This window comes from Flavobacterium sp. ov086 (assembly GCF_900187965.1).
GTDB lineage: Bacteria > Bacteroidota > Bacteroidia > Flavobacteriales > Flavobacteriaceae > Flavobacterium.
Map to the genome: position 1 here is coordinate 1 of NZ_FZNL01000006.1, position 115,343 is coordinate 115,343.

General features: G+C 35.1%; 76 protein-coding genes (1 of these 76 running past the window's edge). 39 read left to right on the forward strand and 37 right to left on the reverse strand.

Annotated features, from left to right (window positions below; translation table 11 throughout):
• Positions 1 to 6,080: FG-GAP-like repeat-containing protein (locus CHB81_RS08565; protein ID WP_141130380.1), on the reverse strand; the 6,080-nt coding region annotated here is incomplete at its 3' end.
• A gap of 139 nt (positions 6,081 to 6,219) precedes the next feature.
• Positions 6,220 to 6,639 (reverse strand): hypothetical protein, encoded by a 420-nt coding sequence (locus CHB81_RS08570; protein ID WP_089351484.1) that lies wholly within the window; start codon positions 6,637 to 6,639, stop codon positions 6,220 to 6,222.
• Between the two features lie 536 nt (positions 6,640 to 7,175).
• Here CHB81_RS08570 and CHB81_RS08575 point away from each other — a divergent pair.
• The 4 genes from CHB81_RS08575 to CHB81_RS08590 all read left to right on the forward strand — a co-directional run bounded on the left by CHB81_RS08575 (position 7,176) and on the right by CHB81_RS08590 (position 12,993).
• Positions 7,176 to 8,654 carry an ankyrin repeat domain-containing protein gene (locus tag CHB81_RS08575; protein WP_089351485.1) on the forward strand — a complete coding sequence of 493 codons (1,479 nt, stop codon included), beginning with the start codon at positions 7,176 to 7,178 and terminating at the stop codon, positions 8,652 to 8,654.
• 126 nt (positions 8,655 to 8,780) lie between these two features.
• On the forward strand, positions 8,781 to 9,263 hold the full coding sequence (locus tag CHB81_RS08580; RefSeq protein ID WP_089351486.1) for a DUF2271 domain-containing protein: 483 nt from the start codon (positions 8,781 to 8,783) through the stop codon (positions 9,261 to 9,263).
• A gap of 83 nt (positions 9,264 to 9,346) precedes the next feature.
• The gene (locus CHB81_RS08585) at positions 9,347 to 11,536 is read left to right on the forward strand and encodes a PepSY domain-containing protein (RefSeq protein ID WP_089351487.1); all 2,190 of its coding nucleotides are present in this window, start codon (positions 9,347 to 9,349) and stop codon (positions 11,534 to 11,536) included.
• Between the two features lie 449 nt (positions 11,537 to 11,985).
• Positions 11,986 to 12,993: an FAD:protein FMN transferase gene (locus CHB81_RS08590; RefSeq protein WP_089351488.1), complete on the forward strand. Its 1,008-nt coding sequence runs from the start codon at positions 11,986 to 11,988 to the stop codon at positions 12,991 to 12,993.
• Positions 12,994 to 13,247: 254 nt separating this feature from the next.
• Here CHB81_RS08590 and CHB81_RS08595 read toward each other — a convergent pair whose 3' ends face one another.
• Genes CHB81_RS08595 through CHB81_RS08605 form a run of 3 tightly spaced genes read right to left on the reverse strand, consistent with a single transcriptional unit; the run spans position 13,248 to position 19,002 of the window.
• Positions 13,248 to 14,651 carry an efflux transporter outer membrane subunit gene (locus CHB81_RS08595; RefSeq protein ID WP_089351489.1) on the reverse strand — a complete coding sequence of 468 codons (1,404 nt, stop codon included), beginning with the start codon at positions 14,649 to 14,651 and terminating at the stop codon, positions 13,248 to 13,250.
• 19 nt (positions 14,652 to 14,670) lie between these two features.
• Positions 14,671 to 17,835: an efflux RND transporter permease subunit gene (locus CHB81_RS08600; protein WP_089351490.1), complete on the reverse strand. Its 3,165-nt coding sequence runs from the start codon at positions 17,833 to 17,835 to the stop codon at positions 14,671 to 14,673.
• Positions 17,836 to 17,841: 6 nt separating this feature from the next.
• On the reverse strand, positions 17,842 to 19,002 hold the full coding sequence (locus CHB81_RS08605) for an efflux RND transporter periplasmic adaptor subunit (protein ID WP_089351491.1): 1,161 nt from the start codon (positions 19,000 to 19,002) through the stop codon (positions 17,842 to 17,844).
• 267 nt (positions 19,003 to 19,269) lie between these two features.
• Here CHB81_RS08605 and CHB81_RS08610 point away from each other — a divergent pair, with 267 nt between their 5' ends.
• The 7 genes from CHB81_RS08610 (at position 19,270) to CHB81_RS08640 (ending at position 24,542) form a co-directional block, all read left to right on the forward strand.
• A complete protein-coding gene (locus CHB81_RS08610; RefSeq protein WP_089351492.1) occupies positions 19,270 to 20,319 on the forward strand; it encodes a sensor histidine kinase in 1,050 nt (349 codons plus the stop codon).
• Positions 20,316 to 21,047, forward strand: coding sequence for a LytTR family DNA-binding domain-containing protein (locus CHB81_RS08615; protein ID WP_089351493.1), 732 nt, complete (start codon positions 20,316 to 20,318; stop codon positions 21,045 to 21,047). Before CHB81_RS08610 ends, CHB81_RS08615 begins: the two co-directional genes overlap by 4 nt.
• Positions 21,048 to 21,064: 17 nt before the next feature.
• The gene (locus CHB81_RS08620; protein WP_089351494.1) at positions 21,065 to 21,358 is read left to right on the forward strand and encodes a DUF3861 domain-containing protein; all 294 of its coding nucleotides are present in this window, start codon (positions 21,065 to 21,067) and stop codon (positions 21,356 to 21,358) included.
• 266 nt (positions 21,359 to 21,624) lie between these two features.
• Positions 21,625 to 22,356, forward strand: coding sequence for a YggS family pyridoxal phosphate-dependent enzyme (locus CHB81_RS08625; protein ID WP_089351495.1), 732 nt, complete (start codon positions 21,625 to 21,627; stop codon positions 22,354 to 22,356).
• 30 nt (positions 22,357 to 22,386) lie between these two features.
• Positions 22,387 to 23,121, forward strand: coding sequence for an AAA family ATPase (locus CHB81_RS08630; RefSeq protein WP_089351496.1), 735 nt, complete (start codon positions 22,387 to 22,389; stop codon positions 23,119 to 23,121).
• A 181-nt stretch (positions 23,122 to 23,302) separates the two neighbouring features.
• Complete coding sequence (ribB, locus tag CHB81_RS08635; RefSeq protein ID WP_089351497.1) at positions 23,303 to 23,965, forward strand: 3,4-dihydroxy-2-butanone-4-phosphate synthase; 663 nt, start codon at positions 23,303 to 23,305, stop codon at positions 23,963 to 23,965.
• Positions 23,966 to 23,969: 4 nt separating this feature from the next.
• A complete protein-coding gene (locus tag CHB81_RS08640; RefSeq protein WP_176427507.1) occupies positions 23,970 to 24,542 on the forward strand; it encodes a Crp/Fnr family transcriptional regulator in 573 nt (190 codons plus the stop codon).
• Between the two features lie 59 nt (positions 24,543 to 24,601).
• Here CHB81_RS08640 and CHB81_RS08645 read toward each other — a convergent pair whose 3' ends face one another.
• From CHB81_RS08645 to tnpA, 5 genes are all read right to left on the reverse strand, one after another.
• The gene (locus CHB81_RS08645; RefSeq protein ID WP_089351498.1) at positions 24,602 to 25,216 is read right to left on the reverse strand and encodes a thioredoxin family protein; all 615 of its coding nucleotides are present in this window, start codon (positions 25,214 to 25,216) and stop codon (positions 24,602 to 24,604) included.
• 3 nt (positions 25,217 to 25,219) lie between these two features.
• Positions 25,220 to 25,699 (reverse strand): TlpA family protein disulfide reductase, encoded by a 480-nt coding sequence (locus CHB81_RS08650; protein ID WP_089351663.1) that lies wholly within the window; start codon positions 25,697 to 25,699, stop codon positions 25,220 to 25,222.
• Between the two features lie 130 nt (positions 25,700 to 25,829).
• Positions 25,830 to 26,150, reverse strand: a complete 321-nt coding sequence (locus tag CHB81_RS08655; protein ID WP_089351499.1) for a peptidyl-tRNA hydrolase — start codon at positions 26,148 to 26,150, stop codon at positions 25,830 to 25,832.
• A 32-nt stretch (positions 26,151 to 26,182) separates the two neighbouring features.
• Positions 26,183 to 26,575, reverse strand: coding sequence for a hypothetical protein (locus tag CHB81_RS08660; RefSeq protein WP_089351500.1), 393 nt, complete (start codon positions 26,573 to 26,575; stop codon positions 26,183 to 26,185).
• Between the two features lie 473 nt (positions 26,576 to 27,048).
• Positions 27,049 to 27,507, reverse strand: a complete 459-nt coding sequence (tnpA, locus tag CHB81_RS08665) for an IS200/IS605 family transposase (protein WP_089351501.1) — start codon at positions 27,505 to 27,507, stop codon at positions 27,049 to 27,051.
• A 291-nt stretch (positions 27,508 to 27,798) separates the two neighbouring features.
• On the opposite strand from tnpA, the gene CHB81_RS08670 reads away from it, so the two are divergent.
• Positions 27,799 to 28,227: a DUF6326 family protein gene (locus CHB81_RS08670; protein ID WP_089351502.1), complete on the forward strand. Its 429-nt coding sequence runs from the start codon at positions 27,799 to 27,801 to the stop codon at positions 28,225 to 28,227.
• A 3-nt stretch (positions 28,228 to 28,230) separates the two neighbouring features.
• Here the strand turns inward: CHB81_RS08670 and CHB81_RS08675 are convergent, their stop codons facing one another.
• Positions 28,231 to 28,617, reverse strand: coding sequence for a helix-turn-helix transcriptional regulator (locus CHB81_RS08675; protein ID WP_089351503.1), 387 nt, complete (start codon positions 28,615 to 28,617; stop codon positions 28,231 to 28,233).
• Positions 28,618 to 29,749: 1,132 nt separating this feature from the next.
• Here CHB81_RS08675 and CHB81_RS08685 point away from each other — a divergent pair.
• The 3 genes from CHB81_RS08685 to CHB81_RS08695 all read left to right on the forward strand — a co-directional run bounded on the left by CHB81_RS08685 (position 29,750) and on the right by CHB81_RS08695 (position 30,966).
• Complete coding sequence (locus tag CHB81_RS08685) at positions 29,750 to 30,097, forward strand: hypothetical protein (RefSeq protein ID WP_089351505.1); 348 nt, start codon at positions 29,750 to 29,752, stop codon at positions 30,095 to 30,097.
• A 161-nt stretch (positions 30,098 to 30,258) separates the two neighbouring features.
• On the forward strand, positions 30,259 to 30,657 hold the full coding sequence (locus CHB81_RS08690) for a hypothetical protein (protein ID WP_089351506.1): 399 nt from the start codon (positions 30,259 to 30,261) through the stop codon (positions 30,655 to 30,657).
• Between the two features lie 33 nt (positions 30,658 to 30,690).
• The gene (locus CHB81_RS08695) at positions 30,691 to 30,966 is read left to right on the forward strand and encodes a hypothetical protein (protein ID WP_089351507.1); all 276 of its coding nucleotides are present in this window, start codon (positions 30,691 to 30,693) and stop codon (positions 30,964 to 30,966) included.
• A 240-nt stretch (positions 30,967 to 31,206) separates the two neighbouring features.
• On the opposite strand, the gene CHB81_RS08700 is transcribed toward CHB81_RS08695, so the two are convergent.
• From CHB81_RS08700 to CHB81_RS08735, 8 genes are all read right to left on the reverse strand, one after another.
• A complete protein-coding gene (locus tag CHB81_RS08700; protein WP_089351508.1) occupies positions 31,207 to 31,581 on the reverse strand; it encodes an STAS/SEC14 domain-containing protein in 375 nt (124 codons plus the stop codon).
• A 196-nt stretch (positions 31,582 to 31,777) separates the two neighbouring features.
• Complete coding sequence (locus tag CHB81_RS08705) at positions 31,778 to 32,560, reverse strand: DUF2490 domain-containing protein (RefSeq protein WP_089351509.1); 783 nt, start codon at positions 32,558 to 32,560, stop codon at positions 31,778 to 31,780.
• Positions 32,561 to 32,723: 163 nt separating this feature from the next.
• On the reverse strand, positions 32,724 to 33,374 hold the full coding sequence (locus tag CHB81_RS08710; RefSeq protein ID WP_089351510.1) for an outer membrane beta-barrel protein: 651 nt from the start codon (positions 33,372 to 33,374) through the stop codon (positions 32,724 to 32,726).
• 390 nt (positions 33,375 to 33,764) lie between these two features.
• Positions 33,765 to 34,790 carry an NAD(P)-dependent alcohol dehydrogenase gene (locus CHB81_RS08715; protein WP_176427508.1) on the reverse strand — a complete coding sequence of 342 codons (1,026 nt, stop codon included), beginning with the start codon at positions 34,788 to 34,790 and terminating at the stop codon, positions 33,765 to 33,767.
• A gap of 290 nt (positions 34,791 to 35,080) precedes the next feature.
• On the reverse strand, positions 35,081 to 36,853 hold the full coding sequence (locus CHB81_RS08720) for a RagB/SusD family nutrient uptake outer membrane protein (RefSeq protein ID WP_089351512.1): 1,773 nt from the start codon (positions 36,851 to 36,853) through the stop codon (positions 35,081 to 35,083).
• A gap of 3 nt (positions 36,854 to 36,856) precedes the next feature.
• Positions 36,857 to 40,147: a SusC/RagA family TonB-linked outer membrane protein gene (locus CHB81_RS08725; RefSeq protein WP_089351513.1), complete on the reverse strand. Its 3,291-nt coding sequence runs from the start codon at positions 40,145 to 40,147 to the stop codon at positions 36,857 to 36,859.
• Between the two features lie 73 nt (positions 40,148 to 40,220).
• Positions 40,221 to 41,144: a FecR family protein gene (locus tag CHB81_RS08730; RefSeq protein WP_089351514.1), complete on the reverse strand. Its 924-nt coding sequence runs from the start codon at positions 41,142 to 41,144 to the stop codon at positions 40,221 to 40,223.
• An 83-nt stretch (positions 41,145 to 41,227) separates the two neighbouring features.
• On the reverse strand, positions 41,228 to 41,752 hold the full coding sequence (locus CHB81_RS08735) for an RNA polymerase sigma-70 factor (RefSeq protein ID WP_089351515.1): 525 nt from the start codon (positions 41,750 to 41,752) through the stop codon (positions 41,228 to 41,230).
• A 434-nt stretch (positions 41,753 to 42,186) separates the two neighbouring features.
• Between CHB81_RS08735 and CHB81_RS08740 the strand changes: the two genes are divergently transcribed.
• The gene (locus CHB81_RS08740; RefSeq protein ID WP_089351516.1) at positions 42,187 to 43,248 is read left to right on the forward strand and encodes a phosphatidylinositol-specific phospholipase C1-like protein; all 1,062 of its coding nucleotides are present in this window, start codon (positions 42,187 to 42,189) and stop codon (positions 43,246 to 43,248) included.
• A gap of 298 nt (positions 43,249 to 43,546) precedes the next feature.
• Here the strand turns inward: CHB81_RS08740 and CHB81_RS08745 are convergent, their stop codons facing one another.
• Positions 43,547 to 45,496 (reverse strand): metallophosphoesterase, encoded by a 1,950-nt coding sequence (locus CHB81_RS08745; RefSeq protein ID WP_089351517.1) that lies wholly within the window; start codon positions 45,494 to 45,496, stop codon positions 43,547 to 43,549.
• Positions 45,497 to 45,877: 381 nt separating this feature from the next.
• On the opposite strand from CHB81_RS08745, the gene CHB81_RS08750 reads away from it, so the two are divergent.
• From CHB81_RS08750 to CHB81_RS08760, 3 genes are all read left to right on the forward strand, one after another.
• Positions 45,878 to 46,252, forward strand: a complete 375-nt coding sequence (locus tag CHB81_RS08750; RefSeq protein ID WP_089351518.1) for a YdeI family protein — start codon at positions 45,878 to 45,880, stop codon at positions 46,250 to 46,252.
• Positions 46,253 to 46,409: 157 nt separating this feature from the next.
• Entirely contained in the window at positions 46,410 to 47,000 is a 591-nt protein-coding gene (locus CHB81_RS08755) for a Crp/Fnr family transcriptional regulator (RefSeq protein ID WP_089351519.1), read from the forward strand.
• A gap of 88 nt (positions 47,001 to 47,088) precedes the next feature.
• On the forward strand, positions 47,089 to 48,147 hold the full coding sequence (locus CHB81_RS08760) for an SDR family oxidoreductase (protein WP_089351520.1): 1,059 nt from the start codon (positions 47,089 to 47,091) through the stop codon (positions 48,145 to 48,147).
• 104 nt (positions 48,148 to 48,251) lie between these two features.
• Here CHB81_RS08760 and CHB81_RS08765 read toward each other — a convergent pair whose 3' ends face one another.
• The 5 genes from CHB81_RS08765 to CHB81_RS08785 form a co-directional block, all read right to left on the reverse strand.
• A complete protein-coding gene (locus CHB81_RS08765) occupies positions 48,252 to 49,886 on the reverse strand; it encodes a glycosyl hydrolase family 18 protein (RefSeq protein WP_089351521.1) in 1,635 nt (544 codons plus the stop codon).
• Between the two features lie 144 nt (positions 49,887 to 50,030).
• Positions 50,031 to 52,700 (reverse strand): beta-1,3-glucanase family protein, encoded by a 2,670-nt coding sequence (locus CHB81_RS08770; protein ID WP_089351522.1) that lies wholly within the window; start codon positions 52,698 to 52,700, stop codon positions 50,031 to 50,033.
• 117 nt (positions 52,701 to 52,817) lie between these two features.
• Entirely contained in the window at positions 52,818 to 56,783 is a 3,966-nt protein-coding gene (locus tag CHB81_RS08775; RefSeq protein WP_089351523.1) for a family 16 glycosylhydrolase, read from the reverse strand.
• A gap of 594 nt (positions 56,784 to 57,377) precedes the next feature.
• Positions 57,378 to 60,308 (reverse strand): triple tyrosine motif-containing protein, encoded by a 2,931-nt coding sequence (locus tag CHB81_RS08780; RefSeq protein ID WP_089351524.1) that lies wholly within the window; start codon positions 60,306 to 60,308, stop codon positions 57,378 to 57,380.
• Positions 60,309 to 60,800: 492 nt separating this feature from the next.
• On the reverse strand, positions 60,801 to 61,439 hold the full coding sequence (locus CHB81_RS08785) for an HAD family phosphatase (protein ID WP_089351525.1): 639 nt from the start codon (positions 61,437 to 61,439) through the stop codon (positions 60,801 to 60,803).
• 239 nt (positions 61,440 to 61,678) lie between these two features.
• Between CHB81_RS08785 and kduI the strand changes: the two genes are divergently transcribed.
• Genes kduI through CHB81_RS08800 form a run of 3 tightly spaced genes read left to right on the forward strand, consistent with a single transcriptional unit; the run spans position 61,679 to position 64,499 of the window.
• Positions 61,679 to 62,518 (forward strand): 5-dehydro-4-deoxy-D-glucuronate isomerase, encoded by an 840-nt coding sequence (gene kduI / locus CHB81_RS08790; RefSeq protein WP_089351664.1) that lies wholly within the window; start codon positions 61,679 to 61,681, stop codon positions 62,516 to 62,518.
• Positions 62,519 to 62,522: 4 nt separating this feature from the next.
• Positions 62,523 to 63,314, forward strand: coding sequence for a gluconate 5-dehydrogenase (locus tag CHB81_RS08795; protein WP_089351526.1), 792 nt, complete (start codon positions 62,523 to 62,525; stop codon positions 63,312 to 63,314).
• A gap of 12 nt (positions 63,315 to 63,326) precedes the next feature.
• Positions 63,327 to 64,499 carry a DUF4861 family protein gene (locus tag CHB81_RS08800; protein WP_089351527.1) on the forward strand — a complete coding sequence of 391 codons (1,173 nt, stop codon included), beginning with the start codon at positions 63,327 to 63,329 and terminating at the stop codon, positions 64,497 to 64,499.
• Positions 64,500 to 64,662: 163 nt separating this feature from the next.
• Here the strand turns inward: CHB81_RS08800 and CHB81_RS08805 are convergent, their stop codons facing one another.
• The gene (locus tag CHB81_RS08805) at positions 64,663 to 65,751 is read right to left on the reverse strand and encodes a LacI family DNA-binding transcriptional regulator (protein WP_369597375.1); all 1,089 of its coding nucleotides are present in this window, start codon (positions 65,749 to 65,751) and stop codon (positions 64,663 to 64,665) included.
• Positions 65,752 to 65,826: 75 nt separating this feature from the next.
• Here CHB81_RS08805 and CHB81_RS08810 point away from each other — a divergent pair, with 75 nt between their 5' ends.
• From CHB81_RS08810 to CHB81_RS08885, 16 genes are all read left to right on the forward strand, one after another.
• A complete protein-coding gene (locus tag CHB81_RS08810) occupies positions 65,827 to 66,834 on the forward strand; it encodes a sugar kinase (RefSeq protein ID WP_089351529.1) in 1,008 nt (335 codons plus the stop codon).
• Between the two features lie 198 nt (positions 66,835 to 67,032).
• Positions 67,033 to 67,482, forward strand: a complete 450-nt coding sequence (locus tag CHB81_RS08815) for a YhcH/YjgK/YiaL family protein (RefSeq protein WP_089351530.1) — start codon at positions 67,033 to 67,035, stop codon at positions 67,480 to 67,482.
• Positions 67,483 to 67,486: 4 nt separating this feature from the next.
• The gene (locus CHB81_RS08820) at positions 67,487 to 68,167 is read left to right on the forward strand and encodes a bifunctional 4-hydroxy-2-oxoglutarate aldolase/2-dehydro-3-deoxy-phosphogluconate aldolase (protein ID WP_089351531.1); all 681 of its coding nucleotides are present in this window, start codon (positions 67,487 to 67,489) and stop codon (positions 68,165 to 68,167) included.
• A 107-nt stretch (positions 68,168 to 68,274) separates the two neighbouring features.
• Positions 68,275 to 69,087 carry an SDR family oxidoreductase gene (locus CHB81_RS08825; RefSeq protein ID WP_089351532.1) on the forward strand — a complete coding sequence of 271 codons (813 nt, stop codon included), beginning with the start codon at positions 68,275 to 68,277 and terminating at the stop codon, positions 69,085 to 69,087.
• Positions 69,088 to 69,462: 375 nt separating this feature from the next.
• Positions 69,463 to 70,647 (forward strand): mannonate dehydratase, encoded by a 1,185-nt coding sequence (uxuA, locus tag CHB81_RS08830; RefSeq protein ID WP_089351533.1) that lies wholly within the window; start codon positions 69,463 to 69,465, stop codon positions 70,645 to 70,647.
• Positions 70,648 to 70,791: 144 nt separating this feature from the next.
• Positions 70,792 to 72,204, forward strand: coding sequence for a glucuronate isomerase (uxaC, locus tag CHB81_RS08835; RefSeq protein WP_089351534.1), 1,413 nt, complete (start codon positions 70,792 to 70,794; stop codon positions 72,202 to 72,204).
• A 208-nt stretch (positions 72,205 to 72,412) separates the two neighbouring features.
• A complete protein-coding gene (locus tag CHB81_RS08840) occupies positions 72,413 to 73,786 on the forward strand; it encodes an MFS transporter (RefSeq protein WP_089351535.1) in 1,374 nt (457 codons plus the stop codon).
• 211 nt (positions 73,787 to 73,997) lie between these two features.
• Positions 73,998 to 75,638 carry a DUF4955 domain-containing protein gene (locus CHB81_RS08845; RefSeq protein ID WP_089351536.1) on the forward strand — a complete coding sequence of 547 codons (1,641 nt, stop codon included), beginning with the start codon at positions 73,998 to 74,000 and terminating at the stop codon, positions 75,636 to 75,638.
• Between the two features lie 268 nt (positions 75,639 to 75,906).
• A complete protein-coding gene (locus CHB81_RS08850) occupies positions 75,907 to 79,998 on the forward strand; it encodes a two-component regulator propeller domain-containing protein (protein ID WP_089351537.1) in 4,092 nt (1,363 codons plus the stop codon).
• Between the two features lie 214 nt (positions 79,999 to 80,212).
• On the forward strand, positions 80,213 to 83,215 hold the full coding sequence (locus tag CHB81_RS08855; RefSeq protein WP_089351538.1) for a TonB-dependent receptor: 3,003 nt from the start codon (positions 80,213 to 80,215) through the stop codon (positions 83,213 to 83,215).
• A 100-nt stretch (positions 83,216 to 83,315) separates the two neighbouring features.
• Positions 83,316 to 84,827: a RagB/SusD family nutrient uptake outer membrane protein gene (locus CHB81_RS08860; RefSeq protein ID WP_089351539.1), complete on the forward strand. Its 1,512-nt coding sequence runs from the start codon at positions 83,316 to 83,318 to the stop codon at positions 84,825 to 84,827.
• Between the two features lie 170 nt (positions 84,828 to 84,997).
• The gene (locus tag CHB81_RS08865) at positions 84,998 to 86,182 is read left to right on the forward strand and encodes a glycoside hydrolase family 88 protein (protein WP_089351540.1); all 1,185 of its coding nucleotides are present in this window, start codon (positions 84,998 to 85,000) and stop codon (positions 86,180 to 86,182) included.
• 120 nt (positions 86,183 to 86,302) lie between these two features.
• Complete coding sequence (locus CHB81_RS08870; protein WP_089351541.1) at positions 86,303 to 88,720, forward strand: glycoside hydrolase family 2 TIM barrel-domain containing protein; 2,418 nt, start codon at positions 86,303 to 86,305, stop codon at positions 88,718 to 88,720.
• Positions 88,721 to 88,869: 149 nt separating this feature from the next.
• Positions 88,870 to 90,693, forward strand: a complete 1,824-nt coding sequence (locus CHB81_RS08875; protein WP_089351542.1) for a glycoside hydrolase family 2 protein — start codon at positions 88,870 to 88,872, stop codon at positions 90,691 to 90,693.
• Between the two features lie 100 nt (positions 90,694 to 90,793).
• Positions 90,794 to 91,354: a DUF2911 domain-containing protein gene (locus CHB81_RS08880; protein WP_089351543.1), complete on the forward strand. Its 561-nt coding sequence runs from the start codon at positions 90,794 to 90,796 to the stop codon at positions 91,352 to 91,354.
• 120 nt (positions 91,355 to 91,474) lie between these two features.
• Positions 91,475 to 92,887, forward strand: a complete 1,413-nt coding sequence (locus tag CHB81_RS08885; RefSeq protein ID WP_089351544.1) for a serine hydrolase — start codon at positions 91,475 to 91,477, stop codon at positions 92,885 to 92,887.
• Positions 92,888 to 93,067: 180 nt separating this feature from the next.
• Here CHB81_RS08885 and CHB81_RS08890 read toward each other — a convergent pair whose 3' ends face one another.
• Positions 93,068 to 93,574 carry a copper resistance protein NlpE gene (locus CHB81_RS08890; RefSeq protein WP_089351545.1) on the reverse strand — a complete coding sequence of 169 codons (507 nt, stop codon included), beginning with the start codon at positions 93,572 to 93,574 and terminating at the stop codon, positions 93,068 to 93,070.
• 257 nt (positions 93,575 to 93,831) lie between these two features.
• Here CHB81_RS08890 and CHB81_RS08895 point away from each other — a divergent pair, with 257 nt between their 5' ends.
• Positions 93,832 to 94,164: a YegP family protein gene (locus CHB81_RS08895; protein ID WP_089351546.1), complete on the forward strand. Its 333-nt coding sequence runs from the start codon at positions 93,832 to 93,834 to the stop codon at positions 94,162 to 94,164.
• Between the two features lie 82 nt (positions 94,165 to 94,246).
• Here CHB81_RS08895 and CHB81_RS08900 read toward each other — a convergent pair whose 3' ends face one another.
• The 10 genes from CHB81_RS08900 to CHB81_RS08945 form a co-directional block, all read right to left on the reverse strand.
• Positions 94,247 to 96,181, reverse strand: coding sequence for a family 43 glycosylhydrolase (locus tag CHB81_RS08900; protein ID WP_089351547.1), 1,935 nt, complete (start codon positions 96,179 to 96,181; stop codon positions 94,247 to 94,249).
• Positions 96,181 to 97,551, reverse strand: a complete 1,371-nt coding sequence (locus CHB81_RS08905) for a glycoside hydrolase family 27 protein (protein ID WP_089351548.1) — start codon at positions 97,549 to 97,551, stop codon at positions 96,181 to 96,183. The genes CHB81_RS08900 and CHB81_RS08905 overlap by 1 nt, the downstream gene beginning before the upstream one ends.
• Before the next feature lie 149 nt (positions 97,552 to 97,700).
• Positions 97,701 to 100,121, reverse strand: a complete 2,421-nt coding sequence (locus CHB81_RS08910) for a sugar-binding domain-containing protein (RefSeq protein WP_089351549.1) — start codon at positions 100,119 to 100,121, stop codon at positions 97,701 to 97,703.
• 119 nt (positions 100,122 to 100,240) lie between these two features.
• Complete coding sequence (locus CHB81_RS08915; RefSeq protein WP_089351550.1) at positions 100,241 to 101,827, reverse strand: glycoside hydrolase; 1,587 nt, start codon at positions 101,825 to 101,827, stop codon at positions 100,241 to 100,243.
• Between the two features lie 135 nt (positions 101,828 to 101,962).
• A complete protein-coding gene (locus CHB81_RS08920; protein ID WP_089351551.1) occupies positions 101,963 to 103,597 on the reverse strand; it encodes a glycoside hydrolase in 1,635 nt (544 codons plus the stop codon).
• A gap of 1 nt (position 103,598) precedes the next feature.
• The gene (locus CHB81_RS08925) at positions 103,599 to 105,200 is read right to left on the reverse strand and encodes a RagB/SusD family nutrient uptake outer membrane protein (protein ID WP_089351552.1); all 1,602 of its coding nucleotides are present in this window, start codon (positions 105,198 to 105,200) and stop codon (positions 103,599 to 103,601) included.
• An 11-nt stretch (positions 105,201 to 105,211) separates the two neighbouring features.
• Positions 105,212 to 108,244 carry a TonB-dependent receptor gene (locus CHB81_RS08930; protein WP_089351553.1) on the reverse strand — a complete coding sequence of 1,011 codons (3,033 nt, stop codon included), beginning with the start codon at positions 108,242 to 108,244 and terminating at the stop codon, positions 105,212 to 105,214.
• 46 nt (positions 108,245 to 108,290) lie between these two features.
• Positions 108,291 to 109,688 carry a hypothetical protein gene (locus CHB81_RS08935; protein WP_089351554.1) on the reverse strand — a complete coding sequence of 466 codons (1,398 nt, stop codon included), beginning with the start codon at positions 109,686 to 109,688 and terminating at the stop codon, positions 108,291 to 108,293.
• A gap of 1,001 nt (positions 109,689 to 110,689) precedes the next feature.
• A complete protein-coding gene (locus tag CHB81_RS08940) occupies positions 110,690 to 114,739 on the reverse strand; it encodes a two-component regulator propeller domain-containing protein (RefSeq protein WP_089351665.1) in 4,050 nt (1,349 codons plus the stop codon).
• A 474-nt stretch (positions 114,740 to 115,213) separates the two neighbouring features.
• On the reverse strand, positions 115,214 to 115,343 hold the 3' portion of the coding sequence (locus tag CHB81_RS08945; RefSeq protein ID WP_089351555.1) for a histone H1. 47 nt of this gene lie beyond the right edge of the window; only the last 130 of its 177 coding nucleotides appear in the window; its start codon lies beyond the right edge, outside the window — the gene reads right to left on this strand; it ends in the stop codon at positions 115,214 to 115,216.

Sequence of the window (115,343 nt, forward strand, 5' to 3'; positions counted from 1 at the left end):
GCCGTAACTGCGGTAGTAGTAATTGTTGCTAAAGTAAGTAAATCTGCTTCTGTTTGGCCGTTTACAAATCCTGAGTAAGTGGCTGTTAAAGCCGGATTGACATCTCCGTAAACTTTAGTTTTATCGGCTGCAGTAACGGTTAATACCGCTGCTGTGACAGAACTCGAAACTGTGGGTACGTTAACCGTTGCTGCATTGTTACTCGTTAAAACAATATCTCCCGAATAATTACCAACCGGAGTTGTCCCTTTCAATCTTATATATACTGGTGTAGAAACGATAGTGCCCGCTGCACCAATGGTAACTGTATTTGTAAAAGTTATATTATCGCTGCTCACTTCAAATCCTGAAGGCGGAGTCACTAAAATTCCTTCGTACATATCTGTCGCCGAAACACTAAAAGTGCCTGATGCTGATGGAGTTCCATAAGTAGTTGTTAACGCAGATAAAGTACCCGTAGTTACAATTGTAGGTTCTGTTCTTGTTACTGTTACAGTATAAGTTTCTACTGTTGTACCATTTTGGGCAGTGACCACTGTATTGATTACATTTGGACCAACTACTAATGCAATTGCCCCAGATGGACTTCCGCTCGCTACTGTTAAACCATTTACGGTTACTGTTGCATTAGCATCTGTAGTTGTTGGTGTTAGAGTTAAACTTGTTACTGCATTAGATACTGTTGCCGTATAAGCTGTTGTTGCAGATGCAAAAACAGGCGTTAAAGTACCTGCACTAATAGTTAAATTACTTAAAGTTGCTATATTGCTTATTGTTGTTACTGGGGCTGGATTTCCTGTACTTACAGTAGAAAGATAGGTCTCTCTACCCGCTAAAGAGCCATTATATTCAACCGCCATTACCTGATAAGTTGTCGCAGGAAGCAGACCTGTTATATCTACTGATGTCCCTGTACCATTATAAATACAGTACCAGCCACTAGTTCCTATTTGCATCCCTGTTCCAAAAGCTGGATTAGCAGTATAAGTAGTATGATCAACCGGTAGAGGGCTGCCACTGGATCCTGCATACATAAACACTGCTCGCGATAATCCATTTCCAACTGTCCAGCTAGCAGTCGTTGTTGTTTCTGTTGTATTCACAAAAGTAACGTTGGTCGCTTGAATTGTTGGTGGAAACAAAGGATCATTACGAAAAACGGATATATTATTACCATCACCATTTGCTGTTGCTATATCGTTTTTGCCATCTCCATCATAATCTCCTATTATTACGTTTCTAGCATTAATATTATTAGCAAAATCTACTCTGGTGCCAAAAGTAATAGCCCCGCCAACTGGTGAAGTATTACGAAAAACAGCTAAGATTGCTCCTGAAGTAGCTGCAACTAAATCAGGATTACCGTCCCCATCTATATCACTAATTGCTACACCATTAGTATTATTTGCCGTTACAAGATTTATTTTAGGATCAAAATTAATATTCCCAATTCCTGTAGAACTATTTTTAAAAATAGATACATAAGCACTACCTGCATTAGCAGCTGCAATATCTGGTTTACCATCTTTATTAAAATCTCCTATTGCTACGTTATAACCGCTTGTTCCAATGACATATGAAACCTGAGTTGCAAACCCCACGGTACCAACTGTTGAAGTATTACGTAAAACCGATATAGCACCACTTAAATTAGCCGTAATTATATCCATTTTGCCATCGCCGTCCAAATCTGCACTTCCAATCGCCTGAGTTCTTCCGCTGGTTGCAAAATCTACTTTGGGTTCAAAATTAATATTCCCTATACCAGAAGAGATATTTCGCAAAACTGATATACTATTAGAATCTAAATTAGAAGTAACTAAGTCTGTTTTACCGTCTCCATCAACATCAATAATTGCAACGTCACTTGGTGATGTACCTGTTGTATAGGCCACCTTATTTGCAAAATTAATATTACCGGGTCCTGTAGAAATATTTCTAAAAACAGAAACTTCAGTTCCGGTTAGATTTGCTACAGCAAGATCTAATTTACCATCACCATCAAAATCTCCAGCACGTACACCTTTGGGAGCTGTTCCAGTTGTAAAATCTATTTTAGAAGCAAAAGAACCGGTATTAATCGTACCACTTGCAGCCGTATTACGGAAAACTGACATTGTATTACTCCCGGCATTTGTAGATACTAAATCATCTTTTCCATCTCCGTCAAAATCCCCACTAGCTAAACTTAAAACCACAGTGCCTGCAGTAAAATTTACTTTCGGCAATATATCATCTAAGGTTATAGTTCCTTTGTTTGGTGTAAAGGTTAGAGTAAATGGTATCATCGAATATCCTGTTAAAACAGTTGTTGTATTAGTAACTGAAATTGATTGATACGTAGTTCCTACCGGTACTGTTACAGTTAAACTTGTAGCTGTTGCAGCAGTAACAACTGCCTGGACAGCACCAAAAAACACCATGTTTTCTGCTATAGTTGGACCAAAATCGGTACCAGTTATAATTACTGTAGTACCTGCAGGACCATTAACAGGATTAAAACTTGTAATAACAGGTGGTGCCAAGGATCTTGTTACTGTTACAGTATAAGTTCCTATTGTTGTACCATCCTGAGCAGTTACTACAGTAGTAATAACATTTGAGCCAACCGCTAAAGCAATTGCTCCCGAAGGGCTTCCGCTTACTACTGCAACGCCGTTTACGGTTACTGTTGCATTAGCATCTGTAGTTGTTGGTGTTAGGGTTAAACTTGTGACTGCATTAGATACTATTGCGGTATAACTTGTTGTTGCTGTTGCAAAAACCGGAGTTAAAGTACCTGCACTAATACTTAAATTACTTAAAGTTGCTATATTACTTATTGTTGTTACTGCAGCTGGATTTCCTGTACTTACTGCCGTTTGATACATTTGGTTTCCTGCAGTTCCATTATACTCCAAAGTCATCACCTGATAAGTTGTTGCAGGAGTCAAACCTGTTACATTTACTGTCGTTCCTGCACCATTATAAATACAATACCAGCCTGTTGTACCAATTTGGGTTCCGGTTCCAAAAGCTGTATTTGCAGTATAAGTAGTTAAATCAACTGGTAATGGGGTACCGCTTGCTCCCTTGTACATAAATACTGCTCTTGATGTTCCGTTACCATTTGTCCAGCTAACATTAGTGCTAGTACTTGTAGTAGTATTAAAAAGAACGTTCGTAGCCTGAGTTATTGGAGCAAGTAATGGATTATTACGAAAAACGGAAATACCCAATCCATTATTATTCGCGACCACAATATCATTTTTACCATCGCCGTCTAAGTCTCCAATTGCAGTCATATAAACACTGCTGGCAGAAGTAAAATCAACCTTATTAGCAAAACTAATCGGGCCGCCTGATAAACTTGTATTACGTAAAACTGATAATGAGCCGCTATTACGGCTGGATGCCGCCAAGTCAACATTTCCGTCGCCATCCAGATCACCAATTGCTATACTTGAAGCTGTAGAACCAGCGGGAAAATCTATTTTAGGGTCAAAGTTAATATTTCCAATTCCCGAAGAAGTATTATTAAAAACTGATATCACACTACCTCCAAAATAACCAATAATCAAATCTATTTTGCCGTCTTTATTTAAATCTCCCGTCATTATACCACCTGAACTTGAATTTGTAGCAAAATCAACTTTAGTATTAAAACTTATAGTTCCTATAACTGATGTATTACCTAAGACCGATAAAACACCAGATCCAAGATTACTTACTGCTAAATCATTTTTACCATCACCGTCAAGGTCGCCTATAGCTACATAAACAGGATTTGTACCAACAGTAAAGTCCTGTTTGACAGCAAAACTGATATTTCCAACACCAGACGATGTGTTTCGTAAAACAGATACTGTACTTGCTGCATAATTAACCGAAACCAAATCAGCCTTACCATCTCCATCAATATCACCAATTGCAACATCATAACTATTTAGATTTGTACCAAAAGATGTCGAAGCAGCAAAACTAATATTCCCAATTCCTGATGATGTATTTCGTAAAACAGTAACAGCATTACTAGTACGGTTTGATACTGCAATATCTAATTTACCATCACCGTCTAAATCACCTACTGCAAGACCTAGGGTAGAATTACCTGCTGAAAAATCTACCTTAGGCGCAAGTGAACCGGCATTGATAGTGCCGCTTGTCGCTATATTACGAAATATTGACACCGTACCTGAGCCATAAAGTGATGCAATATCAACCTTACCATCTCCATCAAAATCCCCTATTTTTACGTTCCAGGTAGATGAAGCGCCAAAATCAACTTTAGGCATTATATCATTGGTAGTAATATTTGCTTTGTTTGGTGTAAAAGTGCTAATAAATCCTGTTGCTGAGTATCCTGTTAAAACAGTTGTTGTATTAGTAACTGAAATTGGTTGATAAGTAGCTTCTATAGGTACTGTAACGGTTAAACTTGTTGTTGTCGCTGCTGTTACAACTGCTTTAACTGCTCCAAAAAACACCGTGTTTTCTGCTAAAGTTGCACCAAAATTAGATCCGCTTATGGTTACAGTAGTACCTGCAAGGCCACTCGCCGGGCTAAAACTTGTAATTATTGGCGGAGGTCCGCCCGCAGCAAGCCTGGTTATCGTCAGCGTATAAGTTTCTGTTGCTATACCATCTGTTGCTGTTACAATTTTGGTTATTATATTTGATCCTACATTCAAGGCAATTGTACCTGATGCATTTCCGCTTAATACCGGTACACCATTTACAGTTATTGCGGCATTACTATCTGTAGCTGCAGGAGTTACTGTTATCCCGGTAGTATAGAAATCTACTGTTGCAGTATAATTTGTAGTTCCTGATGCAAAAACCGGACTTAAGGTTCCCGCACTTAAACTCAAATTACTCAATGTCGCAATATTATTACTAAGAGCAAGAGTTGTAAATCCCGCAGGGTTTCCTGTACTTGTTGTTGTAAGATGCAGTTCATTACTTAATGAACCATTATACTCCAGAGTCATAACCTGATAAGTCGTTAAAGGAGATAAACCTGTAATATTTACCGTTGTACCAATGCCTTTGTACACACAAAACCAGCCCGTTGATCCAATTTCAGTGCCTGAACCAAAAACCGAATTAGCCGTATATGCAAAATAATTCAACGGTGCAGCACTACCGCTTGCTCCGGCATGAACAAATACTACTCTGGATGCCCCATTTCCGTTTGTCCAACTAATTGTGGTACTTGTTGCAGCAGTATTACTAAAAATAAGATTGCTTGCCTGAACCGTTGGTACATCTACATTTACAATTCCGATATTAGAAGCAAAGAAAGTAGGACTTATGTTTAGAGCCGCAGAACCCGTTCCTCCCCATGTTCCGGTAGAATTTGATCCGTTAAGTGATAGCAAAAATGTTGAGTGAATAAATGTTCCTAAATCTGCAATTACTCCTGTATGGATTGACAAGGTATTATTTACTGCTAAGGCACTATCAAAAGTCTTAATTCCTGCGCCGGACAAAGTAAGATTATTATAAATATAACTACCATTTACCGTTTGTGCTGCAAGGCCATTATAATTTACCTCCCCAATACCCGGAGTTAAAGAACCACCGGTTATAGTGCCTCCAATATTTAATGAACCAATGCCAGTAAAAGCTATATTATTCTGAAGCTCCGATCCTATCATCGTAACATTTCCTGCAACATTTACAGTTCCTGTATCAATAGTCAAATGAGATTTTCTAGTATCATTTGTACCAGCTTCCATAGTAATTCCTCCTGCTCCCAGTGTTCCTGCTCCTATAGCAAACGTAGTAGTACCGTTATCAACGGTTGGAGCAGTAATTGTAATTTCTCCACTAACGGCTAAAGTTCCTGATGTATTAATAGTCAAGCTACTCCCTGCATCCAAAACAAGTGTAGCGCAGGTTGCCCCCGAAGCAGAAATTATTGGCTGATTGACTACGGAGGGTATGACAACATTCTCTAATACTTGTGGAGCTAATCCAAGACTCCAGTTTAAACCATTTTCCCATGCTGTACTTGTTGCACCTGTCCAGGTATTGGTTTGTCCATACCCAAAATTAAACAAGAGCGATACCAGTATAATAAGTATATTTTTATTCATATTATTCTATTTTAAATTGGAAAAAAAGGGAACAATTATGTAATAAACCTGTCATCAAAAATTGATTTTGACAAGCATTATTTCTTATTAATAAAAACCTATCAGATTTTTATTAACTTAATTCTATGTAAAAAATGTGCTAAATAGGAGTGTAAAAGTGCTCATTATCAGATGCGATAATAAAGACAGAAAAGGTATGTATGAAATCGTTTTTTATTCCAAAATCTGCTATTCTATTTAAACTAAAAACAGTAGTCGTAATTAAGAAATCAGTTTTTGGATGCTTAGTATTTGTAGTTGCGATATTGTTTTTTCTCAACGAGTAGCTAGTAACAAACAGAGCTTTCGGAAAAGTAACTAAGTTAATACCGGTATCTATGGCTCGAAGTGAGCCATGGTTTAAATCAACAGTTGTTGAAACCGCTCTAACTTTAGTTTGGGAAACTTTAAAGAATAAACTATTTTGACGCGCAGCCGCATTTTGAAAAGCTAACAAAAAAGCCATCCAATAAAACAAAAACGATATTCTCATAAAAGGAAAAGTAAATTTTCTATCCATTCCAAGTAGTATTAAAATTTAAAAAAAATGTGATTGTAAACAAACTGTTTTAAGGAAGGAGTAGAAATTTGTAGGATGTGCTGTAAATACATTTAAAAACCCTTAAAAAAAATAAAACAAAACTTACTTTGTTTTTCAGATACAACTAATAATCAATCAATTATACAAACGTAAATTTACTATGATTTGATCCTTTTTTTTTTTTAAACCCTTAAAGATTGTTTCATTTTATAAAATGAAACAACATGTTTATTTTGCAACAATGCGAAAAATGAATTTATGTTATTAAGACAAGCCTCTCTTTTGCATTTAAAATTTCAGTTCAAAAAATAAAAAACGGATCACTTTACCAAAGAATCAAAAAATTACGAATCTTAAAAAATCATTAAAATATGGGCTTTCCTCCTTAAATAAAATTGATATACTAATATTATTTTTTACATTTGCGCTATTTTTATTTATTCTAAATAGATTACTAAAAATGTATTCTACCTAGAAAATAAACCAGAACCAATTACAAACAAAAATATCTTAGTATGAAAAAGAACTTCTTTCTTTGTTTCGCATTAGCCACCACATTATTTGTTAGTGCCCAGCAAAAAAACACATTATTGGAAGCTTCTTTTTGGAAAACAGCACCGGATGTTACAACCGTTCAAGCTGAAATCACAAAAGGAAACAGCGCATCTGAAGCAAACTCAAATGCATTTGATGTAACAACTCTTGCTATTAATAACGATGCCCCTTTTGCTACTATAAAATTCTTATTGGATCAACCGGGAAATCCATTAAATAAAATGACCCATGATAATCGTATTTATTTGCACTGGGCAGCTTATAGAGGAAATATTGAATTAACAGAATATCTTATTACCAAAGGTTCTGATGTTAATCTTGAAGACAGCCATGGTACTACTCCACTTGCTTTTGCTGCTTCCAACGGACAAACTAATCCTAAACTTTATGAGATATTTTTTAAAGCAGGAATCGATCCAAAAAAGAAATATGCTGATGGTGCAAACCTTTTACTAATGGCAATTCCATCTGATAAAGATCTTACTTTTAGCGACTATCTTATTACTAAAGGATTATCTCTTAAAGATGTTGATAATAACGGAATTACTGCTTTTGACTACGCTGCAAGAACAGGAAACATAACTCTTCTAAAAAAATTATTAGACAGAAAAGTTAAATATACAGACAACGCACTTATTATCGCAAGTCAGGGAAATCGTAGAGAAACAACTTCGCTCGAAGCCTATAATTTTTTAGTTGAAGAAGTAAAAATTAAAGCAACAGCAACTAACAAATCTGGCGAAAACGTATTGCATTTTCTAGCTACAAAACCAAATCAAAAAGAAATTATCGCCTATTTTTTAGCAAAAGGTGTTGACGTTAATAAAGTTAATAAGGAAGGGAATACTCCTTTTATGATTGCTGCAGGAGCCAGAGAAAATGGTGCATTAGAGCAATTATTAGCAACAGCAAAAAATATCAACTTACAAAATTTAAAAGGAGAATCGGCTTTGACAATTGCTGTAAAATTAGGAACTCCAGAAGCTGTTTCAATACTTTTAGCAAAAGGCGCAGATATTAAAGTAACAGATAAAGACGGTAACAACTTAGGATTGTATTTAGTACAATCTTTCAGACCAGGACCTAAACAAGAATCTTTTGATGCCAAAGTAAAATTACTTCAGGAAAAAGGATTAAACCTTGCCGCTCCACAAAAAGACGGAAGTACATTATATCATTTTGCTGTTGCTAAAAACGATTTATCTTTGTTAAAAAAACTAGCCGATTTAAAAATTGATGTAAATGCAAAAAACAAAGATGGTATGACGGCACTGCACAAAGCTGCAATGATTGCCAAAGACGATTCGATTTTAAAATACTTAATCTCGATAGGTGCAAAAAAAGATATCACAACAGAATTTGATGAAAGTGCTTATGCTTTAGCAAAAGAAAACGAATCTCTGACCAAACAAAATGTATCTATTGAATTTTTAAAATAGCTAAGAAAGTTATGAGTTATGAATTATGAGTTTTTAGTTAAAAATTTAAAATCAAGTCCATAACTTATAATTCATAACCTACAGCCCACAACTAATAACTTATAATTCATAATTCATAACTTACACATGAAATCAATATTTAAAATAGCCCTTACCGCTGCATTAATCTGTCTAATTTCGTTTCAGGCATCAGCACAAAGCAGCAAATACAAATGCATGCTTCAAATGTCAAATTATATGGGAGAAGGCGCTTACATTGTAGTTTCGTTAATTAATCTGAAAGGAGATTACGAAAAAACACTTTATGTAATGGGCGACGATAAAAAATGGTACAAATCATTGAAAGAATGGAATAAATTCCAAACTCAAAAACACGAGGATATCAGTGCAAAAACGGGAGCATCTGTTACAGGCGGAGATCGCAGCATTACGACAATCGAAATTGAAGATTCTAAAATCAACAAAGGATATAAATTAAGATTTGAATCGGCGGTTGAAGATCAGAAATATCATGTAACTGATGTTGAAATCCCGCTTACAACTGAAGGTCTTGCTGATAAGACAGAAGGTAAAGGTTATATAAGATATGTAAGATTAAACAAAATTTAATACCTTATCCCAACAAGCTTTGTCAAAGTTTAAAACTTTGACAAAGCTTAATACACATTTGATTACCCTTTAGCTTACACTCAATGACTCTCTCTTTTTGGCGCTACACACACTTAGCTTTGGCTTTGTTTTCTTCTTTATTTCTATTGCTGGCATCTGTAACAGGTATTATTTTGGCAGTAGATGCAGTTCAGGAAAAAACACTTCCGTACAAAGTAGAAAATTTTGACGCCATAACTTTAGGAGAAACGCTTCCCGTTTTAAAAAAGTCATATTCCGAAATTACCGAGTTAAGCGTCGATTACAATCAGTTTGTAACCCTACAGGCAATCGATGCCGATGGTAACGATATTAATGCTTATATTAATCCTAAAACAGGGAAAAAACTAGGGAAACCAGTAAAAAAAACGGAGTTTATTCAATGGGTAACCGGCTTACATCGTTCGTTGTTTCTTCATGAAACCGGACGTTTTTTTGTGGGTGTAATTTCCTTTTTACTGGTATTGATTGCAATTTCAGGTTTTACTCTGGTTCTCAACAGACAAAGAGGAATTCGTAATTTCTTTTCGAAAGTTATAAAAGAGTATTTTGCTCAATATTATCATGTCGTTTTAGGAAGATTAGCCTTGATTCCTATTCTGATTATTGCACTTACAGGAACTTATTTATCTCTGGAAAGATTCAACTTTTTCATGGGCGAAAAGAAGGAAAAAGAAAAATCAGAAACTGTAGCGCCAGTCAAAAAAAATACTTCCGAAAATATCTTTAAAACGACACTTTTAGCTGATGTAAAGAAAATCGAATTTCCTTTTACAGATGATCCCGAAGAATATTATATCATTGAATTAAAAGACAGAGAAATTGAAGTTAATCAGGTTACTGGTGCTGTAATTACGCAGAAACTTTCGCCAATGACAACTCAATTTGCTAATTTAAGCCTTGATCTTCATACTGGAAGAATAAACGGAATTTGGGGCATAATCCTTGCCATTGCCTGCGTTAACATCCTCTTTTTTATCTATTCCGGTTTTGCAATTACCTTAAAAAGAAGGTCGAGCCGAATTAAAAATAAATTCAAAGCCAACGAAAGTAAATACATTTTACTGGCGGGTTCTGAAAACGGAAGCACTTTACGCTTTGCAAATGCAATCCAGAAGCAATTAATCGATCGTGGAGAAAAAGCACACATAGCTGAATTGAATAACTATAATCTTTTTCCAAAAGCAGAACATATTATCGTTTTCTCATCCACTCACGGTTTAGGAGATGCCCCTTCTAACGGTAACAAATTTTTATCTCTTTTAATGAAACACAAGCAAGAACAAAAAATCAATTTTTCGGTAATTGGTTTTGGTTCGAAAGCCTATCCTGATTTTTGTGGTTTTGCAGTTGAAATTGATCAGCTTTTGGCAACTCAAAATTGGGCAGAACGTTTTCTGGAATTACAAACCGTAAACGATAAATCGGCAGAAGAATTTGTAAACTGGATAAAATTATGGAGTGCAAAAACTGAAATTCCATTGGCAACAACGCCTTCTTTATACAATCATGCGCCAAAAGGTTTATCAAAATTAATGGTACTGGATAAAACATTGGTTTCAGAAACCGAACAAACTTTTCTCGTTACATTACGTGCCAATATGAGAACCAAATTTACCTCTGGAGATTTATTAGCTATTTATCCTGAGAATGATACCAGAGAACGTCTGTATTCAATTGGAAATCATTCGGGAAACATTCAACTGGTAGTAAAATTACATCCTCATGGATTAGGTTCCCGATTTTTGAATAATCTTGAAGCAGGAAATACGATTAAAGCCAGAATTATCAATAATCACGCTTTTCATTTTCCTAAAAAAGCCTCTAAAGTTGCTTTAATTTCTAACGGAACGGGAATTGCTCCTTTTCTGGGAATGATTGAACAAAACAAGAAAAAAACCGAAACTCATTTGTATTCCGGCTTCCGAATGGAAACAGAAACTGTCTTGGGATATAAAAAGTTTACTTCGGAAATGATCGAGAAAAAACAACTTCATAGTTTTCATTTGGCATTATCCCGTGAAGCAAATCAGTTTTATGTAATGGATTTAATCAAACGTGATGCCGATTTTTTTACTGATTTATTGCAACAAGGCGGAGTAATCATGATTTGTGGTTCTCTTGCAATGCAAAAAGATGTAGAATCGATTTTAGACAGTTTATGTCTGGCAAAGAAAACGAAGAGCATTTCAGAATATAAAGAAAATGGTCAGGTTTTAACGGATTGTTATTAGTTTAAAATTGCACCGTTAGCCACAAAAGGCTGGTAAAAACAATAATTTGGAAAAATTTTAATGTGCCGTTAGGCGCAAAAGGGGAAATCCAATGGAACAATTTGTTAAGGACAATATCTTATCACTTTGTTTCTGTTCCATCGGAACATCGCATTGGTAACCTAATAAATACGGCGTTTTTTCACGTTCTGTAGGAACGTTTGATTTTATAAATAATATTGGTAAAAACAAATACAGATTACATATACAATTTCTCAAACGTTCCAATGGGACGATGTTTCTCACGATGCATATTTTTTGCTACCAATGAGATGTTCCGATGGAATACCATCTATAATATCTTAACTTAATGGCATTGCCCAGCGGGGCATCATATTTATAGAAATTAATTCCATTTATTTCAGAAACCCCATCGGGGGAAATATATTAGCAATCAAATAAAAATATTAATGCATAAATCAATCTTAAATAAGCTTTTAATTTTTTCTGTGATGCTTTGCTGTTTATCCGGCAATTCACAAGTTTTAAGAAAACGAACCACGCTGCTTATGGGTGGACGTTTTGATATTACAATTGTTGCAAATGATTCGCTTGAAGCGGAAAAAAATATAGACGCTGTTATTGCCGAAATTACACGAATTGAAAATCTAATCTCAGACTGGAAACCAGATTCACAAGTTTCAGAAGTAAATCAGAATGCCGGAATTCACCCTGTAAAAGTTGACAGGGAAGTTTTTGAATTAACACAAAGAGCAATACAATTTTCTGAAGCCACAAAAGGCGGTTTTGATGTAAGCTTTGCGGCAATGGACAGAATCTGGAAATTTGACGGATCAATGACCGAAATGCCTTCGGCGGAAGCCATAAAAAAATCAGTCGAAAAAGTGGGCTACAAAAACATTATTCTCGATAGTGTACAATCAACTATTTTTCTAAAATTAAAAGGAATGAAAATCGGATTTGGCGCTTTGGGCGAAGGATACGCAACCGATAAATGTCGCACCATGATGTTGGCAAAAGGCATAAAAGCAGGAATTATAAACGGCTCCGGAGATATGAGTACCTGGGGAAAACAACCTAACGGAAATCCTTGGAAAATTGGTATCACAAACCCATTTAATCCTGAAAAGCTTTTGGCAACGATTCCCTTAGAGCAACATGCTATTACAACATCAGGAAGCTATGAAAAATTTGTAATCTTTAATGGTGTCCGATATTCCCATATCATCAATCCGGCAACAGGATATCCGGCAACAGGATTATGCAGTGTAACTGTCCTTGGTCCCGATGCCGAAACCGCAAACGGATTAAGCACTTCTCTTATGGTTTTAGGACAAAAAAAAGGACTTATTTTACTTCAAAAATATCCTAAATACAGCTGCTTAATGATTACCGATGATGGAAAAGTTGTGAAATCAAAAAACTTTAAGATAAAGAAGTTTAAAGCTAAGTTTTAGCGAAAGAAACCGAATTATCATTGTCAATCCTGACAGAGGAAGAATCTTCAAAAGTAACTCGACAAAAGTTTACACACAACATATCCACAAGGTATGTCTTTGCGAGGACTTGGCTTATCTAATAAAAAAACCTTTATCAAAGCTACTTACACTCTTTGTTTTAAAGTTTCTCAAAGTTTTTAGACATAAAAAAACTCCTGCTTAAAGCAGGAGTTTTTCATTTTAACAACCTAATTAACAGTGAGGACAAAAATCTATTTCCATCCACCACCTAAAGCACGATACAAATCAACAACTGCTTGTAATTTTTGTAAATCATCATTGATACCACTCAATTGAGCAGCCAATAAGTTTTGTTCAGATGTCAGTACATCTGTATAATTGGTAGCCGAACTATATTCTAAAAGCTGTTGGGTAAAATCCACTGATTTTATCAATGCTTCAATTTGTTTTTTTCTGGAATCTTCTTTTTCAACTGCCATTTCATAAGCATACAAAGCATTTGAAACTTCTTGTCCCGCAACCAAAAGGCTTTGTTGGAAATTGTTTAATGCCTGTACTTGCTTAGATTGTGCAGTTGTTAATCGGGCTTTGTTTAATCCCTGATTAAAAAGTGGTTGTGTTAATCCTCCAATCAAAGAATAAAAAACAGAATTACTGAAAAAATCCGTCAATTGCAGGTTCGAGAATCCTCCACTTGCTGTCAATGTCAAACTTGGATAAAAATAAGTCTTAGCCATATTTGTCATTTCAAAAGCTGTTCTGAAATTAAATTCCGCCTGACGGACATCCGGACGATTTTCTAACAATTGAGCCGGTAAACCAACTGCAATATTTTCAGGAACTACCTGAGTTCCTAACGTTCCTCTGTCTATTGTTCCCGGAGCCTGACCTAACAAAATATTCAAAGCATTTTCAGTCTCGCGAATGTTTCTTTTTAAATCCGGAATCAATACTTCGGCCGCATGCTGGTTGGCTTCACTTTGCACAACGGCTGCTCCCGTAACTATTGCACCTTCTTTTAAAGCTTTGATAGTTTCGACATTTTTAATACGGCTTTCTAATGTTTCTTTTGTAATTTCTAATTGTTTGTCATAAGCCAGTAATAAAAAATAATTATTAGCAATATCAGAAATCAATTGCGTCTGAACGGCTTGTTTTGCAGCATCTGTAGAAAGATAAGTGGCTAAAGCGGCTCTTTTAGAACTGCTTAATTTTCCCCAGATATCCGCTTCCCAAGACGTACTTAAACCTAATTTATAAGTCGTAGTAAGCGTATTGATATTAATTCCTGCCGGAAAGTTTAATCCAGCCTCAGACTGTTTCGTATGCGTTGCATTAGCATCAATATTCAGAGTTGGATAATACGCTAATTTTGCCTGACGCATAGAAGCACGTGCCTGAACGATGTTTTCAATTGCATTTTTCAGGTTTAGGTTTTGATCCAATCCTTTCTGAATTAAAGCATTCAGTTTCTCATCTTTAAAAACACTTTGCCAAGGCATACTCGCAATCGTAGTCGAATCTACAGAAGCCTGATCACGATACAACTTATCTGCTGATACCGTTTTGGGACGCTCGTATTTTTGGGTAACGCAGGCACTCAAAAGAGTGGCTGCAATTACCATTACAATATATTTATTTGAACTATGAGTCATCTTTGTATTAATTAAATTATTACTCCTTATGAGCTTCTATAAGTTGTGGTTCCTCGTCATCTTCATCATCATAACCATCTTTGGCCGGACCGCTTATTTTTTCCTGTAAAGTCTGGAAAATGATAAACAATATCGGAATAACAAATACTCCCAAAATGGTTCCTATTAACATTCCTCCAACAGCTCCTGTACCAATAGATTTGTTACCCACGGCTCCCGCTCCACTAGCAAACATTAACGGTACAAGTCCTAAAATAAAGGCAAAAGAGGTCATTAAAATTGGTCGTAAACGTGCTACGGCTCCTTCAATTGCAGCTTGTACAATTGGCATTCCTTTTCTTCGCCTGTCCAGAGCAAATTCGACAATCAAAATACCGTTCTTCGCCAGTAATCCAATCAACATGATTAAGGAAATCTGCAGATAAATATTACTGTTTAACTTGAATATAATCGAGAACAAATAAGCTCCTGCCAGTCCAAACGGAATTGATAATAATACTGCAAATGGCAATATATAACTCTCATATTGTGCACTTAACAAGAAATAAACAAACACAAGACATAATAGAAAGATAAAAACAGTTTCACTTCCTGAAGCTAATTCTTCACGTGTTAATCCGGAGAATTCATAACCATAACCAGCAGGAAGATTTTCTGCCGCCACTTCCTGAATGGCTTTAATAGCATCTCCTGAACTAAATCCCGGATTTGGTGCACCTGTAATCGAAATCGAGGTAAACAAGTTAAATCTTGAAATTGATTCCGGTCCAAAAACTCTCGTCATTTTTATAAACTCGGTAATTGGAGCCATTGTTCCGGCACTATTTCTAACGAAGATTTTATTTAATCCTTCTGTATTAGTACGGAATTCCGGAGAAGCCTGTACCATAACACGATATTGTTTTCCGAATTTATTGAAATTCGAAGCATACAATCCACCGTAATACCCTTGCATTGTTGACAAAATCGTATTTACCAGAACTCCTGCATCTTTGGCTTTTGCCAAATTAATCTCCATCATATATTGCGGGAAACCAGGATTAAACGGGGTTGTTGCATATTGTATTTCCGGACGTTTAGAAAGCTTTTCTAAAAAATCAGTATTTACTTTAAAGAATTCTGCTGTTGTATGTCCGCCTTTATCCTGCAATTGAAATTCAAATCCACCACTTTGTCCAAATCCTGAAATTGTTGGTGGCGAAATGAAGAAGATATTAGCTTCACGAATTCCGCTTGTTTTTGCAAAAAGCTGACCAATTACATCATTAACACTTAAATCACGTTTTTCCCACGTTTCCAGTTTTATAATAACCATACTGTAAGCACTTCCCGCTCCCGCTGTAAAGTTTTGTCCCACTATACGAAGTGTATTTTTAACTCCCGGAATCGTTTTGGCTATACTGTCTACTCTCTTAGCAATTACGTCAGAACGCTCCATAGAAGCTGATGGCGGTAAGCTAATATTGGCAAAAACAGTACCTTGATCTTCCGCAGGAACGAAAGCTGAAGGAGTCGTTTTCATCATATAAAATAATGCTGCACTCGAAATAAGAATAGCCGCTAATACAATCCATTTTTTAACCGATAGAAATTGAACCGAACGTTTGTATCTACCCGTTACATTATCAAATGCAACGTTAAACGAGGTATAAAATCTTTGAATAAAACTTTGATGTTTATGATCGTCAGCATGTGGTTTTAAAAGCAAGGCACACAATGCAGGACTTAATGTCAAGGCGTTAATCGCCGAAAGAATAATCGCCACCGCTAACGTGATACCAAATTGCTTATAGAAAACCCCGGTAGATCCGTTAATAAACGTAACCGGAATAAATACCGCTGCCATGACAAGTGTGATCGAAATAATCGCACCCGAAATTTCGTCCATCGCATCAATTGTAGCTTTCTTAGACGATTTATAACCATGATCCAGTTTGGCATGCACCGCCTCGACGACAACAATGGCATCATCGACGACAATACCAATGGCTAGAACCATCGCAAAAAGCGTTAATAAGTTAATCGTAAACCCAAATAAATTCAGGAAGAAAAACGTACCTACAATCGCAACCGGAACTGCAATTGCCGGAATTAATGTTGATCTAAAATCCTGAAGGAAAATAAATACCACAATGAAAACCAATATAAAAGCTTCAATTAAAGTATGAATTACCTTTTCGATAGAAGCATCAAGATTTTCGTTAACGTCAACAAGAATAGTATATTTTACTCCTTTTGGAAAAGTCTTTGCAGCTTCTTCAATCAATTTTTTAGAGTTGATGATTACATCACGAGCATTAGATCCCGGCGTCTGGCTAATTGCCATCGCTGTAGATTCTATACCGTTTGTTTTGGTCGTTGAGGCATAACTTAATGATCCAAGTTCAACTTTGGCAACATCTTTTAATCGTAACATTTGTCCGTTACCAATCGATTTAATGATGATATCCCCAAATTCCTTGTCGCTCGTTAAACGCCCTTTATATTTAATTACATATTGAAAAGCCTGATTTCCATTCTCACCAAATTTACCTGGTGCAGCTTCTATATTTTGTTCTGCCAAAGCAGCCGAAATATCACTCGGTATCAGTTTGTATTGCTGCATTACATCCGGTTTCAGCCAGATTCTCATGGAGTAATCGTTTGCTCCAAAAACCGTTACATCTCCTACTCCAACCACACGTTGAATTTGCGGAACAAGGTTGATTTTAGCATAATTTTGAAGGAAAGTCTGACTGTAAGCATTTCCATCACTATATAAAGAGAAAATCAACAAGTTACTACTCTGACTTTTCGTTACCGTTACACCCGCCTGTGTTACCTCTACCGGTAATAAACTGGTGGCTCTCGAAACCCTGTTTTGAACGTTTACCGCTGCTAAATCAGGATTTGTTCCTACTTTAAAGAAGATTTTTATAGATGCATTTCCGTCATTTGTCGCCGTAGAAGTCATGTAAGTCATGTTCTCTACCCCGTTAATTTGCTCTTCCAACGGAATCACAATACTTTTCAAAACCACATCAGCATTGGCTCCGGTATAACTTGCGGAAACGTTTACTGTTGGCGGAGCAATATCAGGATATTGAGAAATAGGCAGCTCAATAAGTCCTAAAACTCCCAGAATGACAATAATAACAGATATTACTGTCGAAAGAACAGGTCTTTGTATGAATATTTTAAACATTTTTTCTTATTTTAAGTCGGCATAAACCGATTCTTGACTCTGATTTTTAGGTTTGATCTCGCTTCCGTCTTTTAAAGAAGCAACTCCTTCCAGAACAATTTGATCTCCCGTTTTTAATCCTTCCGTTACTACATAATAATTTCCGGCACTATTTTCAAAAACTTTGATACTAACATTTTTAGTTTTTCCGTCTTTTCCAACCGTAACTGCAAACATTTTGTCTTGAAGTTCAAACGTCGCACTTTGCGGAATCAATAGCTTTTCATTTATTTGTGTTGGAATTTTTACGGTTGCACTGCTTCCGCTTCTGATAATAGCTTTTGGATTAGCGAAACGTGCTCTAAAAGTAACCGAACCTGTTTCGGTATTAATTAATCCGTTTACAGTTTCAACATATCCTTTTTCACCATACAAAGAACCATCTGAGAGTAATAATGAAACGGCAGGTATTTTTTTGATTACCTGAGTCAGAGAGCTTCCTTCAGCAGTTTGAGTAAAATCTAAAAGTTTTTTTTCATTCAATGCAAAATAAGCATAAACGTTGCCAATGCTGGAAACCGTTGTCAAAGGTTCAGCGGTTGAGGAACCAACTAAACTTCCTAAACGAAACGGAATAGAACCTACAACTCCATTAACCGGACTTGTTACGGTTGTATATCCCAAATTGGTTTTAGCATTTACTAGTGTAGCATTTGCCTGCGCTAATGTTGCCAAAGCCGATTCGTAAGTATATTGTGCCGATTCTAAATCATATTTACTGATGATCCCTTTTTCGACCAAAGGTTTTACTTTGTTTACCGCCAGTTTTGCCGCACTCAAGTTTGCCTGAGCGCTTTTTATACTTGCTGTTGCAGTACGTACCTCCTGCTCATATTCTGGTGCACTAATTTTAAACAATGGTTGTCCAACTTTTACAACGGCACCTTCATCAACAAAAATCTTATCAATATATCCTTCTACCCTTGGGCGGATTTCTATATTTTGTTGTCCCTGAATAGTTGCAGGAAAATCAGTATACAAGGTCGCTGATTTAGGTTCTAAAGTCAGAGTTTTATACTCTTTAACTTGTGGTGCGCCGCCAGCCTGAGCCGATTTGTCATTTTTATTTCCGCATGAAGCGATGATAACTGACGCAGCAATAATGCTTAAAAAAGATTGCTTATTCATTTTGATGAAATATGAGATTATCTATTTATTAAGAAGCAAAAGAACTAAAACTCTTCAAGCGAAATTTTTCAAATAGACGTAGCCCTTGGTACAATCGATAGATATGCGATAAGAACCGATAAAAGCAGAATCTGCTAAAAATCGCATTTTTAAAAGAAACTCATCGGTTCTAAAAGGGTTTTTATGGACTGTAATTCCATTTTTAGCGATCGGTTAATTATCGAAAGCAAATAAAATGTAATATTGTCCTTAAAATCATAAAATATAATGAAACCCAATTTTTTTAAACCTTATATGTCAACCGGATTACATATCCTTGCCTGGATATTGTTAGGATATATCCAGCTGTTTTATATACCACTTACGTGGAATATAGTGCTCCCAACGATATTTTGGCTTTGGCAGACTATTGTCTTGTTTTTTATGATTTTCATTTTTTATTATAATGCCAAAGTGGTAGTCCCAAAAACAATTATAAAAGACAAAATTGGTCCATTTTTATTTTGGGTATTATGCTTCATTTGTGCCATGCAGCTCATTTCTTATTTATATAATGCAAATACAGATCTGCATAACAAACTCGCAGCTCTTATAGGGTTCAAAAAGTACAGAAATAACTATTTTGACAATTATGTCTTTAGCTTAACTTTATTGGTATTAGGAATTAGTACCAGTTATGCCATGCTCCAACATTGGCAGAAAGCCGCACAACACAAACAAAAGCTCGAACAGGATAAAACAATGGCTGAACTGGCAATGCTGAAAGCACAGATTAATCCGCATTTTTTCTTTAATTCCCTTAATAGTATTTATTCCCTAACATACACCAATATAGAAGATTCCCGTAATGCACTTCATACTTTAAGCCGTATGATGCGATATTTACTTTATAGTACAGAAGGTGAACGAACTACATTATTAAAAGAAGGAGAATTCATGAAAGATTATATAGCTTTAATGAAACTTCGTGCCAATAGCAAGCTAACTATAACAACAGATATTCCTGAAAAAATTCACGATTATCCAATTGTTCCAATGTTGTTACTACCTTTAGTTGAAAATGCTTTTAAACATGGCGTAAATGCAACTGATAAAAGCGAAATACATATTTCGCTAAAGCAAAATGGAGCCGATCTTGAATTTGAAGTAGAAAATACTTTCTTCGAAAAAACATCTACACCTGATCAAGGCGGAATTGGACTAACAAATACAAAACGCAGATTGCATTTGATTTATCCAAACAAGCATTTTATGACAGCAGGTATTGATCAAAATGGAAAATACAAAGTAAATCTGCAAATAACTTTAGAACAATGATGGTATTAAAATGTATAGCAGTAGACGATGAACCACTTGCCTTGAGACTTGTGGAAACCTTTATAGAACAAACTCCATTTTTGCAATTGGCCTGCAGCTGTGATAATGCCGTTGAAGCCATGAGCATGATACGAGAACAACAACCAGACATTGTATTTCTGGACATAAACATGCCTAATTTAACCGGAATGGAACTTGCAAGACTTTTGCAGGAACAGCCCGGACCATTGCCTAAAATCATTTTCACTACAGCCTACAATCATTATGCGATTGAAGGATACAGAGTAAATGCTATCGATTATTTATTGAAACCTTTTAGTTATGAAGAGTTTTTAAGAGCCGCCAATAAGGTTTTGCAATTGTCTGAAGAAGCATCAAATCACTTTCACTCGATAACTGCAGATGATGAATTTATTTTTCTAAAAGTAGAATATCAATGGGTTCGAATTTCTTTGAAAGATATTTTATATATCGAAAGCCTAAAGGATTATGTAAAAGTCCATCTCGAAGATTCTCAGAAATCACTGATGTCTTTGATTTCGCTTAAAGCCTTGGAAGAAAAATTACCTTCTTCAAAATTTATGCGTATCAATCGCTCTTTTATCGTTTCATTAGATAAAATAAGTTCCATCAGCAAAAACTCTGTCTTCATTAATAAAACTGAAATCACAGTTGGTGAACAATACAAAGAAACATTTAAAACCATTGTAGACAAATGGTTGAAATAATTATAATATAATACCACATGGAAAAAAGATCTAATAAATATTCTCTTACCCTAAGTTTAAAAGAATATGCAAACGGTGAAACTGAACCTGCAAAAGAACTTGGAATTGAATTTGACAATCATGACGAAATATTTGGCATAATCGAAAAAATAAAAGACAAAAACTTATTTGAAAATCCGCACGAAGCAACGCAATTTGCACTTGGACTGAAATTGTTTAGCGAAATAAAACTGAAACATCGCAATAATCCACTTTTTGATGAATTAAACGAAGTGTTTCCAATATTTATGAAGAAACTGAAAAGCATGTAAAAATAGACAAAGACTGTCTTAAATGGCGGTCTTTTTTTGTTTGAAATGATAAAGAGTAATCACAATATCCTCAGGATTGACAAAAAAAATACTTCTTTTAATTAATTCAAATACATTACCACAATCCGAATCCTATAATTGAAACCGTAGGCTATCCAAGGTTATAAGGTTAATTTAAAAGACACAATTTCACACACAACCTGGACCATCAATAATCCTTAAAACTGGATCTTTCCCGCCTCCAGCTTTACTTCTACTTTTGCACCATGAAAGAAGAGATAATTTTTAATTTGAAACAAGTCTATCAGCGTATTGAAGATGCCTGTAAACTTTCTGGCAGAAATGTCTCAGATGTCAAATTATTGTTGGCAACTAAAACCGTTCCTGCCCAAAACATTCAAATTGCAATTGAAGCCGGAGAAATACTTATTGGTGAGAATAAAATGCAGGAACTGCGTGATAAAGATTCGGTTTTGAAAGATCTAAATATTGAACGTCATTTTATTGGACATCTGCAAACCAACAAAGTAAAAGATGTTTTAAAATATGTAACCTGTATTCAATCTCTGGACAGAATTAGTTTAGCCGAAGAATTAAACAAACAGCTACAAAAAGCAGAAAGAACCATTGATGTTTTTATTCAGGTAAACACTTCGTTTGAAGAGAGTAAATTTGGCTTACCTCCAACGGAAGTTATTCCCTTTATAAAAAAGATTAAAGAATACAAAACTTTAAAAATTAAAGGCTTGATGAGTATTGGATTACTGGATGTCGAGAAAGAAAAAATGCGTCCCTCCTTGCATTTACTCCGAAAGATAAGAGACGAAATTTATACTGCAGAAATTGAAGGCATAACCAATTTACAACTTTCAATGGGAATGTCTCAGGATTTAGAATTGGCTATTGCCGAAGGTTCAAACCTGGTAAGAGTTGGAACTTCTATATTTGGAAATCGCTTTTTAGGAAAAGAAATCTGGAACGAAAATATTGCAGAATAAAGTCTAATTTTGCATCAAATAAATGCTCAAATGAATCTGTACGAACTTATTATAAATGATACTGAAAAAGTAGCGCTGGATGATTTACATTTCAGCCAGGAGAATAAAACTGCACTGCTTCAAACAATTAAAGAACATACTTATATTGAAGAATTAAAAAAGTACAATCTTAAAGTTGATAATAAAATACTGCTTCACGGTCATTCCGGCTGCGGTAAAACGACAACTGCAAAGGCCATTGCAGCTACTTTAAACAAAAAAATAATCATTATAAATCTTAGTACTTTAATCAATTCGAAAATTGGTGAAACTTCTAAAAATCTAAAGGCAATATTCGACAGAGTCATCTCAGAAAAAGCTGTTTTATTTCTGGACGAATTTGATCAGATTGGAAAAAGCAGGGATAATAATGATAAAGATGTAGCAGAAATGAAACGTTTGGTAAATACGCTAATCCAATTAATAGATTATTTCCCAACAGACAGTTTACTTATTTGTGCTACCAATTATTACAACAGCATTGATACGGCTTTGCTTCGAAGATTTCAGATTAAATTAAAGTTTGAAATGCCGGATGAAAAAGAACTTGACCATTATTATGATCAGTTATTAGCTAATTTTCCAGTTCATTTTCAGGATATTCCAAAGAAATACAATGTTTCATACGCCGAAGTAAAAGACTATATCAACACAACTATGAAAAAACAAATCATAGCCGAATTGGAACTTCAGGAAAAACAAAAATTAAGCGAAACAATATTATAATTTAAAAAAAGAGAGTTCATAATTAGTCTAATCTTATAAAGATAACTCTATGCCTAAACTCTATGATTTAATAGAATCAAAAGCTTCATTTTATTGACCTATATCAAACTTTTACATTTTAAACTACTTTAGATTTGTCTCTTTATAATTTTATAAATTAATCTAAAATTTTACGAATTAAATGATAAGTACACTATTAAATCCAATATCTCAATTTGGAATTACAAGTAAGGAACGTGTAGAAAAAGCTTTAAAACATCTTCAGAATGGAAAAGGAATTTTACTTACAGATGATGAAAAGAGAGAAAATGAAGCAGATTTAATTTTTTCTGCACAACATATAACTGTAAGAGATATGGCGCTGATGATAAGAGAATGTAGCGGAATTGTTTGCCTTTGTATGACTAACGCAAAAGCAGATCAATTAGATCTTCCCTATATGGTAAAAGAAAATACCAGTAGCTTTCAAACTCCATTTACGATTACTATCGAAGCAAAAAATGGCGTAACAACTGGCGTTTCAGCTGCTGATAGAATTACAACGATTCAAGCCGCTTGCAATGACAATACTCAACCTTCAGACTTGGCAAGACCCGGGCATATTTTTCCGTTACGAGCCAAAAACAAAGGTGTTCTCGAAAGAAACGGACATACTGAGGGCAGTGTCGATTTGATGAAACTAGCCGGACTAAAACCTCAGGCCGTATTGTGCGAATTGATGAACGAAGATGGCAGCATGGCTAAAACCAAAAAGATTATAAGTTTTGCAGAAGAACACGATTTAATTCTATTATCAATAGAAGATATTATCTATTACCGTAAATTTATCCGAGACTACATTTAATCACATGATATACGATCAACTTACCCTTTACATAAATAAAAGTATCACTGTTACTGACCATGATTTAAAAACCATTCTCAGTTATTTCAAACCGTTAAAGCAAAATAAAAATGATTTATTGCTTTCACAAGGCGAAATCAGCCAGCGAACTTATTTTGTAGGCAAAGGTTGTTTGAGATTTTTTTTTATAAATGAAGAAGGAAAAGATGTTACCCGCTACATTACTTTCGAAAATCAGTTTGCTACGGCATTGGTAAGTTTTATAACCAAATTACCTTCAATGGAATCTATTCAGGTGATCGAAAAATCAGAGCTGTTATATATTAATCATGATGATTTTAATCACCTAATGAAAATTATTCCGCAATGGAGAGAATTTTATTGCCTTTATTTAGAAAAAGCATATGTAAATAATACCAACAGACTGATGTCTTTTACTACTATGGATGCTCTGGAAAGATATACTCAATTACTAAAAGTTAATCCTAAAATTGTAAAGCGACTTCCAAATAAAGTAGTTGCTTCTTATATTAATATTTCTCAGGAAACTTTAAGTCGGTTAAAATCTAAGGTTTAAAAAAATGCCTCAAATATTAAATATTGAGGCATTTTTTATATCATTTTGTTCTGGAAAAATTAAGCTTTTGCTTTTCTTTTTACGGTACAGCCAATTTCTTTAGTTTGCGTAATTGCTGGTTTTTGATTGCTTTTTAATGATGCAATTACATCTTCGGCATATTTTGTTTTTTCTGTTTTAGTTCCTTCCGGATCGTTATCAATTGCTCCCACATATTCTACAACATTTCCTTTATCAGTTTTAGAAACAATAAAAAGATGTGGTGTATGTTTAGCTCCGTATTCGTCTGTTACTTTTTGTCCTGCGTCAAATAAATAAGGGAACGGATACTTTTTGTCTTTCGCTAATTCCTGCATTTTATCAAAAGAATCTGCTTTTGAAGCTTCAGGATCATTTGGGTTAACAGCAATTACAGGATATCCTTGTGATTTGAACTTTTTGTCCAAATCAATTATTCTTTGCTCATACGCCACTGCATACGGACATGTATTACAAGTAAAAACAACAATAAAACCTTTGGCTTTTGGAAAACTTGCAAAAGAAACTTCTTTGCCATCTACATTTTTTAGTTTAAAATCCGGTGCAGTATCTCCGGCTTTAAGCGTAGTTGTTTGCGCCTGAGAAAGCAACATATTAAATAAAAACACGGTTACTGCGGTAATAAAATTTTTCATAATTTATAGTTTTTTATATTCAGTTAGTAATTGTTCATAGCTAAATTCAGATTCAACAAATTTTCTTTTATCACCTTTAATAAACAGTGTAGCAGGAATACTTCCGGACCACGACTTATCAACTCGGTCAATATATTCTTGTGGATTGCTTTCGTTCAATAGGAAAACTTCGCTTTTCATGTTTTTCCTTTTGACAAAAGGAATTACAGCCGAGCTGAGTTTTGATTTAAAATCAACACTGACTAATACTACAGCCAATTTTTCACTTTTAAATTCTGTATTCAACTTTTCAAAATGTGGTAATTCCTTAATGCATGGTGCGCACCAGGTTGCCCAAAAATTAACGACATAAGTACTGTCTTTTCCGTTTTTAATTCTCTCATTTAACTGATCGATATTAATCAACTTAACGTTTTGACCAAAGGAAGTTATCGAAAAAGCAAAAAACAAAAAGGTATATATTTTAAAAGCGTGGATTTTCATATTTGGGAATGCTTTAGTTGGTGCCTTACAAATATAAACTAATGGAAAATTATTTTTTGTTAATGAAAGTTTAATGGTAAGAAAATTAGCCACAAAGACGCCAAGTCGCAAATTACATCACATCTCTGACTTACAAATTATCCTGTGGAGTCCACATTTTAAAGAATTTGAACATTTTAGGATATTCTTCCCTCGGAACAAATGCCAAACAAACTTCCTGATTATCCAGAGCAGATTCTGTTAATACTATATTGTTGTCTGTTTCTTTTTGTGCATTATTAAATTCAGTTTCAGATACCACACAAACTACTTTTTTAAATATTCCATTTATCCATGTTTGCATATTATAATTATGTTCAAACTTTCTAAAACAAGCCAAAGAAGCATGTGCCGCTATTACGGGAACGAGTTTATCAGGAACACCCTGTTTCACTAAAATGTACATTTTCATACTAAAAATTCTTATTTTAAATTTCACAAGTACTAATTCCCTGCTTTTATATTGTTGACAAACACAAGTGTCTCCATATTACTCATATTGGTCAGGGATAAGATGCCATTTTTATTCTCATTTATTCCATTTATTTTAAAACAAAATTCGTTACCGTCTTTATCCATTAAGGTTAAATATTCAATAGTATCATCTGAATTATTTTGGCAAGAATGTGAAATGCTATAGTGATACATTACTTTGAAAGCATTGTTGTAATAATTGTAAGCTTTTCCATCTTGAGTAAATACCCATTTTGCATTATGATCAGAATTATTATACCAATTTCCAACAATTTTTTTTGATGAAGGATCTTCACTTTGGTTATTTCCAGAAATTGCAGGGATTTGCAATAACAAGAGTAAAATCAAAAATAGCTTTTTCATATCTTTTATTATTTAATTATGTATCTAATTATCAGGTCTATTATTGAACCAGTTTTTCTTTTACAAAAATAATACTTAATTTATTAAATTTAATGTTTCTATCGCAACATCTCATCGGTAAAAAAATCCCAATTTCGCAATTTCGTCTCGCAGAACAATGTCATTAAGTCAGGATATTTTAGATTGTGTTCCATCGGAACATTTCACCAGTAAAAAAATCCCAATTTCCAATTTCGTCCCGCAGAACAATGTCATTAAATTAGGATATTTTAGATTGTGTTCCATCGGAACACCTCATCGGTAGAAAAAAAAGCATCGTGAGAAACATCGTCCCATTGGGACGTTTGAGAGATTATATATGTAATCTGTATCTGTTTTTACCAATTATTATTTATAAAATCAAACATTCCTACTGAACGTAAAAAAACGCCGTGTTTATTGGACTACCAATGAAATATTCAGATGGAACAAAATCATATAATCGGTTCTTTAAAAATATATTGTTCATCATATTCTATTTCAAATGCTTTTAGTAGTTTTAGATATTCTGCTATAAATGTTTCTTTATTATGATGTTGTTCCTGATTTTGTATGTAGCGAATTACATTGGACACATGACTTCTTGAATATGAAAAAGCACCATATTCCTGCCAAGCAAAAGCTGAACACAATTTTTCTTCTTTAATCCATTTGCTTGTTTCTGTTTTTAAATTTTGAATAAGCGAAGAAATAGATTGTGTTGGACGCATTCCTATAAATATGTGAATATGATCTGGCATGCTGTTTATACAAAGCATTTTATGCTGATTTGACTGAATTATACCTGTTATATATTGATGTAATCTGTCTTTCCATTCTACGCCAATTAATGCTTTACGATATTTTACTGCGAAAACAAATTGTATATGCAACTGTGTGTATGTATTTGCCATTACCTATGAGATGTTCCGATGAAACATTAAAACCATTATTTTTTTATTCTACTACCAACGAGATGTTCCGATGGAACGTTGTTCGTTGATCTTCAAAAATATAAAATCTCAAAAATAATGTCTTCTCAAAAAGATTTTGGTATATCAGATTAAGGCAAATTACATTTTAACATAGCTTTCTATAATTACCTGATTCTAAAAAATAGTCAATATCAACTTAACTAAAAATTTAAAAATCAACAACATGTAACAAAAACTCAGATATTTCGTCATATTTAAAAACTGCAACTTATGGATACAAAACACAATACCAACAGTTTAAAAGATTTTGAAGTGAATATCAAAATCAAACTTGCCTTTCTTTGGACATCGGTAACCTTGTGTTATTTATATGGGGATTATTTTGAATTGTATGTGCCTCAAAAAACTGCAGGACTTGTAAACGGAGCTAATTTACTTGATAATCCTGTCAAACTATTTATGGCAGCATTTTTACTAGCCATTCCGGCTGTGATGGTGTTTTTTTCTATTCTCTTAGAACCAAAAATCAATAGATTTCTAAATATATTGTTTGGCGTATTCTTTACTTTAATTATGGTATTAATTGCTTTTACTTCGTTAACGCCCTGGAGAAGTTTTTATGTTTTTCTGGCTTTACTTGAAAGTGTAATTACAACTCTAATTGTTTTGTATGCCTGGAAATGGCCAAAAGGAGCTTAATCTCTAAATCTCTCCAAATTTCTCTTTATAACGCTCTAGTTCAGCTTCTGTTTTGTGGAGTAGTTTCTCTAAGAGTTTTATTTTGTCTTCGTACAGAACTTTTAGAGTTGTCGTGTTTTCGGTATTAATCAGGATACTTCCGTTATTGTTTCCTATAACTTTATTAAAATTGCCAAAGTATCGCTGACCGTCAAAACTTAGAATATCTTCGACACTAACGTCTAAAATGCGGGCAATTTCAACCAATTTAACATAAGATAAAATAGTTTTGCCTTTCTCAATTTTGCTATAGCCGGCTTGGGTAACTCCAAGTTGTTCTGCCATATATTCTTGTGTATAATTTTTTAGCTCTCTAATACTTTTTATTTTATTTTTTATTGAAGTGGACATATGTTTTCTTTTGGGGATGTGGAATAGCTGAGCCAACTCAATACCAGATTTTAGTATTACAGCCAGACCGTCTTGAAATGCATTCTAAAACTATTTCATCTGTAGGGAAATGAAATAGAATATTTTGTTATTTTTTTCTAGTAGTAATCACAAATCCGTATACTACTGCAATAACGATACATACTAAATCGAAACTGGAAATTATGGGTAATAACATTTAATGAATTTTAGTAGATTAGGCCGTTTTCTGTATCATTCGATCAAACTGAAGGTTTAAATATTGATCAATTTGTTTGCCTATTAAATTCCGGTCTTGGTTTTTGATTTTGATTGTAATTTCTTTTTCATAAATATCCCGAACCAAAACGGAATATTCAAATTCTGTGCGATCATTAAATCTCAGAATAATAAGAAAAGTGTAACATAACAAGGTTGGAATGATATAATAAATGTCGATTATATCCGAAAAAATCATGCAATAATAAGCTACACCGGTGACGAGAATAAACATAGTGTTGACAAGAAAATAGGTTTTCTTTTTTCTCAATATGCCAAGTTCGGCTATTTCATCAAAAGAATATTGCCATTGATTTTTGCCATAACGAAAATGGACTTGATTTGGGGTAAGGGTAATAAACATAATAATAGTAGGTAAAAAAACAATTTAGGACTTTGTTTAAGGAATATTTGCAGTATTTTTGTGCAAAAAACTCTCTTCCGCAATATTACGCAATAACTTCTTTTTTTTCTTACAGCCCGTCTCATAGAATATAACTAAAAGTTATAATTAAATCCAAAATATTACTTATTACCTATAATTACCTTCTTCTAATAAAACAACTCTTACTTTTTGGCATTTTCTGCTTTTATTCAAAAATTAGTTTTCCTACAGCTATACTTTCTAAACTATTTAGTTACTTTTTCTCTCCGATATAACAAAATAAAATTTTAGTTAAAGGTGTTGTTACAAAATCTCCAATAATAATTACATCACAAACAACTGATAATTATAGAAATAGAAACACTTATTCTGTAATATTTTGCGTAAATTACTGGAGTAAATTCGTAAATATACAAGCCAGTAAAAATAAGTTCGAAAAATACCTGTAAAACTTACTTAAATAAAAATATCATGAAAAATCAAAACAACCATAATTATCGCGATTATAGTGATTTAGATACCCTTATCGAAAATGAAAGAAATTATTCTGATACCATTTTTAATGAAGATCAAGGAGAATTTGTAGTTGACGTTAATCATGAAACAAATGATTTTAACAGGAACGAAAATACTCCAAATGAAGATGCAATCATTAATGGAGAAGAACAAATTACGAATGATGAAGATTCTGAAAATCTAAATGATCCTTTAGAAAAAGATGGTGATCTTGATGACGATGATTCAGAGGATGACCATGACGACGATCTTGATGATGTGTCGCACGATCCTTTTCCTAGTCTTGATCCTGGGAATTTCTAATATAAATCTATGACAGTTTTTTTTTAAACCTGTCGGCTTTACAGAATATAATTTTATAATAAAAAATCAAAACTATATAATTTTTCTTCTTAGGATTACAGTAATTTTAAGCTGTCAGTTTTTAAACAAACCAAACTGATTTTAGAAAAATGTAGTAAACGATGGATATCACAAATCAAATCATCTGGATGTTTGTTCTCGCTCTTCCAATTGCCTGTATGAGTTGGACGGTTACGCATGAAGAGATTTTTAAAGAGCCTCGCGAATGGTGTATAAAACATTCCAAAAACGAAAAAACTCTTTTAGGCAGAAAGGCATTTTATCTCTTTACTTGCGAGTACTGTTTTAGCCATTATGTCACAATTGCTTTTTTGGCTCTTTGTAATTATAAACTTTTCTTAAATGATTGGAGAGGTTACATTGTGGCAGGGTTTTCGCTTGTTTTTTTAGCAAATATATATATGAGCCTTTTTGCGTTATTAAGACAAGCCATTAAAAAAGAAAAAGTAGAAATCGAAAAAATTGAAAGCGAAACTGATACCGAAAAGTTCTCTACATAATAAAAAAGTATAACACACAAATTCAAAAAAATCATGGAAAATTTAAATTTCATAGACCCCCTACTTCACGGAATTACTCCTGAAAAAACCAATATGCCAAATCCATCCGCAAAACAATTGCTTTTTGCAGGAGTTGGTTCTCTTATAGCCGGTGCTCTTCTAAAAAAAGCGGGCCAAAATACAACAGCAGCAATTGTAGGAAGCCTTGCATTGCCATTAATAGCTTCTGCTTGCTATAAACAATATTCTAAAATCTCGAAAGAAAAAAGAGAAATCAACGATAGCAGTGGTATTGAATATAACCATTAGAAAATTTGTTTCAGGTTTATCTTGTTTCAGGTTTATCTTGTTTCAAGTTTCAAGTTGAGAACGCAAAAAAACAGCCACGAATTCATGAATTTTTCTACATAGTAGTAGACTATCATTCATGAATGAATTCGTGGCTGTTTTTTATCTATCAGAACTTAAGTTTGGTTCAATCTAGAACTTGAAACAAAGAAAACCTAGAATTTGAAACAAACTTTTTAAATCTGAAACAAAATAAGCTCCTTATGCTATATTTATATTTCCTTCAACCCAGTTTAGTGCTTTATTGAATGCTTCTTTTTTAAAGCCATGAAATTCTCCCGGAACTACAAAATTAAATCCGTTGGTAAAGGAGATTATTTCTTCGGAATCTGAAATTATTGCGGCGCGATTCCATTTCCCCAGATGTTTGAGACCTAGCAATGCGTCTTGCAACCAAGCACCCGAAGTGAAGTTTTCTACATCATTATCTAAAACTAGTAAAAAATTAATTTCGTTAGTTTGTTTTACCAAATGCTCTACTGCTGGAATTACCACGTTTAAAAAATCTTCTGTGGTAACTTCTGCTAATGCTCTAAAGGCTACAATATTATCTGTTGTGTCAATTTGATGTATCATAATATTTCTATTTTGAATGTGATTAATGCCGGGTAATATGATTTTTATTTTTACCGAGGTTCCTATCAAAAATACTTATAGAATAGTGTTTAGGTATTATATCATCTCACTGTATTTTTATAAAATAACAATGTTCTTTACATGACACTAAGTTACTGATAATCTGACTAATTAAGACTCTTCTATAGTAAGTTTTTTATAAGCCTCCGTTTCCTTCGTCTACGGCTTTTTTGGTTCGCTCGAATGATTTGATGAGATCCGGAAGAAAATTATTGAAAATTACTTTTACCTGTACTGCATTAACAAATTTATCGACATCTTGTCTTGGCATGATTTCGTTGTTATACGAAACTTCAACCAGTAAATCTTTAACAAACTCATAACCAAGTCCCAATGTTAATCGGTTTCTGTCAAAATTTTCGGGACCACTTACCTGACTGTCGGTTTTAAAAAAAACTTCCTCTGCTGCAAAAGAATACAGCACTCCTTTGTGAATCCTAACATCATTGATAGGACATACTGATTTGACCTGAAAGCGAAGTCGTTCTGCTGCTTCAAAATAACCGTCGTCGTTATGAAGGTGCCGATCTTCAAACCGAAATCTTAAATTTACTTTTATTCTATGATCTTTTACTAAGCTGTAACTTAACTGCAATGCCGAACGCCATTCCGGTGCTTCGGTCTGATTAAGTTCGGGTACATTTTTATTAGAATAGTAGGCATAAAATACGGAAATTTTCCATCGATCGCCGGGATAATAATGTGCCCATCCTCTAAAATATGCTTGTGTAAGATCACTAAAAAGGTTTTTATCATCAGGCGTACTGCTCGATGTAAAACCGGCATCTAATTCAACTACCCAGTTCTGGCTTAAAGGTTTGGTAAAAGCATACTCGTTCCAAAACTGATTTAGATTCTCTGTTTGTGAATTTACAATTATCGGATGTACCAGTAAAAGAAAATAAATAATATATCTCATTCTTTATTTCGTGTCTGCAACAAGACGGAATTTACTTTTGTTAATATAATTTTATAAAGCAATACTGGCAGCTAAGAAAGCGAAAACACAAGGGAATGCGTTTTCGCTTTATCTAAATTATTCTTTCAGCAACTATTAATTGAAGCTATTTAATGGTGCTTTTTTATTTGCTGAAATCGTAGCTTAAAGAAGCTCCAAGTCCAAACTGAAATGTTGATACATAATCATTAACTGCTACAGGTCCCCAGTAGTAATCCCAATAATAATCATATCCAACAGCCACCGACATAGATTGCAAATAAGCATGTAGGTTTATTGATAATGGCGAACTGGTTTTGATTTTTACACCTCCTTTAATTTCCCAGGCAAAATAAGTTCCGTTACCACTTTGCGGTGTTTCAAGAATTGAAATACCCGCACCTGCCCCTAAAAATGGTTGCAGATTTTGTGTGCTTGAACCAAAATAATAGGTATAATCTAGTAATACATAATTAATAGCACCCTTATCTTTTCCAGCATTAAGCTGAGTTCCAGAGGGAACACCCCCAATAGGTGTGACAACGTTTGTGTATAATGGCATTTTTGTATCAAGTCTATTATATTTTAATTCAATAGAACTATTCTCCATAAAAAAATACTCCAAACCTGCACCATACTCAAAACCATCTTCTACACGTGCGTAGGAATCATCAAAATCTACTCTGTCCGAAAAAGTATAACCTCCATACAGATTTAATAGAAATGATTTTGAACTTTGAGCTGACATTGCCAGCGAGAAGAAAAAAACAACGAATAATAAATGACTCTTTTTCATAATTTGATTTTTTAATGGGTTCCAACTTTACTATAGCAGTTAAACGATTTTATATTATAAATTTTTCCTTCCAATATTTCTCGGATCGCCACTATAGCCTTGATTTTACATTTTCCCAAAATTATCCAAAATGAAAATAAAAATATTTCATAGCCTGTCTCTTAATGGTTGCAAATTCTAATTTGAAACCATTATCTGGAGGTTTTTAATATACAAGGCTCTGAGATATCAAGGTTCTTCTGCTTACTTTTTTCTTTTAAGTTTCCTACAGACACACACCATTAGAGCTCAATCATTAAGGATAGCAGGATGATTGAAAAATGGAATAAAAAAAGCGGATAATTTTTTTTATCCGCTTTTACATTACTTTAATTTATAGGACTAATCTTTTTACGGAATTAATACTGCTCTTCCTTTTATTTGCCCGTGTCTTAATTTATCATAAACTTCAAGGGCCTGATCTAAACTATATTTTTCAATTTCTATATGGATTTTTTTCTGTATCGCAAGTCCAATTACTTCCATTAATTCGGTTCTTGAACCCCAATACGGATTGGTTATACTTACACCAACTGGTAACCCTCCCATACTATAGTTATATTTTCCACCGCCTAGTCCAACAATTGTCAAATCACCATCTAAACCAATAATTTTAGCTCCCAGATCTATTGTTGATGTAGCTCCCACAAAATCAAGTACTACTTTTGCCTTTTTAATTCCTGTAATTTTTTTAATTTGATCTGCAGCGTCTTTATCTGTAGAATTAACCACGAAACGAGCGCCTAATTTCTTCGCAAATTCAAGTCTCTCCGGAGTTATATCGCATGCAATAATAGTCGATCCGCACATTTCTGATAAGATTTGAAGCGCCACGTGTCCTAATCCGCCAACTCCTATTACAACAACATACTCGTCTGGCATTAATTTATGCAAAGAGCGCTTAATTGCTGAATATGGTGTTAATGCAGCGTCTGTTAAGGGTGCGGCAATGACAGGATCCAAATCATGAATTGGTACTAATAAACGGGAAGAAGGTACTAACATATAATCTGCCATACCACCATTCAGCCCTAGTCCGCCACCAAAAGCCATTTCTGAATGATGATCGCAATAGTTTTCACTAGAACTCTGGCAAGGCTTACAATGTCCGCAGCCCCATGGTCCGTAGACCAAAACAGCGTCGCCTTTTTTAAACCCTTTTACGTCTTCTCCAACTTCTTCTACCCATCCGGCATTTTCATGCCCTAGTGTAAAGGTTATTCCAGATACCAAACCTTCATCGATTACATGTAAATCGGAATGGCATACTCCGGCTCCTCCAATTTTTAATAATACTTCATCTCCTTTTGGTGATGGTTTCTCTAAATCATTGACAACCCTAACATCTTTGTTTCCAAAAAATCGTACTGCTTTCATAAGAATTTATTTATAAATTACTATAGTAAATTTACTTAAATAAAAAAAGAGTTGCATTATTCAAAAAGCCAATTGTGTTATTATTAACTTAAGGATTTGTTTGAAGTTCTGAGGTTTTATAAAGGTTCTGAGGCTTTAAGGTGCAAAGGGACAAAGGTTTTTCATGTAGAGGCGCACTGCTGTGCGTCTCTACACATTAGAATATGTCTAAATGTTAATTGCCTATAACAACAAAAGCCCGCTTCTTTCGAAACAGGCATTTGTAAAAAAATAAAACTAACACAAAACTTTTAATTATATCCTTGATTTTGTTTAATTACCTTTTGGTCGATAACGGTTTGCGGAATCGGGAATGCTCTTCTAAACGGTTGAGTCGCTGCTTTTGCAGTTCCTGGTAAATCGAATTTTCCAAAACGAATACTTTGTGGTCTTCTTTGTAATTCCCAATACAATTCAAAACCTAATTCTTTATACAACTGATTGGAGTCTAAAGTAGTAAGTACTTTTCCGGGAGCGTTTCCAAATAATGATTCTCTTTTTCTGCTTGTACGCAATTTATTAAGATCGATCATGGCTAAACCTGTGCTTCCTTTTCTAAAATAAGCTTCGGCTCTCATAGCATAGATTCCACCTAAACGGAATAACGGAATATCGACATTACTGTTACCGTTTCCTCCTTCAGGATCGAATTCGTATTTAAAAACACGGGCTCCCTGATTGATTTCGTTTTGAGCAAAAACAGATTTAGTAGGATCTGCAAATGTCAATGATGGTGTGAAATTCATTCTGGTAGTGGTGCTTTTTTCCATAACTAATGGAGAAACTTTGATACGGTTACCTACCATTTCAAGAGATCCTGAAGGCAATAATATAGGTCCATATTGAAGTCCCGCCTGAATACCTCTGTTAAAGTGAAACCAAGGCGAACCCGGGCTACTTTTTGGCACAACATCTGTTGCAGGAACACTTACATCTGTACCATCATTCATAAACCATGTACCATCAGCATATTGGTAATGTTGTTCGAATCTTGGATCGTCGTGATTACCATCCCATGATGCGTAGAATTCCGGAGTTGTACAAGCGGCATTTGTTCCCCTGTTTGCCGCAGATGTTCTCTGGTTGCGCTCCATAGATACATAAGCAAAACTGTTTGAACCATTACGGATGTAATCTATTTTTTGAGAAATTGCAAAAATAAGCTCTGTACCATTCTCATTTGTTCTTGCAAAGTTTTTGAAAAAATCACTTTCTAAACTATATTTTCCTGAATCGATCAATAATGATGTATAATAAATAACACGGTCCATATCTGTTCCTGTGCTTCCTGCAACTGCTGGTTCATTAAAATTAAAAGCAGATGTAGCATTGTAGCGATCTTTAAAAACCGCACGATTCAAATACATATTAGCTAAAAAAGCATAAGCAGCTTGTTTGGTAAATCTTCCGTGGTGCGTTCTTTGAGTACCAGAATCAGCCAAATCAGGAATTAGTGCTTCAACATCTTTTATTAACTGATCAATTTGCGTATCAGCTTTTAAAATTTGCAACGGTGCTGTTACACTCATTGGATCTCTATATGGCGCTTGCCCGAATAGATCTAATGTTGTGTAGGTATAATAAGCCAAAAGAGCTTTTGATTCTGCCAGGAATAATGTCTTTTCAGGAAAAGTTCCTGCTTGCACCGACCTAATTGCACTCAAAGAACGTGTAATTCCGTTGTTCAATAAATCCCAGTTAGAAACTATAATAGCATTTGTTGAACTCCATGTAAATTCATGCATATCTCTCCATTTTCCACCATCACCCCAGTCACTTCCACGAGTTGGTAAAATAGCTTCATCAGTAGTATATTCCTGCATGGCAAAAACGGCTCCGTGATCTGTAAAAGTTCCGTCTCCAAGTCTGTCATATGCTGCTGCAAGTGAACCAGCCGGATCTGAAACAGAATTTCCTGATTTTTCATCCAAAACAACTTCATTTAAATCAGTACAACTGTTTAAGAGAAAAATAAAAGAGAATATTGTTAAAATTTTTATGCTAAAAAATGTCTTTGTCTTCATGATTTATAATTTTAAAGTTGCTCCAAAACTGAACGTTCTCGAAGTTGGATAAGCCGCGTAATCAATACCAATAGATTGGTTTCCTGCGCTTGGTTTCGGGCTGTTAATTAATGGGTCAAAACCTGAGTAATGCGTTATTGTAACTAAATTATTTCCTGTTACATAAAGCGTTAATCCGTTTAACCAGTTCAATCCTTTTAAGTCGAAATTATAACCAATACGCGCCGTATTTAATCGGATAAAATCAGATTTTTCTAAGAAAAGAGTCGACAAAATTGGTGAGTTTGTTGGATTTGCACCAGACTCATAATAATTTGTAGAAACGTTTCTGTCAGAAGCCAGATTGTTGATATTTAAAGCATTTAATCCTGTATTATTTAACAAATAACCTCCGGTTTGACCAATAATTGAGAATGAAAAACTGAAGTTTTTATATCTCATATCACTATTAAGTCCGTAGTAAAAAGTTGGTAAAGCGCCTTCGATAATAACCCTGTCGCTGTTATCAATTTTACCGTCACCGTTTTGATCTTTAAAGATGTTACCGCCTTTACTATCAAAACCTATGTGTTGTAACAAGTAAAATGAACCTGCAGCATAACCACTTTTATAAATATTTGCATTTACACCAGATTGTCCTGGACCTGAAATAGTTCCTGTTAAGATTTCTGAAATTGGTAAATCTTCAATTTTATTGTTTAATGTTGCTCCGTTTACGTCAACATTCCAGCTAAAATCTTTAGTGCTAATGATTTTTGAACCTAACATAAACTCAAAACCTTTGTTCACAATTTTACCCTGATTGCTAAGATTCGTCCAAACCATTGTAGTTGGACTTAATAATGGCGAAGTAACGTTTAAGATAGCGTCTGTAGTGGTTTTCTTGAAATAATCAAGGCTACCGTACAATTTATCCTTCCATAAACTAAAATCTAAACCCAAATTCGATTGTGTTACAACCTCCCATTTTAATTCAGGATTTGCTGTTCTCACTACAGAAACTCCGTTTACAAGATTTAAATCATCATACAAATAATATCCGTCAGCACCAGATAAAGAATAACTTGCTTTCGTAATTTTATTCTCCACTTCCTGATTTCCTGTTTGTCCCCAGCTTGCTCTTAACTTTAAATTGTTGATAGCCGATACATTTTCTAAGAAACTTTCTTTAGAAATATTCCATCCTAAAGCAAATGAAGGAAAGTAACCATATTTGTTATTATCTCCAAAACGAGTCGAACCATCCGCTCTCATCGAAGCCGTTAAAAGATATTTTTCGTTGAAAGTATAATTCAACCTTCCAAAGTAAGACTGTAATTCGTTTTCCTGAGCATATCCGGAAAGTACAGGAAGAATACCTTTGAATCCAGGATTGATTTCAGGTTTTACACCAACACCTTTTTCAGTAATACCTTCAATACTAAAACTTGTACCTGATCTTTCGAATTTTTGATAAGAGAAACCACCCAAAACTTCGACCTTATGTTTTCCAAATGTTCCGTTGTAAGTTAAATAATGTTCGATTAATGAGTTCTTTGAATCAAGATTATTCTGAACATATTTACCAATTTTACTTATATCCGTAATGTTTGGATAAATTGTAGTATTTCTTTCAGAAGTTGAACGGTCTACCCCAACGTTTAGTTTATATTCTAATCCGTTAACGATTCTAAAAGAAGCTTCTAGATTTCCTAAAACACGCAACGTATTCGTTTGATCCTCATAAATACTTAATAAATAAGCAGGATTATAATGCGCATTCATATTAAAATTCGTGTAGTTTCCGTTTGCATCAAAAACTGATCTTGTTGGGTTTGCCATCAAAGTATGTATCACCAATTGTCCGTTAGAACCACCGTCATCACTTGTAGGAACTCCGTCATCTACAGTCTGACTCGCTGTAAGATTCACTTTTAATTTTAAACGTTTATTGTCCAAAAATGATTCAGCAGCATTAATTCTACCCGAAAGACGTTTGAAATTACTGTTACGAATAATTCCTTGCTGATCCATTTGTGCAACAGAAGCATAATAATTTCCTGATTCTGTTTGTTTTGCAAAAGACAAAGCGTTGTTGGTAGTGATTGCAGATCTAAAAATTACATCCTGCCAATCTGTGTTTCCACCATGATCAAATGCTTTATCTTTTATCGCATTTCTATATTCACTTGCATTTAAAACATCCAATTTATGAGCAACATTCGAAACTCCCATATAAGAATCAAAAGATAATGTTCCTTCGCCTTTAGATCCTTTTTTTGTAGTAACCAAAACAACTCCGTTTGATCCTCTTGCTCCATAAATAGCAGCTGCAGAAGCATCTTTAAGAACCGTAATCGATTCGATATCACTTGTATTCAAAAAATTTAATGGATTTTTTGCCGTAGAACTTCCAAAACCAACATTCGTTCCAGCCGGACTGATATCATCATTAGACAATGGCATACCATCGACTACGAACAAAGGCGTACTTCCACTTCTGATAGATCCAACTCCACGAATCGTAACATTTACTCCAGCTCCTGGTTCTCCACTTGTGCTTACAACACGAACTCCAGCTACTTTTCCTTGTAATAAATTGTCAGGCGAAATATTAACTCCTTGTCTAAAATTTGCCGCTTCAAGTTGTGTAACAGCTCCGGTAACATCTTTTTTAGCTTGTTTACCATAACCTACAACCAAAACTTCATTTAGTTCAGCAGCATTTGGCTCTAACTGAATCGTCATAAAACCACTTTGTACCACAACAGTCTTGGTATTATAACCCATATATGAAACTTGGATTGTTTTGCCCTCACCTACTGTGATTTCAAATTCTCCATCGAAATTAGTGGTAGTTGCATTTGACGAACTCGTTTCCATAACAGTCGCACCAGGAATTGGCACTTTATTTTCGTCAACAATTTTTCCCTTTACCTTAACTCTGTCAATTGCTTTACGCGAAATAGTTTTTGGTGCTTCTGTTTTTTGAATTAAAACTAATTTTCCATTAATGTTGTAATTGAAATTAGCTTTTTTAGAAAGATCGTTTAAAATTAAAGCTACAGAATCATCTGAAAAATCTACCGTATATACTGTATTATCAGCAATAATTGCTTGTCCATAACTAAACTTATAGTCTGTTTGTTTGCTTAGTTTTGAAAAAATAGAAACAAGTGTAGCTTTTTCTGTTTTATTTTTTACTTTTGAATTCTCTAGGAAATTAGTTTTACTGTAACCATTTTGAATGGCCAGTAACGCCAGGACTAAAAAGGCAATTCTCTTTAGATTTAAATAGGAAAGTTTAAAATACATGATTTAAGTTATTGGTTTTTTATCGATACTTAATTATTAATCGCAGTTGTTCTCAGCAACTGCTTTTTTGTTTTTAATTCACTTTTACTATTTCGTCATAAACTTTGAATTTTAGGTTTGTGATATAATTAATTTGTTCTAAAACATTCTCTAATGATGCGTCCTTCTTTATGAACACCGTTAATGGCGTTGCTAATACTTGTTCATTATTGTACTGAAATGAAACTCCGTATTTATATTGTAAAATCGTAATAACTTGTTTAAGAGTGGTTTGATCCAGCGTTACATCTGTATTGTACCAATTAACCAAAAATGATTTATCAGCCATTTGTTTGCTCAGTTTTTGAGATTCAAACAAAGCTTCTTCATTTGGTACCAAATCAACACTTTGCCCTTTTGAGGTAACATTTACTTTTCCGGTAACAACAATCACTTCACATTTTGATTTTGATAACTGAATGTGAAATGACGTTCCTACTACTCTGGTTTTGATTTCGCGGGAAGAAATAATAAAAGGATGTTTTTTGTCTTTGGCAATTTCAAAAAATGCATTTCCTTTTAATAGCGAAACCTTTCTTTCGTCTCCTTCAAATTTTTCAGGATATTGAAATGATGAATTTGCTGCCAGATAAATTTTCGAGCCATCACTTAATTCGATAGATTTGGGGGAATCTGAGGTTTTAAATGACAGTTGCTTTTCGATAGCAATATTTGGTCGGAAGAAAAATCCTAAACCAACAAGAAAAAGAATAGTGGCAGCTGCCATGTATTTTAAATAAGGACTAAAAGTTTTTTTCTTCCCTATTCTAAGTTGAATATTTTCGTAGATTTCCTGAGAAACTTCATCTGAATTTCCCATTGAAACCTCATTCCATTTTGAAAGCTGATATTGAGTAAAAGCAAAATCATTAAGTAGATTTTCTTCTGCTATTGAAGTTTTATTTCGCGAACTTTTATCTATAAGATATTCTAAACTATGTTTGATTCTTTTTATCATAATACTTATTATTACTAGTAAGTACCAGAATCATGAAATCGTACTATCCGGAAATATTATGAAACCATTAACAGAAAGTTATCTTAAAACTTTTGATTCAAAATAATAAATGGAGCAAGCCAGGCAAGGTCTTTTAAGCCTTCGCGTAATTGTTTTAGTGCTGAAGAAATTTGATTTTTAACCGTTTGTTTCGAAATTCCCAATTCATCAGCAATTTGATCAATTGACATATCCTGAAATTTATACATCAACAGAACTTCTTTTCTTTTCTCCGGAAGTTTGTCTAATAAGGAATAAAGTAAATCCATTAATTCAGGATCGATCGTCGCAAAATTATCTATAATGTAATCTTCAAATTGATCTTCGAGAATCGTCTTGTCAAAACGATTATTTTGGTAATGTTTGAAAACCTGATTTTTTACAGCCCGAAACAAATAAGGCTCGATGGCATTTATATTCAAATCATCTTTTCTTTCCCATAAATCGATAAAAACATCCTGAACTATATTCTGTGCCAAGTCTTTATCCTGAGTCATCGTATACGAAAAGGCATTGAGCTTTTTCCAGTATTCAGTATACGTTTTTTCAAAAATTTCAGGGTTTTTCATAACTAATTTGGGGACTATTTGGTGATGTAAAATAATAAAATGTTATACCAAAGTTTTTTGTCTGAACGTTATCTTTAAATTAAGTAATGAATTCATTTGTTTTATTAATACTACTTTTTTCAGGGAGAAATGACAATTGGTTTGCGATTTCTTTTTCTTTAACTAACATAAAAATCAGATTGTGTATTTAATTTAGTGCCTACTAAAATACCGTATAGAGACAGTTAAAAAAGATAACACTAATTGTTACTAATACGTTCGTGAAATTAATTTCACAAACAAGGTTAATGTATTAAAATTTGTGCTCCCGAAGCTTCGGGATCGTGCAATTAGTGTTCAAAACTGATTTAGAATATTTATGTCCACATGTTTACTAAAAAGGTAATTTTCTAATGCTGCGTCCTCAGTATTAATAAAAATTATACCTTTCAATCATGAAACAAATTCTGTTTACACTATTTCTTGCCGGCGCAATCCACAACGGCATACATGCGCAAAACGACAACCTAAAAATCAACCAAATTCAAGTAATTGGCTCGCACAACAGTTACCGTCAGAATATCGAAAAAGATTTATACGATTTCATTCAGGCAAAAGATACTTCGCGTTCCCTAAAAGGGCTTCAATACACGCATATTTCGCTTACAGAACAATTAAATAAAGGTTTGCGAAATCTGGAAATTGATGTTCAGCCCGATTCAAAAGGCGGAAAATTTGCACATCCAAAAGGATTGGATCTTGCAAAATCTGAAGCCGCTTATGATCCAAAAGGAGAGATGAAAAAACCGGGTTTTAAAGTTTTTCATATGATCGATATTGATTTCAGAACTTCTTGTTACACGCTTCAAATTGCGCTTGCTGAATTAAAAAAATGGTCTGATGCAAACCCAAATCACATTCCGGTTTTTATTACGCTGGAACCAAAAGATGATGACAGTTTCTTAGGTACAAAAGCGGAAAAATTTACTCCTGAATTATTTGATGCTTTAGACAAAGAACTTAGAAAAGGCTTAGGAAATAAATTAATTACACCCGATATGGTTCGTGGAAAATACAAAACTCTAGAAGAAGCTGTTTTAAACAACAATTGGCCAACGCTGAAAAAAGCAAAAGGTAAGTTCTTATTTATTCTGGACAATAACGGAGCCAAAAGAGATCTGTATGCGTTGAATCATCCTTCGCTAAAAGGACGTGCCGCTTTCGTTTGCGCAGATCCAGGGAAACCAGAAGCTGCAGCATTATTGATAGGCAATTCTGAAGATCCAAGAATTACAGACTTGGTCAAAAAAGGATATATAATCCGTACCAGAGCCGACTCAGATACTAAAGAAGCCCGCAAAAATGATTATTCACACTTTGAAGCAGCCAAAAAATCAGGCGCACAAATCATCACCACCGATTATTATTTGCCAAGTACTTTCTTCAATTCTCCTTATCAGATAAAATATGATGATGGGACTTATGTGAGAGTGAATCCGGTAAACGGAATGAAGTAAACTTTAGTTTCAGGTTTATTTTGTTTCAAGTTTCAAGTTATTGAAATGAGATTTAACCGCAAAGGGTGCAAAGCTTTTTGTTTTAGATTGCGCTTAATAAACGCAAAGTTCGCAAAGCTGGTTTTGTTTAATCTCGCAAAGACGCGAAGTCGCAAAGCTAATTGACTAAGCTTTGCGAACTTTGCGTTTTATTTAAAGCCTTACATACAAAAAAACTTTGCGCCCTTTGCGGTTAAAAAAACGTTCCAATTTTCACACACAGTAAAACTTGAAACCTGAAACAAATTAAAACTTGAAACTATTTTTTCAAACTCTTAAGTTCCCCCGTTTTCAAATCAACACTAAAATGATCTGCCGGAACTTCGTGCATGAATTTATTGAAGATGATCAAAAACAATCGCATTTGGTTTTGCAAAGGCTTTTCTTTAGAAGAATCATCTTTATGGTTTTCAAAAAACATTTGAGACAATACTTTATATAGTTTCGCTCTTTCAGTTCCAACATCGGCTAAAGCCAATTCATCGGCGCTTCTAAAGCGGTAGAAATCAACCAATAAATCATAACCAGTCCAATTTAAATCTTCTTTTTTGAGATTATTATCAGATAACATTTTAGCCGATTTAGTTTCAGCTTCTTTCCATTCTTTCTGGAATTTTTCTTTATTTTTCAGAATTACATCAAAATCCTTATCGGATTGAATATTGGCTAACATCAACAAATCTTCTCCCGAAACATTCAAAATAAAATTCTTAAATCCTGCCGGCCAATCATCTTTAAGGAAACGCAAACGAACCAATTCTTTCAAATGAAAATCGGTGAAATCATGATAGTTTTTAGTTTTTAAAATATCAATGTTCCAGATGTCTTTTGTGTTTTGACTTTCCAGAAATTTATATTCCATTTTATACAAATCAAAAAGTTCATTATATCTCGGAACTTCATCGATTGTTATCGTTTGAATGTCTACAAGATTATCTTTTTGAATCGTCAATAGTTTATATGCCGGAATATAAGCAGCCAATGAAGGTGTCTGAACATTTACTAAAGTATTTCCTTTTGCCGTCGTAAGGATTCCGGTATCGTTAATATGCATATGTCCGCCAAAATGAATCTTCAATCCTGCATCGGCAAAAACCTGCGCCACTTCTTCAACCGGAACTCGGTTTAATTGCCATTTATTAGGACCAAGCAATTCTTTTATTTCCGCGGAAGCGTCATCATTAAAATCAATCATCGGAAAATGACTGAAAGCGATTAATGTTTTGCCTTGTTGTTTGGCTTGCGCCGAAATTTCTTCGACCCATTTTATAAGGTGTTTTTTATTCGAAAGTACATTGTTATATCCTGTACTTGCCTCCGAATAATTTTTAGAATCTTTAGGATCTGCCGTAGCATCTTTCTTCGGAATATAAACATTACCATCTATCGCCATTAACCAAAGTCCATCAACAGGTTCTACGACATAACTCACATCCGGAACTTCATATCCCGGTGCCACATTATACACTCGGTTTGATAGTAAAGCAGCTTCAGTTGCTTTCTTAAAACTATAATTCTGAGAAGTATAAGTCGAAAAAGGCGTTGCCCAAAATTTGTATTTTTTATTCGGATAAAAACCAAAATCCTTTAGATTGTCAGTGATTCCCAGATAACCCATTTTGGCAATATCAGCAGTGACAACTACAGGTTCTTCAATAGTTAAATTTGGTTTATACAAACCTTCTTTGCTATAAATAGGCTGGCTTTTTCCGTCTTTCCCCAGAAAATCTTCTTTGCCCGAATCTTGCGCAAAAGGCCCAACGGGATCGTGATTTCCAGTTGTGATAAAAAATTCGATATTGTACTTTTTTCGGTATTCGTCTAAGATTTTCTCCAGTCCTTTTACATGTATCGGCTGACCATCGTCTGTGTAATCTCCCGGAAGTACGACGTATTTTATTTTTCGCTTTGCGATATCTTCTAAAGCAGCAATAAAAGCAAAATAGTTTTCATTGAAGATTCGGGTCGAATGCAACTGAGAAGCCATTGTTCGCATCAAAACATATTTTCCATTATTTGGATTCTGAATACCTTTATAATCATTATCAGAAAATGTTCCGAATAAATCCTGCAAATGAACATCGGATAAAAAGGCAATCTGAGTTCCATTAAGATTCGTCGATTTTTGTGCCGAAATAGTAGAATGGAAACATAGAAAAAACAGAAATATGAAATAGGCTTTATGAGTGAATATAATTTTTAAATTCATTTAGGTTAAAATTTTAAAGGGATTTATGAAGTGGCGCAATCATAAAGAGTATTTGCAATTTTAGGAATTAAATATGGAAAGACCTTTACCCTATTGTTATCGAAAGATAAATATTTATTGTAATTTAAAATTTTACCGCAAAGTTCGCTAAGTTTTTTTTTAAGATGACGCGTGTATTATGCGCGCAAAGTCGCAGAGTCGCAAAGAAAATAAAAACTTTGCAACTCTGCGGCTTTGCGAGATTAATTAGAAAAGCTTTGCGAACTTTGTGTTTACTAACCGCAATCTAAAACAAAAAAACTTTGCGCACTTTGCGGTAAAATCACCCCAGCTTTCCAACAAAATTTCATTAAATTTATATCAATTTTCAATTCGAAACTTATGGAAACAAAAGATGGAAAAATAGCCGTTTATGCTCAAACCAGAAGTGAATGGCGCAATTGGCTACAGGAAAACAGTCAGATTGAGAAATCGGTTTGGTTAATTTTATACCATAAAAAAAGTAAAGTCGAAAGCGTTAACCTCATCGATGCCACCGAAGAAGCTTTATGTTTTGGATGGATTGATAGTTTATGCAAAAAACGGGATGGAGAAAGTTATTATCTGACTTTCACACCCAGAAATCCAAAGAAAAGTAAATGGAGCCAACCTAACAGAGATCGCGCCGAAAGAATGATTGAACAAGGTTTAATGACGGAACACGGTCAGCTTTTGATTGATATCGCGAAGCAAAACGGAAAATGGGAATCGGTGTAAAAACACAATTCTATACGCATTCAAACCCGACAGTCCCGAAGCCTCGGGATTAAAAACCTGTCGGGTTTACAAAAATACGCATACCAATTTTGACAAAATCTAAAATCTAAAATCAAAAGTCTAAAATCTAAAATCAATATAATCAAACTCAAACCTAATGGAAGAATACCAGTCTTTGATACATCACATACAAAATCGAATACAACTTTCTGAAGAAGAACTGGATCAGTTTGTTTCTGAGTTTAAAATTACAAAAATCAAAAAAAGACAATTTATCATCCAGCCTGATTTTGTCGCTAAGTATAGAAATTATGTTGTAAAAGGTGCTTTAAGAGCTTACGTTGTAAGCGGTCAAGGACAAGAACACACCATTTCGTTTGCGATCGAGGACTGGTGGATTTCGGATTATAATAGTTATATTTATCAACAACCGGCAACTATGTTTGTTATGGCATTGGAAGATACCGTTCTCTTGCAATTAGATTTTGAAGCCGAGACAAAACTAAAAAATACCAATCCAAAATTCGAAACTTTCTTTCGTATTACTGCTGAACGAACTGCTGCATTTTTCCAACGCAGAATTATTTTGAATCTTACTTCTACAGCAGAAGAACGCTACGAGAGTTTTATAGAAAAATATCCTTCAATTGTGCAGCGGGTACCTCAATATGCGCTGGCGTCATATTTAGGAATGACTACCGAATTTCTTTCGAAAATACGGAACAAGAAATTGAAAAAGAAAAGTTGAACTACTTCAACCTTTTTTCCTAATCTACTTCATTTTTAATGGCTAAAAACTGTCCCAACTTTGTATTGTAATTTTAAATACAAAGAATATGGCAACGAATAAAAATACTGCACTTGTAGTTGGTGCAAATGGAGTGATCGGAACAAATCTTATCGATCATCTTTTATCTTTAGGAAACTGGAATGTTATTGGTTTATCAAGAAAAGGCGGCGATAATGCACCTAATCTTCAATATATTTCTGTCGACTTATTGAATGCTGAAGATTCTCAAAAACAATTATCACATCTGGATAACATTACTCATATTTTTTATGCTGCTTTTCAGGATCGTCCTTCCTGGGCTGAACTTGTAGAACCCAACCTGACTATGCTTCAAAATGTAGTTAATACAATTGAACCGTTATCTAAGAATCTACAACATATTAGTTTAATGCAGGGATATAAAGTTTATGGAGCGCATCTTGGCCCATTTAAAACTCCTGCGAAAGAAAGTGATGCCGGTCACATGCCTCCGGAATTTAATATTGACCAACAAGAATTTTTAGAGAAAAAACAGCAAGGAAAAAACTGGAATTGGACAGCCATTCGTCCGTCAGTTGTTGGTGGAACGGCGGTAGGAAACCCAATGAATTTAGCCCTTGTTATTGCGGTTTATGCTTCAATTTCGAAAGAATTAAATCTTCCGCTTCGTTTTCCCGGAAAGCCTGGTGCCTACGACAAAATTATGGAAATGACTGATGCCGGATTATTAGCCAAAGCGACTGTTTGGGCTGCGACAAACATACAATGTGCCAATCAGGCTTTTAATATTTCAAACGGAGATTTGTTCAGATGGAATGAATTATGGCCAAAAATTGCCGCTTATTTTAATATTCCTGTTGCGCCACCGCTTCAAATGCAGTTGCAAACGATTATGGCTGATAAAAAGGTTTTATGGGAAAATATTCAGGAGAAATACCATTTAGAGAAACACAGTTATGAAAAATTATCCAGCTGGGGATTTGGTGATTTTGTTTTTTCATGGGATTACGATTTTTTTGCTGACGGAAGTAAAGCCAGACGTTTTGGTTTCCATGAATTTATAGATACCGAAGAAATGTTCTATAAACTATTTGATCAATTGCGTGAGGAAAAAATTATACCCTAATCAAAAAGGCTGTCATTTCTGACAGCCTTAAACTAACAAACGATTCTGGGTGTAAACCTTTGTCAAAGTTTAAAACTTCGACAAAGGTTTATCTTTAAAGTTCATTATTTCTTTATAAAACGTCTAACGGTTTGTGTACCATCTTTTTCAAAAACAGCCAGATAAACCCCTTTTTCTAAATGCGAAACGTCTATAGAATTAGAATTAATCTTTTGTTTTGAAACTACGGCTCCTGTTTGAGAATTTACAATACTTGCATTTGCTCCACTTACATCTGAAGTGATAAAAAGCGTACTGTCAACAGAAGTTGGATAAATACTTAAAGCTACAAAATCTTCAGTAACAACTTCTGGCGAAGCAGTTTTTGCCGCTAAAGCAGTTCCGGATTTTGTAATCTTAAACCAGTTTATATTCACTCCCGAAGCTTGAATAAAGATTCCGAAGTTATACGTTCCGGCAGTTACATTTACCGTTTGTAAAACTGTTTGCCAGTTTTGCCATCCTCCCGTATTCGGAATATTAACAGCTCCTAACTGAATACTTCCTGCATTCAAATCAGATGATATTCTTGCTCCGTTTACGGCACTTGCCACTCTATATTCTATTACATACGATCCTGAGGTTGGAAAATTGATGTTGTAATACGCCATCCAATCGTTTGCATCTGCGTAACCTACATTTAATCCTCCGCCAGTATCTGTAGTCGCTTCAGTTTGAACGCCACTCATAGTTGAGTAGTTTTCTGCTTGTATTAAAGTACCTGTTCCTGGAGGGTTACTACCTGTAATAACTTGGTTTACGGCAGTTAATAATGATTTTGCTCCTGTTGCATCCTGTGACAATTCCCAAATCATAACTCCGCCTGCATTTTGAATTGCAAAAGTTGTTTTTGCTTTGATAGTTGGAATTCCGTTATAATAAATGGTGTTTCCAACTTGGTCTAAATTTTCAGCTCCCGGATATTGCGCTACGATATTAGCATACGAAATTCCCTGATTTGCCGAAGCTCCAAAACCATATCCGTAAAACGGAAGACCAATAATGGCTTTACTTGCAGGCAATCCTCTTCCTGTCCAGTAATTAAACTGATTTACAGCCATACTATACGGAGAATGTTGTCCCGGACTTCCCGGAGCCCAAGGTCCTGTCGCGTCATATGCCATGATATTAATCCAGTCATAAGCAGCAAAAGTAGATGCCGGTACATTTGCTCCGCCATATCCTTCTGAAAGGGCTGCTGAAATCAATTTGCCATTCGCATGCAATTTCGCTGCAAGAGCAATTACAAATCCTCCGTAATCGCCATTAATCGCAGGACCTTCAAGATCTACGTCGACACCATCAAAGTTGTGCGCAACGACATAATCGTATATCTTTTGGATAAAAGCCGTTCTGTTGCCACTCGTAATAAGATTGAAATAATTATCACGAATAGCGCCTCCTTCAGAAACTGCGCCTCCACCAAGTGAAACAAATACTTTTACGTTTTGCGCATGCGCCGCGTTAATAATGGTAGTACTTCCTGAATTCCAGGAAAGATATCCGTTTGCATCGGGATTTTCGAAAGCAATATTAATATGGGTTAATTTACTGTACTGAACGCTGCTCGAAAACGAATTCAGATCGACCCAATTGGGAATGTACGCTATTACTTTCTTCTGGGCCATTGACAAATTGAACACTCCCAAAACTAAAATGATCATCCATTTTAGTGGCATTTTTTTGTAATTGTTTCTCATGGTAATTGTTTAATAGATTAATAAAAATTTGTAAATAATGGGGTGAAGATTTTTGACTAAATTCAAGATGCAAGAGACAAGATTTTATACTGATTCACAAAATCTTGACTCTTAAATCTTGACTCTTAAATTTATAGTCTTTACTTATTTTTTTATAAAACGCTTAATCGTTTTTGTACCGTCTTTTTCAAAAACCACCAAATAAACGCCTCTTTTTAAATGCGAAACATCTATACTGTTGTTGTTTACTTTTTGTGCCGAAACTATATTTCCGGTTTGAGAATCTACAATACTTACATTTCCACCGCTTACATCTGTAGTGATGAAAAGTGTATTTTCGACAGGACTTGGATATATGTTTAAAGCACCTGAAACTGATTCTTCTTCAGCTATTGGCGAAGCAGTTTTTGCAGCTAAACCAGCACCAACTTTTGTAATTTTAATCCAATTGATGTTCATTCCCGTGTTCTGAATGAAGATTCCAAAATTGTACGTTCCCGCATTCACATTTACCGTTTGAGATACCGTTTGCCAGTTTTGCCAACCTCCCGTATTCGGAATATCAACATTTCCTAAAACAATAGTCCCGCCGTTTAAATCTGATGATAACTTGCCTCCACTTACAGCGCTTGCAACTCTGTATTCGATTAAATAAGAACCTGTAATTGGAAAATTAATGCTGTTGTATGCCAACCAATCTCCAGTTTCGGTATAACCAACATTCGAACCTCCGCCAGTATCTGTTGTTGCTTCAACCTGAATTCCGCTCATTGCTGAGTAATCTTCTGCCTGAATTAAAACGGATGTTTGAGAACTTGTTGCCGGAACTAATTTCCATTGTCCGCAAGTTTGATTGTTGTTGTCCCATTGTTCTACAACAGCGCCAGAAGCTGTGCTTGCCCCAGCCACTTCAACAATTCTACCGCTATGTCTGGCTACAATTTTATAAAATCCGTCTCCTGTAGAAACCAATACAAATTGCTGATTTGTAGTTGCATTGTATGGATATTGCTCTACATGTGCGCCGTTGGCTTTATTGAAATTATTTACATCTAAAGACTGTCCGCTATGATTGGCAATAATTTTATACAATCCGTCAGCAATATGTGTAAACGTAAATTTCTGATTGTTGCCAGAATTCAATGCACCTTGATTAATCGCGGCTCCATTTGACAAACTTGCACCCCAGACATCCATGTATAAATTGCTGTTTCTGTTTTGCAAATAGAAAGTTTGGTTTCCTAAAGTTGTAGTTCCGTTTGCAAGAATTCTAACCGACGTAACTTTATCATTCCAAGTTGTATTTAAACAAGCATTATCAGAATTGATTACCGTTGAAGCTCCGGTAAAATTATCATCCTGATACAAAATCGCCTGAAATCCCTGTGTAATTTTAAGTGACGAAATATCATCGTTTAAGACTCCTAAAGTATTCAAACGTGCCAAATTATAATCTCCAATTGTTAATCCGCCTGAGAATCCGGTGTAGTTACAGTCTTTATAAACCGTAATCACATCTGTTGTCGCAGGTACGGAAGGTACTGTTCCTGCATATCCGCCAAAAGTCGCAATTACTTTTGTAGGCTGCGGAGTATGAAGCGATGGCGACTGATCAGCCACATCATCATACGCAAATCCGTAGGCCAGATTATCAACACTTATTCCTGGCAAATGCCAAAATTTAGAATAATGATTGGTTGGATTTACCTGATAAAATTTCGATGCATCGTACCAATTTTGCTGCCCCGGATTTGGCGTTGTAGTATTCACAACGTGTCTGTTTATCGCCGCCGTTAATTGCGCCTGAATCACAAGATCCAAATCTCCGTCGACCAATCTTCTGTCCAGAACACCTTTACCTTCAAGCGCTTCCTGAGTCGATGGCCTGTTTTGAACTCGTCCTGTACGACCAACAAAACCTCCTGATTGTCCAACCATTTCCAGTTGTTCGCCATTAACTCTTCCTTTGAAAACTCCGGCATCTCCGGCATAAAATATTAAATCTTCGTTTTTGTATTTATTCCAAATGGCGTCGATATATGATTTCAAATAATTGGCTTGAGCTCCAACGCTTGTGCCTCCCGTTCCATCGGCGAAAGCCGGCGTTTTAGAAGGTGCCGTAATTTCACCCGTTGCATCATTTACACAACCTTGAAATTCAGTTGGAACATTGGCTTTGAAAGCTGCAACAATATCAGCGTGTTTCTTTAATTCACCCACACGTTTCTGATATCCGTTGGCACCAAATAATTCCAATCCCATTGGATATTTATACGAATCCACTCTCGAAGGATTTCCAAAAAAACCATATTGATTATTCGTCAACTCAATGATTTCATACAAAATTCCCTGATTCGGGTCAGTTGTATTCAACGGATTTGGTGACGTATATCCTGAAGGAGCGCCGCTTGCACCAAAAAAGTAGAAATACAATTGCTGCCCTTTGGCTATAAAAACCCTGCATCCTGCAATTTGCGGCAATGTAAAAGTCTTATTCGGAATTTCACTTAATTTGGTAAAACATGCTGCGTATTTTGAGTTTTGTCCCGGTCCGGTATTTCCCCCAATTGTAGGTCCCGTAACCGTATTATAAGACGAACTCATTGGTAAAACCTGACTCGTTTTGGCATTTACCCAAACGTGATTTCCGGTATTATAATCAATCCCAACGATGGCAACATACAAGTCGCTGTCGTTAAATGTTGAAGCATTACTAATCGTAAACGGTATTGGACCCTGGCCATAACTAAAGTTAAATAGCAATGCCAACAGCAATGCTGCAAAAAGTTTTTTTTGTAATTTAAAATTTCTCATTGTTTAATTGTTTTGGTTAATAAACTCGTTTTTAATTAATTAGCAAGAATGAGAAAATAAAATCTATAAAAAGTTGGGTGTAACTATTAAGGATCATTACACCCAACTGTATTTTGGTTATTGCTTAATCAATTTTTTAGTCCAGCTTTTCTGGTCAGATTTAAAGTTCAGAATATAAATTCCTCTTCTAAGTCTGCTGATATCAATTAGACCTTCAGTAGCATTTGCATCAAATTTGCCCTCTGCAACCAATGTTCCTGCATCGTCATAAATTGTTACGACTTTGTTGTCTAATTTTGCAGGCAATGAAACCTGAACATAAGTACTTGCCGGATTTGGATAAATGGCAAAAGTTGTCGCTTCTGCTTCGGTTTCTTCAATTATTGCTGAAGCTTTTTTGGCTGTCGATGCAGATCCGTAAGCTTCAATTTCGTATAATGAATATCCGTATGGAGCCAAAGCTTTCGCATTACATAAAACTCGAATGTATCTTCCTGTTCCGCTTATTGTTAAATCATCAGTTCCGCCATCGCTGGCTGTTTGCGTATTTACAGTTTCATTTTCGGTGAAAACATTATCAGTAGAAATCTGTATTTTGTATTGCGTTGCAAAAGCTGCTTCCCATTTCAAAACCACACGATTAATGTTGTAATTACTTCCTAAATCTACATAAATCCATTCTGTTGCATTCACGAAAGAACTTGCCCATCTTGTTCCTGTGCCGTCTCCGTCAGTTGCTTTACTAGCTGATAATGTTGCATTTTCTTCTGTAGAAGCTGTAGCAGTTTTGGCTAAAGCCAAATTGACATTGTTAGTTGGAGGCGTAATATTTCGAACAATAACATCGCTGAAAACTCCAGTTGCCAAAGTTCCATTTGCATGAGAAGTTACCGCCATTCCCACATAAACCGTACTTGCCATTGCAATTGTTTTTGGCGCACCAAGTTGTATCCAGGCTGATCCGTTATCCGAAGTATAAGAGGTAAATACATTTCCGGCTCTTGTAACACGAATCCATTTTGGAGCCGTTCCTGCAGCAACCATAGCCGTGGTGATTCCTGAAACAGCTTCTCTTGTTAAAAATTCTACTCCCGCAGCTGCACTTACGTCAGTCATTGCATGTTTAGAAGTTGGCGTAAGCGTCTCACGGAACATTACTCCCGCTTTCGCATACGTATTAGTATTTGTTAACGAATTTACTTTGGCAATAATTTCAGCATCACCTGTAATTGGTTGATTTACATATTGAAATTGATCACCTGTATCCCAAATATCATTTCCTGATCCTTTTATAGTGAAAATTCCGCTTGCGTGAGTTGCTTCACCAACCGGAGTTACAGCACCTAAATCTGTGCTTACCCACGGCGCAGGCAAAGTTGCAGGAGGATTTTCTGTAGAAACTAAATTTACAGCTCTGATATTATCAAAATAATAGGTGTTTCCTGAACTCGTTCCTGGTTCTAACAAGAAAACAAAACGGTTTACTTCGCTATTTAATGTTGAAGCATCTGGCGAACTTGCATAAGTAAATACAAGTGTGTGCCAAGTATTGGTTTGTTTTACAACGGCTTGATAAATACTATGTCTTCCTGTTGGATAATTGGACGGAATTGAAGCGCTGCTTTCTGCCTGCCATGAAATTACAGATCCAACCGGAGCCGAAGTGTAAACATCCATAGCAAACTTTTTAGTTCCGGATTTGAAATCTCCAATATTGGTTAAAGTCGTGTTGAACGAAAAGTTATCGTATAATTCAGTCGATTTTCTAACATATTTTCCAACATTCGTAGACGTGTTGATTCCGCTTGCATTAGGATTTGGCGTGTTTGCCGTATAAGTTCCAATCGCGTCTCTAAACGTAATATTATGTACCGTTTGATAATCTTCGTACACAACTCCCGGCGTAAAAGTATCCGGCAATTTGGTAGAACCAATTCTGATATTATCAAAATAATAGGTGTCGTTTGTATAAGACCCTGAGTTTGCCAAAATAACCATTTGGTTTACCGCCAAGTTCGAAGTTCCTTCGTCAGGACTTGAATTATAGTAGAAAGTCAAGGTTTCCCATTGATTCTGTTTTGTCGTGATCGCTACATAATTACTGTTTCTTCCTGTTGGAAAATTAGCAGGAAGCGATGTTGCGCTATTCTCTAAATTCAGACTCACAACCGTACCAATTGGTGCAGAAGTATAAACATCAATCATGATTTTATTCGTCTGATTTTTTAGTAAACCTGCGTCTTCAATAGTACCTTGTGTATTAAAGAAAAGTACATCATATTGCTCGGTTACATTTCGAACATATTTTGCCACATTTGCAGATGAGTTTACTGAATTTGAACCCGGATTTGCCACAACAGAATACGTTCCGGTTGTTGTTCCTTTGATGATTTTATTGATTCCGTCATAGTTTTGTAAAACATCCGTGGCAATAATTGGTTTTTCTGGTGCTGCTTTTGTCAACAGATTATCAAAATAATACGTCGCTCCGGAATTCGAATTAGATTCAAAAAGCAATACTACATTATTGATGGTCAGGGCACTTGTATTTGGATCAATTACTTTTTCGAATTCAAATTCTATAGTTTCCCATTTGTTCTGAACCGTTGTCGTGGCTTTGTAACCGCTATGTCTTCCTGACGGAAAATTTGTAGCCGTTGTTACCAGACTATTCTCTAATTGCATCGAGATTTTAGTTCCAACAGGTGCCGAAGTATAGATATCAAAAGACAATTTCTTTCTTCCGTAAACATAATCATTAGCATTGCTGATCACTACATTTTTGATATTCATAACATCATACAATTCAGAAGCATTACGAACATATTTCCCAACCGAAGCCGAAGTATTGATTCCCGTAGCCGACGGATTTGCAACAGCTTCTGTCAAAACTCCTGTTTTAAGTCCGTAAACTATATTTCGATTCGTTTGAAAATCTTCATAAATTCTTTCCACCGGTAACGGAACTTCTGTAGTTACAGCCAATTTATACGTACTGGCAGCACATCCTGAAACCGTAGTCGCTACAGCAACATCTCCCCCAGATGTTCCCCAGTTTACAGTAATCGTGTTTGTACCTTGTCCTGACGTAATTGTCGCTCCCGCAGGAACTGTCCAGTTGTAAGTTGCACCTGCAATCGCGTTTAACGAATATGCTTTACTCGTTTCGTTTTGATACACTTTTGCATCTCCAACTACTCCGTAATTAAAACTTCCGGTATAAACACGCACATAATCTACCTGCAGTTTTGCCGGAAAATCAGCCGGAATTGGTTCAACACCAACCCCGTTTACGCTTGTATAAGGTGTTCCAGCACTACCAACAGCCAGATTTAAAATAATGTAAAACTGTTGATCATTAAAAGGCCATCCGCCATTTACAGTCGTATTTGGCGTAGCAGTATGAAATAAATTGCCATCAATAAACCATTTAATGATATTTGGCCCCCATTCTACCGCATAAACGTGAAATTCTGTAGACAAATCTGTTGGAGAACTGTAACTTCTACCTGTATAATGGTATCCGCCGCCATCATAATGAATCGTTCCATCTATCGATTTTGGATTTCTGTGTTTGGCTTCCATGATATCAATTTCACCTGTAAAAGGCCAATTTGAAGTCCCCGCCGGTAACATCCAGAATGCAGGCCAGGCGCCCATTCCCGAAGATAATTTCATACGGGCTTCGACTCTTCCGTACTTAATAGAATATTTTCCTTCGGTAGTTAATTTTGCCGAAGAATACGGTTGCGCCGGAAATTGAGCATTTGGCTCGTATTTCGCCTGAATATTCAAATAACTATCCGTTCCTTCCTTGACAATTGTTGCCTGATTAGGATCGTAACGTTGTGCTTCGCCGTTTCCGAAGCCACAAAGCGATGGACAACCGTTTCCGGTAATACTTTGCCATTTGCTTGCATCTACTGTTGTGCCATTAAATTCATCTGACCAAACAAGAGTGTTGCATTGTGCCTGAAGTTTTAGAAAAGGACACAATAATAAAATTGCCAGTACGAGGCACCTTTTCAATAAATAGTAATTGCTTTTCGGTGGTCGGCCGAAAAATGAGTCATTTTGTTTCATTTTTTTGGTTTTTTGTTAGTAAAGTTCCATTAATACAACAAATCTTAATTTCCCTAAAGAAATACACATTATTGTATTAATAAGATGACAATATTAACAAATAAACCACCTAAAAGGTCAATTTATAGATACGGTTTGACTACGGTGTTTGTAAAAAAATGTAATAAATAGCCCGCAAATACCGTAAAACCACTTCGGATTTTACTTAATAATAAAAAACTCAATTTGTGTAGTAATTTTAGAGATATAAATTTTTGTTTCACGCAGATTTAAAAAGATTTAGGCAAATGTACGCAGATCAATATCTAAATTTAAATCTGCTCAATCTGCCAAATCTGCGTGAAAAATATACGCTCAAAGCAAATTTACGTATTTTGTCATTCCGAGGGACGAGGAATCCCCACAAGTAGCTAGACAAAGATTGGGGATTTTGATTGTGGAGTTTCTTGCGAGGATTTCTCCTCTGTCGAAATGACAAGATTGCGGCTATTGATTGCGAAAAATGTATTAATTTAGAATTAATTCATTCCAAAACAAAACCAAAACATCTGCACAAATCAGCCTAAATCTTTTAAAATCTGCGTGAAACAACTTTTAAAAATTTAAAATGAACTCCGTAATATTCGCATCAGAAGCAAGCTGTAGTTTTTTCCGAATACGATATCTGGTATCTTCAACACCACGAACAGAAATTCCTAAAAGCGGCGCAATTTCTTTAGTATTGAAATTCATTCGCAAATAAGCACACAAACGCATATCACGCGGAGTCAGTTCCGGAAAACTCGTTTTTAAACGTTGCATAAAATTATCATGAAGCTGATTGAAAATCTCTTCAAACTCGTTCCAATGCTGATCACCTTTTAATTCGTGATCAATTATTCGGTTGATTTTGGTCAGTAAACTGAAGTTAACATTTGGATCATTCTTCTTATCAATTTGCCCGATAAGTTCTTTTATCGAAAGTAAAATTTCATTCAAATGGATAAGATTCACTGTACTTGAAGCTACTTTAGCATTTTTGAGATTAATCGTTGTTTCAAGATTTTCTCTCATAATCGTCATGTTTTCTTGTTCCAATGCCAGTTTTTGCTCGTTTAATTCGGCACGATTTCGCAACAATTCTTTTTCCTGATTCAGAATCAATTGTTCACGATCACGTTCTGCAAGATTTTTTTGATACTTGATAATGGCATAAATCAAAACTCCAAAAAGGATTAAATACAAAATATAAGCCCAACTTGTGCGGTACCACGGCGGCGAAATCTCAAATCTAAAAACGGCTTCTTCACTTACCACATCATAAATATTTTTTGCCCTTACGTGAAAGATATATTCATTCTCGGACAAATTCGTGTATTCTTTCTCCGTTTGTAGCGTCCAATCTGACCATTTTGGTTCAAAACCTTCCAACCAATATTCATATTTAGTAGCGTCGGCTTCATCATAACAAAGTGAAGCAAACGAAAAATGAAGCGCATTATTCGAATACGATAAAACCGGTGAAAGTGTATCATTTGAAGCTTCTGTATTGGTAGGAAGTACATCATATCGACTCGAAAATAACAAACTATCCTTCGGGAAAATACATTTAACCTCAGATATAATTGCTTTATATTTTGATTGATACTTTTTGTTTTTAATCGAATTATAATGAATCAAACCTTCTTGTGTACCAAAAAATACATCGCCACTTCTAGTAGTCTGAATATTCTCAAAACCGGGAACATACAAATATCTGAGTTTTCTAAAAGGAAGTTCTTCAACATCAAATTTACCTCCAGCTTTTTGGCTCATTTTTCCCGTATTCTCTCCGGAAATGTACCAGAAATTATTTTGATTATCCGCTTTAAGCAAACGAATATGGCTTTTCAATCCGAGGTATTTCTCGAAAAGAGCGTCGGGAATCATTTTCTTAGAATGAGAATCTTGTTTGTAAACGCCTTTTGTGGTTCCAAACAAAATCTGATCGTTTATATTGAAAGTATTCAAAAACAAACTCGACGGAAAACCGGCTTCCTGATTGTAAAACTCCACATTTGAAACAGCATCGAATGTTGCATTAAATTTGATTTTATAGATTCCTTTATAACCGTGAGCGATCCAGATATTTCCGTTTTTCTCCGTTACAATTATTCGGCTGCTTTCTTCAAAACCTTTTATTTTATGCTGAAAAACCCAGGAATTATTTATATTCTTCAGTAAATACAAACCGTTATAACCACCAACAAGCAATAAATCAGGATGATTCGGAATTATAACGCCTTGCCATGCTCCATCAGTTTTTGCCAGTAATTGAGCTGAATTTCCTTTTATTTCGAAAATTCCGTTTTTTTCAAAAGCCAAAAGTGAATTTCCAAAAACGCCTACATTCCATACATTTTCAGACATTCCCGAAATATGCTGAAAATGTACATTTGTATTTTTACTACTTTTATACGCTTCCCAATCCAACCAAAATACACCATTGTCTGTGGTGATATAAAGTTTGTTTTGATAAATCTGACTGCAATATATTTTGGTTTCGGCATTAGAAGTATCTAGTATTCTCGACAATGGCGAAGAAATCTGAATCAACGAAATCCCTTCTTTTAAAGTTGCCCATAAATTACCTTCTGAATCTGTTTTTAGATTGGTTACATAATCATCCTGCAAACCCATTTGTTTATCAATATGCTGAATCAAATGTCCTGCACGATCAATGACTATCAATCCGGTTTGGCGCGTTCCAATTCCAAAATATCCATCAGAAAGCTGAATTCCTGCAGAAATCTGATATTGTTTGAATAAATCATCTGCTTCAGTTACAAACGGTTTTAACTGATTCTTTTTATAAAGAAAAAGTCCTTTTTTTTGTGTTAGAAATAGTAAACCTTCTTTAGTTTCAAAAATCTTCCTGATCTTCATTCCTATAAACTGAGCGCTATTTGGAATTTCAACCAAAACATCATCTTTTAGTTTTAACAATCCTTTTACATCATCTGAAACATAGATTTCTTTATTGACTTCAAAAAACTCGTCGTATTTCGCTTTTGGCGTTATTACCTTGATTTTATTGTTCTTATAAATAAATATTCTCTCGTTGGAGAAAAAAACAACTTCATTATTTCGGATTACCGTATGCAAAACATCCCCGAAATTCTTAACCGAATCCGGAACCAATTTTACTAAAGAAGTATATTTATACTGCCCATTTGATAACTGAACCGTGTAACCAAAATCACCTTGTGCTCCAACATACATTTTGTCGTTTTTATCAATGGCAAGAGAGCGAACCATACTACGATTCTCGGGTTGCGTAACAATACTCCAACGAACGCCATCAAATTGCATGATTCCAAAATGATTGGCAAAAAATAGCATTCCTCTAGAATCTTGCAAAAGATCCCAATTTTCAGAAGCCGCTTTATAAGTTTTTGGATTGTAATTGGTAATAAAAGGAACTCCAATTTTTTTAATTTGAGCGTTTCCAATTATGGGTATAAAAGATAAGTATAGAATTAAAATTCTAATTATAAATTTCGTCATTTTGCTGCGGTGTGTAGGTTATTTTGTGGTCTTTGAGTGCCACAATCTTAAAAACAACTACTTGGGGAGAGATCGGTTTTAAGGCAAAATAAAGTCGGTTTCAGAGCTTTTAGAATCCTAATTTGACAAACTAAACCCCTAAAAAAAACGAATCTTTATATCCAAATATATAAAAATATATTTTAATGCAACAAATTACATTAATTATTACGAATGTAGAAATGGAGAGAAATTAGAAAATGTGGGAATTAGAAAATTAGATAATTCTCTTTGATTGTGGAGATGTCGGGAATGTGAAATGTGAAGCTTTGTCAAAGTTTTTCAACTTTGACAAAGCTGTTGTAGAACTTAAACTTCTGCATAATTTAAACCCGACAGGTTTTTAAAACCAGTCGGGTTTAGCGCGAAAATCGTCAATCTTTGTCAAGTTCCGAATGCGATTCTTCGTTCCTCAGAATGACAAATCAATAGTAACCAGAAACTTGAAACTTTTTAAACCTGAAACAAAAAATTTAACTCCTCATAGTTACTAAAAAGCTCAGCTCCTTCTTTTTCTAAGTCTTCGTTGTTATAACCGTTTGCGAAACCGTAAACTTTAAATCCGCCACTAATTCCTGCCATTACTCCGGCTTTGCTGTCTTCTATTACGATGCAATCTTTTACGGCAAAATCCATTTCTTTTGCGGCGTGCAGAAAAATTCCCGGATCCGGTTTCCAACTGTTTATTTCGTAAGAACTAAAGATTTTATTTTCGAATCTATCGAGTAAACCCGCTACTTCAAGATTCAGTCTGATTTTATCAACGGGACCGCTTGAAGCCACACAATATGGAATTTTTAATTTATTTAGGAATTCAACGATACCTTCCATCGGTTTTACCTGAGTTTTGAATGCTTCAAAGCTTCTTTCGCGATATTCACTTTCAAAATTATCGGGAAGTTTTTTGGCAATCGCATTTTCGATATGTATAAAACATTCTTTCAGATTACGTCCGTTAAAATCGCGATAGGCGTCTTCTAATTTCATTTCAAAACCATGCTCAGCGGCCATAGAAAGTAATACTCCATTACCAATTTTTTCAGTATCAACAAGAACTCCATCACAATCAAAAATAATACACTTAACTTCCATACTCTTTATTTACATTAAAAAAACTGATATTTTTAATCAGATAACCGGAATGTAAATTACAAAAAATATAGTATTCAATATCTGTCTTTTAAAAGTTAGAATCTTTATATTTCACTCACAATAAACAACTAATAATCAAACCACTGTACGTTTTTACTCCAATAATGTATTTTTATTAAGCAATTGATTTGTATTTTTATAGGGTTATAAAATTCCTATTGAACTCAAAAAAACATCAAATGTCAACATCCTACGAATCCAGATATGCATCAAGTCCGCAAGCCGTAAAACAATACGATACTACGCAATTAAGAGCCGAATTCTTAATTGATAATCTAATGAAAAAGGGAGAAATCGCTCTTACCTATTCGCATTACGATCGTTATATTACAGGTTCTGCTGTTCCGGTTTCTCCTTTGAAACTGGAAACTATTGATCCATTAAAAGCACAGTATTTTCTCGAAAGAAGAGAATTAGGCATTATTAATGTTGGCGCGAAAGGTTCTGTTGAAATTGACGGAACTTCGTATGAATTGGATTATAAAGACGCTTTATACGTTGGAAGCGGCAATAAAGAAGTAATCTTCAAAAGTGACGATCCAGAAAATCCTGCCTTGTTTTATTTGAACTCTGCTCCCGCACATACGCAACATCCGATCAAAAAAGTAAGTTTGGCTGAAGCCAATAAATTACAACTGGGAACCATGGAAACGGCAAATCACAGAACCGTTAACCAAATGATTATTGGCGGAATCGTAACGACGTGCCAATTGCAAATGGGAATGACGGAACTAAAACCCGGAAGCGTTTGGAATACAATGCCGGCACATGTTCACGATCGTCGTATGGAAGTATATTTTTATTTGGATATTCCAGAAAATCAAGCCGTTTGTCATTTTATGGGAGAACCTCAGGAAACACGCCACATCTGGATGAATAACCATCAGGCAGTAATTTCTCCGCCTTGGTCTATTCACTCGGGTTCCGGAACTTCAAATTATACTTTTATTTGGGGAATGGCGGGAGAAAATTTGGATTACGGAGATATGGATGTTTGTAAAATCACAGATTTAAGATAAAAACATGATAGATTTATTTGATATAAAAGGAAAAATTGCCCTTATCACAGGAAGTACACACGGACTGGGAATGGCAATGGCAAAAGGTTTAGGCGAAGCTGGAGCGACAATTATCGTAAACGGAAATTCTTCTCAGCAAAAAATTGACGATGCTGTAAAAGAACTTCAAAACGAAGGAATAAATGCAGTTGGTTATAAATTTAATGTAACCGATGAAAAAGAAGTTATAGAAGCTGTAAAGAAAATTGAAAGTGAAGTTGGACCAATTGCTATCTTGATTAACAACGCAGGAATTATCAAAAGAATTCCATTAATCGAAATGGAAGTTGCCGATTTTAAAGAAGTAATTGATATTGATTTGGTTTCTCCGTTTATCGTTTCAAAACACGTTGCCAAAGGAATGATCGAAAGACGACAAGGGAAAATCATCAACATTTGCTCGATGATGAGTGAGTTAGGCCGCAATACCGTTGGTGCTTATGCTGCAGCAAAAGGAGGTTTGAAAATGCTGACCAAAAACATGGCAACGGAATGGGCAAAATACAACGTACAAATCAACGGAATTGGTCCCGGTTATTTTGCTACCGAACAAACAAAACCGATAAGAGTTGACGGACATCCGTTTAACGATTTTATTATCAGTAGAACTCCCGCTGCAAAATGGGGTGATCCTGGTGATTTGGCCGGAGCAGCAATATTTTTATCTTCAAAAGCAAGTGACTTTGTAAACGGCCATATTTTGTATGTCGATGGCGGAATTCTGGCAACAATTGGTAAACCATCAAACGAAAACTAAAACCCTGAAATTTTGAAAAAACATCTTTTACTAACTGCAATTCTTGCAAGTTGTTTTGCTGTTCATTCGCAAAATAAAATGATAACCGTAACTAATTCTCTCACAGTTGACAGGGAATTTGAAACGATCGAATTAACTAAAAAATCTCTTGGATTACCTTCTTCTGCAAAATTGGAGAATTATGTGATAAAAGAATCCGGTTCAAGCAATTTTTTAGATAGTCAAGTCGTAGATACTAACGGAGACGGTACTTTTGATGTATTACTATTTCAGCCAAAAATTGCCGCTTCGTCGCAAAAAGATTTTCAGGTTTTGGTTGCTACAAATCCAGAGGCAACAAAAACGGTCAGCTGTTATTCGAGATTTGTTCCTGAAAGAATAGACGATTATGCTTGGGAAAACAATAAAGTTGCTTTTAGAACCTATGGTCCTACTGCTCAAAAAATGGTCGAAGATCATGTTGAAGGCGGAACTTTAACCAGCGGAATTGATGCCTGGCTAAAAAGAGTCGATTATCCAATTATCAGTAAATGGTACGAAATGGCAACTTTAAACACTGGAAGTTACCATAAAGATAATGGCGAAGGTTTGGACAATTTTCATGTTGGCGACAGTCGTGGCGTGGGCGGAATTGCCGTAAAAGTAGATAACAAATACTATTTTTCGAAGAATTTCACCACTTGGAAAACCATCACAACAGGTCCTATCCGAACCAGTTTTATCCTCACTTATGCTTCCTGGGATGCAAAAGGCAATAAAATAACCGAATCTAAACTCATTAGTCTCGATTACGGAAGTTATCTTTCTCGTTTTGAAATAAGCATTAAAGGCACTAAAGAAATCGCTGCAGGATTAACGCTTCATGACAAAAAAGGAACTATTGGAACCAATATCAAAGAAGGTTGGTTAAGTCATTGGGAATCTCTTGACGACTCAGAATTGGGAACTGGTTTGGTAGCTCCAAAAGGTACTCTAACAGGCTTTGATAACTATATCACAACCGATAAAGACTTAAGTAATTTATACGGAAACTTAACTGTAAAAAGCAATAAAGTAATTTATTACGTTGGTTTTGGATGGAAAAAAGGAAGTCCGTTTCAAACCAAACAAGAATGGGAAGCTTATTTGAGTTCTTTTGCTTCTAAGATAAATAATCCGCTTGTGGTTAAGGTGAAGAAGATGTAAAATGTTTTTTGCCCGCAGGTTTGGCGGATTAAACGGGTTTTCGCGGGTTTTTCTTTAACGCAACCTTTGTCTAAGTTTTAAACTTTGACAAACGTTCAACGATTTCAAGAAAAAAGATCAGTAAAAACCCGTTCAATCCGCCAAACCCGTGGGCAATCTCTCTCTAAACCGTTTTCTCAGCAGGAAAATAATTCTCTTTTAAAATAATTTCCAGTGGAATATAATGCGTGTCTTCAACAGGTTCCTGAAGCACTAATTTCTTGTATAAATGGTTTATTCCCATATAACCCTGCTCTTCGGGCCTTTGATTGATTAAGAAATCAATTACGCCTTTATTGAGGTATTCGATGTTGTCTTTTAGTAAATCATAACCAATAATTCGGACACCTTTGATATTGTTTTGTTCTAAAAATCTCGCAACGATATAGGCTCTGGAATTGGGTACAAAAACACTGTTTATACCTGCAAACATCTCCAAATTCAATTGATCGATTCCGGAATCTTTGATCGTAACTTCTGAAAATCTGAAATTTTGAAGTTCGTTATGATCTTTAAAAAAGGAGTAAAAACCATCAATACGCTGCAGGTAAACCGATGTGCTTTCTATTTCTCTTGTAATCTTAAAAATCAAAACTTGCCTTTCGTTTTTTACGGCGAAACTAATTAATCTTCCAGCCAAATATCCGCTCTGAAAAGCATCTTGTCCTACATAAGCATGATTCTCATTGGTTTTAATATTCGAATCGATCATTACAACCGGAATATTTTTCTTTTCGTATTCATTCAAAAAACGAACTGATTCTTCATAAAAAATAGGAGCAAATAACAATCCGTCGCAATCAAATTCCAGTACTTTTTTAACCGATTCCTTAAACGAAGAAACAGTAAAATCATAAAAGAAATAATCCAAAACAATTCCGAATTTACTGAATTCCACTGCCGCTTTTTCTATTCCGGAAATCTGACTTTTCCAATATTCCAAATCTTCGTATTTAGGCAGAAAAACAGCAAAATGAAACTTCTTATTCAGTGCCAGATTACTCGCCAGAATATTTCGCTTATAACCATATTGCTCGATTATAGCATTTACTTTATCGACATTTTCCTGAGTCACCTGCCCACGATTATGGATAATTCTGTCAACGGTTCCCGGCGAAACATTGGCTAGTTCCGCAATTTTTTTAATCGTTATGATATTGATTGTTTTTAAGTTAAAAAGATTCTGTAAGAGTGTAAAATTAATTTTTTTTATTAAAGATAAGTTGTTTTAGTTAACTTTTTATATACATTTGCAACAACCCGTGTGCGTACACGTAAAATTACACCTATGTCAAAAACAATCATAACTTTTGGTGAAATCCTCCTAAGACTTTCACCTCCTAACCATTCAAAACTCTATAAATCAAGAACGTTTGAAGCACATTATGGCGGTGCTGAAGCAAATGTTGGCGCATCATTGGCCTTATTTGGATATGATGTAAAATTTGTAACCTCAGTTCCTGATAATGAATTAGGAGATTCTGCTTTAAGCGAAATGCGTTCATATGGCGTAGAACCAATTGCGGTAAAACAAGGAAAACGTTTGGGAGTTTATTATTTTGAACAAGGTGCATCTGAAAGACCGGGGAAAGTTTTATACGACAGAGACGCTTCTTCATTTGCAAATCTTAAAAAAGGAATGATCGATTGGGAAGCTATTTTCAAAGATGCTAATTGGTTTCACTGGTCTGGCATAACAGCATCATTAACTGAAGATCTGGCTATATTATCTAAAGAAGCACTCGAAGCTGCTTCAAAACTGGGATTAACCATTTCAGCCGACTTGAACTATCGTCCTACCCTATGGAATTATGGCAAAAAGGCTTCTGAAATTATGCCGGATTTGGTTCAGTATTGTGATATTTTATTGGGTGGTACAGATGACTCTGAAACATGCCTGAATATAAAAATTGAAGAGTCAGAAAGTATTGATTCCGTTTTTAGTAAATGGAAAAAACAATTTCCAAAACTTAAGACAATTGTATCTACAATGCGTTATGATGCCAATGCTTCATCAAACACAATTGGAGCGGTTTTATGGAACGACGGAAAGTTGCTGAAATCTAAAGAATATAAGATCTCACATATTATTGACAGAATTGGTGCAGGAGATGCATTTATGGCCGGATTAATTTATGGACTAGTGACTTGGCCACAATCATATCAAGAAACACTTGAATATGCTGTTGCAGCTTCCTGCCTAAAACATTCAATACCGGGAGATATTAATTTATCGAGCGTAAATGATGTTACAGCGCTTATGAATGGTGCAAATGGCGGAAGAGTTATTCGATAATTTATTTGCCCACCGATTAAACGGATTTCACTGATTATTTTAATACAATAGGAACCTGCTTTTTTTTTCTAAAAGATGATACAAAATGCAACACTAATTTTTAACATTCGACTACAATATTTTAGAAAAAATGAAACACTTATTTAAGTTTAAACTTCTACCTTTCTGTGTATTAACTTAAAGTATAAAAACAAAAAAATGATAGTAGATTCATTACACAACGCAAAAAAATATTATGATTTACACCCCAATTTTCGAAAGGCATTTGAATATGTCCAACAGAATGATATTTCGGCTCTTGAAGAAGGCACTTTTGAAATTGCAGAAGGTTTAAAAGTAATTGTAATTGTTGGTGAAGGAACAACCCGGGATGAAAGTATCAAAGGTTTTGAATGTCATGATCAGAATATTGACATTCAGATTTCGATAAAAGGACCGGAAACTTTTGCCTGGAAACCAAGAGAAAAATGTATTAGCCCAAACGGGGATTATAGTAACGAAAGAGACGTTCGGTTTTTTCATGATAAACCGGATATGTTTTTTCAATTACAAGGAGAGCAATTTGCAATATTATTTCCCGAAGATGTTCACGCAGCCATGATTGGCGAAGGATTACTGAAAAAAATAGTGATTAAAGTTAAAATATAAAGTCATGAAAACAATTCAAAACACGATTGAAATTATTTCGGAACAAGGGATTTTGCCTTTGTATTTTAATACTGATGAAAATATTAGTATTGAAGTTTTACGCTCACTTTACAGAACTGGAATCAGAGCTGTAGAATACACCAACAGAGGTTCGCAAGCTTTGTCGAATTTTAAGAAAATGGTTGCTGTTAGAAATGCCGAAATGCCTGAAATGTTGTTGGGAATTGGCACCATAAAAAATTTGGATCAGGCAAAAGAATTTCAAGCCATTGGAGCTGACTTTTTTGTTAGTCCGGGTTTTGTTCCTGAGGTTTCAGATTTCTTAAAAAGTAAAGAAATATTATACTGCCCAGGTTGTATGACGCCAACAGAAATTATTGCTGCTGAAAATGCCGGAATAAAGTTGATTAAACTTTTTCCGGGAAATATACTAAGCCCTGAATTTTTGAGCAGCATAAAAGACATTTTTCCATCGCTTTATTTTATGACAACCGGCGGTGTCGAATCAAATTACACAAACATTAATAGTTGGTTTACTGCAGGAGCTTCGGCTGTTGGAATGGGAAGTCAGCTTATTAGTAAAAAACGCATGCAGGACGGAGATTTCACTCTGATTGAAAACGAAGTTAAAAAAGCGATTGAAATCGTTCAGATTATAAAAAACGAAAAGAAAGCTGTTGTATAGTTAAATCATAGAAACATAGTTTTTTTTGCGAATTGAAAAACTATGTTTCTACTTAAAAAAGAAAATCATTCCATAGAATCAAGTTGGAAAAAATCATAAAAATAAATATGGATTCAATACTTAATCTTAAAGGTAAAATTGCACTTATAACTGGCGGTGCCGGAGTATTGGGAAGTAATTTTGCAAATGTTTTGGCTAAACAAGGCGTTATCACAGGAATCGTTTCACAATCTATTGAAAAAGCCAATAAAACTGTAAAAGCAATTGAACAAAATGGCGGACAAGCTTTTGCGATTCAGGCGAATGTTTTAAACAAAGAAGAACTTGAAAAAGCCAAAGATTTGATCGTAGAAAAATATGGTCGTCTTGACATCTTAATCAATGCTGCGGGCGGAAATATGCCCGGTGCGACGATAAGTCCCGATCAGGCGATTTATGATATGCAAGTTGATGATTTGCAAAAAGTTGTCGATCTAAATATTATTGGTACAATGTTGCCGTCACAAGTATTCTCAGAACTTTTTGCCAAACAAAAACAAGGAATCATTATCAATATTTCATCGGCATCAGCACAAAGACCATTGACGAGAGTTGTGGGATATTCGGCTTCAAAAGCGGCTATTGATAATTTCACGCAATGGATGTCGGTTGAATTAGCTTCGAAATATGGTGAAGGAATCCGTGTGAATGCTATTTCTCCTGGCTTTTTTATAGGAGAACAAAACAAAGCTTTATTATTGACTCCGGATGGAAAATTAACGCCTCGAGGCGGAAAAATTATCGATCATACTCCAATGGGAAGATTTGGAAAACCGGAAGATATTGATGGTGCGCTTTTATTTTTATGCAGCGATATGTCAAAATTTGTAACGGGAACGATTATCAAAGTTGATGGAGGATTTTCGGCATCGAGTATTTAGAATCTGATTTCGACGTTTCCTGCAAGGTTTTGAAAACCTTGTAGGTATACAACAAGTTTGTCATACTAAGGCTTAATTTTTACCGCAAAGTGTACAAAGGTTTACGCAAAGTTCACGAAGCTTTGTCTTTATTCTCCTTGCTTTGAGATCGCTGAGGGATTGTGAAAAAACAAGAAAAAGTTCTTATGAAAACAGATGCCCTAGCCCCGATAGAAGTGGAAATCCTTTTGTGGCGGGGTTCGCCACAAAAGATTGAAACGATAGCGGGATTAGCTCCTAAATAAAAATTACTAAAAAATTCATACCTACAAGGTTTTGTCCCGAAGCTTCGGGATTGCAGAACAAAAAATAAAAACAAAAAAATAAGTCAAAAAAATGGAACAAACATTAAGATGGTTCGGCCCAAATGATCCTGTTTCTTTACAAGATATTTTACAAACGGGAGCTACCGGAATCGTAACCGCATTACATCATATTCCGAATGGAGAAGTTTGGAGTATTGACGAAATTATAAAACGAAAAGTTGAAATTGAGCATGAAAACGGAGATCCTAAAAAAGGTGCTTCGGGTCTAACATGGTCAGTTGTAGAGAGTATTCCAGTTCATGAAGACATTAAAAAACAAACGGGAAATTACCTTCAATACATTGAAAATTATAAAGAAAGTATTCGGAATCTTGCTTTGTGCGGAATCAAATGTGTTTGCTATAATTTCATGCCGGTTTTAGATTGGTCGAGAACTGATTTGGCTTATGAAGTTGCTGACGGATCAAAGGCTTTGCGTTTTGATATTAATGCTTTTGCGGCTTTTGAATTGTTTATTTTGAAAAGACCTAACGCCGAAAAAGAATATTCTACAACTCAGATTGAAAAGGCTACAAAATACTTTGAAGCGATGACTGAAGCTGATAAAATAAAATTACAGCAAAATATTCTTGCGGGACTTCCAGGAGCTGAAGAAGCGTATTCTGTAGAAGATTTTCTGGTGACTTTAAGCGGTTATAATCATATTGACAGAGCAACTTTGAAGAAGAATCTTTTCTTCTTTTTAAAGGAAATTATTCCAGTTGCAGAAAGCAAAGGGGTTTTGATGGCGATTCATCCTGACGATCCACCCTACCCGATTTTAGGTTTGCCAAGAGTCGTAAGTACGGAGGAAGATTTAGTCGAATTAATGGCTGCAGCCAATTCTAAATCGAACGGTTTCACGATGTGTACGGGTTCCTACGGTGTAAGAGCCGATAATGATTTACCGGGAATTGTGAGACGTCACGGCGATAAAATGAATTTTATTCACTTAAGAAGTACCGAAAGAGACGAGGAAGGCAGCTTTTTTGAAGCGAATCATCTTGAAGGCGATGTCGATATGTATGAAGTTGTAAAAGCGATTATTGAAGTCGAAAAGAGAAATAATAGTTCGTTGCCAATGCGTCCTGATCACGGTCACCAAATGCTGGATGATTTGAATAAAAAAACAAATCCTGGTTATTCTGCAATTGGGCGTTTGCGTGGTTTGGCAGAATTAAGAGGTCTTGAAATGGGAATTAAAAAAAGCTTATAAAAAATTATTATCTAGATATAAACACGAATTTACACTAATTAGTTTGTGAAATTAATTTCACAAACTACGCTAACCGTAAGAATTAGTGCAAATTCGTGAAATTCGTGTTCAAACATTTCTCCATAATGTCCAAAAAAATATTTTATGTCTGAAAAACAATTTATAACCGAGGATTTTTTGCTGTATAATAAAACGGCTGTTTCCTTGTATCATGATTTTGCAAAAGCACAACCAATCATAGATTACCATTGCCATTTGTCTCCAAAAGATATTGCCGAAGATCGTCAATTTGAAAATATTACTCAAATCTGGATTGAAGGTGATCATTATAAATGGAGAGCGATGCGTGCGAATGGTATTTCAGAAAAATATATTACGGGAGATGCCTCTGATTTTGAGAAGTTCGAAAAATGGGCTGAAACATTGCCACATACTTTACGAAATCCCTTGTATCACTGGTCGCATCTGGAATTGAAACGTTATTTTGGGATTGATTTATTATTGAATAAAGATACTGCTAAGGAAATTTATGACACTTGTAATGAATTGCTGAAGAAGCCTGAATTCAGTGTTAAAAACCTGCTTAAAAGAATGAATGTGAAAGTTGTAGGAACCACAGATGATCCTACAGATGATTTACAATTTCACCAAAAACTTCGTGACGATCAATTCGAAATTTCGGTTTTACCTTCTTTCAGACCTGATAAAGCAACTGAGATTGAGAAAGGGCAATTGTTTGTAAACTGGGTTCAAAAATTGGAATCTGCGGTTGGTTTTTCTATAAATGAATATGCAGATTTTATAAAAGCCATTGCTTTAAGACATGACTTTTTTCATGAAATGGGCTGCCGAATTTCTGATCATGGACATATTAAATTCTATGCTTCAAGTTATACGGAATCAGAAATTGAAACCATTTTTAAGAAGGGATTAAATGTTTCGGAATTGAGTACGATTGAGATTGAAAAGTTCAAATCGGCGGTATTATTTGAGATTGCTTTATTGAATCATAAAAGATCCTGGGCGCAACAATTTCACGTAGGTGCGATTAGAAATAACAATAGCAAAATGATGCAATTGCTTGGTCCTGATCAGGGATTTGATTCTATTGGAGATTTGAATATGGCTGATAATATGAGCGGTTTCTTTGATAAATTAAATTCTGCAAACGGTTTGGCAAAAACAATTGTCTATAATTTGAATCCGGGTGACAGTGAAGTTTTTGCTTCTATGGCGGCAAATTTTAATGATGATTTGATTCCGGGGAAAATGCAATATGGAGCTGCGTGGTGGTTTCTGGATCAAAAAGACGGAATGGAAAAGCAGTTAAATGTCTTATCGAATTTTGGTTTATTAAGCCGATTTGTAGGTATGGTAACAGATTCGAGAAGCTTTTTGTCTTTTCCGCGTCATGAATATTTCCGTCGTATTTTATGCAATATTTTAGGAAATGAAGTTGAAAACGGTCAGTTGCCAAATGATATAAATCTTATTGGTGAATTGGTAAAAAATATCTGCAGCAATAATGCTGAACGCTATTTTAATTTTTCAGAATAAAATATTTTTTCTCGCAGTCCCGATAGCTATCGGGAGCAGATTAAGCAGATTTTTTTTAAAATCTATTTACTCTTTTTATCTGTGGTTATTATAATTTATACGAATAAAAAATAAGATTCCAGTTTGAGGAAAAGAGTTTGAAAACAACTTTTTTATAACCACCCCAAACTTTTACAATTTAAAAACAAAATGCTCTTAACTAACTATCATGACTATCAAAACCGAACCTATCGGGAAGTACCGCTGGACCATCTGCGGGTTACTTTTCTTTGCCACTACAGTGAATTATCTGGACAGACAAGTACTGAGTTTACTGGCTCCCAGCCTATCCGAAGAATTTAACTGGACTAATACAGATTATGCCAATATAACAGCCGTTTTTCAGTTTGTTTATGCGCTTTCGATGTTATTTGCCGGAAGATTAATTGACAAATTAGGTACAAAATTAGGTTATATTTTGGCGATTTTCATCTGGTCAATTGGTGCGATAATGCATGCTTATGCAATCCCGATTGGTAGTACTTTCAACAACTTATTAGTTTGGGTTGGCATTGGAGCCGTTCCGGTTTCTATTGCGGGTTTCATGATTTCGAGAGCTTTTCTTGGTTTTGGAGAATCGGGGAACTTTCCTGCGGCAATCAAAGCTACTGCCGAATATTTTCCTAAAAAAGAGCGTTCTCTGGCAACCGGAATTTTTAATTCGGGTTCGAATGTTGGTGCGATCTTAGCGCCGTTAACTGTGCCTTGGATTGCGGTACATTGGGGCTGGCAAATGGCTTTTATTATCATTGGAGCCATTGGTTTTATCTGGATGTTTTTCTGGTACGTTATGTACGAAAAACCAAGAAATCAAAAGAGAATGTCTCAAGCTGAACGTGATTATATCAGCGAAGGTGACGCATTTCAAGAACCTTCTGAAGAAAATACTAAACCCGAAAAAATTTCCTGGATTAAGCTTTTAAGCTACAAACAAACCTGGGCTTTTGCGATTGGAAAATTTTTGACTGACGGAATTTGGTGGTTCTTTTTATTCTGGTTACCGAAATATCTGGAAGCGCAATTCGGGATGGAAAAAACCGAAATTACGATTCCGCTAGCCGTTTTATATAGTATGACAATGGTTGGTAGTATTTACGGCGGTTATTTCCCAATGTATTTTATCAACAAAGGACACAATCCTTATGAAGCCCGAATGAAAGCGATGCTTATTATTGCCATTTTTCCTTTGTTTGTGCTTCTTGCACAGCCTTTAGGTTACATAAGTTTCTGGATTCCGGTGCTTTTAATTGGTGTTGGAGCTTCGGCGCATCAGGCTTGGTCGGCTAATATTTTCACTACGGTTTCGGATATGTTTCCTAAAAAAGCAATTGGTTCTATTATAGGAATTGGCGGAATGGCGGGAGGACTTGGCGGTGTTTTGGTGTCTAAACTTGGCGGCGCTTTATTTGATTATTACGAAGGTTTAGGACATATTGAAACTGGTTATACCATCATGTTTGTGCTTTGTGCTTTAGCGTATTTATTGGCTTGGAGCATTATGAAAACATTGGTTCCAAAATATAAATTGATTACAGATTTGTAATTTATTTGCCCACGGATTTGGCGGATTAAACGGATTTACGCTGGTTTGTCATTGCGAGGAACGAAGCAATCTCACTAACAATAAGACGCAAAGTTTTGCCACTCCTGATAGCTATCGGGATAAAAGATAAAATGATTAAAAAAATCTGTGTCAATCCGTTTAATCCGCCAAATCCGCGGGCAATATCACTTTACTTAAATAAAGCAAAAATATGAAACGTCACGCCCTTTTTATCTGTTATAGTCTTTTCATTTCTATTAACGCAATTGGGCAGGAATTGCCTAAGATTCTGACGCAAAAACTTATGACTAATTATCTTCCGGATTTTAGTTATGCGGGATATCATTTCGGCGAAAGCCAACTTCCTGAAGCTAACGGAAAAATTATAAATGCGGTAGATTTTGGCGTAAAAGCGAATGATGTTTTAGATGATTCCAAAGCTTTATTAAAAGCTGTAAAAGCCGCAAATGCAGTTGAAGGAAATGTGATTTTGCAATTGCCAGCCGGAAAAATTATCCTGAGTGATATTGTCTATATCGAAAGAAGCAATTTTGTACTTCGTGGCACTGGCACTGGCGAAAACGGAACCGAAATCTATTTTCCAAGACCTATGATGTATCTCCAAAATCCGGAATCATTGGCGGAACTTCGAGAATATCTTACCACATTTGATAAAAGACAACGCGAGCCTGAAAATAATATTGACTTACCTTTCTCACAATATGCATGGTCGGGAGGATTTATCTGGACTCAGATTCCGGGTGAACGTGTAAAATCATATTTGGATAAATACGAACCTACGCCGAGCTTTTTGGCTAAAGTAAGTTCCGGAAATATGGGCGAAAACACTCTAACCGTTTCTGAAGTTAAAGGTTTAAAAGTTGGCGATATTGTAGAACTTCAATTGTTTAATAAAGACGGTGAAAACGGTGAAATTATCAAGGATCTATACAAAGGTGCAAATGTAAAGCCAGGATCTCATCATTGGAAATTTCCGAAACTTCCAATCGTAAGACAACAAGTTGAAATCACTAAAATTTCGGGTTCTAAAATAACAATCAAAACGCCTTTGACAATTGCCATAAAACCAAGTTATCAGGCACAATTGGTCGAATGGAAACATTTAAACGAAGTTGGAATTGAGCATATTCGTTTTACTTTTCCAGATATTCCAAGAGTCGCGCATCATGTTGAACCGGGAAATAATGCCATATTTTTAACCCGCGTTTTTAATAGTTGGGTAAAAGATGTAACGATTACCAATGCTGACAGCGGAATTTTATGCGAAGAAATTTCGAATGTTACGATTCAGGATATTGTGACTGATGGATCTCATATGGCGCATTATACAGTAACTTTGGGCGGAGTTCATAATGTCTTGGTTAAGAATTTGAAGATTTATAATAAGTCTGTTCATCCTTTAAGTTTCAACACTTTTGCTACTAAAAATGTCTATCAGAATTGTGAGATCTTTGCTGATCCGGTTTTGGATCAACATTCGGGGGCAAATCATCAAAATTTATTTGACAATATTACGGTACATTTAATGCCGGACATTAATAACAGTTACGCCTTATTTGGCGGTGGCGGTGCCGATTATTGGAAACCGTCTCACGGACCTTTCAGTACTTTTTGGAATCTGACTGTTCAGGTTACAAATCCTGAAAAAATTACAAAACCAGTTTTACTTTACGGAATGAAAGATGGACCTTTTGCCCGAATTGTTGGCGTGAATGGAAATGCTAAATTCGAAGTAAAATATGAACCTGACGCTTATATTGAGTTTCTAAATACATCAATGGATAAAGTTCCTTCGTTGTATGAATATCAATTAAAAAAGCGGTTGAAGTAAATGAAGAATGCCACGAAGACACAAAGGCACAAAGTTTTTTTTCAATTGCTTTGTGGCAAACAAAAATAATCACGCAAAGACGCAAAAGCGCAAAGTTTCTTAAGCTAAACATTTAAGTCCAGATTAAAAAGATTAAATACTATGTGTTAAATAGCCACGAATTCACGAATGATTGCGCGTAATGATTATAAAAAATTCGTGAATTCGTGGCGAAAAAAAACCTTTGAACCTTTGCAACTCTGAACCTTTGCACCTTAAAAAAAAAGCTATGAAATACAAAATAGCCTTTCTCGTAATCCTATTTATTTCGGGGAATATATTTTCTCAAAATAAATATCGTCTCAAAAACATCTCTACTACTGACGGGCTTTCGCAGAGTTCTGTTATTGCTATACATCAGGATGAATTTGGGCAAATGTGGTTTGGAACCCGCGACGGACTTAATAAATATGATGGAAGTAAATTCACCATTTATAGAAATGATGTTACGGATAAAACCTCGATCAGCAACAATGATATTTTATCGATTGAAGAAGATAATTCGGGTAAAATTTGGGTTGGAACTTACAACGGACTAAACTGTTATGATCCGGTTACGAATACTTTTAAGAGATATTTACATACCAAAACCAATCATACAATCAGCAATAACGCCGTTTGGTCGATCAGGAAAATCAACAACGAAATGTGGTTTGGTACTTCAAAAGGATTGACAATTTACAATAGAAATACAGGGAAATTTACCTCTGTTTTTCATTCTGATACTGATAATTCTAGTTTGGCGAGTAATAATATTACCAGTATTTTAAAAACCAAAAGCGGGAAAATTTGGGTTGGAACCACAAAAGGTTTATGTCTGGTAAAAAGCAGGAAATTCGGAAAACTTTCTTTTATAAATTATCGTTTAAACAATACGGATCTTCTTAATGTTCAATCTGTAAAAGAAGACAACGACGGCAATTTATGGGTTGGAACAAAAAACAAAGGACTTCTAAAATTTGATACTTCTGACAATAAATTCATCTCTTTTTTACCGGATGATAAATACAAAGAAATCAATACTGACATTCGTTCTCTCGCCTTTGATAACGAAGGTTCTTTATGGATTGGAGCTTATGACGGAATCTACATTTTAGGAAAAGATAAAAGCATTCAAAAAATAAATAACAGTACTAATAACAACGGAATCGATAAGGTAAAATCAGTATTTATTGATAAAAAAGGCTCGGTTTGGATTGGCTGTTATTATAAAGGTGTCAATATTTGGGATGTTTCCAATGTGAATTTTTCGAATTATAATCAGAATTCTAAAAAGATTCCGATGAGTTTTGATGTGGTTAGTTCGATTATTTCAGATAAAAATCAGAATATTTATTTTGGAACTGAAGGCGGAGGAATTACGATTTTTAATAAAAATACCGAAGCTGTAAGTTACATCAACAGCAAAACGTACCAAACCAATAAAAATGACATTAAATCAATGTGTCTTTCTGAGGATAATATTCTTTGGATTGGTACTTTCTCTAAAGGATTATCAGCTTATAATACAATTTCGAAAAGAATTGAAGACAATCGAATTGCACCGGAATTAAGTGATTTATTGAAAGAAAGCGGTGTTTATTCGCTTAAAACAGAAGGAAACGGAATTTTATGGATTGGAACTTTTGGCAAAGGTTTGATTCGGTATAATACGATTGCCAAGACTTTTCAGGTAATTGGGAATGATTCGGTTTCAGCCAATTTCCTGACGAATAATATTGTTCGAACGATTTTAGTTGACAACAATAAACTTTGGATTGGAACTCAAAACGGTCTGAATTGTATTTCGCTAAAGGATTTTCAGCAAAATAAATATGTCATAGAACATTACTTTTTTGATGCTTCAGCTTTGTCCGGCGACGATATTCTGACGTTGTTTAAGGACAGTCAAAATAAGGTTTGGGTGGGAACGAAAGCGAAAGGATTACATTATTTTGATGGAAAAAAATTCAACAAAATAAATCTTAAAGTTGGAAACACGATTATCACTTCGATTCATTCTATTCTTGAAGATGCCGAGAAAAATCTTTGGATTAGTACGAATCAGGGAATTATAAAATACAGTACGGCACTGAAAAAGCTAGTACTTTATGACCAAAAAGATGGGTTGGCAAGTAATGAATTTAATGATAATGCGGCTTTAAAATTAGATTCAAATAAGTTTTATTTCGGAAGTCCGTCCGGAGCAACTTATTTTGATGCCAAGAAAATCTCTTTGAATGATTATGCGCCTCAGGTTTTAATTACGAATTTGAAAATTAAAAACGAGACTATAAATCCAAATGGAAAAGATAAAATTCTGGAGAAAAGTATTGGTTATACCCGAAACATAACGTTGAATTACGACAAGGCAAATTTCTCGATTAGTTTTGCGATTCCAAACTACATTCGATCTAAAAACAATCAATACAGTTATCGTTTAATTGGGTTAGAAAATAACTGGACGATCACCAAAAACACCGAAGCCATATTTGCAATTCAAAATCCGGGAACGTATCGCTTTGAAGTTCGTGGTGCCAACAATGACGGCGTTTGGAATCATATTCCGACTACATTAACGGTTGTTGTAAAACCTGCTCCGTGGCGCAGTATTTGGGCGTTTTTATTCTACGGTCTTGTTATTGGTTTGGGATTATACGGTTTGATCTGGATTATGAAATCGAAAGCCAGACTGAAACAAAAACTGGAATTAGAATATCTGGAAACGAAACGTATCGAAGAAAACAATCGTGCAAAACTGGACTTTTTCACGAATATTTCGCATGAATTCAGAACGCCTTTAACTTTGATTTTAGGACCGTTACAACAGATTTTGGCCGATTATAACGGAACAAATGAAATGTACAAAAAGCTGTTGGTTATCGAAGGAAGTGCGAATCATCTTTTGAGTCTGATTAATCGTTTAATGGATTTTAGAAAACTCGAAAACGATCAGGTTACGCTGGAATCTGCTAACGGAAATATTGTAAAATTTACTAAGGAAATCTTTCTGTCTTTTATCGAATATGCCAAAGACGGCGGTTATACGTACACTTTTGAATCATCTGAAGAGGAAATTCTGGTGTATTTTGATCGTTATAAATTAGAGCGCGTTTTTTATAATTTGATTTCAAACGCTTTTAGATACACTCCAAAAGGCGGAAACATCAACATTAAAATCAATCACGATCATGAAAACCTTTTTATTGCGGTTGAAGATTCGGGAGTTGGAATTGCCGAAGAACATATTGATAAAATTTTTGATTTGTTTTTCGAAGTTCCGCTGCACAATAACGTTCAGAAGAATTATAATAAAGGAACTGGAATTGGACTTTCCATTGTTAAAAACATTGTAAAACTTCATAAAGGAAGTATTGATGTAATTAATAAAAAGCCCGAAGGTGTTGTTTTTAAAGTCACGCTTCCGTTGGGTCGCGAGCATCTTTTGGACAGTGAAATTATTGAGGATTTCAAAATTAGCGATGATATTGCACAATATACGGCGCAACTGGAAACGCAGAAAATCGCAATTCATGAAGACATTGACGATCTTGTTGTCAATGCCGAAAAACAAACAATTCTGATTGTTGAAGATCATAAGGTTCTGAGAACTTTCATGAAAAATTTACTCAAAAAAGATTATAATATTATTGAGGCTGATAACGGAAAAGTAGCGTTGGAAAAGGCTATGCAATTTGTTCCTAATTTAATTATCAGCGATGTTATTATGCCCGAAATGGTTGGGACTGAACTTTGTTCTAAGATAAAAGAGAATCTGAAAACGAGTCATATTCCGGTAATTTTATTGACTTCGAGATCATCATTAGTCTATAAATTTGAAGGTCTGGAAAGCGGTGCCGATGATTATATCAGTAAACCGTTTAATTTAATGGAATTTACACTTCGGGTTAAAAACCTGTTGAATTCTACGGAAAGACTCAAACTCAAATTTTCAAGTGAAGACAGTTTTATTCCTTCGGAAATTACGGTTTCTTCTCTGGACGAAGAATTATTGAAAAAAGCATTTAAGATTGTCGAAGATAATATCTCAAACGAGCTTTTTGATATTCCGTTTTTCTGTTCAGAATTGGGCGTTAGTCGAACGATGTTATTCTTAAAAATTAAAGCCTGGACGAATTATACGCCAAACGAATTTATTCATGAAATACGATTAAAACGTGCAGCTCAATTATTAGAACAAAATAAATTAAACGTCTCAGAAGTGAGTTATAAAGTTGGTTTTAACAATCCGAAATACTTTAGCAAATGTTTCCAAAAAAGATACGGAGAAACTCCGTCACAATTTGCTGACAAATTTTCGAAACCAATGTCGGTATTTTAAAAAAATCCACTGTTTTCAAGGCTTAAAAAAGGGTATCTGTATTTTTAGATACCCTTTTTTGTATTTCTATATCGTTTTCGAAATATACATTTGCCATATGAAATTCAAAAAAACAAAATTCATATTGCTGCAAATTTTGTTTGTGGCGCTAATAATAGGAATGAGTTTATTGCTTTTTTATTTTATCTAACATTAACCTTAAACCAAAAAATGAATGTTTACAAACCAAAAAATTAAGTCGCTTAAATGGTGCTTTCTGGTAGTTTTTTTACTGGGGAATATCATTGTAAATGCACAGGAAAGAAAAGTGACGGGAAAAGTTACTTCGAGCGAAGATTTACTCGGACTTCCTGGTGCGAATGTATATGTAAAGGGATCATCAGTTGGAGGAACTGCTGATATGGATGGGAATTACAGTGTTTTTGTTTCTGAAAAAAATGCTGTTTTAGTTTTTAACTTTATAGGATATCAAACTGTAGAAGTTCCGGTAGGCAATAAAACTGTCGTGAATGTAAGCTTAAAACCAGATACTAAAAATCTTGACGAAGTAATTGTTGTAGGTTACGGAACGCGTAAAAAGAGCGATATTACGGGATCTGTGTCGTCTGTAACGGCAAAAGAACTGACTGCTTATCCGTTATTAAATGCAGAACAAGCTTTGCAAGGTCGTGCAGCGGGGGTTTCCGTACAATCGAATAATGGTGGTGAACCGGGCGCTCCAGTAAAAATCAGGGTTCGTGGCGGAACGTCGATCAATGCGAGTGGTGATGCACTTATTGTTGTTGACGGATTTGCGGGTGTTTCTATGCCAGCACCTCAGGATATTGCTTCTATCGAGGTTCTTAAAGATGCATCAGCAACGGCTATTTATGGATCTCGAGGTTCAAACGGGGTTATTATGGTTACGACTAAAAAAGGAAAACCAGGAAAACCGGTGATCGAATTCAGTAACTCAACTTCGGTACAATCTGTAAATAATAAATTGGATTTATTAACCGGTGATCAGTTTGTGGCGTATAGAAAAAGTTTCACAACGCATACTCCGGGCGGACAAAACACAGATTGGCAGGATGTAATTTATCGTGAAGGAATGGTTTCGAATACTTCGCTTTCGTTTTCTGGAGGATCTGAGAATGTAAGGTATTATGTTTCCGGAAACTACTTTAACCAAAACGGGGTTGTGATTAATTCGGGAATTGATAAATACACGATTGTAAGTAATCTTGAAGCTGATTTGTCTGACCGATTTAAAGTTGGTCTGAATTTATTTCAAAGCAAACAAAACAAAGACGGAATCATTAGCCAAACGGGCGCTGGAGGAACTGGTGCTGCGGGTGTAATTGCTGCTGCTTACAGATTTATGCCAGATAAAGGAATTTATAACGAAGACGGATCTTACACAACAACGGCGCCAATTGGGGACGATATTGATAATCCTTATGCTACTGCAATGGAAAATATTCTGGAAACGGTTTCTATCGTAAACAGATCAAATTTCTTTGCTCAATATAAAATTACTAAGGATTTAGATTTTAAAACTACTTTAGGTTTAACCGATAATAACTCTCAAACAGGTCGATATATTCCATCAACTTTGATTGCAGGAAAAAATATTAAAGGTGAAGCTTCTGTGAACAATACTAGATTTTCTTCTTTCTTAACGGAAAATTATCTGACGTATAAAAAAGAAATTATTGCAAAAGGAATCCTGACGGTTCTTGGAGGTTATTCGTATCAAAAGAATAAAAACGAAAGTTCGTATGCTGCTTCAAGAGGATTCTTGACGAATACAAATTCATACCACAATCTTGGTGCAGGAACTGTATTTTTAAAACCGGATTCTAACTTATCTGAAACAGAATTAATCTCGGCTTTTGGAAGGCTAAATTTTGATTACGACGATAAATATTTATTTACGTTTACAGCGCGTCGTGATGGTTCTTCAAGCTTTAGTGAAAACTATAAATACGGAACTTTCCCTTCTGGAGCTGTGGGTTGGAATATTGGTAAAGAAAACTTCTTAAAAGAGAACAAAACAATTTCGAATCTAAAATTGAGAGCAAGTTATGGTGCAACCGGAAATCCATCGATTGGCGCCTACTCTACGCTGTCAAGATTCTCTGAAATTTATGATGTAAGTGGTGACGTGATTGTAAATGCGGTTCAGCTGACTTCGTTGAATAACCCAAATTTAAAATGGGAAACCTCTTATCAGCAAGATTATGGTATTGACTTAGGTTTGTTTGATAACAGAGTGAGTCTTACGGCAGATTATTATAAAACAATTACTAAAGATTTGTTGTTTAACAGACCTTTACCGGGAGTTTCAGGAATTGCTTCTCAGCTTCAGAACGTTGGAGAATTGGAGAATAAAGGTTGGGAATTGGGAATTAATTCTAAAAACTTTATTGGCGCTGATTTCACTTGGTCAACAAGTTTCAATATCTCTTCAAACAAAAACAAAGTATTAAAATTAGCTGATAATAAAGATCTTTTGATCAACTCAACGCCTGGACATTTTCTTGCTACAGATTCTCAAATTTTGAGAGTTGGTCAGCCGGTTGGTTCTTTCTTTGGGTTTATTTATGATGGCGTAATTCAACAAGGCGAAACGGTTCTTCCGGGTAACTTTGAAACGGCTGCGGGTGGAGAAAAATTCAGAGATGTAAACGGTGACGGAAAATTAGATTCTAATGATAAAACGATTATCGGAAATCCAAATCCTGATTTCATCTTTGGTTTGAACAATGATTTCACCTATAAAAATCTTGACTTGAATATCTTCTTTCAAGGTTCTGAAGGAAACCAAATCCTGAATTATACTTTAATGGAATTGGCATCAGGAAACAACAATGCAACGACTGAAGTTTTGGATGCCTGGACACCAACTCATACAGATACAAATGTTCCTGCAAATGCTGCAAGAACCAAAAGGGTTACGTCAAGATTTGTGTATGACGGAAGTTACATTCGTTTGAAAAACGTTTCGATAGGATATAGTTTAGATGAAAAAGTGGTTTCGAAAATTGGATTAAGCAAAGTTCGTTTTTACATCAGTGCACAAAATCTTTGGACAATTACTGATTATCCGGGTTCTGATCCTGAAGGAAATTACCTGAATGATACCAATGCGAGAAGTAACACCAACTTAGGTTTAGAGTACGGAAGTTACCCTAATGTGAGAACTTTTACTTTCGGATTTAATTTAAAATTTTAGTCTAAAAAATAACATCATGAAATTGCCATGATTCAAAATCAAAAAATAGAATAAAGAATGGCGATTCCATGTTCCATTAAAAATTAAATATTAACTACACATGAAAAAATATATAGCTTTTCTTTTCTTGGGAATATTCGCTTTTGGCTGTTCTGATCTTGAAGAACATCCGGTTGGAATTATTCGTCCTGACAACTTTTTTAACAATACAGATGACTTACAAGCCGCTGTAAACGGGGCTTTTGCCAACATTGCCCATAATAATTACTGGGGACGTGAATTTACAATTGCCTTGATGCTTCGTGACGACATGGCGGATATAGGCGACAGAACCACTCAGGCTGCGCGTATCGACGTTAATGATATGAATATGAATGATACTAACGGTCTTGTTGCAAACTTCTGGCCACAATCGTACATCATTATTACGGCTGCAAATCAGGCAATCGAAGGTGCCAAAAAAACGCCCGGAGATCCTGCAAAAGTAAATGCAATTGTAGCGCAGGCTTACTTTGCAAGAGCTTTTACGTATTATCACTTGGTTAGAATTTTTGGAGATATTCCGTACGTTGATTTTGTTGTGAATGATGTTGCTCAGGTAAACTCTCTAAAAAGAACTAAAGAAGCGGATGTTTATCTTAAAATCATCGCCGATTTAGAATTTGCAAAAAAATACCTTGACGATAAACCAAAAGTAAAAGCGGTTCCGGGAAAAGGTACTGCCGCAGGTTATTTGGCTTCTGTTTATTTGACTTTAAAAAATTACCAAAAAGCTTATGATGAAGCGAAATATGTAATTACGAATGAAGCAAAATTTGGTTTAGGATTAGATGCAGATTTTCAGGATTTATTTAATGCTACAAAAGCAGCCTCATTAAAAGAACCTTTGTTTACAATTGATTTTAATAACTTAGTGTCAGGAAATTACGGTCAGGATTATACCGCATTTTTTACGGGTTCGCTTAAAGACGAAAGTTACAGTTACGGACAAGGATTTTCGGTAGCTGTTCCTTCTTTAAAAGTATTTAATACTTGGGATCAAAGAGATTACAGACGCGCCGTGAGTTTTGATACGATTATTAGAAAAAAAGTAGGTGGCGAATTGAAAATTTTCCCTTCAAGTGATAACGAAAAGGCCCCACGTCCGCATATTGCAAAGTATTACCGTTTTCCGGGAAAAGCTGGTGCAAACGGAAGAACTTCCCAACACAATTATATCACAATGCGTTTTGCCGAAGTATTGTTGACTGCTGCAGAAGCTTTGAACGAAATCACTCCGGGATCTACTGAAGCTGATGGTTATGTAAACCGAGTGCGCGCAAGAGCAAGAAATAAAGCCGGAAAAATAGTTTCGTTTCCTGCAAATGTAACGCCGGGATTGTCACAAGCTGATTTTAGAAAAATGGTTATTGACGAAAGAAGGTTAGAATTTGCTTTTGAATATATCAGATGGTATGACATCAAAAGGTTGCAAAACGGACCTGAGGTTTTTGGTCCAAGCGGTTTAGAACCACACGCGAATTTTAATCCAAACAAAGATTATTTATTCCCATTGCCGGGAACTGAATTGGCGATCAATCCTAATCTGGCTCCAAACAATCCTGGTTATTAATTTAACTCAAATATTATTATTGAACGCAGATGAAACGGATTCGCTATCGCGAAGACACAGAAAAAAAATAGCTTAAAAAAAATCTGCGAAAATCAGCGTTTTCGCGATAGCGAATCTGTCCAATCCGCGTCTAAAATTTAGTCTAGAACTAAAAAAAATAATTAGTAAGTATGAATAAAGTTAGTTTCATTTCTTTAATTCTTGGGTTTGCACTGCTGGCGACAGCGTGCAAATCCGGAATTAATGCTACAACAAAAAATGCTTCTTCGACGGCAGAACAACTTCTGGAAACCAGATACAAAATGTTACTGGATTATCCCGTTGATTCTATGTCAATGCCAAGAAGTATGACGATTAAAAGTAATTTGATTAAAAAAGTTCCTTCGAGAGACTGGACAAGCGGATTTTTTGCCGGAAACTTATGGCAATTGTACCGACTTACGGGCGATAAAAAATATAAAGAACAAGCTGAAAAATGGACTCCATTTAGCAAAAAAGAAAGTGTAAATAGTAATTCGCATGACGTTGGTTTCAAAGTGTTTTGCAGTTTTGGCGAAGCGCTGAAAGTGGAAAACAAGCAAGAATACAAAGACGTTATCATCAAAGGTGCCGAAACATTATGTACACGATTTAATGCAAAAATAGGTTCTATTAGATCTTGGGATTTTAATAAGGAGATTTGGGATTTCCCCGTTATCATCGACAATATGATGAATCTTGAATTGCTGTTTGAAGCTTCAAAATTATCAGGAAACCCAAAATATCATGATATTGCTGTAAAACACGCCAATACTACGCTGAAAAACCAATTTAGAGAAGACAATAGCTGTTATCACGTGATTGATTATGACCCAAATACCGGAGCAGTAAGAAAGAAAACTACACTTCAGGGTTATAATGATGTTTCGGTTTGGGCACGCGGACAAGGCTGGGCGGTTTATGGATTTACAATGTCGTATCGATATACTAAAGATCCAGCCTATTTAAAACAAGCCGAAGCAACGGCGCAATTTTTCATGAACAATAAAAACTTACCGGAAGATGGGATTCCGTATTGGGATTTTAAAGATCCTGGTATTCCAAATTCACCGCGTGATGCATCTGCTGCGGCTGTTATGGCGTCGGGTTTATATGAACTTTACAGCTATACAAAAAACAAAAGTTATTTGGCTTTCGCCGATAAAATAATCACTTCCTTAAGTTCTGATAAATATGTTTTGAGTGTAGATATAAAAGCGCCTTTTATCCTGGATCACAGCACCGGAAACTGGCCAAAACACGACGAAATTGATGAACCTATTATCTATGCCGATTATTATTTTCTGGAAGCGATTTTAAGAAAAAGCAAATATTAAGGTACAGAGGTGCAGAAGTACAAAGCGACAAAGGTTTTCAGCCTCTAAGTCTTTGTTCCTTTGAACCTTTGAGCCTTTGAGCCTTTGTTACTCTAAGCCTTTGCACCTAAAAAAAAAGCAATGAAAAAACTACCGTACCACTACAATACATTTTATACTTTTGCGCTTTTGTTTTTTTTTCAGATTTGTCTGAGCAGTATTTTTGCTCAGACAAAAATGAATATCAATAACAATTGGCTTTATTTAGAAAACCATACTTCAAGTCTTACCGAAGCACAAAAAGCGACAAACTGGACTTCCTTAAATTTACCGCACACCTGGAATGCCGAAGATGCAACAGATTTGAATCCGGGTTACCGACGTGATGCAAGCTGGTATCAAAAGAAATTAAATATTCCGCAAATCGATAAAAACCAACGTTATTCTTTATATTTTGAAGGATCGAATGTTACTACAAAAGTCTATGTAAACGGCAAGGAAGCCGGCGGACATATTGGTGGTTATATTGGTTTTACAATCGATATTACAAAATTTATAAACGAGGGAAACAATGATATTTTTGTTCGTGTAGACAATAGTTATGATATTGAAATTATCCCGTCTCAAAAGAGTGATTTTTTTATTTATGGCGGAATCACGAGAGATGTCTGGCTAATATCTCAATATAAAAACCACATTGATAATCTAAAAATTACAACGCCTCAGGTTTCTGCAAAAAGTGCTTCTGTAAACATTTTGGCTTCTATTGTGAATCCTGAAAATGCCAAAAACTTATCGTTAACTGTAATTCTTAAAAATCCAAAAGGGAAAAAAGTAGCTAGTAAAACGGTTTCTGTTTTGGATAAAACTTCCACTATTAAATTTGAAAGTATCAAAAATCCAGAGCTTTGGGATACGGAGAAACCTAATCTGTATTTAGTTACTGCTTTTTTATCGGAGAAAAATCAAATTAAAGATACTGTTGCTGAAAAAATAGGTTTTAGATGGTTTGAATTTAAAGATCACGGACCATTTTTTCTAAACGGAAAAAGATTGCTGATTCGTGGTACACATCGTCATGAAGAACAAGCGGGAGTTGGCGCCGCAATGAGCAACGCACAACATCGTGCCGATATGGAATCTATTAAAAGTATGGGAGCAAATTTTGTTCGTTTGGCGCATTATCCGCAAGATCCTGAAATTTATAAAGCTTGTGATGAACTGGGTCTTTTGGTTTGGGATGAATTGCCTTGGTGCCGAGGCGGAATTGGTGATGAACTTTGGCAAACAAATACTAAAAATATGCTTGCCGAAATCATCAATCAGAACTACAATCATCCAAGTATTATTATCTGGTCTTTAGGAAACGAAATGAACTGGCTTCCTGATTTTCCTGATGGCGATAATACCGAAAAGACAAATGTATTTTTGACGGAACTAAACGACATCGCACACAAAATGGATCCAAGCCGAAAAACGGCAATCAGAAAATATTATGAAGGTTCGCAAATTGTCGATGTCTTCTCCCCTTCTATTTGGTCTGGTTGGTATTCCGGAAGTTATAAAAGCTACCAAAAAGCAATTGACGTTTATAAAAAGGAATACAAACATTTTATTCACGCCGAATATGGCGGTGACAGTCACGTTGGGCGTCACAGTGAGAACCCGATTACGGGAGAAAATATCATAAAAGCTGAAGGTTGGGAAGAAGCAATTGTACAAACCAAAGTGGCAAATATTGCACAAATTGGCGATTGGAGCGAAAACTACATCGTTGATTTATTCGATTGGCATTTGCATATATCCGAGAACGATCCGATGTTTGTGGGTAACATTCAGTGGGCGTTTAAGGATTTTGCAACGCCATTGCGCCCCGAAGATGCTATTCCGTATATGAATCAAAAAGGGCTTGTAGACCGAAACGGAAATCCGAAAGATGCTTATTATGTTTTTAAAAGTTATTGGAGTAAAACCCCTTTTACTTACATCGAATCGCATACCTGGACGGAGCGTCAGGGACCTGAAAATACACCAAGAACTTTGAGCGTTTTCAGTAATTGTGAGAAGGTTACGTTATATCATCAAGGAAAATCTCTTGGAGAAAAGCAAAGAAATCTTTCTCTATATCCTGCAAATGGTTTAACTTGGGACGTGAATTTTTTAAAGGGCGAAAACATACTTATTGCCATTGGTGAGACTAAAGATGGTAAAAAAGTTTCGGATACTTTAAAGGTAAATTACCGCTTTAAGAAAAATGATACGGCGACTTCTTTACAATTATCATTCGAAAAATTAAAAAATGGTAATTATCTGGTTACAGCAATTGCAATTGATAATGGTAATTTACGTTGTCTGGATTATGAAGAAAGTGTTTATTTTCAATGTTTGAAAGGCGGAAAAACCATGAAAAATCAAGGAACTCCAACAGGAAGTGAATCGATTAAAATGGCAAACGGAAAGGCTTCAATTGAAGTTGTTCCTGATGGATCGGGAATACCGATTGAAATGACGGCTTTGAATCAGAGTTTTAAAGGAGAATATTTGAAGATTACACCGTAGATTTAACTATAAAATTTAACCGCAAAGAGCGCAAGGTGAAAACGCAAAGTTCGCAAAGCTATATTTAAACTTTGCGAACTTTGCGTAAAATCTTCGCGGACTTTGCGGTTAAAAACATCCCCTAATTTATAATAAAAACAATTTTACTAATGAAAAAACTAATAACCACTTTATTTCTAACCTTTTCCATTTTCGCGCAAGCGCAAAATCAAAGTCTAATCTCTAATGTTCCCAATAGAAACACAACTTCTTTAAACGGCGTTTGGAATTATATTGTCGATCCTTACGAAACTGGTTTTTACAGCTTTCATCACGATCAATACGACAAACAGGCAAAACCATCTAATGCGGCTTATTTCAATAATTATCATGCGGTAAACAAACAGGAATTGGTGGAATATGATTTTGATAAATCTCCAAAAATAAATATTCCGGGCGATTGGACTTCACAGGTTCCGGAGCTTAAATATTACGAAGGGAATGTTTGGTTCAAGAAATCTTTTGATTATGATTTGAAAGCCAAAAAACGTCTTTTTGTTTATTTGGGTGCGATCAATTATAAAGCTGATGTTTATTTGAACGGAAAAAAACTAGGAACTCATGAAGGTGGTTTTACGCCTTTTAATTATGAAGTTACTTCGATTGTAAAACCAAAGGACAATTATTTGGTTATTAAAGTGGATAACACAAGACATAAAGAAGATGTTCCGACTATTAACACGGATTGGTGGAATTATGGTGGAATCACGCGCGATGTGACTTTAATTGAAGAGAATGATTCTTTTGTTGAAGATTACAATATTCAGCTTAAAAAAGGTAACAAAGAATTGATTTCGGGTTTTGTTAAAATCAGTAATTCTAATCCAGCACTGAATGCCGTAACAATTTCTATTCCGGAACTGAAAATTAATTATAAAGGAAAAGTTGGTGCTGACGGAATTGTAAACTTTGAAATTCCAGCAAAAAAAATCTCGTATTGGTCTCCTGAAAATCCAAAATTGTATGAGGTAACTATTGACTACAACGGGGAAAAACTGAAAGATAATATTGGCTTCAGAACAATTGAAACACAGGAAGACAAAATTTTATTAAACGGAAAACAAATCTTCTTACGCGGAATTTCGATTCACGAAGAAAACGCAAAAGGCGGACGTGCAAATTCTCAAGAAGATGCTTTACGATTATTAAACTGGGCAAAAGAATTGGGTTGCAATTATGTTCGTCTCGCACATTATCCACATAATGAAAATATTATCAGAGAGGCTGATAAAATGGGTTTAATGGTTTGGGAAGAAATTCCGGTGTATTGGACTGTTGAATTTACAAGAGAAGCTACGTACAAAAATGCCGAAGATCAATTGACAGCAGCGGTTACAAGAGATAAAAACAGGGCTTGTATTATTATCTGGTCGATGGCAAATGAAACTCCAATATCTGACGCCAGAAATGCTTTTATTAAAAAGTTAGTTGATCACACCAAATCTCTGGACAATACAAGATTAATCAGCGCGGCTTTATTGACGCAAAGTGATAGCGCAGGATTTGGAACAATCAACGATGCAATTGGTGATTATCTGGATATTATTGCTTTCAATCAATATCTAGGTTGGTATGGCGGAAATCTGGAAGATGCTGAAAAAATCTTCTGGAAAACAAAATACAACAAACCGGTTATTGTTTCTGAATTTGGCGGAGATGCAAAAGCAGGTTTACATGGAGAAAAAAACGAGCGTTGGACAGAGGAATTTCAGGAATACTTATACATTCAAAATTTAAAAATGATCGAAAAGATACCTCATCTTAGTGGTACAAGCCCTTGGATTCTGGTAGATTTTAGATCTCCAAGAAGGCTTTTACCGGGAATTCAGGATGAATATAACCGAAAAGGTTTGATCTCTAATGACGGTCAAAAAAAGAAAGCTTTTTATATTATGCAGAATTGGTACGACAAAAAGAAAAAAGAGCAAAACTAATGACCATTATCAATTCATTAACAAAAAACAGGTTATAACTTATATGATTTTTCTTCATTATTAACTTACTTTGTGTAAACTATTAAAAATCTTTACTATTATGAAAAATTTCAATTTACTGGTAATTATCTTATTGACTACTTTTTCGGTTAATGCACAAGAGGTAAAATTTGCTCCTTTGGATGCAAGTCCGATTGACATTTCTTATTTCCCAAATAAAGCTGTAAAATTCAAAAAAACAGATAATCCTTCTCCAGTTATCAAGGTAATTTATTCAAGACCTTCGGTTAAAGGACGTACTATTTTTGGAGATTTAATTAAGTTTGGAGAAGTTTGGCGCGTTGGTGCAAACGAAAATACAGAAATCAAATTCTACAAAGCCGTTACAATTGGAGGAACAAATATTCCTGCTGGTTCTTATAGCTTATTTGCTATTCCTGAAAAAGACAAATGGACTATTATTATCAATAAAGAAATTGATTTATGGGGCGCATATGCGTATGACGAAAGCAAAAATATTGCTAAAGTAAGTGTTCCGGTTAAGTCAGTTTCAACTGTAATTGAGGCTTTATCAATTGCTTTTACAACTGAAGGTTCTGTTGCAAATCTTGTGATAGGCTGGGATAAAACAACGGTTGACGTTCCAATTACGATAAAATAATTACTGCAATTAATTCCATATATAAAGAGACACTAATTTTTTAATTAAGTGTCTCTTTTTTTTATATCTTTTCTGTGGTCAATTATTTCATAACCAGTAACTAACCTAAAAACCAAAAGAATGAAAAAAACCAATTTACTTCTACTGTTTTTATTGATTATTTATTCCGGATACTCACAAGAAAAATATAAAATTACCTATGACCAGTTAAAAGAGTACGAAGGTATTTATGAATATCAAAATAAAACGACTTTACAAATTGCCGCTTCTCCAAAAGACACGATTTTGTATGCGATTATCAACGAAAGTAAATATGCGCTAAAACCTTCAGAAAAAGATGTTTTTCTAAATATGTCTAAAGAGAAAGTGACCTTTTTAAGAGATCCCGCTTCTGTTATAAATGGCTACTCTTCTGAAGAAAAAACGTATAAGGTAATCAGCAAAAAAGTCGTTTTCCCGAAAGAAATGTGGTATCCCAGATTAAATGCTTCAAAGGATTATAAGTATGTTTATCAACAGCCTAAAAAAGATTTGGATGGTTTAGTAACTGGTCCTCTTGATAATACTGGTTTGGATAAAACATTATTGAACGAAATGATGCAGAAAATTGTTGACGGTACTTATCAAAATGTTCACAGTGTTTTGATTATTAAAGACGGGAAATTAGTTTTTGAAGAATATTTCTATGACAATAACAAAGCTAAATTACACGAGCTTCGTTCGGCTACAAAAAGTTTTGTTTCGGCATTGACCGGAATTGCAATTGATAAAGGATTTATTAAAGATAAAAGCGAAACGGTTCTCTCCTATTTTTCGGATTATACTTTTAAAAATCTTACGGATGACAAAAAGCAGATTACAATCGAGAATCTTCTAACAAATCAAAGTGGTCTTGATTGCGATGTAAGCAACCCAAAATCGGAAGGGAACGAAACTATCATGAATTATTCTGATGACTGGATTCAGTATACATTGGATTTGCCAATGGTGGATGTTCCGGGTGGAAAAGGAATGTATTGCTCCGGAAATCCTATTACAATGGGGAAAATTATCGAAAGAGCTACAAAAATGCCTTTACCTGAATTTGCAAAACAGACTCTTTTTAAAGATCTTGGAATTAAGAATTTTAAATGGAATTTTAAACCGGATGCATCAAGTGCCGAAACCTTTTGTCAGGTTTATCTAAGTTCTCGTGATATGGCAAAATTTGGTTTGCTTTATCTTAATAAAGGTTTATGGAATGGCAAACAAGTAGTTTCTAAAGATTGGGTAGAACAATCGCTAACCAAACACTCTGTTGTTCAGGGCGTAAATTATGGTTATTTGTGGTGGATTAAATACCTAAATGTTGATGGCGTTAAATACAACGGAAAAGCCGCACAAGGAAATGGCGGACAAAAAATCTACATCTGGGAAGACCAAAATATGATCACAGTCATTACAGGCGGAAACTATAATTCACAATCACCAAGTGACGAATTGATTCAGAAATATATTTTGCCTTCGTTTAATGCAAAAAAAGGAGTTAATTAGATAATGTGGCAATTAGAAAATTAGATAATGCATAAATATCTTAATTTTAATGTCTAATAAAAATTTTAAATTCCCATCATAAAAAAAGGCTTTCAATATTTTTGAAAGCCTTTCTCAATTTTAAAATTATCTAATTTTCTAATTGACACATTATCTCATTGCCACATTATCTCATTAAAACTACTTCTTCAATGTCAGCGAATAAATTAATTTTGATTTGATTATTTCACGATTTTTGTCTAATAAAAAGATTTTGTCTGGCGTATATCCGGAGAAGCCATAATATACTTGTTCTGATTCTGGTTTATCCCAGTCAAGAACATAAATTGTTCCGTTAGGGTCATCTCCGAATCCTCTTTCAACATTAAAATTTCCTTTTTGTACAAACTCTTTTTCAGGATTTTTTCCTTGATAAGTACTTGATAATTCAAATCTATGGGTATAGTCCGGTCCTTTACCAGTATGCATTTTAAGTACCGTTTTAATTCCACTGCAATCAGCGCAGGGTAAAACTCCTTCGTATACAAACGTTGTAACTATACTGTCACCTTCCTGAACAACACTTTTAGTTTCATCAATTATGGCAGCAGTAGTATCTATTGAAGTACCAGCTGTATTCTCGGCTTTCTTATTATTACAAGATAGTAACAGACCTGATACCGCAAACATTAGCATTAATTTTTTCATATTTTTATTTTTCAATGAAACAAAAATACAGAATAATCTTATATTAAATTAGTTTTTCTTCCGAATTAATTTAAAAATAAAAGATAAGTAGAACGAAATAAGATAATCCTGTCTCTAATAGGAACTCTATTTGGATAGATTTATTGCGTTTTAATACTCTTACAATTTATTTTTGCTGATTTATAATTTATATGGTGAAGTTTTGTATTTTTATAGATAGCAAAATAATATAATGCCTAACTTAAATAAAAAACTATATGGGAAAATTTGTAATTACTAAAAGAACTAACGGCGAATTTCAATTTAATTTAAAAGCAGGTAACGGTCAGACAATTTTAACCAGCGAAGGTTACACTACAAAAGCTGCTTGTCTTAACGGAATCGAATCTGTGAAAACAAACTCACAGGATGATAATCGATTTGACAGAAAAGAATCAAGCAACGGAAAACCATATTTTAATTTAAAAGCCACTAATGGTCAAATTATTGGTTCTAGCGAAATGTATGAAAGTACATCTGCCAGAGATAACGGAATAGCATCTGTAAAAACAAATGCTCCTGACGCAACTACAGACGATCAAACAGCATAAGAACCATTTTATCATAAAAACAAAAAGACTGTTTCCTAAATCGAAACAGTCTTTTGTTTTTTGTTAAAAGCTCAATTCAAAATTATTTTATTGCATTAATTCCTGTATGTGTTGGGATCACTTGTTTTATGGTTCCATCGGGGTTAAACTCTAATTTATCGATACAAACTTCCCGATGAAATCCTGCTGCATCTCCCATTTTAATTCCTGTAGGATATGAAAAACGATGGTAGGTAATGTACCATTCGTCTTTGTTTGGAATTTGCAATACCGAGTTATGTCCTGTCGCGTAAATTCCCTGATTTGGAATTCCCTGTATTACGATATTGTTTTCCGGAATCTCAATTGGTCCTAAAGGCGATTTCGAAATTCCATATCTTACTTTGTAATTAGGGCTTCTGGTATCGTCTTCGCTCCATAAAAAATAATACGTTCCTTTTCTATAAATAACATACGTTCCTTCGCGAAATGTGTTGTCAACCTTTATGACTTTTGTGCTTCCATTTTTAATAGAAATCATATCTGCATTCAATTCGGCTACAGCCATATAACCGTTGCCCCAATACAAATAACTTTTCCCGGTTTTGGGATCTGTAAAAACATCCGGATCAATTTCCTGACCGTCTTTTACTCCTTCCGGTCTTGTGTTTATCAATGCTTTCCCGCTGTCTTTAAAAGGTCCCGTTGGATTATCTGACGAGGCAACACCAACTTTTTGTGCCGCTGTGAAATAATAGAAATACTTATATTTTCCGTTTATCTTTTTCTCTACAATACATGGCGCCCAGGCGTTTCTGTTTGCCCACGAAACATCTTTTCTCAAGTCAACAATAATTCCTTCATCTTTCCAATCTGTTAGATTATCGGATGAGAAAGTTTTAAAATAATTTCCTGACCAACCGTCAAATCCATCACTTGTAGGGTAGATATAATATTTTTTGGTTTTATTCGAATATAAAATCTCCGGATCTGCATAATAACCTTCAAGAACAGGATTGTTGTTTATTTTTGGAAATTGCTTTGGCATTCCCCATTTGGCAATAAGCCTTTTTAATTCAGAACGGGTTATTGGCAAAATAGTTCCGTGACGCGGATTAAAATCCATTGAGATATCATTGTCGATTACGGTGAAATTCTCTAAGTCTTTCGTTTTTGTAAACTGATATTTCCCTCTGGTGTAAACGTCGTACATCAAAATATATTCATCAGAATTATTGAGTTTGAAAACGCTTGAACCCTCAACTCCGTCTTGGGTTTGTTGCAGATAATTATCGTTTTCAATCCATTTTCCTGAAGTTAAATCTGTCGTTGTCGCTACTTTTATTCCGGCTTTCTCTGTTTCTGTTTTATAGAAAAGATGATAAACTCCGTCTTTTTCGATAATATCTCCGTCGATACAAGCTCTTTCAGATTTTGGTACAAACAATAATTTTGGCGCACTTTCCAGAGCTGTAAAATCCTTATTCACATAAGCGTAATAAATTTTATCAGGACCTCCCGCATATTGCATACTAAAGTAAATCATGTATTTACCGGCTTTGGCATCATAAATAGTTTGCGGCGCCCAAACTCGTTTTAGATTTTCGTTTCCGGAAAAAGCGGTTTGAATGTTTACAACGCTACTCTCCCATTTTACAAGATCAGTACTTTTAAGCAGAATCATCGCGCGATTGCTGTCCCAACCTTTTGACGAAGTCATATCTGTCAAAACCATATAAAATGTTTTACCATCGTCGCCACGCAAGATATGCGGATCACGTACGCCACCAGTCGAACTTATCGTTTTGCTGTCGATAACAGGTTGATTATTGTTGAGATGATAATAATGATAACCGTCTGCGCTAATAGCATATCTTACGGCTTCTTCCTCGACATTATTTCCTGTGAAATAAACAAATAAATAAGCTGTTAAATCTTTGTCGGCAAGGATTGGCGGAATTCCTTTTGTGTTGTTCTGAGCTTGTAAAAAATTTAAAAACAGTAAAACTAATACAAGGCTAAAGTGTAATTTCCTCATTATTTTTTGCTTTTTAATTGATACAAAACTGAACTGTGCGGCCTTAATTCTGCTGAAATTTCTTTACCGGAAACTTTTGATTTTTCACCCGTCCACATATTTAAAACATCTACATTTCCAGCAATTCCAAGATCTGATAAATTCACCGTAATTTTCTCAGAAGCGGTATCTGAGATATTAAACAATGCCAAATAAATGCTTCCGTCTTTAGGATTTTTTGATGTAACGCCAATTTTGCCGTCTTGCTGAAAAAGTTGTTTTACATCGGTGCTTTCGTTGTGCATTTTTACGACATCTTTATTGGTTAATAAGGATAAAGTAAATGCGTCATTGCTGGGTAAATCTCCGCCAAAAAACAACGGCGATTTAAAGATATTAAAAAAGGTAATCAGTGTATATTGTTCATCTTTTGTTAAACGAGTCATTCTATCTTCGCCACGTTCGCCTCTTAAAGAAATACGCCCAAGCGGAATCATATCGCAGTCCGGCCAAGTTCCCGGTGCAATATACGGATACCATTTTTGGCTTACTTCCATCAAATGTGTAATGTGCTGCCAGGTGTCCCAAACATCATCAACCATTCGCCACATATTGGCATGTTCTTTTACATGTGAAGCGGCAGAAATAGGCGTTTCTCCCGGTGAAGTACTCAAAACAATTTTACGTCCGCAATTGTCGATTGCATTTCTAATCAAGTTTATTTCGCCTTCGTGATAGGGTCTTGACAAATCATCGATTTTGATGAAATCTACGCCCCATTGTGCATAAAGTTCAAATATTGAATTGTAATATTCCTGTGCTCCCGGTTTATCAGCAACAATCGTATAATTGTCTTTTAGCCATTCGCATTGCAAAGCTGTGGTATAAATTTGATCGGCAGTAATTCCGTTTGCGCCTTTAATTGGCATTTTGTCTTCAACTGCTTTTTTAGGAATTCCGCGCATGATGTGAATTCCAAATTTCAATCCTTTTTTATGAATATAATCTGCCAAAGGTTTAAATCCTTGTCCGTCTTTAGCCGATGGAAAACGATTTAAAGCGGGCAAATATCTTCCGTATTGATCGATTACATAACGCGGATCTGTTTGGTTATATCCTCCCGCTTTGTCATTTTCCACAAACCATCTAATGTCTACCACAATATATTCCCAACCGTATTTTTTCAGGTTTTTCACCATATAATCGGCATTGGCTCTTACTTCGTGTTCTTCAACTGTTGAGCCATAACAATCCCAGCTGTTCCAACCCATTGGCGGCGTTTGTGCCCATTGTTTGAACTCTGATTTTTTGAAAGTTGTCGTTTGTGCATTCAAAGAAACTGATGCAAAAACAACTCCGATTGTCAGAGCGATTCTATTTTTTATTTTCATATTAATTTAAATAAATGTAAATATCACACTTTAAATATAATAAACTTTTTTCTATTACATACAATTAACCTGTCTGCTTAACCAAAAAAGCTGACAGGTCAATTGACAATTTAAAAAAACTACTAATTTTCTTCTCTTAGAAAACCAACTTATTTTACATTAACTATAACTTCAACCGGTTTTAACCACTGACTTGTAAACGTCACTTTTATAGGTTGTGCTTCTCCAGTTGATTGAATATAAGCGGCAATATGTCCGTGAAATACTCTTTGAACATTATCTGTATAATCTGTCATGTCGCTGTTGTTTCCGGCTTCAAGTCCTAATAAAATTCCAGGTCCTGAAATCGTACACGTAACTTCATTGTCTGAAAGCATTACCGGTAAACCGTTTTGATCTTTAACCTGAACCATTATTTTTGCAACGCCTTTGTCTTTTGAGATTGTGATGTTTTTATCGGCAATCGTTAATTCAACTGGTTGTTGTGTCGATGTAATAGCATATCTACTAACTTCTTTGTCGTTTTTATCTAAACCGATTGCTTCTAATTTTCCTGATGCAAACGGAATATCCCAATAAATAATTCCTGTTTTTTCGTCGTAAGGTTTTGCTTCACCTACAACTTTTCCGTTTAATTCTAAACGTGCTTTTGCAGCATTGGTATAACACACTACGCGAATCATTTCACCTTGAGTGTAATTCCAGATTGCCCAGGCATCTTTAGAAATATCTTTATCGTTTTTCAACGGATAAGTTCCAACATAAGCCATTGGTTTATCTGACCATAATGACTGACGGAAATATCCTCTTGGTTTGATAACTCCGGCAAAATCAACCAATCCGGAATAAAATCCTCTTGAAGGCCATCTTCCTGATTCTCCCAAATAATCAATTCCTGTCCAAAGGAATTGTCCGAAGATGTGTTTGTTGTTTTTTACTGCTAACCAAGGTTCCATATCATGAATATTTTCACTTCCGAAAATGACTCTGTTTGGATATTTTTCGTGATCTGACTGGTATTTACTTTCGGTGTAATTGTATCCTGTAATGTCTAATGCTCCCGGGTATTCGGTTTCGTTAGACATTGCAACACCTGCTAATCCAGCAGTTGTTGGACGTGATTTATCGTATTTTTTAACTGCAGCAACCAAACGTTTTGCGATAACTCCAAGACGCATTGCATCTGGTGCATCTTTTTTGTAGCCGCCATAAGCCGCTTGTCCAAAACCTTCTTTTCCTTTGTCTAAAACTGGGTGCGAATACGGATCGTTTGGATAATCTACTTCGTTACCAATACTCCACGCAAATACCGAAAGATGATTCCTGTCGCGACGCACGAAGTCTTCAAGATCTTTCTCTCCATAATCGGCAAAAATATCAAATGAACCTTCAAATCCCGGTGTTCCGTAGTTCCAGCCTTCTAACCATTTACGTTTTGGAAATTCCCATTCGTCATAAGCTTCGTTTAAAACCAATAATCCTAACTCATCGCAAAGCTCATAAAAAACAGGCGCTTGCGGATTATGACTGGTACGAATGGCATTTACTCCAATTTCTTTTAATGTTTTAAGTCTCGTTTCCCAAACTTCTCTTGGCACTGCTGAACCTAAAACTCCAGCGTCGTGGTGTAAACAAACTCCTTTCATTTTCATCCATTTTCCGTTTAATGCAAAACCGTTGTTTGGATCAAATGTAAAAGTTCTGAAACCTGTTTTTGTAACGGTTTCATCAATTTGTTTTCCGTCTTTTAAAACCGTTGTTTTAAGCTGATACAAATTTGGATTCTCTAAATCCCATAATTGAGGATTTTTTACATTTATTTTAGTCGAAATTTTTCCGGTTTTGTTTGCTGCAACTTCAACTTTAGAAGATGATTTTGCAACTGATTTTCCATCTTTTGCAATCAATTCATTAATTACGGTAACGCTTGATTTTGCTGAAGATCCATTTTCTACATCAACCTCAACATTTAGAGTTCCTGTTCCGTTTTTTACTTCCGGATAAGCATAAACTCCCCATTGTGCAATATGAACGGGATTTGCATAAACTAACCAGACATTTCTATAAATTCCTGAACCGGTGTACCATCTTGAATCAGCACTTCGACTGTGATCTACACGAACTGAAATGATGTTCTCTGCTCCGTATTTTACGTATGGTGTTGCATCATAAGCAAATGAAATATATCCGTTTGGACGTTTTCCTAAGGAATGTCCGTTAAGGAAAACTTCGCTTCTGTTGTAAACTCCTTCAAAATAGAGATAGACTTTTTCGCCTGTTTTGGCTTGCGGAATATTAATTGATTTTCTATACCAGCCAATTCCTCCCGGCAAGAAACCAGTGCAGCTTGCCAATGTTGGGCTTAATTGTCCTTTTACGCTCCAGTCATGCGGTACATTTACAGACTGCCATTTGCTATCGTCGTAAGTTGTTTTTTGAGCTTCAGGAGTGTCTTGTAAGTTAAACTTCCAGTTGTCATTGATTTTTTTGGAATCTCCAAACGATATCTGACTGAATGCAGACAAACACGAGAAGAGTAATACGGGTAATAATATCCTTTTTGTAAACATATTTTTTTTGTTAATTTGTTTTTTTTGTTTCAGATTTCATGTTCCAAGTTCTTAAACCTTGCGTATAAACTATAGTTTATACAAAGAGGTACAACGTACAACCTGAAACTTGAAACTTTCTAGTATTCTAATTCTCCCACAAACGTTACAATTGATTTTGCGGGGATTTCGAGGTTGTCGATTTTTTGAAGATCTGTTCTTTTTAAGTTTGTGTTTTCAGAAGTTACATATGGTGTTACTTCGTTGTCTTTTACGGTTCCTTTTGATAAATTGAATTTGTATTTCTGAGGAGATTTTCCGCAATTTACAGCAACTACAATCAATTTTTTGTTTTGTACATCTTTGTATGCCGTTAGCATTACATCATTTGCAGCATCAAGTTCGTTTTGATTTGGAACATCGATTCTAAGCATTCCGGGACGTACGAATAGGGAATAATTTCCTAAAGCCCAAAGTAGTTTTGAATCGTGAAATTCTCCGTCGTTTCTCACATAATCCGGTGTTGTTCCTCCGTTGCTTTTTCCGTCGTCGAGATAAATCAAACCGTCTTTATAATCCACTCTGGTTAAAGATGTCCACCATTGCCATGAAGCGGCATTTGCAACTGCAATATCATTGTGAATTAAACGTGCAACGTATAAAGCGGTTTGCATTCCTAAATCTCTGCTTCCGCCCGAACCGCCAGGAATCTCTGCTTCTCCCGGATTTTCCAGAATACAATATTCTGATTGCCAGTATTTCAATCCCTGATTTTGCTTGATGTTTGCCGCGATTAATTTTCGACTTAAAACCTGTTTCTCCACTGGCCATGTTGTAAAATAACTGTGTCCTAAAATCACATTTTTTACATTGGAAAATTTCGAAATATTTGTTTTTGTTTTCCCAAAGAAATAATCAATTTGATTGTCTCTGTTTTCTGCATTTACATTTTCGTACAAGTAATTAATTTGTCCGGCTTCTGCAATTACAATTTCGGTACTCATTTTATTTGCTTTCAGTTTTTCCGAAAGTGATTTGGTTAAATCATAAATTTCCTGATTGGTTGCGGGTGTTCCTTCCTGACTGTTTTTGTCTCCGTTATTAGGCATCCATTCCCATTGTGGTTCGTTTATTGGACTCACATAATCGAATTTAATTCCTTCTTTCTTTTCCAATCCTTGAATACTTTGAACTAAGAAATCGGCAAATTTTGGAATTGCTCCATCTTTTAGATTCAGTTTATTCTTTTGAGTTGCAAAAGATAATCCGTTGTTTGTCATATAAACCGGCGGACTATTAGTGAAAATCAGGAATTTCTCGACTCCGCGTTTTTTGGCTGCCTGCAGGAACCATCTTTGCCCTTCTTGTTTAGAGAAATCGTAAGTCCCGTTAGCTTGCAAAAAAGATTCACTTCTTCTCCACTCGTCCGAAACTCTACTGTTTTCACCTTGCTCTGTACTTCCGGCACCAAGATTAAATCTCCAGATCGAAAGTCCGATTCCTTTTGGATTTCCCTGTGCATCAATTTCTTTACTAAAAAGTAAATCGGCAATGGCATTCTTTTTTTGGTCAGGCCAATTTTTCCCAACAAACTGACATCTCCAGGCATCAGAACCTCCAAAACCATCCATTGTCTGAACTACATTATCCGTGCTAATGGTTACGGTTCGCTGTGCAAATGACAGCGAACTCATGACCAATAAAAGCGAGATATATACTTTTCTCATTTATTTATATTCTTTAAGTCTTTATATAAACCCGACAGGTCTTAAAAACCTGTCGGGTTTACTGCGTTTCTCGTTCCTCGAAATGACAAACTTTGAAAAACCTCAGTCTCTTAGCAACTTAGTCCCTTAGAACCTCTATTTATATGTTCCCACATAAGTCACAACTGACTTCGCAGGAATTGTAAAATTCGTTGCATCAACAGCGGTTCCTTTTTTCAAACTCAATGTTTCTGAAGTTGTATAAGGGGTCATTTTATTATCTGTTAAAGTTCCTCCGGCAAGATTCAGTTTGTAGACTTTCGCCGATTTGCTGATATTAACTGCCACAACTACTAGTTTTTTTGTTGCTTGATCTTTGTATGCGGTTACCATTACATCATTCACGGAAGTGGTATTATCAACACTCGGAATTTGAACTCTGACCATCCCCGGTTTTACGAAGAAAGAAAAGTTTCCTAAAGCCCAAAGTGTTTTTGCATCTCTGATATAACCGTCGTTTTTGCAATAATCTGCGTTTCCGGCTCCATTGCTTGAACCATCGTCTATGTGAATTAATCCGTCTTTGTAATCTCCACGGCTAATTGCTGTCCACCATTGCCAAGACGTTACGCCTCCAACGGCAATATCTGTACTGATAATACGAGCAGTCCATAGTGCGGTTTGCATTCCTAAATCTCTTCCCGGACCTCCGCCACCCGGAAGTTCTGATGTTCCAGGACTTTCTAAAACGCAGTATTCTGTTGACCAAAGGCTTAATCCACCAACTGATTGGGTTCTTGTAGCTGCCGATTGTCTGGAGTAAACCAACTCTGACAATGGCCAGGCTTGCCAGTAACTGTGCGCCGAAATTGTTTTTTTGACGTTGCTTAATCCTGCAATATTTTTGGCTGAATTTACTCCGAAGAAATAATCAACTTGATTGGATCTGCTTTCTTTGCCTGAAATTGTTTTATAAAGAGGCTCATAAGAACCACCCTCTCCTACTACAATTTTAGACTCTAATCCTTTTGCTTGTAATGCCGGAGACAGAACTTTTACAAAACCGTAAATATTTGCATTTGTAGCCGGTGAACCTTCTTGCGCAGATCCGTCCCATTCATATTGTGGTTCATTAAAAGGACTTACATAATCGATTGTTAAACCCTGTTCTGTTTTTAATTTGTCTAAAGATGTTGCCCAGAAATCAGCTAATTCCGGCATTTTTCCATCTTTCAAATTATAAAATTCTTTGATGGTTGCGTGTGCTTTTCCGTTTTGAGTTAAGTAAACCGGAGCACTATTTGTGAACGCTAATAATTTTTCTAAGCCACGTTCTCTGGCTGCTTTCATGAACCAAACCTGACCGGCTTGCTTGCTCATATTATAACTAACTCCATCTGTAGTGAAGCATTCTGTACGTCTCCATTCGTCACCAATATCACTTGCATCTCCTTGTTCTGAACTTCCTGTTCCAAGGTTAAAACGCCATAATGATAATCCGATTCCTTTTGGATTTCCATCTGCATCCAGTTCTTTACTAAAAAGTAAATCGGCTATTTTATTTTTTTTATCCGAAGGCCAATTTTTACCTATAAAATTACATTGCCACGCATCTGAAGCTCCAAAACTTTCCATTGTTTGAAGATTTCCATCGAGGTTAATACTTAACTCAGCCGTAGTATTTTCAGCGTTTGAATTGTTATTTTCGGAATCGCAACTCACTAAAATGGAGTTTGCGAAAAGCAAGCCTGCACATAGCAGACCTACTTTTTTGTTGTTGATAAACTTCATCTTAGTAACCAGGATTTTGTGTAATTAAACCTCCACTTAAATCAATTTCTAACTGTGGTATTGGCCACAATAAGTTTTTAGCCGGACTAAAATTGATTCCTTTATCTTGTGATTCTCTTAAGTTTGTGGTTTCATACGGATCTGTAGAATTCAGATTGTATTGAACAAAAGTTCCGCTTGGTCCCATTAAACCTTCAATTACCGGTCTTCCTGTTGTTGGATCTTTTTCACGACGAATATCATATAAACGTAATCCTTCAAAAGCCAATTCCAGACGACGTTCTTTATAGATTTGTTTTAAAAGTGTTGGCCCTGCCAATCCTGTTTTTGGATCTAATTTTACTCTCGCTCTAATGATATTGATATCTGCCAAAGCATCTCCACCAACATGATAGTTTGCTTCTGCTCTTGTCAAATACATTTCGGCCAAACGAATCAACGGAATATTCAATGGTAAATGCCCGTCTTTTTTATCTAATGCACGACGCGTTGCTACGGGAATATAATATTTACGACAAATACGTCCTGATTTATTATCGTTTAAACTGAATTTGTGTGTTGGGTTTAAAACTTCATCTCCATAAGCAGCTTCTCCCCATTTTGTAATGGTGCTTCTGCGACGGATTACATCATTTTCAGATAAATAGGCATTTTCCAGATCACTAGTTGGCATACACCATCCCCATCCGTCAAGAACATCTGCAGCATCATTACTTGGGAAATATTTTTTGTCTTCTCCTCTTGCTCCTGATAATGTTGGCAACATTGATCCTAAAGTTTTATCCTGAACAGATGACGATTGTGCCTCCAAAATAGATTCTACTCCGTTATGATTGTTTACATTCCAGATGTTTAGGAAATCAGCTTCAAGAGAATAAGGTCCTTCAGTAATTACTTTGTTTGAATACTGTTTTGCTTCTGCCCATTTTTCCTGAAATAAATATACACGAGCTAATAAAGCATACGCTGCCCATTTGTTTATTCTTCCTTCTCTGTTGACAGGAATTGTTTCTAGTTTTGCAGCAGATTCTTTAAGATCTGCTTCAACTTGTGCATAAACATCAGCAGCAGAACTGCGTTGTAATTTTAAATCGGCTGTACCAAGAGATTTTGTGTATAACGGAACTCCTCCAAAAAGATTCACCAATTCGTAGTAACAATAAGCACGAACGAATAAGGATTCGCCCATATATTGATTTTTTTGAGTCTCTGAAATTGGCGATGCAGCCATTTTTTCTAAACCAATATTAGCCGATTGTATGGTGTAATAATGAGCGGTATAAATACTGTTCATATCTCCCATATTATCTGGTGTGATAATATATTGTGAGCATGGTCTGTGTGCACTATTGTCCTGACCAGTATTCCCCATCCAGGCATCATCTGTAGACATCTCGTTGGTAACTCTTGGTGCCAATAAAGCAAACCAATCGTTAGGAATCAACAATCTTCGTGTTAATTCATTAACGTAATTCTCGCATTCTTGTGCCGTTTGAAAGTAGTTCTCTAAGGTTTGAGTTCCTCTTTGTTCTTTTTCGATAAAATCATCACAAGAAACTGCAATTGCAGCAAAAGCTATTATTGCTATTATTATTTTTTTCATATCTTTTTTAATTAAAATGCTACATTAAGCCCCATCAAAATGGTTGGCTGAACTGGATAATTCCATGCGCCAAATCCTGATCCTTTAACTCTGTCATCTTTATCAGGATCTCCTCCGGCAACTTCGGGATCAACACCTGTATATTTTGTCCAGGTCCATAAATTTTGACCTGATATTGAAAGTCTTAATTTATCTAAACCAAATTTATTGTAGAATGAAAATCCTAATTGCAAATTCTTCATGCGCACATAAGAACCATCTTCAACATACAGAGAAGAGAATTTTGTAAAGTTTTCGTTGTTATCATCTTTAGATAAACGAGGAACAGAGTTAGAAGTTCCTTCACCGTGCCAAGCCATTTGATCCAGATTTGCTACTTTGTTTGATAAACTTGCACCATTATATAAGTCTGAAATATTCTGATTTACAATATCGTTTCCGATACTGGAGTAAAAATTAGCTACTAAATCAAATTGTTTGTAGGCGAAATTTAAATTCAATCCCACGTTATAATCTGCCCAAGGAGAACCAATTTTTGTTCTGTCTTTGTCGTCAATTTTTCCATCACCGTTTACATCTTTAAAACGAACATCTCCTACTTGTGCATAAGGTTGTAATTTTGTTCCATGTTCGTCTGTATGCGAATTCAATTCGGTTTGATTCTGGAATAATCCATCAGCCACATATCCGTAGAAATAACCCGGTTCTTCACCTTTGACAGTCAAGGTTCTGTTTCCTGCTCCATATAATCTTTCTCCATTGGCAGACAATGACAACATTTCAATATTTACAGTTGTAAAAGTCACATCTGCTCCATAGGTGAAATCTCCTTTCTTATCTTTATAAGAAATTAACAGATCGATACCTTTAGACTGCATAGAACCTACGTTTGTCCAAATTGTTGAGTAGCCAGGAAAACCACTGTAAGTTGGGAATTGTTTCTTAAAGAGCATATCTTCCGTTTTCTTTTGATAGTATTCCAGGGAACCCGAAAGTTTGTTTTTCCATAATCCAAAATCAAGTCCAAAACTTATATCTTCAACTGTTTCCCATTTAATGTCTTTATTAGCCATAGTATCCGGATACGTTGTGTCTACAATATTATTTCCAATAGGATAAAAACCTTGCTTGATATTTGATTGGTAAACTGCATCAGGTAAATTTTGATTCCCTACTTTTCCCCAACCTGCTCTGAATCTTAAATCGCTCAATACATCTTTTGTAGAGGACATAAATCCTTCGTTTAAAATTCTCCAGGAAACAGAAGCCGATGGGAAATTTGCCCATTTATTATTGTCCATGAATTTTGAAGACCCATCACGTCTGAATGTTCCTGTAAAGTAGTATTTACTGTCATAATTATACGAGAAACGAGAAATATAAGACATCAAAGAACTTGACCAGCTGTTACCATCACTTTTACGGTTTTTGGTTGCTGCTTTTAATTCTCTCATCTCATCAGTATTATTAGGCACACCCTCTCCATAACCCCAAACATCATTGCTGTTGTACTCTTCCATTGTATTTCCAATCATCAAAGAAGCATTGTGTTTCTCAGCAAATGTTTTTGTATATGTTGCTGTATTTTGCCAAGTCCAATCTGCATTTGTAGTGTTTTTTCTTTCAACACTATTAATTTCAGCTTTTTCATGCGCAGCGTCAATTATAAAATCAGGTTTAAAAATATCCTGTGTTTTATCTCCAACTTCAATAGAGGCTTGTGTACGCAAAACCAAACCTTTTATTGGTTCATACTGCAAGTATCCATTTGTATTTAAATTGTACTGTTTTGTATAATCATCATAACGTTTTACAGCTGCAACCGGATTCCAAACATACGATGGAGAACGCGCATAAATACTGTATTCATTTTCTAATCCTGTAAGTTGATCTGCTGGTTTATAAATTGGCGTAATTGGATCAATTCTATCAAAATCAGCCCAGTTATTGGGTGCCCCCCAAGTTTCGTAACGAGGATTCAATGTAATTCCAACTTTGAATTTATCTGAGAATTTAAAATCATTTGCAATTCTCATGGTAATTCTTTTCCACCCTCCTACTTCATAAATAGATTCAGAATTATAATAATTCAAACTAACTGCGTAAGTATGTGTATCAGAACCTCCGCTAACTCCCAAAGAAGCATTGGTTACAGGTGAAGCTCGTTTGATTCCTGCATCCCACCAGTTGGTCGTTTTTCCTTTATATTGAGAAGGATTTGGCAAATAATCAGCATATCCGGAATTGTTATAAGCCTTGTTCATCATTGTTGCATAACCTTCGGCATCAGCCATATGATAAGGATTATCCATCATTTGCATTCCTGAAGTTAAGTCAAAGTTGAATCTTGTTTTTCCGGCTTTACCTTTTTTAGTGGTAATCAAAATAACTCCATTAGAAGCACGAGAACCATAAATAGCACTTGCAGAAGCATCTTTCAGGACTTCCATAGACTCAATTTCGTTATTGCTCAAAAAATTGATACTGGTTCCCATTGGGATTCCGTCAACTACATAAAGCGGATCAGTATTTAAATTTACCGTAGAAATACCACGGATTAAAACTCTAGGCTGTGCTCCGGGACCACCTTGTCCTGTAACCTGAACTCCAGAAACTTTTCCCTGCAAAGATTCAGCTACGTTACCAACAGTCATTGTTTGAAGTTCTTTTCCTTTTATGGAAGAAATTGAACTCGTTACATCGCTCTTTTTAACAGCGGCATATCCTACAACCACGATTTCATCTAATGCCTGACTTGATTCCTGCATGATAACATTGATCTCTGTTTTGTCGCCAACAGGAACGATTTGATTGGTAAATCCAACAAATGAAAATTCGATTTGGGCATTTTTATTCGGAACAGAAATTACATAATTTCCATCAAAATCCGTGGCGGCTGTAGTCGATGTACCTTTAACAAGTATGTTAACTCCGGGAATTGGCACATTGCCTTTGTCCTTAACCGTACCTTTTACTTTTATTTGTCCAAACGATACAGCGGTACACATCAGGGCAATAAAAAATCCTATATATTTATATTTCATCTTACTATCTTTTATTAATTAAATGCTATAACTGGATTATAACAACTTATTTTTTGGTAATAAATACTCTTTCCAATTCGGTATCCAGAACTACTTTATACACTCCCGGAGCAGCAGGATATTTAGCATTTCCGTTTTCTCCCGGTGACATGGTACAAATACCGTTTTTGATTAATCTCCAAGACGGACTCCACCACTGACCTGTAAAAGTCGCTTCTATTGGTCCTGTCAAAGTATATTCACCTAATAATTGGTAAGGGTTATTTGGGTTATTTGCCAAGTGTAATCCTGTTTGAACCCACGCTGTCCATGTATCCCAATCCGTACCTTGAATTCCGCTACCGCAAACGCTCACAAAAGGTCTTCTTTGTGCTTCGACATCGTGCCAAAGTCCGTTGGCAACATCTGCCCAAACCTTACTTGATGGCGTATATTTTGTTGCAGTATATTTTAATGTATTCGGATTTACTTTTATGATGTAATATCCTTTTGTTGGCAAGATAACTGGGGTTGAAACAACATCATCAACTAGTTCTCCGGCAGCATTCAATCCAAAACAATGTGGGGCAAAGTCTGATTCCTGACCTAAGAAATAAATTTCTTTATTGTCTTTGTCAGCATAATATTTGAATTCGAAATCCTGTCCGTTTTTCTCATGAAAATACATTGGAACTCCAACTGCATCAGTTGTTAAATTTGTACCTTTTGGCTGATCACATAAGTAGATTGCCGGATACTCATTTGTCGCTACTATATTTATATTTAATGTTCCTGTGTTTGGAATAGCAAATTTATCTTTTGCCGTAATAGTCAATACATAATTGGCTGCCGTCACTGGCAAAGTATATGTCTTATTGAAAGTATAAGACTGTGGCGCTCCTTGTAACTGAACCATTTCGTCGATTCCTAATTCAGCACATTTAATCTCAATATAATCAATTCCTGAGTCGTCGTTAACGACAAAGTTTACGGGCATTTCTTTGCTTGTAGACAATAAAACAACCGCTCCTTCTTTTGGCGTTACCATTGTGATTGCCGGCGCAGCAAATTCTCCGTCTAAACGTAAATTAATATCTTCGTTAATGGCGTTACCGGAAACATCTGTTATGGTTAGTTTTATTTTGAAAGCTTCAGAAGTTCCTCTGTTAGCAGGAATTTCAAAGAAGTAACTCAAATCATACGATTTAAGTAAAGGGTCTGTCGCAAAGGTGATCACTTTATCAAGTGACAATTCCGGAATCTGAATTTGTACGCTCTTTAATCCTAAATCATCTGCCAAAGCGGCTTTAATTTCAAATTTTCTACTTGGTGCGCCATAAATTTCTTTTGTAGACACTACCACCGTAGGATTATCAGAACTTGGAAAATCTGATTCGTTATTTTGACATCCTGTAAAAAGGACAGCAAAAAGGGCGAGAAAAAATAAAAATACATTTTTTTTCATTTCTTTAATTTTAAGGTTAGGTTAGTTAGTTGTTTAATTTGATAATTAGAAAATGAGATAATTAGATAATTGGCCAGATTAATAATTTTCCCATTTTCTATTCTTTTATAATTCGATAATGAGAAATTGATCATCAGCAATAATTATCTAATTGACTAATTATCTCATTTTCTAATTTTCTTTTTTTTATAATTCGATAACGAAAAATTGATCATCAACAATAATTATCTAATTGACTAATTATCTCATTTTCTAATTATTCCTTTCATTGAAATATTCTTCTAAAATTTATTTAAACCCGCAGCTTTTTTTTGGCCGCGGGAATGATAAGTAATACGTAAAACCAACTCTTACTATCTTATTTTAAAGAAGGCTCAATTCTTTAAAACAATAAAAAAAAACTTATCGTAAAATAAACACTTATAACATACACAGTAATACAACTTAAATATTACTACAAGTGCAAAGTAATGTCGAGTTTAAACTTTTAAGGAGGGGTAAAATGGAAAAAAAAGGAGGTCAAAATTGCAATTAACTATTATTTTGGGTTAAAAATTACTAAGTGTGAAAAAATAACTACATTTTTTTAAATAATACATAATTATCTGATTTTGATATGGTTTTACAGCTAAAACGTTTGCGTCTTTTTGAATACAGTTGTTTTTCATTGCGAGGAAGGAGAAATCGCATTACAAAATCCACAAAGTGAACCCAGCATTTGTCTTTGCGAGAAACGAAGCAATCTTACTAAAAATTCCACAAAGTAACACCGTATTTGTAGAGCTACTTGCGAAGATTTCTCCTCCCTAGAAATGACAAGATTGTGGTTCAAAAAATCGCCAATCTTTGTAGAGCTGCTTGCGAGGATTTCTCCTCTGTCGAGATGACAAGATTGTGGTTCAAATTGCGAATGATGGATTGATCCCGAAGCCTCGGGACATCTCTGCAATATATTTTGTTCCTTCGGAACTTCTCGAAAAAAAAATGAAAATAAAAACCTTTTACTTAATAACATTCAAATCTGCATTGAACGAACTTTTGTATTTTTTAATGTATTCTGAAGGTGTCATTCCAAACAGTTTCACAAATTGCTGTCTGAAATATTTAGGATCTTCAAAACCAACTTCGGCACTTGCCTGAGTTATATTAATATCTTCGGTGAGCATTAACATGGCTGCTCTTCGAATCCGGACTGATCGGATAAAAGCATTAAGCGTTTGTCCGGAAATGATTTTGATTTTTGTGTACAACGTTCTATGGCTCATTCCCATTTCGAGAGCGAAGTTTTTAATAGTGAAATCCCTTTTGTGAATGTTGGCTTCTACAATATCAATACATTTCTTTAGGATTTCCTGATATTCTACAGGAACTTTTTGTGTGTTTTCTTTAAGCGTAATACTGTCTAAGAAATAGGTTCTAAGATTGCTACGGTTTCTTAATAAAGATTCTACACGCGCCACGAGTATATCATCATCAAATGGTTTTGTGATATAATCATCAGCTCCATCACTAATTCCTTGTAGATGTGTTTCAGGATTTTTTGATGCGGTTAATAAAATTACCGGAATATGAGATAAAGCAGCATCTTCTTTTATTTTTCGGCACAATTCAAGACCGTCCATTTGCTCCATAGTAATGTCGCTTATTACCAGATCTGGCATGTGTTTTTTGGTAAGTTTTAGACCTTCTTCTCCATTTTCGGCACTGTAAACAATGTAATTCTCCGAGAACAATTTGATCAGATAGGCTCTGATTTCGGCATTATCATCAATTATTAAAACGGTGCGTTTGTCCGTCAGCATTATTTTTTGGAAATCATTTTCTGAAACCGAAGCGTTAGAAAATGGATTATTATCTTCGATTTCATCAACAATCAATTCATTAAATAATTGACTTCTTTGCGGAATTTCATTAGTAATTTCTACATCTTCAAAATGACTGTTACCTTTTAGAAATATGAGTGTAAACACACTTCCCTTCCCTACTTCGCTTGTACAGCTTACGGTACCTTTATGTTTGTCTACAAAATATTTTACGATATAAAGCCCTATTCCAAAACCGGTTCCTACTGAAACTTTAGAATTGATTTGTTTGAATTTTTCAAAAATAACGTCAATGTCTTTCTTTTCAATTCCGTCGCCATTATCAGCGATTTCAAGAATTACTTCACGATCATTCTCATCAAGATTAAGATTAATTGTTCCGCCAATTGGTGTGTACTTAAAAGCATTTGACATTAAATTAAACAACGAGATTTCGATTTTTTCATAATCGCCTATAATCTCAATTTCATGATCAGGAATATTAAAATTGTAATTGATATTCTTCTCTTTTGCCTGATTTACAAAACACTGATACACTTCGTTACATAAATTATTTACATTGATTGTAGATAATCTAAGTGAATCGGCATCGTTTTCGGCTTTTCTAAAAAGTAATAACTGGTCTACCAGACTCAATAGTCGTCTAGCATTTCTATGTGCAATTGCCAAATCACTTCCTGATGATCCGTTTTGAACACTTTCTTTCTGAACCGCTTTTTTCAACGGATTAATAATTAGCGATAGTGGCGTGCGAAACTCATGCGAGATATAAGTAAACATCGACGATTGTTTTTCGGCAATTTCCTTTTCTTTCTTGCTTTCCAGTTCAGCAATTTTAACCTTATACTTTAGTTTTTCCTTGTTTTTATGATATTCCAAATAAGCAAAAATACTCGCAATACCTGCCAATAAATATAATGCATATGCCCACCAGGTTCTATACCAAGGCGGTAATACCTCTATCGTAATCAGGCTTTCTTCTTTATTCCAGCCGCCTTTAAAATTGGTTGTTTTTACCTTAAAAGTATATTTCCCTTCTGGTAATCTCGAATAATTTGCTTTTCGGGCCTGACCCACAAAATTCCATTGTTCGTCCCAGCCTTCAAGAAAATAAGCATAATTTATTTTGTCGGCATTATTATAATCCAAGGCAACAAACTCAAGTGATAAGGTAGTTTGATCATATGGCAAACTCACTTCTTTGATTTTTCCAGAATCCCATTCTGAAACCAGATCTGCTTTATTGTCTTCAATTGACTGATTGTTTACATAAAAATCAGTCAATAATAAATTATTTTCTTGATTGTATCCTTTAATTGCCTCAGGAAAAAAGATATTAAAACCATTGATTCCTCCAAACAAAAATTCTCCTGACGATAATTTAATTCCTGCATTAAAACTAAACTGATTGCTCTGAAGCCCATCGTTTACAGAAAAATTTCTAAAAGTTTTTCTTTTTTTATCAAATCTGCAAATGCCGTTATAAGTACTCATCCAGAGATTTCCTTCTTTATCTTCGAGCAATCTCAAAATAGTATTCGATGGCAAACCATCATCTGTAGTAAGTCTTTTGAAGGTGTTTGTTTTTCGGTCAAACAATAACAATCCACCTTCCTGAGTTCCCAACCAGAGATTCTTGTCTTTGTCTTCATGAATACACCTTACTGGATTCCCAATAGTTACTTTACTGATTTTTCGTGATGCTTTTTCTATCGAAAATAACGACGTATAATTTCCGCCCCAAAGTTTGCCATCACTTGTTTCGATAAGACATTGCAAATTACTGATGGATTTATCAAAGAGGTCAAAGTTATTCTGAGCTCTGTTGAATAAATACAATGAACCTTCGTTTGTGGCACTCGCCCAAATATTAGCTTTAGAATCTTTATAAACGAACCAAATGTTTTTTTCTGTTTGTTTAGTAAACGGATTATAACAGGAATAATGTGTAACGGTATTATTCTTTGGATTTATTTTATTGACACCACCTGCCCAGCTCGAGAGCCAAATTTCGTTATTATTGTCCCGAATGATACTGGTAATAAAGGGACTGGAAAGCTTATTACTGTAATTGACATATGAATTGTTTTTTCTATTCCAATATTTTAATCCCGCCCCATCTGTACCTACCCAAAGATTCTTTTTTTCGTCTTCACAGAAGGATAAAATAAAATTCTCAGCTGGATTATTGGCATTATATCTTATACTTTTAAAATATTTGGGCGTATTACTCAACATACTAATTCCGCCTCGTAGCGTACCAAACCATTTATTTCCTGATTTGTCTTCGTACAAACTCCAAACCGAATTACTTTTGACCAGATTATTGTCTTTTACCGTATTCGACGTAATGGCTTTTTTATTGTCGCCAATCACTCTGTAGATTCCGCAACCGTCTGTTGTAATCCAAAGGTCTTTTTTCTTATCCGGAAGAATATCTGTAACGCTGCATTTATTTGGAAGATAATTATCTGAAAGAGTACCTGATTTGGTATTAAAAAGAAAAACACCTTCGTCAGTTCCGAGCCAAAGATTACCATCTACAGCAGATTTCATTGCTTTAACTTCTATCGAAAGCGGGAAAACAACTTTCAAATTTTTTGTAGAATTGTTGTAACTACAAACACCAATATTTTTGACATATATCCAACAATGCCCATTTTTTAGGTCTGTCTGAATTGCTATGGCATCATAATTATCGATAATAGATTTATTGTCTTTCGCTTTAAGCGGAATATGTTTACCCACAAATAATCCGTTTTCGAAACTAATTAATCCCAGATTTTGTGATGCCACCAAAACTAAATTATCAGAAACCGAACTGGTTTGATGAATAATATCTTGTAAGATTTTGGGCTTCTTATTTGAAACAATATATTCAACGGGGCGAAATGTAGCATTGGTTTTATTATAAATACAGATTCCGTTAGAGCCTCCAATCCAGATATTATTTCTCGAATCTCCTTCGATATTATAAATCGTATTAAACAGCAGCGAGTTTTTATCGTTGATTCTATTGCGATAGACTTTAAAATTATAACCATCGTAGCGGTTTAGTCCATCATAAGTTCCAAACCATAAATAACCGTCTCTATCCTGAAAAATTGTAGTTACTGAATTGTTCGATAAACCATCAGATATATCAAGAAACTTTACGGGATTATCCTGTGCCTGACCTTTGGATACAAAGCCAATTAAAAGTAGAAAATGCAGAACAAAATACTTCAAAATAAGGTGATGTTTTTTGGTTTTGTGTAGAAAGCACAATTATAAGCTAATTTATAGATATTTCACAAAAACAAATAAACAAAATTCACATATACATCTTTATTTATAAGATTTTTTTCTTATTCCTTATTTTTAATAAGCCAATCCCTATAAATTAATAATCTATTCAAAACCGATTTAATTTTACCAGAGTGAACGTAAAGTTTTTTTACTTTCAGCTTTTATAAAAGGAATCCCAAGGCGTCAGGACGCTTTCTATGGCATTCTTAGATAAAAATCTTTGCATTCTCTGCGGTAAAAAATAATTAGCTGGTACATTTTTATGTTTCTACACAACATTTAACGTTGATCAGTAATTACACCCAACGGGTTATTATTATTTTCATTATGTAACAAAGTGATTCCCTTCCGGACAAGGCATAAAAAAACCTCGTTTAATTTCTTAAACGAGGTTTTTATCTTTGAATACAAATATTATTTTTTTGATTCTTCGATAGAAACTTTTCTGAACTCTTTTAAAAGTTTTTCAATTTCCAAAGTTGATTTACGTGCTCTTGGTCCAGCAGCTTTAACACCTTTCTCAGTTAAAGATTCTGCTTCTGCT

What these genes read in the sequence shown, in the direction of transcription:
- CHB81_RS08570 (WP_089351484.1), bottom strand. Translation starts at nt 6,639, where the DNA reads ATGGATAGAAAATTTACTTTTCCTTTTATGAGAATATCGTTTTTGTTT.
- CHB81_RS08575 (WP_089351485.1), top strand. Translation starts at nt 7,176, where the DNA reads ATGAAAAAGAACTTCTTTCTTTGTTTCGCATTAGCCACCACATTATTT.
- CHB81_RS08580 (WP_089351486.1), top strand. Translation starts at nt 8,781, where the DNA reads ATGAAATCAATATTTAAAATAGCCCTTACCGCTGCATTAATCTGTCTA.
- CHB81_RS08585 (WP_089351487.1), top strand. Translation starts at nt 9,347, where the DNA reads ATGACTCTCTCTTTTTGGCGCTACACACACTTAGCTTTGGCTTTGTTT.
- CHB81_RS08590 (WP_089351488.1), top strand. Translation starts at nt 11,986, where the DNA reads ATGCATAAATCAATCTTAAATAAGCTTTTAATTTTTTCTGTGATGCTT.
- CHB81_RS08595 (WP_089351489.1), bottom strand. Translation starts at nt 14,651, where the DNA reads ATGACTCATAGTTCAAATAAATATATTGTAATGGTAATTGCAGCCACT.
- CHB81_RS08600 (WP_089351490.1), bottom strand. Translation starts at nt 17,835, where the DNA reads ATGTTTAAAATATTCATACAAAGACCTGTTCTTTCGACAGTAATATCT.
- CHB81_RS08605 (WP_089351491.1), bottom strand. Translation starts at nt 19,002, where the DNA reads ATGAATAAGCAATCTTTTTTAAGCATTATTGCTGCGTCAGTTATCATC.
- CHB81_RS08610 (WP_089351492.1), top strand. Translation starts at nt 19,270, where the DNA reads ATGAAACCCAATTTTTTTAAACCTTATATGTCAACCGGATTACATATC.
- CHB81_RS08615 (WP_089351493.1), top strand. Translation starts at nt 20,316, where the DNA reads ATGATGGTATTAAAATGTATAGCAGTAGACGATGAACCACTTGCCTTG.
- CHB81_RS08620 (WP_089351494.1), top strand. Translation starts at nt 21,065, where the DNA reads ATGGAAAAAAGATCTAATAAATATTCTCTTACCCTAAGTTTAAAAGAA.
- CHB81_RS08625 (WP_089351495.1), top strand. Translation starts at nt 21,625, where the DNA reads ATGAAAGAAGAGATAATTTTTAATTTGAAACAAGTCTATCAGCGTATT.
- CHB81_RS08630 (WP_089351496.1), top strand. Translation starts at nt 22,387, where the DNA reads ATGAATCTGTACGAACTTATTATAAATGATACTGAAAAAGTAGCGCTG.
- ribB (WP_089351497.1), top strand. Translation starts at nt 23,303, where the DNA reads ATGATAAGTACACTATTAAATCCAATATCTCAATTTGGAATTACAAGT.
- CHB81_RS08640 (WP_176427507.1), top strand. Translation starts at nt 23,970, where the DNA reads ATGATATACGATCAACTTACCCTTTACATAAATAAAAGTATCACTGTT.
- CHB81_RS08645 (WP_089351498.1), bottom strand. Translation starts at nt 25,216, where the DNA reads ATGAAAAATTTTATTACCGCAGTAACCGTGTTTTTATTTAATATGTTG.
- CHB81_RS08650 (WP_089351663.1), bottom strand. Translation starts at nt 25,699, where the DNA reads ATGAAAATCCACGCTTTTAAAATATATACCTTTTTGTTTTTTGCTTTT.
- CHB81_RS08655 (WP_089351499.1), bottom strand. Translation starts at nt 26,150, where the DNA reads ATGAAAATGTACATTTTAGTGAAACAGGGTGTTCCTGATAAACTCGTT.
- CHB81_RS08660 (WP_089351500.1), bottom strand. Translation starts at nt 26,575, where the DNA reads ATGAAAAAGCTATTTTTGATTTTACTCTTGTTATTGCAAATCCCTGCA.
- tnpA (WP_089351501.1), bottom strand. Translation starts at nt 27,507, where the DNA reads ATGGCAAATACATACACACAGTTGCATATACAATTTGTTTTCGCAGTA.
- CHB81_RS08670 (WP_089351502.1), top strand. Translation starts at nt 27,799, where the DNA reads ATGGATACAAAACACAATACCAACAGTTTAAAAGATTTTGAAGTGAAT.
- CHB81_RS08675 (WP_089351503.1), bottom strand. Translation starts at nt 28,617, where the DNA reads ATGTCCACTTCAATAAAAAATAAAATAAAAAGTATTAGAGAGCTAAAA.
- CHB81_RS08685 (WP_089351505.1), top strand. Translation starts at nt 29,750, where the DNA reads ATGAAAAATCAAAACAACCATAATTATCGCGATTATAGTGATTTAGAT.
- CHB81_RS08690 (WP_089351506.1), top strand. Translation starts at nt 30,259, where the DNA reads ATGGATATCACAAATCAAATCATCTGGATGTTTGTTCTCGCTCTTCCA.
- CHB81_RS08695 (WP_089351507.1), top strand. Translation starts at nt 30,691, where the DNA reads ATGGAAAATTTAAATTTCATAGACCCCCTACTTCACGGAATTACTCCT.
- CHB81_RS08700 (WP_089351508.1), bottom strand. Translation starts at nt 31,581, where the DNA reads ATGATACATCAAATTGACACAACAGATAATATTGTAGCCTTTAGAGCA.
- CHB81_RS08705 (WP_089351509.1), bottom strand. Translation starts at nt 32,560, where the DNA reads ATGAGATATATTATTTATTTTCTTTTACTGGTACATCCGATAATTGTA.
- CHB81_RS08710 (WP_089351510.1), bottom strand. Translation starts at nt 33,374, where the DNA reads ATGAAAAAGAGTCATTTATTATTCGTTGTTTTTTTCTTCTCGCTGGCA.
- CHB81_RS08715 (WP_176427508.1), bottom strand. Translation starts at nt 34,790, where the DNA reads ATGAAAGCAGTACGATTTTTTGGAAACAAAGATGTTAGGGTTGTCAAT.
- CHB81_RS08720 (WP_089351512.1), bottom strand. Translation starts at nt 36,853, where the DNA reads ATGAAGACAAAGACATTTTTTAGCATAAAAATTTTAACAATATTCTCT.
- CHB81_RS08725 (WP_089351513.1), bottom strand. Translation starts at nt 40,147, where the DNA reads ATGTATTTTAAACTTTCCTATTTAAATCTAAAGAGAATTGCCTTTTTA.
- CHB81_RS08730 (WP_089351514.1), bottom strand. Translation starts at nt 41,144, where the DNA reads ATGATAAAAAGAATCAAACATAGTTTAGAATATCTTATAGATAAAAGT.
- CHB81_RS08735 (WP_089351515.1), bottom strand. Translation starts at nt 41,752, where the DNA reads ATGAAAAACCCTGAAATTTTTGAAAAAACGTATACTGAATACTGGAAA.
- CHB81_RS08740 (WP_089351516.1), top strand. Translation starts at nt 42,187, where the DNA reads ATGAAACAAATTCTGTTTACACTATTTCTTGCCGGCGCAATCCACAAC.
- CHB81_RS08745 (WP_089351517.1), bottom strand. Translation starts at nt 45,496, where the DNA reads ATGAATTTAAAAATTATATTCACTCATAAAGCCTATTTCATATTTCTG.
- CHB81_RS08750 (WP_089351518.1), top strand. Translation starts at nt 45,878, where the DNA reads ATGGAAACAAAAGATGGAAAAATAGCCGTTTATGCTCAAACCAGAAGT.
- CHB81_RS08755 (WP_089351519.1), top strand. Translation starts at nt 46,410, where the DNA reads ATGGAAGAATACCAGTCTTTGATACATCACATACAAAATCGAATACAA.
- CHB81_RS08760 (WP_089351520.1), top strand. Translation starts at nt 47,089, where the DNA reads ATGGCAACGAATAAAAATACTGCACTTGTAGTTGGTGCAAATGGAGTG.
- CHB81_RS08765 (WP_089351521.1), bottom strand. Translation starts at nt 49,886, where the DNA reads ATGAGAAACAATTACAAAAAAATGCCACTAAAATGGATGATCATTTTA.
- CHB81_RS08770 (WP_089351522.1), bottom strand. Translation starts at nt 52,700, where the DNA reads ATGAGAAATTTTAAATTACAAAAAAAACTTTTTGCAGCATTGCTGTTG.
- CHB81_RS08775 (WP_089351523.1), bottom strand. Translation starts at nt 56,783, where the DNA reads ATGAAACAAAATGACTCATTTTTCGGCCGACCACCGAAAAGCAATTAC.
- CHB81_RS08780 (WP_089351524.1), bottom strand. Translation starts at nt 60,308, where the DNA reads ATGACGAAATTTATAATTAGAATTTTAATTCTATACTTATCTTTTATA.
- CHB81_RS08785 (WP_089351525.1), bottom strand. Translation starts at nt 61,439, where the DNA reads ATGGAAGTTAAGTGTATTATTTTTGATTGTGATGGAGTTCTTGTTGAT.
- kduI (WP_089351664.1), top strand. Translation starts at nt 61,679, where the DNA reads ATGTCAACATCCTACGAATCCAGATATGCATCAAGTCCGCAAGCCGTA.
- CHB81_RS08795 (WP_089351526.1), top strand. Translation starts at nt 62,523, where the DNA reads ATGATAGATTTATTTGATATAAAAGGAAAAATTGCCCTTATCACAGGA.
- CHB81_RS08810 (WP_089351529.1), top strand. Translation starts at nt 65,827, where the DNA reads ATGTCAAAAACAATCATAACTTTTGGTGAAATCCTCCTAAGACTTTCA.
- CHB81_RS08815 (WP_089351530.1), top strand. Translation starts at nt 67,033, where the DNA reads ATGATAGTAGATTCATTACACAACGCAAAAAAATATTATGATTTACAC.
- CHB81_RS08820 (WP_089351531.1), top strand. Translation starts at nt 67,487, where the DNA reads ATGAAAACAATTCAAAACACGATTGAAATTATTTCGGAACAAGGGATT.
- CHB81_RS08825 (WP_089351532.1), top strand. Translation starts at nt 68,275, where the DNA reads ATGGATTCAATACTTAATCTTAAAGGTAAAATTGCACTTATAACTGGC.
- uxuA (WP_089351533.1), top strand. Translation starts at nt 69,463, where the DNA reads ATGGAACAAACATTAAGATGGTTCGGCCCAAATGATCCTGTTTCTTTA.
- uxaC (WP_089351534.1), top strand. Translation starts at nt 70,792, where the DNA reads ATGTCTGAAAAACAATTTATAACCGAGGATTTTTTGCTGTATAATAAA.
- CHB81_RS08840 (WP_089351535.1), top strand. Translation starts at nt 72,413, where the DNA reads ATGACTATCAAAACCGAACCTATCGGGAAGTACCGCTGGACCATCTGC.
- CHB81_RS08845 (WP_089351536.1), top strand. Translation starts at nt 73,998, where the DNA reads ATGAAACGTCACGCCCTTTTTATCTGTTATAGTCTTTTCATTTCTATT.
- CHB81_RS08850 (WP_089351537.1), top strand. Translation starts at nt 75,907, where the DNA reads ATGAAATACAAAATAGCCTTTCTCGTAATCCTATTTATTTCGGGGAAT.
- CHB81_RS08855 (WP_089351538.1), top strand. Translation starts at nt 80,213, where the DNA reads ATGTTTACAAACCAAAAAATTAAGTCGCTTAAATGGTGCTTTCTGGTA.
- CHB81_RS08860 (WP_089351539.1), top strand. Translation starts at nt 83,316, where the DNA reads ATGAAAAAATATATAGCTTTTCTTTTCTTGGGAATATTCGCTTTTGGC.
- CHB81_RS08865 (WP_089351540.1), top strand. Translation starts at nt 84,998, where the DNA reads ATGAATAAAGTTAGTTTCATTTCTTTAATTCTTGGGTTTGCACTGCTG.
- CHB81_RS08870 (WP_089351541.1), top strand. Translation starts at nt 86,303, where the DNA reads ATGAAAAAACTACCGTACCACTACAATACATTTTATACTTTTGCGCTT.
- CHB81_RS08875 (WP_089351542.1), top strand. Translation starts at nt 88,870, where the DNA reads ATGAAAAAACTAATAACCACTTTATTTCTAACCTTTTCCATTTTCGCG.
- CHB81_RS08880 (WP_089351543.1), top strand. Translation starts at nt 90,794, where the DNA reads ATGAAAAATTTCAATTTACTGGTAATTATCTTATTGACTACTTTTTCG.
- CHB81_RS08885 (WP_089351544.1), top strand. Translation starts at nt 91,475, where the DNA reads ATGAAAAAAACCAATTTACTTCTACTGTTTTTATTGATTATTTATTCC.
- CHB81_RS08890 (WP_089351545.1), bottom strand. Translation starts at nt 93,574, where the DNA reads ATGAAAAAATTAATGCTAATGTTTGCGGTATCAGGTCTGTTACTATCT.
- CHB81_RS08895 (WP_089351546.1), top strand. Translation starts at nt 93,832, where the DNA reads ATGGGAAAATTTGTAATTACTAAAAGAACTAACGGCGAATTTCAATTT.
- CHB81_RS08900 (WP_089351547.1), bottom strand. Translation starts at nt 96,181, where the DNA reads ATGAGGAAATTACACTTTAGCCTTGTATTAGTTTTACTGTTTTTAAAT.
- CHB81_RS08905 (WP_089351548.1), bottom strand. Translation starts at nt 97,551, where the DNA reads ATGAAAATAAAAAATAGAATCGCTCTGACAATCGGAGTTGTTTTTGCA.
- CHB81_RS08910 (WP_089351549.1), bottom strand. Translation starts at nt 100,121, where the DNA reads ATGTTTACAAAAAGGATATTATTACCCGTATTACTCTTCTCGTGTTTG.
- CHB81_RS08915 (WP_089351550.1), bottom strand. Translation starts at nt 101,827, where the DNA reads ATGAGAAAAGTATATATCTCGCTTTTATTGGTCATGAGTTCGCTGTCA.
- CHB81_RS08920 (WP_089351551.1), bottom strand. Translation starts at nt 103,597, where the DNA reads ATGAAGTTTATCAACAACAAAAAAGTAGGTCTGCTATGTGCAGGCTTG.
- CHB81_RS08925 (WP_089351552.1), bottom strand. Translation starts at nt 105,200, where the DNA reads ATGAAAAAAATAATAATAGCAATAATAGCTTTTGCTGCAATTGCAGTT.
- CHB81_RS08930 (WP_089351553.1), bottom strand. Translation starts at nt 108,244, where the DNA reads ATGAAATATAAATATATAGGATTTTTTATTGCCCTGATGTGTACCGCT.
- CHB81_RS08935 (WP_089351554.1), bottom strand. Translation starts at nt 109,688, where the DNA reads ATGAAAAAAAATGTATTTTTATTTTTTCTCGCCCTTTTTGCTGTCCTT.